The 110,017-nt window shown below is 71.8% G+C and carries 104 protein-coding genes, 1 tRNA gene and 1 pseudogene (2 of these 106 only partly in view); 62 read left to right on the forward strand and 44 right to left on the reverse strand.

From position 1 onward, the window contains the following. Positions 1–128, forward strand: the 3' portion of a protein-coding gene (locus WFI16_RS14340) for an NAD(P)H-dependent flavin oxidoreductase (protein ID WP_419898489.1). 1,273 nt of this gene lie to the left of the window's left edge; 128 of the gene's 1,401 nt are visible here — the last part of the coding sequence; its start codon lies off the left edge, out of view; the stop codon is at positions 126–128. 89 nt (positions 129–217) lie between these two features. Beyond that, on the forward strand, positions 218–700 hold the full coding sequence (locus WFI16_RS14345; protein ID WP_419898490.1) for a DoxX family protein: 483 nt from the start codon (positions 218–220) through the stop codon (positions 698–700). A gap of 51 nt (positions 701–751) precedes the next feature. On the opposite strand, the gene WFI16_RS14350 is transcribed toward WFI16_RS14345, so the two are convergent. Together WFI16_RS14350 and WFI16_RS14355 are read right to left on the reverse strand one after the other, a co-directional pair. Beyond that, complete coding sequence (locus tag WFI16_RS14350) at positions 752–2,011, reverse strand: NupC/NupG family nucleoside CNT transporter (protein ID WP_419898491.1); 1,260 nt, start codon at positions 2,009–2,011, stop codon at positions 752–754. Positions 2,012–2,096: 85 nt separating this feature from the next. Then, entirely contained in the window at positions 2,097–3,212 is a 1,116-nt protein-coding gene (locus WFI16_RS14355; protein WP_419898492.1) for a DNA recombination protein RmuC, read from the reverse strand. A gap of 90 nt (positions 3,213–3,302) precedes the next feature. On the opposite strand from WFI16_RS14355, the gene WFI16_RS14360 reads away from it, so the two are divergent. After that, entirely contained in the window at positions 3,303–3,896 is a 594-nt protein-coding gene (locus WFI16_RS14360; protein ID WP_419898493.1) for a helix-turn-helix domain-containing protein, read from the forward strand. Positions 3,897–3,909: 13 nt separating this feature from the next. Beyond that, a complete protein-coding gene (locus WFI16_RS14365; RefSeq protein WP_419898494.1) occupies positions 3,910–4,428 on the forward strand; it encodes a GNAT family N-acetyltransferase in 519 nt (172 codons plus the stop codon). Here WFI16_RS14365 and WFI16_RS14370 read toward each other — a convergent pair. The 3 genes from WFI16_RS14370 to WFI16_RS14380 all read right to left on the reverse strand — a co-directional run bounded on the left by WFI16_RS14370 (position 4,404) and on the right by WFI16_RS14380 (position 7,672). Continuing rightward, complete coding sequence (locus WFI16_RS14370) at positions 4,404–4,643, reverse strand: hypothetical protein (protein ID WP_419898495.1); 240 nt, start codon at positions 4,641–4,643, stop codon at positions 4,404–4,406. The two genes, WFI16_RS14365 and WFI16_RS14370, sit on opposite strands and share 25 nt — an antisense overlap. Before the next feature lie 180 nt (positions 4,644–4,823). Further along, a complete protein-coding gene (gene purH / locus WFI16_RS14375) occupies positions 4,824–6,401 on the reverse strand; it encodes a bifunctional phosphoribosylaminoimidazolecarboxamide formyltransferase/IMP cyclohydrolase (protein ID WP_419898496.1) in 1,578 nt (525 codons plus the stop codon). A 116-nt stretch (positions 6,402–6,517) separates the two neighbouring features. Next, positions 6,518–7,672, reverse strand: coding sequence for an ABC transporter substrate-binding protein (locus WFI16_RS14380; RefSeq protein WP_419898497.1), 1,155 nt, complete (start codon positions 7,670–7,672; stop codon positions 6,518–6,520). Positions 7,673–7,903: 231 nt separating this feature from the next. Between WFI16_RS14380 and WFI16_RS14385 the strand changes: the two genes are divergently transcribed. Continuing rightward, positions 7,904–8,749: a DUF6683 family protein gene (locus tag WFI16_RS14385; RefSeq protein ID WP_419898498.1), complete on the forward strand. Its 846-nt coding sequence runs from the start codon at positions 7,904–7,906 to the stop codon at positions 8,747–8,749. Positions 8,750–8,822: 73 nt separating this feature from the next. Here the strand turns inward: WFI16_RS14385 and polA are convergent, their stop codons facing one another. Then, on the reverse strand, positions 8,823–11,696 hold the full coding sequence (polA, locus tag WFI16_RS14390; RefSeq protein ID WP_419898611.1) for a DNA polymerase I: 2,874 nt from the start codon (positions 11,694–11,696) through the stop codon (positions 8,823–8,825). Positions 11,697–11,718: 22 nt separating this feature from the next. Continuing rightward, positions 11,719–11,943 (reverse strand): zinc-finger domain-containing protein, encoded by a 225-nt coding sequence (locus WFI16_RS14395; protein ID WP_419898499.1) that lies wholly within the window; start codon positions 11,941–11,943, stop codon positions 11,719–11,721. Between the two features lie 198 nt (positions 11,944–12,141). Between WFI16_RS14395 and WFI16_RS14400 the strand changes: the two genes are divergently transcribed. Together WFI16_RS14400 and WFI16_RS14405 are read left to right on the forward strand one after the other, a co-directional pair. Further along, positions 12,142–13,203, forward strand: coding sequence for an alpha/beta hydrolase (locus WFI16_RS14400; protein WP_419898500.1), 1,062 nt, complete (start codon positions 12,142–12,144; stop codon positions 13,201–13,203). A gap of 190 nt (positions 13,204–13,393) precedes the next feature. After that, on the forward strand, positions 13,394–14,827 hold the full coding sequence (locus WFI16_RS14405) for a chlorohydrolase family protein (RefSeq protein WP_419898501.1): 1,434 nt from the start codon (positions 13,394–13,396) through the stop codon (positions 14,825–14,827). A 248-nt stretch (positions 14,828–15,075) separates the two neighbouring features. Here the strand turns inward: WFI16_RS14405 and WFI16_RS14410 are convergent, their stop codons facing one another. The 3 genes from WFI16_RS14410 to WFI16_RS14420 form a co-directional block, all read right to left on the reverse strand. After that, entirely contained in the window at positions 15,076–16,026 is a 951-nt protein-coding gene (locus WFI16_RS14410; RefSeq protein ID WP_419898502.1) for a lactate/malate family dehydrogenase, read from the reverse strand. Continuing rightward, complete coding sequence (locus tag WFI16_RS14415) at positions 16,026–17,579, reverse strand: DASS family sodium-coupled anion symporter (RefSeq protein WP_419898503.1); 1,554 nt, start codon at positions 17,577–17,579, stop codon at positions 16,026–16,028. The genes WFI16_RS14410 and WFI16_RS14415 overlap by 1 nt, the downstream gene beginning before the upstream one ends. Before the next feature lie 287 nt (positions 17,580–17,866). Next, positions 17,867–18,259: a hypothetical protein gene (locus WFI16_RS14420; RefSeq protein ID WP_419898504.1), complete on the reverse strand. Its 393-nt coding sequence runs from the start codon at positions 18,257–18,259 to the stop codon at positions 17,867–17,869. Positions 18,260–18,451: 192 nt separating this feature from the next. Between WFI16_RS14420 and WFI16_RS14425 the strand changes: the two genes are divergently transcribed. Together WFI16_RS14425 and WFI16_RS14430 are read left to right on the forward strand one after the other, a co-directional pair. Then, complete coding sequence (locus WFI16_RS14425) at positions 18,452–19,114, forward strand: hypothetical protein (RefSeq protein WP_419898505.1); 663 nt, start codon at positions 18,452–18,454, stop codon at positions 19,112–19,114. Further along, the gene (locus WFI16_RS14430) at positions 19,111–19,716 is read left to right on the forward strand and encodes a hypothetical protein (RefSeq protein ID WP_419898506.1); all 606 of its coding nucleotides are present in this window, start codon (positions 19,111–19,113) and stop codon (positions 19,714–19,716) included. Before WFI16_RS14425 ends, WFI16_RS14430 begins: the two co-directional genes overlap by 4 nt. 18 nt (positions 19,717–19,734) lie before the next feature. Here the strand turns inward: WFI16_RS14430 and WFI16_RS14435 are convergent, their stop codons facing one another. After that, a complete protein-coding gene (locus WFI16_RS14435) occupies positions 19,735–20,532 on the reverse strand; it encodes a ferredoxin--NADP reductase (protein ID WP_419898507.1) in 798 nt (265 codons plus the stop codon). Between the two features lie 189 nt (positions 20,533–20,721). Between WFI16_RS14435 and WFI16_RS14440 the strand changes: the two genes are divergently transcribed. From WFI16_RS14440 to WFI16_RS14455, 4 genes are all read left to right on the forward strand, one after another. Continuing rightward, positions 20,722–21,420: a GNAT family N-acetyltransferase gene (locus tag WFI16_RS14440; protein ID WP_419898508.1), complete on the forward strand. Its 699-nt coding sequence runs from the start codon at positions 20,722–20,724 to the stop codon at positions 21,418–21,420. Positions 21,421–21,492: 72 nt separating this feature from the next. Continuing rightward, positions 21,493–22,296 (forward strand): cytochrome c, encoded by an 804-nt coding sequence (locus WFI16_RS14445; RefSeq protein ID WP_419898509.1) that lies wholly within the window; start codon positions 21,493–21,495, stop codon positions 22,294–22,296. 180 nt (positions 22,297–22,476) lie between these two features. Then, on the forward strand, positions 22,477–23,103 hold the full coding sequence (locus WFI16_RS14450; protein ID WP_419898510.1) for a hypothetical protein: 627 nt from the start codon (positions 22,477–22,479) through the stop codon (positions 23,101–23,103). Further along, positions 23,100–23,831, forward strand: coding sequence for a hypothetical protein (locus WFI16_RS14455; protein ID WP_419898511.1), 732 nt, complete (start codon positions 23,100–23,102; stop codon positions 23,829–23,831). The genes WFI16_RS14450 and WFI16_RS14455 overlap by 4 nt, the downstream gene beginning before the upstream one ends. Positions 23,832–23,855: 24 nt before the next feature. Here WFI16_RS14455 and WFI16_RS14460 read toward each other — a convergent pair whose 3' ends face one another. Continuing rightward, on the reverse strand, positions 23,856–25,013 hold the full coding sequence (locus tag WFI16_RS14460) for a hypothetical protein (RefSeq protein WP_419898512.1): 1,158 nt from the start codon (positions 25,011–25,013) through the stop codon (positions 23,856–23,858). A gap of 325 nt (positions 25,014–25,338) precedes the next feature. Here WFI16_RS14460 and WFI16_RS14465 point away from each other — a divergent pair, with 325 nt between their 5' ends. The 4 genes from WFI16_RS14465 to WFI16_RS14480 all read left to right on the forward strand — a co-directional run bounded on the left by WFI16_RS14465 (position 25,339) and on the right by WFI16_RS14480 (position 29,721). Beyond that, positions 25,339–26,373, forward strand: a complete 1,035-nt coding sequence (locus tag WFI16_RS14465; protein WP_419898513.1) for a YihY/virulence factor BrkB family protein — start codon at positions 25,339–25,341, stop codon at positions 26,371–26,373. A 96-nt stretch (positions 26,374–26,469) separates the two neighbouring features. Beyond that, the gene (locus tag WFI16_RS14470) at positions 26,470–27,855 is read left to right on the forward strand and encodes an esterase-like activity of phytase family protein (protein WP_419898514.1); all 1,386 of its coding nucleotides are present in this window, start codon (positions 26,470–26,472) and stop codon (positions 27,853–27,855) included. Between the two features lie 102 nt (positions 27,856–27,957). Further along, positions 27,958–28,479 (forward strand): GNAT family N-acetyltransferase, encoded by a 522-nt coding sequence (locus tag WFI16_RS14475; protein WP_419898515.1) that lies wholly within the window; start codon positions 27,958–27,960, stop codon positions 28,477–28,479. 132 nt (positions 28,480–28,611) lie between these two features. Beyond that, positions 28,612–29,721: a mechanosensitive ion channel family protein gene (locus WFI16_RS14480; RefSeq protein ID WP_419898516.1), complete on the forward strand. Its 1,110-nt coding sequence runs from the start codon at positions 28,612–28,614 to the stop codon at positions 29,719–29,721. Between the two features lie 260 nt (positions 29,722–29,981). On the opposite strand, the gene WFI16_RS14485 is transcribed toward WFI16_RS14480, so the two are convergent. Beyond that, complete coding sequence (locus WFI16_RS14485) at positions 29,982–30,350, reverse strand: hypothetical protein (RefSeq protein ID WP_419898517.1); 369 nt, start codon at positions 30,348–30,350, stop codon at positions 29,982–29,984. A gap of 41 nt (positions 30,351–30,391) precedes the next feature. Here WFI16_RS14485 and WFI16_RS14490 point away from each other — a divergent pair, with 41 nt between their 5' ends. From WFI16_RS14490 to WFI16_RS14505, 4 genes are all read left to right on the forward strand, one after another. Next, positions 30,392–31,348, forward strand: coding sequence for an ArsR/SmtB family transcription factor (locus tag WFI16_RS14490; protein ID WP_419898518.1), 957 nt, complete (start codon positions 30,392–30,394; stop codon positions 31,346–31,348). Positions 31,349–31,370: 22 nt separating this feature from the next. Further along, positions 31,371–34,883: a methionine synthase gene (gene metH / locus WFI16_RS14495; RefSeq protein ID WP_419898519.1), complete on the forward strand. Its 3,513-nt coding sequence runs from the start codon at positions 31,371–31,373 to the stop codon at positions 34,881–34,883. A 353-nt stretch (positions 34,884–35,236) separates the two neighbouring features. Next, positions 35,237–36,124, forward strand: a complete 888-nt coding sequence (locus tag WFI16_RS14500; RefSeq protein WP_419898520.1) for a cation diffusion facilitator family transporter — start codon at positions 35,237–35,239, stop codon at positions 36,122–36,124. A gap of 11 nt (positions 36,125–36,135) precedes the next feature. Beyond that, a complete protein-coding gene (locus WFI16_RS14505; protein WP_419898521.1) occupies positions 36,136–36,687 on the forward strand; it encodes a cob(I)yrinic acid a,c-diamide adenosyltransferase in 552 nt (183 codons plus the stop codon). Between the two features lie 20 nt (positions 36,688–36,707). On the opposite strand, the gene WFI16_RS14510 is transcribed toward WFI16_RS14505, so the two are convergent. Continuing rightward, entirely contained in the window at positions 36,708–37,352 is a 645-nt protein-coding gene (locus WFI16_RS14510) for an exopolysaccharide biosynthesis protein (protein ID WP_419898522.1), read from the reverse strand. A 135-nt stretch (positions 37,353–37,487) separates the two neighbouring features. Between WFI16_RS14510 and WFI16_RS14515 the strand changes: the two genes are divergently transcribed. From WFI16_RS14515 to WFI16_RS14530, 4 genes are all read left to right on the forward strand, one after another. Continuing rightward, entirely contained in the window at positions 37,488–38,105 is a 618-nt protein-coding gene (locus tag WFI16_RS14515; protein WP_419898523.1) for a DUF1194 domain-containing protein, read from the forward strand. Between the two features lie 131 nt (positions 38,106–38,236). Next, positions 38,237–39,106, forward strand: coding sequence for a branched-chain amino acid aminotransferase (locus WFI16_RS14520; protein ID WP_419898524.1), 870 nt, complete (start codon positions 38,237–38,239; stop codon positions 39,104–39,106). Beyond that, positions 39,106–39,816: an RluA family pseudouridine synthase gene (locus WFI16_RS14525; RefSeq protein WP_442970694.1), complete on the forward strand. Its 711-nt coding sequence runs from the start codon at positions 39,106–39,108 to the stop codon at positions 39,814–39,816. Before WFI16_RS14520 ends, WFI16_RS14525 begins: the two co-directional genes overlap by 1 nt. Then, positions 39,813–41,576 carry a chloride channel protein gene (locus tag WFI16_RS14530; RefSeq protein ID WP_419898526.1) on the forward strand — a complete coding sequence of 588 codons (1,764 nt, stop codon included), beginning with the start codon at positions 39,813–39,815 and terminating at the stop codon, positions 41,574–41,576. The genes WFI16_RS14525 and WFI16_RS14530 overlap by 4 nt, the downstream gene beginning before the upstream one ends. Positions 41,577–41,591: 15 nt before the next feature. Here the strand turns inward: WFI16_RS14530 and WFI16_RS14535 are convergent, their stop codons facing one another. Continuing rightward, positions 41,592–41,852, reverse strand: a complete 261-nt coding sequence (locus tag WFI16_RS14535) for a hypothetical protein (RefSeq protein WP_419898527.1) — start codon at positions 41,850–41,852, stop codon at positions 41,592–41,594. A 197-nt stretch (positions 41,853–42,049) separates the two neighbouring features. Beyond that, positions 42,050–43,165, reverse strand: a complete 1,116-nt coding sequence (locus tag WFI16_RS14540) for a 2-aminoethylphosphonate--pyruvate transaminase (protein ID WP_419898528.1) — start codon at positions 43,163–43,165, stop codon at positions 42,050–42,052. Between the two features lie 219 nt (positions 43,166–43,384). Between WFI16_RS14540 and WFI16_RS14545 the strand changes: the two genes are divergently transcribed. From WFI16_RS14545 to WFI16_RS14590, 10 genes are all read left to right on the forward strand, one after another. Next, positions 43,385–44,398 (forward strand): Ldh family oxidoreductase, encoded by a 1,014-nt coding sequence (locus WFI16_RS14545; RefSeq protein ID WP_419898529.1) that lies wholly within the window; start codon positions 43,385–43,387, stop codon positions 44,396–44,398. Then, the gene (locus WFI16_RS14550; protein ID WP_419898530.1) at positions 44,395–45,522 is read left to right on the forward strand and encodes a 2OG-Fe(II) oxygenase; all 1,128 of its coding nucleotides are present in this window, start codon (positions 44,395–44,397) and stop codon (positions 45,520–45,522) included. The genes WFI16_RS14545 and WFI16_RS14550 overlap by 4 nt, the downstream gene beginning before the upstream one ends. Positions 45,523–45,654: 132 nt before the next feature. Further along, positions 45,655–46,392 (forward strand): TrmH family RNA methyltransferase, encoded by a 738-nt coding sequence (locus tag WFI16_RS14555; protein WP_419898531.1) that lies wholly within the window; start codon positions 45,655–45,657, stop codon positions 46,390–46,392. Positions 46,393–46,481: 89 nt separating this feature from the next. Next, positions 46,482–47,495: a Bug family tripartite tricarboxylate transporter substrate binding protein gene (locus WFI16_RS14560; RefSeq protein WP_419898532.1), complete on the forward strand. Its 1,014-nt coding sequence runs from the start codon at positions 46,482–46,484 to the stop codon at positions 47,493–47,495. Between the two features lie 166 nt (positions 47,496–47,661). Further along, the gene (locus tag WFI16_RS14565; protein WP_419898533.1) at positions 47,662–48,663 is read left to right on the forward strand and encodes a Bug family tripartite tricarboxylate transporter substrate binding protein; all 1,002 of its coding nucleotides are present in this window, start codon (positions 47,662–47,664) and stop codon (positions 48,661–48,663) included. A 94-nt stretch (positions 48,664–48,757) separates the two neighbouring features. Further along, positions 48,758–49,630 (forward strand): 2-keto-4-pentenoate hydratase, encoded by an 873-nt coding sequence (locus WFI16_RS14570; RefSeq protein ID WP_419898534.1) that lies wholly within the window; start codon positions 48,758–48,760, stop codon positions 49,628–49,630. Between the two features lie 173 nt (positions 49,631–49,803). Then, complete coding sequence (gene hisF / locus WFI16_RS14575) at positions 49,804–50,580, forward strand: imidazole glycerol phosphate synthase subunit HisF (protein WP_419898535.1); 777 nt, start codon at positions 49,804–49,806, stop codon at positions 50,578–50,580. Further along, on the forward strand, positions 50,581–51,231 hold the full coding sequence (locus WFI16_RS14580; RefSeq protein WP_442970695.1) for a phosphoribosyl-ATP diphosphatase: 651 nt from the start codon (positions 50,581–50,583) through the stop codon (positions 51,229–51,231). It abuts the gene before it with no gap. Positions 51,232–51,403: 172 nt separating this feature from the next. Then, the gene (locus WFI16_RS14585) at positions 51,404–51,802 is read left to right on the forward strand and encodes a histidine triad nucleotide-binding protein (RefSeq protein WP_419898536.1); all 399 of its coding nucleotides are present in this window, start codon (positions 51,404–51,406) and stop codon (positions 51,800–51,802) included. 50 nt (positions 51,803–51,852) lie between these two features. Next, complete coding sequence (locus WFI16_RS14590; protein WP_419898537.1) at positions 51,853–52,713, forward strand: SirB1 family protein; 861 nt, start codon at positions 51,853–51,855, stop codon at positions 52,711–52,713. Between the two features lie 46 nt (positions 52,714–52,759). On the opposite strand, the gene WFI16_RS14595 is transcribed toward WFI16_RS14590, so the two are convergent. From WFI16_RS14595 to WFI16_RS14635, 9 genes are all read right to left on the reverse strand, one after another. Then, positions 52,760–53,821 (reverse strand): SH3 domain-containing protein, encoded by a 1,062-nt coding sequence (locus tag WFI16_RS14595; RefSeq protein WP_419898538.1) that lies wholly within the window; start codon positions 53,819–53,821, stop codon positions 52,760–52,762. 77 nt (positions 53,822–53,898) lie between these two features. Then, a complete protein-coding gene (locus WFI16_RS14600; RefSeq protein WP_419898539.1) occupies positions 53,899–54,285 on the reverse strand; it encodes a DsrE family protein in 387 nt (128 codons plus the stop codon). Beyond that, the gene (locus WFI16_RS14605; protein WP_442970697.1) at positions 54,282–55,118 is read right to left on the reverse strand and encodes a HesA/MoeB/ThiF family protein; all 837 of its coding nucleotides are present in this window, start codon (positions 55,116–55,118) and stop codon (positions 54,282–54,284) included. Before WFI16_RS14605 ends, WFI16_RS14600 begins: the two co-directional genes overlap by 4 nt. 64 nt (positions 55,119–55,182) lie before the next feature. Next, a complete protein-coding gene (gene dut, locus WFI16_RS14610) occupies positions 55,183–55,635 on the reverse strand; it encodes a dUTP diphosphatase (RefSeq protein ID WP_419898541.1) in 453 nt (150 codons plus the stop codon). Then, positions 55,632–56,849: a bifunctional phosphopantothenoylcysteine decarboxylase/phosphopantothenate--cysteine ligase CoaBC gene (gene coaBC / locus WFI16_RS14615; protein ID WP_419898613.1), complete on the reverse strand. Its 1,218-nt coding sequence runs from the start codon at positions 56,847–56,849 to the stop codon at positions 55,632–55,634. The genes dut and coaBC overlap by 4 nt, the downstream gene beginning before the upstream one ends. A 7-nt stretch (positions 56,850–56,856) precedes the next feature. After that, entirely contained in the window at positions 56,857–57,594 is a 738-nt protein-coding gene (locus WFI16_RS14620) for a class I SAM-dependent methyltransferase (RefSeq protein ID WP_419898542.1), read from the reverse strand. A gap of 98 nt (positions 57,595–57,692) precedes the next feature. Next, positions 57,693–59,225 carry a murein biosynthesis integral membrane protein MurJ gene (gene murJ, locus WFI16_RS14625; RefSeq protein ID WP_419898543.1) on the reverse strand — a complete coding sequence of 511 codons (1,533 nt, stop codon included), beginning with the start codon at positions 59,223–59,225 and terminating at the stop codon, positions 57,693–57,695. 65 nt (positions 59,226–59,290) lie between these two features. Continuing rightward, positions 59,291–59,815: a protein-export chaperone SecB gene (secB, locus tag WFI16_RS14630; protein WP_419898544.1), complete on the reverse strand. Its 525-nt coding sequence runs from the start codon at positions 59,813–59,815 to the stop codon at positions 59,291–59,293. A 121-nt stretch (positions 59,816–59,936) separates the two neighbouring features. Continuing rightward, positions 59,937–60,506: a histidine phosphatase family protein gene (locus WFI16_RS14635; protein ID WP_419898545.1), complete on the reverse strand. Its 570-nt coding sequence runs from the start codon at positions 60,504–60,506 to the stop codon at positions 59,937–59,939. Between the two features lie 158 nt (positions 60,507–60,664). On the opposite strand from WFI16_RS14635, the gene WFI16_RS14640 reads away from it, so the two are divergent. Together WFI16_RS14640 and mltA are read left to right on the forward strand one after the other, a co-directional pair. Then, positions 60,665–61,336 (forward strand): Tim44/TimA family putative adaptor protein, encoded by a 672-nt coding sequence (locus WFI16_RS14640; protein ID WP_419898546.1) that lies wholly within the window; start codon positions 60,665–60,667, stop codon positions 61,334–61,336. An 8-nt stretch (positions 61,337–61,344) separates the two neighbouring features. Beyond that, positions 61,345–62,436 (forward strand): murein transglycosylase A, encoded by a 1,092-nt coding sequence (gene mltA, locus WFI16_RS14645; RefSeq protein ID WP_419898547.1) that lies wholly within the window; start codon positions 61,345–61,347, stop codon positions 62,434–62,436. Between the two features lie 51 nt (positions 62,437–62,487). Here the strand turns inward: mltA and WFI16_RS14650 are convergent, their stop codons facing one another. Beyond that, positions 62,488–64,080 carry an ABC transporter substrate-binding protein gene (locus WFI16_RS14650; RefSeq protein ID WP_419898548.1) on the reverse strand — a complete coding sequence of 531 codons (1,593 nt, stop codon included), beginning with the start codon at positions 64,078–64,080 and terminating at the stop codon, positions 62,488–62,490. 156 nt (positions 64,081–64,236) lie between these two features. Here WFI16_RS14650 and mutS point away from each other — a divergent pair, with 156 nt between their 5' ends. From mutS to WFI16_RS14680, 6 genes are all read left to right on the forward strand, one after another. Further along, on the forward strand, positions 64,237–66,978 hold the full coding sequence (mutS, locus tag WFI16_RS14655; protein ID WP_419898549.1) for a DNA mismatch repair protein MutS: 2,742 nt from the start codon (positions 64,237–64,239) through the stop codon (positions 66,976–66,978). Next, entirely contained in the window at positions 66,975–69,815 is a 2,841-nt protein-coding gene (locus tag WFI16_RS14660; RefSeq protein ID WP_419898550.1) for a [protein-PII] uridylyltransferase, read from the forward strand. The genes mutS and WFI16_RS14660 overlap by 4 nt, the downstream gene beginning before the upstream one ends. Before the next feature lie 340 nt (positions 69,816–70,155). Beyond that, positions 70,156–70,656 carry a Smr/MutS family protein gene (locus WFI16_RS14665; RefSeq protein ID WP_419898551.1) on the forward strand — a complete coding sequence of 167 codons (501 nt, stop codon included), beginning with the start codon at positions 70,156–70,158 and terminating at the stop codon, positions 70,654–70,656. After that, the gene (locus tag WFI16_RS14670) at positions 70,653–71,027 is read left to right on the forward strand and encodes a helix-turn-helix domain-containing protein (RefSeq protein ID WP_419898552.1); all 375 of its coding nucleotides are present in this window, start codon (positions 70,653–70,655) and stop codon (positions 71,025–71,027) included. Before WFI16_RS14665 ends, WFI16_RS14670 begins: the two co-directional genes overlap by 4 nt. A 136-nt stretch (positions 71,028–71,163) precedes the next feature. Beyond that, the gene (locus WFI16_RS14675; RefSeq protein ID WP_419898553.1) at positions 71,164–73,443 is read left to right on the forward strand and encodes an NADP-dependent malic enzyme; all 2,280 of its coding nucleotides are present in this window, start codon (positions 71,164–71,166) and stop codon (positions 73,441–73,443) included. Positions 73,444–73,510: 67 nt separating this feature from the next. Continuing rightward, positions 73,511–74,494 carry a hypothetical protein gene (locus WFI16_RS14680; protein ID WP_419898554.1) on the forward strand — a complete coding sequence of 328 codons (984 nt, stop codon included), beginning with the start codon at positions 73,511–73,513 and terminating at the stop codon, positions 74,492–74,494. A 27-nt stretch (positions 74,495–74,521) separates the two neighbouring features. Here the strand turns inward: WFI16_RS14680 and WFI16_RS14685 are convergent, their stop codons facing one another. The 5 genes from WFI16_RS14685 to WFI16_RS14705 all read right to left on the reverse strand — a co-directional run bounded on the left by WFI16_RS14685 (position 74,522) and on the right by WFI16_RS14705 (position 77,454). After that, on the reverse strand, positions 74,522–75,361 hold the full coding sequence (locus tag WFI16_RS14685; protein WP_419898555.1) for a sugar phosphate isomerase/epimerase family protein: 840 nt from the start codon (positions 75,359–75,361) through the stop codon (positions 74,522–74,524). Positions 75,362–75,598: 237 nt separating this feature from the next. Continuing rightward, entirely contained in the window at positions 75,599–75,994 is a 396-nt protein-coding gene (locus WFI16_RS14690; RefSeq protein WP_419898556.1) for a VOC family protein, read from the reverse strand. A gap of 16 nt (positions 75,995–76,010) precedes the next feature. After that, positions 76,011–76,856: a bifunctional methylenetetrahydrofolate dehydrogenase/methenyltetrahydrofolate cyclohydrolase FolD gene (folD, locus tag WFI16_RS14695; RefSeq protein WP_419898557.1), complete on the reverse strand. Its 846-nt coding sequence runs from the start codon at positions 76,854–76,856 to the stop codon at positions 76,011–76,013. Next, a complete protein-coding gene (locus WFI16_RS14700; protein WP_419898558.1) occupies positions 76,853–77,161 on the reverse strand; it encodes a DUF167 domain-containing protein in 309 nt (102 codons plus the stop codon). The genes folD and WFI16_RS14700 overlap by 4 nt, the downstream gene beginning before the upstream one ends. Beyond that, the gene (locus WFI16_RS14705; RefSeq protein WP_076957019.1) at positions 77,161–77,454 is read right to left on the reverse strand and encodes a YggT family protein; all 294 of its coding nucleotides are present in this window, start codon (positions 77,452–77,454) and stop codon (positions 77,161–77,163) included. Before WFI16_RS14705 ends, WFI16_RS14700 begins: the two co-directional genes overlap by 1 nt. 109 nt (positions 77,455–77,563) lie before the next feature. Here WFI16_RS14705 and WFI16_RS14710 point away from each other — a divergent pair. Then, positions 77,564–77,639 (forward strand) — tRNA-Ala (locus WFI16_RS14710). 108 nt (positions 77,640–77,747) lie between these two features. Here WFI16_RS14710 and coaA read toward each other — a convergent pair. Next, entirely contained in the window at positions 77,748–78,731 is a 984-nt protein-coding gene (gene coaA / locus WFI16_RS14715) for a type I pantothenate kinase (protein WP_419898559.1), read from the reverse strand. Positions 78,732–78,878: 147 nt separating this feature from the next. Here coaA and WFI16_RS14720 point away from each other — a divergent pair, with 147 nt between their 5' ends. Then, the gene (locus WFI16_RS14720; RefSeq protein ID WP_419898560.1) at positions 78,879–79,904 is read left to right on the forward strand and encodes an MBL fold metallo-hydrolase; all 1,026 of its coding nucleotides are present in this window, start codon (positions 78,879–78,881) and stop codon (positions 79,902–79,904) included. Positions 79,905–80,099: 195 nt separating this feature from the next. On the opposite strand, the gene dnaA is transcribed toward WFI16_RS14720, so the two are convergent. Both dnaA and rpsT read right to left on the reverse strand, forming a co-directional pair. Continuing rightward, positions 80,100–81,596 carry a chromosomal replication initiator protein DnaA gene (gene dnaA / locus WFI16_RS14725; RefSeq protein ID WP_419898561.1) on the reverse strand — a complete coding sequence of 499 codons (1,497 nt, stop codon included), beginning with the start codon at positions 81,594–81,596 and terminating at the stop codon, positions 80,100–80,102. A 384-nt stretch (positions 81,597–81,980) separates the two neighbouring features. Next, a complete protein-coding gene (gene rpsT / locus WFI16_RS14730; RefSeq protein ID WP_419898562.1) occupies positions 81,981–82,259 on the reverse strand; it encodes a 30S ribosomal protein S20 in 279 nt (92 codons plus the stop codon). Between the two features lie 331 nt (positions 82,260–82,590). On the opposite strand from rpsT, the gene WFI16_RS14735 reads away from it, so the two are divergent. The 6 genes from WFI16_RS14735 (at position 82,591) to mgtE (ending at position 89,333) form a co-directional block, all read left to right on the forward strand. Then, entirely contained in the window at positions 82,591–83,727 is a 1,137-nt protein-coding gene (locus WFI16_RS14735) for an ABC transporter ATP-binding protein (RefSeq protein WP_419898563.1), read from the forward strand. Continuing rightward, a complete protein-coding gene (locus WFI16_RS14740) occupies positions 83,720–84,667 on the forward strand; it encodes a carbohydrate ABC transporter permease (protein ID WP_419898564.1) in 948 nt (315 codons plus the stop codon). Before WFI16_RS14735 ends, WFI16_RS14740 begins: the two co-directional genes overlap by 8 nt. Continuing rightward, the gene (locus WFI16_RS14745) at positions 84,660–85,499 is read left to right on the forward strand and encodes a carbohydrate ABC transporter permease (RefSeq protein ID WP_419898565.1); all 840 of its coding nucleotides are present in this window, start codon (positions 84,660–84,662) and stop codon (positions 85,497–85,499) included. Before WFI16_RS14740 ends, WFI16_RS14745 begins: the two co-directional genes overlap by 8 nt. A gap of 14 nt (positions 85,500–85,513) precedes the next feature. After that, positions 85,514–86,803, forward strand: coding sequence for an ABC transporter substrate-binding protein (locus tag WFI16_RS14750; protein WP_419898566.1), 1,290 nt, complete (start codon positions 85,514–85,516; stop codon positions 86,801–86,803). 4 nt (positions 86,804–86,807) lie between these two features. Further along, a complete protein-coding gene (locus tag WFI16_RS14755; RefSeq protein ID WP_419898567.1) occupies positions 86,808–87,659 on the forward strand; it encodes a metallophosphoesterase family protein in 852 nt (283 codons plus the stop codon). A 300-nt stretch (positions 87,660–87,959) separates the two neighbouring features. Beyond that, positions 87,960–89,333, forward strand: a complete 1,374-nt coding sequence (gene mgtE / locus WFI16_RS14760) for a magnesium transporter (RefSeq protein ID WP_419898568.1) — start codon at positions 87,960–87,962, stop codon at positions 89,331–89,333. A gap of 258 nt (positions 89,334–89,591) precedes the next feature. Here the strand turns inward: mgtE and WFI16_RS14765 are convergent, their stop codons facing one another. Together WFI16_RS14765 and mutM are read right to left on the reverse strand one after the other, a co-directional pair. After that, on the reverse strand, positions 89,592–90,362 hold the full coding sequence (locus WFI16_RS14765) for an enoyl-CoA hydratase (RefSeq protein WP_419898569.1): 771 nt from the start codon (positions 90,360–90,362) through the stop codon (positions 89,592–89,594). 35 nt (positions 90,363–90,397) lie between these two features. Further along, positions 90,398–91,240, reverse strand: a complete 843-nt coding sequence (mutM, locus tag WFI16_RS14770) for a bifunctional DNA-formamidopyrimidine glycosylase/DNA-(apurinic or apyrimidinic site) lyase (RefSeq protein WP_419898570.1) — start codon at positions 91,238–91,240, stop codon at positions 90,398–90,400. Positions 91,241–91,395: 155 nt separating this feature from the next. Here mutM and WFI16_RS14775 point away from each other — a divergent pair, with 155 nt between their 5' ends. After that, positions 91,396–92,232: a PASTA domain-containing protein gene (locus tag WFI16_RS14775; protein ID WP_419898571.1), complete on the forward strand. Its 837-nt coding sequence runs from the start codon at positions 91,396–91,398 to the stop codon at positions 92,230–92,232. Positions 92,233–92,241: 9 nt separating this feature from the next. On the opposite strand, the gene WFI16_RS14780 is transcribed toward WFI16_RS14775, so the two are convergent. Both WFI16_RS14780 and WFI16_RS14785 read right to left on the reverse strand, forming a co-directional pair. After that, positions 92,242–92,751 (reverse strand): L,D-transpeptidase family protein, encoded by a 510-nt coding sequence (locus WFI16_RS14780; RefSeq protein ID WP_419898572.1) that lies wholly within the window; start codon positions 92,749–92,751, stop codon positions 92,242–92,244. Continuing rightward, entirely contained in the window at positions 92,751–93,977 is a 1,227-nt protein-coding gene (locus WFI16_RS14785; protein ID WP_419898573.1) for a GTP cyclohydrolase II, read from the reverse strand. The genes WFI16_RS14780 and WFI16_RS14785 overlap by 1 nt, the downstream gene beginning before the upstream one ends. A gap of 388 nt (positions 93,978–94,365) precedes the next feature. On the opposite strand from WFI16_RS14785, the gene WFI16_RS14790 reads away from it, so the two are divergent. The 3 genes from WFI16_RS14790 (at position 94,366) to WFI16_RS14800 (ending at position 97,200) form a co-directional block, all read left to right on the forward strand. Next, a complete protein-coding gene (locus tag WFI16_RS14790) occupies positions 94,366–95,085 on the forward strand; it encodes a response regulator transcription factor (protein WP_076960169.1) in 720 nt (239 codons plus the stop codon). Between the two features lie 231 nt (positions 95,086–95,316). After that, the gene (locus WFI16_RS14795) at positions 95,317–96,552 is read left to right on the forward strand and encodes an argininosuccinate synthase (RefSeq protein WP_419898574.1); all 1,236 of its coding nucleotides are present in this window, start codon (positions 95,317–95,319) and stop codon (positions 96,550–96,552) included. 195 nt (positions 96,553–96,747) lie between these two features. Continuing rightward, positions 96,748–97,200, forward strand: a complete 453-nt coding sequence (locus WFI16_RS14800; protein WP_419898575.1) for a hypothetical protein — start codon at positions 96,748–96,750, stop codon at positions 97,198–97,200. Between the two features lie 66 nt (positions 97,201–97,266). On the opposite strand, the gene WFI16_RS14805 is transcribed toward WFI16_RS14800, so the two are convergent. Continuing rightward, the gene (locus tag WFI16_RS14805; protein WP_419898576.1) at positions 97,267–97,698 is read right to left on the reverse strand and encodes a DoxX family protein; all 432 of its coding nucleotides are present in this window, start codon (positions 97,696–97,698) and stop codon (positions 97,267–97,269) included. 122 nt (positions 97,699–97,820) lie between these two features. Between WFI16_RS14805 and WFI16_RS14810 the strand changes: the two genes are divergently transcribed. After that, a complete protein-coding gene (locus tag WFI16_RS14810) occupies positions 97,821–98,792 on the forward strand; it encodes a LysR family transcriptional regulator (protein ID WP_419898577.1) in 972 nt (323 codons plus the stop codon). Positions 98,793–98,924: 132 nt separating this feature from the next. Next, positions 98,925–99,923, forward strand: coding sequence for a DUF1206 domain-containing protein (locus WFI16_RS14815; RefSeq protein WP_419898578.1), 999 nt, complete (start codon positions 98,925–98,927; stop codon positions 99,921–99,923). A 219-nt stretch (positions 99,924–100,142) separates the two neighbouring features. On the opposite strand, the gene htpX is transcribed toward WFI16_RS14815, so the two are convergent. Then, a complete protein-coding gene (gene htpX / locus WFI16_RS14820; RefSeq protein ID WP_419898579.1) occupies positions 100,143–101,078 on the reverse strand; it encodes a zinc metalloprotease HtpX in 936 nt (311 codons plus the stop codon). A 42-nt stretch (positions 101,079–101,120) separates the two neighbouring features. Here htpX and WFI16_RS14825 point away from each other — a divergent pair, with 42 nt between their 5' ends. Continuing rightward, positions 101,121–101,309, forward strand: coding sequence for a DUF1674 domain-containing protein (locus WFI16_RS14825; protein ID WP_419898580.1), 189 nt, complete (start codon positions 101,121–101,123; stop codon positions 101,307–101,309). A 66-nt stretch (positions 101,310–101,375) separates the two neighbouring features. On the opposite strand, the gene WFI16_RS14830 is transcribed toward WFI16_RS14825, so the two are convergent. Genes WFI16_RS14830 through WFI16_RS14840 form a run of 3 tightly spaced genes read right to left on the reverse strand, consistent with a single transcriptional unit; the run spans position 101,376 to position 103,883 of the window. Further along, on the reverse strand, positions 101,376–102,554 hold the full coding sequence (locus tag WFI16_RS14830) for an MFS transporter (protein ID WP_419898581.1): 1,179 nt from the start codon (positions 102,552–102,554) through the stop codon (positions 101,376–101,378). A 58-nt stretch (positions 102,555–102,612) separates the two neighbouring features. After that, a complete protein-coding gene (locus tag WFI16_RS14835; RefSeq protein WP_419898582.1) occupies positions 102,613–103,119 on the reverse strand; it encodes a nucleoside deaminase in 507 nt (168 codons plus the stop codon). Continuing rightward, complete coding sequence (locus WFI16_RS14840) at positions 103,116–103,883, reverse strand: SDR family NAD(P)-dependent oxidoreductase (protein ID WP_419898583.1); 768 nt, start codon at positions 103,881–103,883, stop codon at positions 103,116–103,118. The genes WFI16_RS14835 and WFI16_RS14840 overlap by 4 nt, the downstream gene beginning before the upstream one ends. 135 nt (positions 103,884–104,018) lie before the next feature. Here WFI16_RS14840 and WFI16_RS14845 point away from each other — a divergent pair, with 135 nt between their 5' ends. From WFI16_RS14845 to rsmD, 3 genes and pseudogenes are all read left to right on the forward strand, one after another. After that, positions 104,019–104,759 carry a gamma-glutamyl-gamma-aminobutyrate hydrolase family protein gene (locus WFI16_RS14845; protein WP_419898584.1) on the forward strand — a complete coding sequence of 247 codons (741 nt, stop codon included), beginning with the start codon at positions 104,019–104,021 and terminating at the stop codon, positions 104,757–104,759. A gap of 5 nt (positions 104,760–104,764) precedes the next feature. Next, positions 104,765–105,532 (forward strand): annotated as a pseudogene (locus WFI16_RS14850) (pseudouridine synthase); the annotation flags it as partial. A gap of 251 nt (positions 105,533–105,783) precedes the next feature. Beyond that, on the forward strand, positions 105,784–106,341 hold the full coding sequence (gene rsmD, locus WFI16_RS14855) for a 16S rRNA (guanine(966)-N(2))-methyltransferase RsmD (protein ID WP_419898586.1): 558 nt from the start codon (positions 105,784–105,786) through the stop codon (positions 106,339–106,341). Between the two features lie 81 nt (positions 106,342–106,422). Here the strand turns inward: rsmD and WFI16_RS14860 are convergent, their stop codons facing one another. Beyond that, complete coding sequence (locus WFI16_RS14860; RefSeq protein ID WP_419898587.1) at positions 106,423–107,763, reverse strand: glycosyltransferase family 4 protein; 1,341 nt, start codon at positions 107,761–107,763, stop codon at positions 106,423–106,425. 138 nt (positions 107,764–107,901) lie between these two features. On the opposite strand from WFI16_RS14860, the gene WFI16_RS14865 reads away from it, so the two are divergent. Beyond that, on the forward strand, positions 107,902–110,017 hold the 5' portion of the coding sequence (locus WFI16_RS14865) for a glycosyltransferase family 4 protein (RefSeq protein ID WP_419898588.1). Its footprint extends 47 nt past the window's final position; 2,116 of the gene's 2,163 nt are visible here — the first part of the coding sequence; its start codon is at positions 107,902–107,904; the stop codon falls past the right edge of the window.

Here is a 110,017-nt window from a genome sequence, read left to right on the forward strand (position 1 = left end):
GCGAGGTCGAGCACAACCTGATGTTCGCCGGCCACAATGCCTATCGCTTCGGGCAGGATCCCTTCTACTCGAACGGCTTCATCCCGACGGTGCGGCAGCTGGTCGAGCGAATCATGTCCGGGCGCTGAGCCCGGGCCGACCCGATCACTCAAGATTGCGTGAACGCGCTTCCGCCCCTGGCGGGAGCGCATTTCTTTTTGCCCGGATAGGGCTAGGGATGCGCCATCGCAACGAATCGGGGTTGAAGGCGATGGTGCGGTCGATCGAGGGCCTGCTGGCGCAGCCGGCGGTGGAGTTCCTGGCGCGGGTGCTGCTGACCTTTCCCTTCTGGGGCAGCGGCCTGTCGAAGCTGATCGACTTCCAGGGTGGTGTCGCCGAGATGGCGCATTTCGGCTTCAACCCGCCGGTGCTGTTCAATCTGGCGGTGATCCTGACGCAGCTGGGCGGCTCGGCGCTGGTGATCCTGAACCGCTGGACCTGGCTGGGCGCCGGTGCGCTGGCCGTCTTCACCGCGCTGACCATCCCGCTGGTGCACCATTTCTGGGCGCTGGAGGGGGAGCGGGCGATCATCGCCTTCCACACCGCGACCGAGCATGTGGGCATGATTGGCGCCCTGGCGGTGGTCTCGATCCTCTCCGAGCGCCGCCGCCGCCATGCCGTCGGCTTCGAGTCCCGCCTGGGTCCCCAAGGCGCCAACTGAAGGCGGGGTCCGGGGGGATACTATCCCCCCGGATTTTTCTCTTACTGCGTCTTACTGCGGTGCCGTCAGCAGCCCGACCACCGCCCCCGTCATGCAGCAGGCGATATTGGCGGCCAGCAGCGCCGGCATCCCGAGCCGCACGATATCCGCCCGCCGCTCCGGGCACATCCCCGTCATCCCGGCCAGCATGATCCCGACCGAGCCGAAATTGCTGAAGCCGCAGAGCGCATAGGTCAGGATCAGCCGGCTGCGCGCGTCCAGCCCCAGCCCGCCGGAGCTGGCCAGCTCCAGATAGGCGATGAACTCGTTCAGCACGGTCTTGATGCCGAGCGAGGCGCCGACCGCCGGGATATGCTCGTCCGGCACCCCCATCAGCCAGGCGACCGGGCGGAACACCATCCCCGCCAGCCCCTGCAGCGTCCAGCCGGTCAGCGGCTCCAGCACCATGTTCGCCAGGGCGACCAGGGCCACGAAGACGATCAGGCTGGCCATGACGCCCAGCAGCAGCTGCAGCCCGTCCGCGGTGCCGCGCACCACCGCCTCCAGGGTGCTGTCGTAGAGGCGCGGCGCCAGCGCGTCCTCGGCCACCAGCACCGCCGGGGCGGCGCCGGGCTGCGGCGGGCGCATCAGCGCGCCGACCAGCACCGAGGCGGGGGCGCTGACTAGGCTGGCCACCAGCAGCTGGCCGGCGACATCCGGCACCACCGGCGCCAGGATGCTGGCATAGACCACCATCATGTTGCCGGCGATGGTGGCCAGCCCCGCGGTCATGACGATGAACAGCTCGGAGAGGCTGAGGCGGGCCAGCCAGGCGCGGATCAGCAGCGGCGCCTCGACCATGCCGACGAAGACATTGGCGGCGACCGAGAAGCCGCAGGCGCCGGACAGGCCGAAGGCGCCGCGCAGCAGGCGGGACAGGCCGCGCACCACCAGCGGCAGGATGCGCCAGTGGTAGAGCACGGCCGAGAGCGCGCCCACCACCAGCACCAGCGGCAGGCCCTGGAAGAACAGCACGAAGCTGGCGCCGGGGCGGAGCTCCGTGAAGGGCAGGGGGGCGCCGCCGAGATAGCCGAAGACCAGCGAGGTGCCGGCCTGGGTGGCCAGGCTCAGCGCGCCGACGGCGTCGCCCAGCCAGGCGAAGGCCGCGCGCAGCGGGGGGATGTGCAGGAGCGCGGCGCCGAGGGCCACCTGCAGTAGCAGGCCGGCGATCACCATTCGCCAGGGGATCGGGCGGCGACAGCCACCCGCCACCCAGGCGATCAGGGCCAGACCCAGCAGGCCGAAGCCGCTCTGCAACTGAAGCCAGCTCATTCAGGGGACCCCAAACAAAAGAAAGGCTGGGGGAAGGAATTCCCCCAGACCCCCATCTTTTTTCTATTCCATAAGAAGGCTGGCGCTAACTGGGCAATTTCGGAACATCGCCGGCCTCGTCATCCAGCTCGACCTGCTCGATGCGGGCACCGGTGCGGAAGATCTTCTCGGTGCTGATGTCGATCTGGCGGATGTCGTCCTGCGCCTGGGCGAAATGGCCCTTCAGCCGGGTCACCCGCTCGGTCAGCCGGCCGACATCGGCGACCAGCTTGCCGACCTCCTCCTGCATCCGGCCGGCCTGGGCCCGCATCCGCAGGTCCTGCATCAGCGCCCGCATCGCCGAGAGCATCGCCCACAAGGTGGTCGGCGAGACGATATAGACCCGCCGCCGCTGCGCCTCGTCCACCACCGCGGCGAAGCCGGTGTGCAGCTCGGCGAAGATCGCCTCCGAGGGGACGAAGAGCACGGCGCCATCCGCGGTCTCACCGGGGATCAGGTACTTCCTCGCGATGTCGTCGATGTGCCGGCGCATGTCGGCGGTGAACTGGCGGGCGGCCACCGTGCGGCTCGGCACGTCCGCCGCATCGCGCAGCGCCTGCCAGGCCTCCAGCGGGAACTTGCTGTCCACCACCACCGGCCCGGGCGGATAGGGCAGGCGGATCAGGCAGTCGCAGCGCATGCCGTTCGACAGCGTGTGCTGCCAGGAGAAGCCGTCCGGCGGCAGCCGGTCCTCGATCAGCTGGCGCAGCTGCATCTCGCCGAAGGCGCCGCGCTGCTGCTTGTTGCCGAGGATGCCGGCCAGGCTGGTCACCTGGCTGCCCAGCGCCTCCATGTTGGCGCGCGCCGCGTCGATCACCGCCAGCCGCTCATGGATCTGCCCGGCGGTCTCCTGCGCCTGGCGGCTCTGCTCGGCCAGCCGGGTCGCCAGCTTCTCGTTCTGCGCCGCCAGCGCCAGATCCAGCCGGCGGGAGGTTTCGGCCAGCCGGTCGCCCAGCAGCCGGTCCTGCTGCGCCAGCCGGGCGGTGGTCATCTCCGCCAGCCGCTCCTGCGTGCCGGCCAGCATCTCCAGCTTGCTCGCCAGCATCATGAAGCCATCCGCCGCCGGGGGCGGCGCCGAGGGGCGCCGCAGCAGCGTGAAGAAGAGGATCGCCAGGGTGATCAGCACGGCGAGCAGGGAAACGGGCAGCAGCCAGTCGGGCATTCAGTCGGGACTCCGCGTCGCGGGGCATCCTAGCGCAAGCGGCCCGACCCCGCTTGACGGGTTTCTCTCCGATGTGAGAAAAAATCTCTCATGAGAGAAGAATCGGCCCCCGAGGCCCTTGAAGCCCGCATCGCCGCCCGGCTGGCGCAGCTGCGCGCCGAGCAGGGCCTGTCGCTGGAAGCGCTGGCCGAGCGCAGCGGCATCAGCCGCGCCACCCTCTCCCGCCTGGAGCGCGGCGAGGCGAGCCCGACCGCCGCCATGCTGGGCCGGCTCTGCAGCGTCCATGGCCGCACCCTGTCGCGGCTGATCAGCGAGGTCGAGGCGCCGGCCGCCGAATTCCTCGCCGCCGCCGCGCAGCCGGTCTGGACCGATCCGGAGACCGGCTTCCGCCGCCGCATCGTTTCGCCCCCCGGCCCGGGGCTGCGCGGCGAGATGCTGGAGGGCAGCCTGCCGCCGGGCGCCAGCATCGCCTATGCCGCCGCGCCGCTGCCGGGTCTGGAGCATCACCTCTGGATGCTGGACGGCATCCTGGAGCTCACCGTCGAGGGCGTGACGCACCGCCTGAGCGCCGGCGACTGCCTGCGCTACCGGCTGCACGGCGCCTCCCGCTTCCACTGCCCCCCAAAGGGCGGCCCCCCAGAGGGCGTGGCGGCCCGCTACGTCATCGCCATCATCCAGCCCTGAGAGGCGCCCTGCCATGATCATCGAGGAACTGACCGCCGAGGGGCTGGACGCCGCCCTGCCGCAGCTGGCCGCGCTGCTGGAGGCCTGCGTCGCCGCCGGTGCCAGCATCGGCTTCCTGCATCCCATGGCGCCGGGCGAGGCAGAAGGCTGGTGGCGCGGGCTGGAGGGGGCGCTGCGCGACGGCTCCCGCCGGGTGCTGCTGGCGCAGAGCGGCGGGCAGATCCTCGGCACGGGCTCGCTGGCCCTGGCCGGGCTGCCGAATGGCCGGCACCGGGCGGAGGTCGCCAAGCTGATGGTGCATCCCGCCGCCCGCCGCCAGGGCATCGCCCGCCGGATCCTGGCAGCCCTGGACGAGGTGGCGCGGGAAGAGGGCCGCCACCTGCTGGTGCTGGACACCCGCGCCGGCGATGCCGGCGAGCCGCTCTATCGCAGCCTGGGCTGGACCGAGGCCGGCAGCATCCCCGGCTATGCCCTGGCCAGCGAGGGCCCGGCCGATGCGACCGTCTTCTACTGGCGCGCCCTGCCGCGCTGACCCCGCCGCCAGCGCAGGAAGGCGCCGGCCAGCGCGCCGGCCAGCGCGCCCGGCGGCACCAGCGCCATGGCGGTCAGCCCGGCGACGCTGGCGCAGGGCTGGCTGCCGCAATCGCCCAGCAGCAGGACGAAGGCGGCGCCGCCCAGCCCCGCCAGCAGGGCGCCGATCACCGAGCCGGCGATCATGCTGAGGAGATAGAGGAAGGGCTGGCTCATGCGGGCGGTCTCCGGAACGGCGGAAGGCCGGGGGATCGCGCCCCCGGCCTCCTGGTTAGAGCGCGATGGCTCGAGGTGGAATCACCGAAAAGCCTGGATCGCACGATCCAACAAAGTGCTGGAGCGGATGGCCTGCGTCCTTCCGCCGGCCATCCGCTCCAGCTGGTCATCCGGCCGGGGTCAGTGCCGGAAATGCCGCATGCCGGTGAAGACCATCGCCAGCCCGGCCTCGTCGGCCGCCGCGATGACCTCATTGTCGCGCATCGAGCCGCCCGGCTGGATGACGGCGGTGGCCCCCGCCGCGGCGGCGGCCTGCAGCCCGTCGGCAAACGGGAAGAAGGCGTCGGAGGCGACCACCGAGCCATGCGCCAGCGGGGCTTCGAGGCCGGCGGCCTTGGCGGCCTCGGCCGACTTCCAGGCGGCGATGCGGGCCGAATCGACCCGGCTCATCTGGCCGGCGCCGACGCCGACGGTGGAGCCGCCCTTGGCATAGACGATGGCGTTCGACTTGACGTGCTTGGCGACGCGGAAGGCGAAGATCAGGTCGGCCATCTCCTGCTCGGTCGGCGCCCGCTTGGTCACCACCTTCAGGCTCTCGGCGGTGACGCGGCCGGCATCGCGCGACTGCGCCAGGAAGCCGCCGGAGACCGAGCGGATGACGCGGCCGGGCGAGGCCGGGTCGGGCAGCCCGCCGGTCAGCAGCAGCCGCAGGTTCTTCTTGCGGGCGAAGATCGCCTTGGCGGCGTCGTCGGCATCCGGCGCCACGACCACTTCCGTGAAGATGGCGGAAATCTTCTCGGCGGCGGCGGCGTCCAGCACGCGGTTGGCGGCGATGATGCCGCCGAAGGCCGAGACCGGGTCGCAGCGCAGCGCCAGGTCCCAGGCCTGGGCCAGCGAGGCGCCTTCCGACACGCCGCAGGGATTGGCGTGCTTGACGATGACGATGGCCGGCTTGTCGAACTCGGCGACGCATTCGAAGGCGGCGTCGGTGTCGTTCAGGTTGTTGAAGGACAGCTCCTTGCCCTGCACCTGGGTCGCCGTCGCGATGCCCGGGCGGTTGGAGCCATCGGTGTAGAAGGCGGCCTGCTGGTGCGGGTTCTCGCCGTAGCGCAGCGTCTGGCGCAGCACGCCGGCGGCGGCCAAGCGGGGCGGGAAGTCCTGCTCCAGCTTCTGCGCGAACCAGGTCGAGATGGCGGTGTCATAGGCGGCGGTGCGGGCGAAGGCGGCGGCGGCCAGGCGCTTGCGGGTGGCCAGCGTCGTGCCGCCCTGGGCCTCGATCTCGGCCTGCAGCTCGGCCATCTGCTCCGGCGCGGTCACCACCGCGACGTCCTCGTGGTTCTTGGCGGCGGCGCGGGTCAGGGCGGGGCCGCCGATGTCGATCTCCTCCACCGTCTCCTCATAGGAGGCGCCCTTCGCGACGGTCGCCTCGAAGGGGTAGAGGTTGGAGACCAGCAGGTCGATCGGCGCGATCTTGTGCTCGGCCATCTGGGCGACGTGCTTCTCGTCGGCGCGGCGGCCGAGCAGCCCGCCATGGATCTGCGGCACCAGGGTCTTCACCCGGCCATCGAGGATTTCCGGGAAGCCGGTGTGGTCGGAGACATCGACCACGGCCACGCCATTGTCGCGCAGCAGGCGCGCGGTGCCGCCGGTGGAGAGGATCTCGACCCCCTTGCCGGCGAGGAAGCGGGCGAAGTCCAGCAGCCCGGTCTTGTCATGCACCGAAATCAGGGCGCGGCGGATGGTCACGATGTCGGCCATGGCGGTCGAACCTTCCTGCAGTCTGGTCGGGCGGCAGATAGACCCAAGCGGCGCCCGGCTCAACCGGAGGCGGCGCAGGGCTGGTCCTCAACGGGGGCGGAACGGTCGCGCGGCGCTCAGGGCTGCGCCGGATCCAGGCTGACCCAGAAGCTGCCCTCGAAGGGCATGGCGGCAAATCGGCGGTTGATCTCCGCCAGCGTCGCCGCCGGGTCGAGCGCCGGGAAGAGGTCGGGGCGGCACCAGCGGGCCAGCGCCTCGAAGGCCAGCAGGTTGAGGGGCACGGCGTTGAAATGGTTCCACAGACCGTGCACCCGGCCCTGCCGGGCGGCCGCCAGGCTGGACAGGCCGGCCTGCTGCACCACCCGGGCCAGCGAGGCGCGGGACTGCGCGCGCGGCACGCCGGGGCCGAGGCTGAATTCGCGGCGCGGCAGGCCGGTGGTGACATAGACCTCCGGATCCGCCGCCAGCAGGCTCTCCAGGTAGAGGGTGCCGCCCATGCCGGTGGCGGGCAGCAGCTCGGCGCCGAGGTTGCGGACGCCGAGCGCGCCCAGCAGGCCGCCCAGCCCGCCATTGTTCCAGACCCAGCAGCAGTCGCTGCTGCCGCCGAAGGCCTGCAGGATGACGCGGGGGCGGGGCTCCGGCGTTGCGGCCACCTTCGCCCGGATGGCGGCGACCCGCTGCTCGTAGAAGGTCGAAAAAGCCTCGGCCTCTGCCTCGCGGCCGATCGCCTGGCCGAGGGCGCGCATGCTGCGCGGCGTCTTCACCAGCGGGTCGTCGCTGAAATCCAGCACCAGCACCGGCACGCCGGCCTCGGCCAGGCGCCGGATCGCCAGCCGGCCGGTCTCGGTCGCGTGGTGCCAGCCGGTCAGCAGCACGAGGTCGGGCTCGGCCGAGAGGACATGCTCCAGCGACAGGCCGGCGCCGCCATTGTCGCCGATCAGCGGCAGGGCGACCAGCGCGGGGAAGCGGCGCTCGAAGGCCTCGGCCATCGGCCGGTTGAGCCGCTTCAGGTCGCTGGCCCAGGCGACCATCAGGCTGGCCGGGTCGGGATGCAGCAGCGAGAGCGGCACCAGGTTGAAGCCGCTGCCCAGCAGGATGCGGCGCGGCGGGCGGGGGAGGGTGACGCTCCGCCCGGCGGCATCGACCACCTGGCGCGGCCAGGCAGCGGGAGGGGGGGTTCCGGCGGCGCTCTGCGCGGCGGCGGGGGGCGCCGGGGCGCAGAGCAGGGCCAGCAGCGCGCCGTGGGCTTGGAGGAGGCAACGACGCTGCATGGCGGGGGTGTGACGCGAATGAGAATGAGTGTCAACAAGCAGTCGCGCAGAACGGCTTCCGGGCGCCGGCTGGTCCCGTGGCCCGGCCTGCCCAGGGGTGCAAGGCCGGGCCGCAGCGTCACTGGCGCAAACGTGTCGGCGGCGTCACGGGAAGGTGTCGGCCGGGGCCTCGTTTCCGCCACGGGCGGCGGCATGATCCGGGCCCGTCACAGCTGCCAGGAAACCCGCCGCATGCGTCTCCTCCTCCTGTCCCTGCTGGCGGCCGGCTTCGCCGCGCCCGCCGCCCGTGCCCAGATGCACACCGGCCCGCAGGTGCTGCCCGGCCATCATGTGCTGCAGATCCAGGTGCAGCGTGACCTGTTCGAGCGGGCCACCGGCGGCCAGGGCGCGGCCCCGACGCCGGCGCCCGCCCCCGTGCCTCAGGCAGCCCCCGCGCCATCCCCGGCGCCTTCCCCGGCGCCTCCCTTGGGGGGCGGGATGTTCGGCCTGCCGCTGGGGCCGCAGGGGGGTGGGTCCCCGGGCCAGGCGACGCCGCCGGGGGCCGGGATGGTCACCACCTACCAGGCCTCGCCCGAGGTGACGCGGCGGGTGCGCGAGCAGTTCCTGGGCTGGGTGCAGCAGCGCTCGGGCGCCGAGACGGCCGGGCAGATGCGCCAGGTGATGGAGCAGCAGGACGTGCTGGCGCTGTGGGCGCAGCAGATGGCGGCGGACGGGCTGAAGCCCGGCGACGTGGTCGATGCGCTGACCGCCTACTGGGTGCAGAACTGGCAGATGGCGCATGGGGTGGAGGAGACCACGCCGGCGCAGGTGATGGGGGTGCGGGCGCAGGTGGCGCCGCTGCTGGCGCGCAACGAGGCCTTCGGCAAGATGGATGATGCGCAGCGGCAGGAGATGGCCGAGATGTTCATCTACAACCAGTTCCTGCAGGGCAGTGCCTGGATGATGGCCGGACAGCAGAACAATGCGGCGCTGAAGCGCCAGCTGGGCGAGGCCGCGGTGCAGCGCTTCCGCACCGAGATGAACATCGACCTGAAGGCCCTGCAGTTGACCGACCGGGGTTTCGTCAAGCGCGGCTGACGGAATGGCGGGGTCCGGGGGGACACTGTCCCCCCGGCGGGGGCCTGGGGGCAGCGCCCCCAGACTTTCTTCTTCAGTGGGCCTCCGCCCAATTGGCCCCGAACCCGATCTCCGCCTTCAACGGCACCCGCAGTTCGGCGACGCCTTCCATCACCTGGCGGACGCATTCGGCCGTGGCGGTGACCTCGCCCTGCGGCACCTCGAAGAGCAGTTCGTCATGCACCTGCAGCAGCATGCGGGCCGAGAGCTTCGCCTCCTGCAGCGCCGCCGGCATGCGCACCATGGCCCGCTTGATGATCTCGGCCGCCCCGCCCTGGAAGGGGGCGTTGATGGCGGCGCGCTCGGCATTGCCGCGGCGGGCCTGTTCCTTGGCCTGGATGCCGTCGATCCACAGGCGGCGGCCGAAGGGCGTGGTGACGTAGCCGGTCTCGCGCGCCTCGGATTTCAGCCGCTCCATCTCCTCCAGGATGCCGGGATACTGGGAGAAATAGGCGTCGATGATGCCGCGCGCCTCGCCCGGCGAGATGCCCAGGCGGGCGGCCAGGCCGAAGGCCGACATGCCGTAGATGATGCCGAAATTGATGGTCTTGGCGCGGCGGCGGGCTTCCTTGTCCACCTTGTCCGGCGCCAGGCCGAAGATGTCGGCGGCCGTGCGGCTGTGGATGTCCTCGCCCTTGGCGAAGGCGTCGCGCAGCGAGGGCACGTCGGCCAGATGGGCCAGCAGGCGCAGCTCGATCTGCGAATAGTCGGCGGCCAGCAGCACATGGCCCGGCTCGGCGACGAAGGCGCGGCGGATGCGCACCCCTTCCTCCGAGCGGATCGGGATGTTCTGCAGGTTCGGCTCGGTGGACGACAGGCGGCCGGTCGAGGTGATGGCCATCGAGAAATCGGTATGGACGCGGCGGTCGCGCGGGTCGATCTGCGCGGCGAGGCCTTCCACATAGGTCGATTTCAGCTTGGCCAGCTGGCGCCAGTGCAGCACGCGGCGCGGCAGCTCGTGGCCGCGGGCGGCCAGGTCCTCCAGCACGGCGGCATCCGTACCCCAGGCGCCGGCCTTGCCGCGCTTGCCGCCGGGCAGTTTTTGTTCGTCGAACAGGATCTCGCCCAATTGCTTGGGGGAACCCACGTTAAACGGCTTGCCGGCGAGCTCATGGATTTCCTTTTCCAGCACCGTCATGCGCTGGGAGAAATCCTCGCCGATGCGGGCCAGCTCGGCGCCGTCGACCTTGATGCCGGCCAGCTCCATCTCGCGCAGCACGGCGACCATGCGGCGCTCGACCTGCTCGTAGAGGGCCAGCGACTTCTGCGGCAGCAGGCGGGGACGCAGCGCCTGCCACAGCCGCAGGGTGACGTCGGCATCCTCGGCGGCATAGGCGGTCGCCTTGTCCAGCGCCACCTGGGTGAAGGGGATGCGGGCGCGGCCGGTGCCGGTGACCTCGTCATAGGCGATCGGGCGGTGGCCGAGATGGCGCAGCGACAGCTCGTCCATGCCATGGCCATGGCGGCCGGCATCCATGCTGTAGGAGATCAGCATGGTGTCGTCGACGGGAGTGACCTCCAGGGCGCCATGCTCGGGGCGGCCCAGCACCTCGAGGTCGTATTTGGCGTTGTGCAGGATCTTGAGGACCGACGGATCGGCCAGCAGCGGGCGCAGCGCCTCGATGGCGGCGTCCTGGGTCATCTGCACCGGCGCCACGGGCGCCTCCTGCAGCATGTCGCCGGTGCCCGGCGGCGGGCCGTGGCGCAGCGGGATGTAGCAGGCGCGGCCCGGCGCGACCGCCAGCGAGATGCCGACCAGATTGGCGTTCAGCGCGTCCAGGCTGTCGGTCTCGGTGTCGATGGCGAGCAGGCCGCCCTGGCGCGCCTCGGCGACCCAGCCGGCCAGCAGCGCCGGATCGGCGATGGTCTCGTAGGGGCCGAAAGGCAGTGCATCGCCGGAGGGGGCGGCATCGGAAGCGGCGGCCTCGGCGGGGGCCGCCAGGCCGGGCAGCTGGAATGCCTGGCGCGGCCGGCTGACGGGCGCCGATTCGGGCGCGGTGTCGCCGTCGAGGCCCATGCGGTGCAGCATCGAGCGGAAGCCCTGCTCGCGCAGGAAGCCGGACAGCCGCGTCGGCTCCGGCGCGCGGGCCAGCAGCGCGTCGATCGGCAGCGGCAGCGGGCAGTTCTCGTCCAGCTGCACCAGGCGGCGGCTGATGCGGGCCTGCTCGGCATGGGCCAGCAGCGCCTCGCGCCGCTTCGGCTGCTTGATCCTGTCGGCGGCGGCCAGCAGGCCCTCGAGGTCGCCATATTCCAGGATCAGCTGGGCGGCGGTCTTGACGCCGATGCCGGGGACGCCGGGCACGTTGTCGGTGCTGTCGCCGGCCAGCGCCTGGACGTCGACCACCTTGTCCGGGGTGACGCCGAACTTCTCCAGCACCTCGGGCTCGCGGATCGGCTTCTGCTTGATCGGGTCGAGCAGCTGCACGCCCGGCCGCACCAGCTGCATCAGGTCCTTGTCGGAGGAGACGATGGTGACCTGGCCGCCGGTCTCGACGAAGCCCTTGGCGTAGGCCGCGATCAGGTCGTCCGCCTCGAAGCGGTCGAGCTCGACGCCGGCGACGCCGAAGGCGGCGGTGGCCTCGCGGATCAGCGCGAATTGCGGCACCAGCTCGGGCGGCGGCTCGGGGCGGTGCGCCTTGTAGAGCGGGTAGAACTCGCTGCGGAAGGTGGCGCGCGAGGTGTCGAAGACCACCGCGATATGGCTGCCGACATGCTTGGTCAGGAACTGGCCCAGCATGTTGGAGAAGCCGAAGACCGCGTTGACCGGCACGCCGTCCGGCCGGGTCATCGGCGGCAGGGCGTGGAAGGCGCGGAAGATGTAGCCGGACCCGTCGATCAGGATCAGGTGCGGCTGCGTCTCGGCCGTGGCGCCGCGGCCGGCGGCGGCGTTCGGCGCCGCGCCGTCCAGCAGGTCGGCGGCGGCCGGGACCTCAGTGATGCTCGTCGCCACCGGCACCGTCCTGCAGGACGAAGGTGCGCGAGCAGTAGGGGCAGGTGACCTGCTTGTCCTCGATGCGCAGCGAGACGCTGGGATGGCCCAGCGCGCCGCCGCCGCCATCGCAGGCGACCACCCGGCTGGTGACTTGGGTGATGTCCTCCGGCGTCACGCCGGGCGTGGCTTTCGGGGTGTAGCCGGTGAGGTTCGCGTCGCGCATCGGGGGCAGGTCCCGCTATCTGGCCAACAAGGCCCCGGACCATAAGGGCAGCGCCGCCCGGCCGCCAGGGTTGACACCATTCTTGACCAGCCCGGCAGGCTGGACCGGCCAGCCGGCGGCAAGCACGGGCTTGGCGCTTGTTGCGATCTTGCAGCGAGCCATTGCGGCGCGGCCCGCCGCAGGGCTAAGGCATCGAGGATGCTGCACCGCACCTGCCGGGCCGTCGCGGCCCCCCTGCTTGGCGCCCTGCTGCTGGGCGCGGCCGCCTGCGCCCCCCGGGTCGAGCCGGCCGGGCCCGCGGTCAACACGCCGCTGCTGCAGGACGAGGCGATCCTGGCGCCCGACGGCGCGGCGCTGAAGCTGCGCCGGCGCGACCCGCCGCCGGGCGTGCCGGTGCGGGCGGTGCTGCTGGCGCTGCACGGCTTCAACGACCATTCCGGCAATTTCCTGCAGGACGGCTTCGGCCGGCTGGCCGAGGCGGGGGTGCTGACCTACGCCTATGACCAGCGCGGCTTCGGCGCCTCGCCCGGGCGGACGCTCTGGGCCGGGGCGGAGAGCATGGCGGCCGATGCGGCGACCGCGCTCCGCCTGCTGCGCGCCCGCCATCCGGAGACGCCGCTGTTCCTGATCGGCGAGAGCATGGGCGCCTCGGTCGCCGTGCTGGCGGCCACCGCCCAGCCGCTGCCGATCGACGGCATGCTGCTGATGGCCCCCGCCTTCTGGTCGCGCGCCGAGATCGGGCCGGTCGCCGTCGGCGCCTTCTGGCTGCTGGCGCATACCCTGCCGGCCTTGGCCTTCCCGCCCGGCGCCGGCGACATCGTCGCCAGCGACAACATGGAGGCGCTGCGCCGCTTCGGCCGCGACCCGCTGACCATCAAGGACACCCGGATCGACGCCGCCTGGGGCCTGCTCGATCTGATGGACCGGGCCAGCCTGGCGCTGCCCGGCTGCTGCGGCGTGCCGACCCTGGTGCTGCAGGGGGCGAAGGACCGCGTGGTGCCGCCCTCGGTGACCCAGGGGCAGCTGGCGCAGATGCGGCCCGACACCCGGCTGGCGCGCTATCCGGAAGGGCTGCACCTGCTGCTGCGCGACAGCATCCGCGACCAGGTGGCCGACGATATTCTTTCATGGATGGCGTCGACGCGGTCGCCGCTGCCGTCCGGCGCCGACCGGGTAGGCGCGGCCTGGCTGGGGCGGCCGGTGGAGCCGGTGCCCTCGCTGGCCGGGCCGGCCGAGACGGCGCGGGCGCCGGGCGGCTAGGACGCCGGCCGGCCGGTCTTCCGCGCCTCCTTCTGGGTGCAGATCGATACCGCGCGACGCGGCCGGCCTCGACGCGGGCCCGGCCAAGCCGTGGATCGCGCTGGACAATCCGCCGTCCCGCCGGCGGTCGGGTTGACCGGGCCATGGGGCTTTGTGACGCTCGCCGCTTCCGTCCCGCCAGGAGAAGCCCGTGGCCCGCACCCTGATCCGCGCCTCGCATATCATCGCCTACCAGGATGGCGGGCACCGCCACCTGAAGGACGGCGTGGTGGTCTATGAGGGCGACACCATCCTGCATGTCGGCCGCGACTTCGAGGGCGAGGTCGACCACACCATCGACGCCACCGGCAAGCTGGTCACCCCGGGCTTCATCAACACCCATGCGCATCTGTCGGAAAGCCCGCTCGACAAGAGCTTCGTCGAGGATCGCGGGCCGCGGCAGTTCTACCTCTCCGGCCTGTTCGAGTTCCTGACCGCCCGCGACGGCGCCATCACCGAGGCGGCGCGCCGCGCCTGCATCGCCTATTCCATGCCGGAGCTGCTGCGCACCGGCACCACCACCATCATGGAGATCGGCTGGCATGGCGACGTGGTCGCCGAGCATGCCGAGCGCGTGGGGCTGCGCGCCTATATCGGCCAGGGCTACCGCTCCGGCCGCTGGCTGACCGCCAATGGCCGCACCGTGGAATACGAGTGGCTGCCGGATGACGGGCTGGCCGGCTTCAACGACGCGGTGGCCTTCGTCGAGAAGGTGGAAGGCCGCGCCAATGGCCGCATCAAGGGCTTCCTGACGCCGATGCAGGTCGACACCTGCTCGGAGGCGCTGCTGAAGCGCTCGGCCGACGCGGCGCGCGACATGAAGCTGCCGCTGGCGCTGCACGTGTCGCAGTCGGTGCCGGAATTCCACGAGATGACCTGCCGCAACGGCTGCACGCCGATCGAATGGCTGCAGAAGATCGGCTTCCTGTCGGAACGCTGCATCCTCGGCCACTGCATCATCCCGGGCGAAAGCTCGTGGGCCAACTACCAGGCCGACGACATCGGCATCCTGGCCGATAGCGGCGCCAACGTCGCCCATGCGGTCTGGGTCTTCGCCCGCCGCGGCATCGCCATGGAGAGCTTCGCCCGCTACCAGGCGCGTGGCGTCAACATGACCATCGCCACCGACACCTGCCCGCAGAGCATGATCGAGGCGATGCGCTGGACCTCGGTCTGCTCGAAGATCGTCGACCGCCGCACCCAGGTGGCGACCGCCGCCGACGTGTTCAACGCCGCCACCCTGAACGGCGCCAAGGCGCTGGGCCGCGAGGATATCGGCCGCGTCGCCAAGGGCGCCAAGGCCGACCTGCTGATCTGGCAGGGCGAGAGCATGTTCATGACCCCGCTGCGCGACCCGATCCGCAACCTGGTCTTCTCGGCGACCGCCGAGGACCTGCAGACCTCGATCATCGACGGCCGCACGGTGATGGAAAACGGCGTCGTCCCCGGCTACGACCCGGTCGAGCTGGGCCGCGAAGTCCAGAAGGGCGCCGAAGCCATGTGGGCGGGGATGAAGGAACGCGACTGGGCCGGGCGCGATATCGAGACGCTGTCGCCGTCGTCCTTCCCGGCTTTCGCGGGGTGAAGAGAAGACAGGGGAAGGCTGGGAGAATGAATTCTCCCAGACCCTCTTCTTTTTTCTGTTCTGTCGGCTGTTGAACGGCCAGCGCCTGACCGGCACCCACACCAGGGCATCGCGGCGGGACGTATTGTCATGTGATCGGCGCACCCTCACAGGTCGCGCCGCTGACTGGCCGTTTCACGTCCCGTCTCCACGTGGACACGGCAGTCCGACAGAAAAAGGGGAATTCATTCCCCTGGCCTATTTCTGTCTTACTGCTGAAGCGCCTTCATTCCTGCCTTGATCGTCCCCGCCAAAACTTCTGCACTGTTCTTCAGGGCTTCGGTTTCCACGTTGTCCAACGGCGGCAACAGGGGACGGGACGCGCCGCTGCGCCCCAGCACATGCGGCAGGGAGATGCAGGTCTCGGTCACCCCCAGCAGCTCCGGCAGATAGGTCGAGACGCTGAACACCGAGTTCTCCGCCAGGGCCAGGGCGCGGACCAGGCGGGCGATGCAGCCGCCGATGCCGAAATTCGACACGCCCTTGCCTTCCTTGATGCGGTAGGCGGCGGTGCGGACGTCCTCGGCGATCCGGGCGCGCAGGGCGGCGTCGATCGGCCGGCCGATCTGCCGCGCGAAGTCGACGATCGGCACGCCGCCGATCTGCGCGCTGGACCAGTGCAGCACTTCCGAATCGCCATGCTCGCCGAGCACCGAGGCATGCACGGAGCTTGGCGCCACCTCCAGGTGGCGGGCCAGGCGGTCGCGGAAGCGGATCGAATCCAGGGCGCAGCCGGTGCCGATGGCGCGGCCGGGTTCCATGCCGAAATGGCGGACCGCGATCGCCGGCATCACGTCCACCGGGTTGGTCGCGAAGAGCAGGATGGTGTCGGGGGCGACCTTCAGCACCGCCTCGATGATGTGGCCGACGATGCGGATGTTCTGGCCGAGCAGCTCCAGCCGGGTCTGGCCGGGCTTCAGGCTGGCGCCGGCGGTGATCACCACCACCTGGGCGCCGGCGAGATCCTCGTAGCTGCCGTGCTGGACGCGCGCCGCGCTGCCGAAGGCGGCGGCATGGCCGATATCGGCGGCCTCGCCGGCGGCGCGGGCCTCGTCCAGGTCGACCAGGACGATGTCGCCGATGCCGGGCGTGGCCGAGAGGAGATAGGCGGCCGCGGCGCCGACCTGGCCGGCGCCGATGATGCCGATATGGGCGGCCATCACAGAACTCCCATCATCGGCCAGATGGTGGCCGAGAGCAGCAGGATCAGGGCGAAGCCGGCGATGGTGACGATCAGGCCGACCTTGGCGAACTGGGTCATGGCGAAGGCGCCGGTGCCGTAGCACAGCATGTTCTGCGGCGCGTTGGTCGGCAGGATGAAGCCGAAGGAGACGACGAAGCTCTGGATCAGCACGATGCCGAAGGCGGTGTCCTTGGCGACCGGCAAGGTCTGGCTGAAGGCGATGACGATCGGGATCAGCGTGCTGGCCAGGCCCGTCGCCGAGGCGAAGCCCAGATGCAGGATGATGCTGAACAGCGCCAGGGCGCCGATGACGGCGACGACGGGCAGGGATTCGAGGCCGAGCTGGCCCAGCGTCACCTGCGCCAGCCAGCCGGCCGCCCCGGTGCGCGACAGCAGCGTGCCCAGCGAGATCGAGGCGGCGAACAGCACCACGGTGCCCCAGGGCACCAGCTTCTCCGCCTGCGCCCAGTGCATCACGCCGATCCGCGGCATCAGCAGCAGGGCGATGCCGAGCTGGGTGGTGGTGGTGGTGTCCAGCGGGTGCAGCATGCCCTCGGTCGACCAGAGCAGCAGCAGCAGCACGGCGACCGCGATCAGCCGCTTCTCCGGCGCCGTCACCGGGCCCAGCGCGTCGAGCTGCGCCTTCAGGCGGGGGGCGGCTTCCTCGGCCTTCGGCACCTCGGGGCGCAGCAGCCAGAGCGAGACCAGGAACAGCACCAGGCTCATGCCGATGGTGAAGGGCAGGGCGGTGACGAACCAGCCGCCCCAGGTCACGCTGTGGCCATAGGCGCCCTGCATGAAGTTCAGGCTGATCAGGTTCTGCGCCGCGCCGGTCTTCACCGCGATGTTGAAGATCGAGCAGGCCTGGGCGGTGACGATCATCAGCGTCGCGCCCAGCGAGCTGGCCACCGGCAGGCCGAGGGCGGCGGTGATGCCCACCATGATCGGGATCACCGCGCCGACGCGGGCGGTGGCCGAGGGGATGAACAGCGCGAGCACGAAGCCCACGATCATCGCGCCGACGGTCAGCCGGGCGGGCGAGATGCCGACGCGGCTCATCACCAGCAGGGCGACGCGCTTGTCGAGGCCGGTGTGCTTCAGGGCCACCGCCAGGAACAGGGCGGCGGCGACCAGCAGCACGGCGGTGGAGGAGAAGCCGCCCAGCATGACGGTCAGCGCATCGGCGGACGACATCGGCTTCGCACCCGCCGTCAGCGGCTTGCCCATCAGCCCGACCACGGCGGCGCCGGTCAGGATGACGGCCGAGGTCGCCGGCGAGACGCATTCGCTGATCCAGAGCGTGATCACCAGCGCCAGCAAGGCGAGGGCCACCTGGCCCGAGGCCGAGAGGCCGCCCGGTGTCGGCAGCAGCAGCACCGCGAGGTAGAGGCCGATCGCCAGCAGCAGGAAGCCCAGCTTGCGGTTGGAGCCGGGCTCCGGCCCGGAGGCGATCGGCGGCGAGGTGCTGTCGGGCACCGCCAGGGGATTCACCCCTGGCTGTCGGGTGGGGCTGGGGGCGGCGGTCGACATGCGCGGTCCTTCACGGTCTGCATCCCGGGAAGGCCACCCGCGTCTTCTGCCGCCGGCAGCCGGTCCCGGCCTGCGGTGCAGGGTGGTGGATCAGGCTGCCTGCCGCCTTGACCGGCATCAAGCCAGGGGCGGAACGATCGGCGAGCGGTGACGTCACTTTGATGGGGGCGCCGCGGACGCCGCCTCACGCGGCGGGAAAAGGCTGCCGGAACGGGACGTTGGACCCTTTTTGGGGGGGGAGGGTCCAAGGGGGAGGGGAGGAGGCCGCCCCGTCCCGGCAGAGCGTGTCAGCGGCTGACGCTGTTCATCTTGTCCAGCATGGCCGAGGCGGCGGCGACGCAGGCCTGCATCGTCTCGTTCTCGGCGCAGCGGACCGAGATGCTGGTCTCGCCGCGCTCCAGCTTGAAGCTGGCGCCGCGCGGCGGCGGCGGACGGTGGCCGAAGCCGGGCCCGCCCATCGGGCCGCCATAGGCCATGTGCGGCGGCGGGCCGGGCGGCCGGCCGGGACCACCGGGGCCGCCAGGGCCGCCCGGACCCCCGGGGCCGCCCGGCCCGCCCATGGGCGGCGGTGCGGCGGCCTGGCCCGGCGGCGGGGCCGGCGGGGTCGCGGTCTGGGCCACGGCCAGGCCCGAGGCGCCCAGCAGCAGCGCTCCGGCTCCCAGCATCAGCATCTTGCGCATGGCATTCCTTCCTTTCCGGGACAGGCCGATCCTGGCCCGCCGATGGGAAGAGACTAGCCAGGGGCTTCGTTTCAGTCGCCAGCGAAGAAGCAACGAAGTCTTGCACGGCGCGAGAAACGGCTTGCGGCTTCGTGACTGGCCGCGCGCCCGGCGCCGCCGCATGGCTGGCGCGTCACATCGAGGAATCACCGCATGGGTGAGCCGCCGCAGGCCCGCCGCAGCTCTGTCCCTTCCACCGGGGCCGCCGCCCTGCGCCCGGTCCCGCCGCCGGACGACGGCCCACCGCCGCCGCTGCTGGAAACCGGCTTCGCCGTGACCCGGGCGGACCAGCTGGCCGGGCATCGCCTGTCGCTGCGGGCGCAGACGGAGGCGCTGGCCAGCGGGCTGGGCGGCGCGCTGCTGGGCGGGCTGGTGATGCTGACCGCGGTGCTGCACCTGCAGGCCGGCGAGACGCCGCTGTGGAAGGGCACGCATCCGCATGGCGGCACCTTCGCCGGCCTGGCGCTGCTGCTGGCCGCCGCCGCCGCGCTGGGCTGGCTGGCCGAGGCGCGGCTGCGCCCCTGGCTGGTGCGCCGGCTGGTCGGTCGGCAGCTGGCGCGGCTGCTGCCGGCCGGTGCCGCCGACGCGCCCGCCCGGCTGCGGGTCGCCGCGGAGCATGTCGAATGGCGGTCCGAGGGCCGGGTGCTGCGCTACGACGCCGCGCTGCTGCGCGGCCTGATCGAGGGCGACGGCCAGCTGGTGCTGCGCTTCGGCTTCGGCTGCCTGCTGGTGGTGCCGCGCACGGCCGTGGACGAGGCTGGGCTGGAGCGGCTGCGCGGCTGGGTCGCCGGCCATGCCCGGGGGCCGATCTGGTGACCCGGCTGTCGCTCGACTGGAAGGCCGAGGACCAGGCGGCGCTGATCGCCCTCGACTCGGCGCGCAGCCTGCCGGTCACGCTGCCGGCGGCGGTGTCCCTGCTGCAGGGCGCCTGGCTGGCGGCGCTGGCCGTGGTCAGCCTGCGCGTGGTCGACGGGGTGCTGCGGCATCTCGGCGACAGGCCCTCGCTGTGGCGGGCGCCGCAGCCTGTCGAGCTCTGGGTCGCCGGCGGCATCCTGGGTGTCGCGGCCGCCATCGCGCTGGCCCAGCAGCTCGGGTCGCGCGCCGCGATGCGGCGGGTGCTGGCGCCCTATGCCGCCACGCCGGCGCGGCAGCCGCTGTTCGGTCCGGTGGAGGTGGAGCTGGCGCCCGGGCGGCTGACCTGCCGCGGCGAGGGCTTCTGCTGGTGCTTCGACCGCGACCGGCTGGACAGGCTGGAGGTGCTGCCGACGCTGATGATCCTGCGCTTCGGCCCGGCGCTGCAGGCCGTCCCGCTGCTGCTGCCCCGGCGCGACCTCAGCGAGGCGCAGCAGCAGGAAGTCCGCGCCTGGGCGAGTCCCGCCCAGGCCAACCCCGCCGGGGCGGGCCCTCCCGCGGCCTGACCGGCCGCGGGATGCTTCTCACTTCTCGACGAAGGCCTTCTCGATCACGTAGTGGCCGGGGCGGTTGCCGGCGCCTTCCCGGAAACCCTTCTCCTCGAGCAGGGTCTTCATCTCGGCCAGCATCTCCGGGCTGCCGCAGAGCATGACGCGGTCATCCTCGGTGGCGATCGGCGGCAGGCCGAGATCGGCCTCCAGCCTGCCCGTGCGGATCAGGTCGGTGACGCGGCCCTGGTGGCGGAACGGCTCCCGCGTGACGGTCGGATAGTAGATCAGCTTGCCCTGGACCAGCTCGCCCAGCAGCTCGTGCGCGTGGATGCCGGTCGACAGGAAATCCTGGTAGGCCAGCTCCTTCACCTCGCGCACGCCATGCACCAGCACGACGCGCTCGAAGCGGTCATAGACCTCGGGGTCCTTGACCAGCGACAGGAAGGGGGCGAGGCCGGTGCCGGTACCCAGCATCCACAGCGTCCGCCCCGGCAGCAGGCTGTCCGGCACCAGCGTCCCCACCGCCTTGCGGCCGATCAGCACCTGGTCGCCCGGCTGGATGTGCTGCAGCCGGCTGGTCAGCGGCCCGTCCGGCACCTTGATCGACAGGAACTCGAAAAAGTCGTCATAGGCGGCGCTGGCCATGGAATAGGCGCGCAGCAGGGGCTTGCCGTCGACCATCAGCCCGATCATCGCGAACTGCCCGGCCTGGAAGCGGAAGGCCGGGTCGCGCGTGCAGCGGAAGGTGAAGAGCCGGTCGGTCCAGTGATGGACGTGCTGCACCGTCTCGGTGAAGAAGGCGGCATTGGCGGGGGGTGGCGTGGCGTTCATCGGCGGAACATCGTCTCGTCTCTGCGCGGAACAAGCGCTTCCCGCCGGGGGAGCAGGAAATGCGATGGGCAAATGCGCGGGGGCAGGCGGCACGGCTTGCGCGGCGGCGGGGTTGCGGTCCAGCCTTCGCCTATCATGACAAGCCCCGACCGCGCCACTGCCGCCCCCGCACCCCAGACACCCCCGCCGGTGGGCCCTGAGGTCGACGCCACCCCCCGCCCGCTGCCGCCGCGCGTCGCGCATCGCGGCCAGTCGGTGACGCTGGAGCCGCTCGGCCTGCGCCATGCCGAGGAGCTGTGGGAAGCCGTCCAGGGCGCCGACGATTCCTGGGCCTATATGGGCTACGGGCCCTTCCCCGATTTCGCCACCTTCCGCCGCTTCCTGGCGGGCTTCGCCACGACGCATGACCCGATCGCCTGGGCGGTGCGGCCGCATCTCTCCGGGCGCGCCCTGGGCTGGCTGACGCTGATGGAGATCCAGCCCGGCAATGCCGCCATCGAGCTGGGCAATATCTGGTTCTCGCCGCGCCTGCAGCGCAGCCGCGCCGCGACCGAGGCGATGTTCCTGCTGATGCGCCACGCCATGGACGAGCTCGGCTACCGCCGCCTGGTCTGGAAGTGCAATGCCCTCAACGCCCCGTCGCGCCGCGCCGCGCACCGCCTCGGCTTCGTCCCCGAGGGCGAGCACCGCCAGCACCTGGTGGTGAAGGGCCGCCGCCGCGACACCGCCTGGTTCTCCATCCTGGACGATGAATGGCCGAGCCGCCGCGACGCCATCGCCGCCTGGCTGTCTGACGCCAATTTCGACCATCGCGGGGTGCCGCGCAGCAGCCTGCGGGCGAGCGGGGAAACGAGCGGGGAAGCGGGCGGCGAATCCAGCAGCGGCTGACGGCGAATCGGGCTTGCCAAGCCGGGGCGCGGCAGAAATCCTGCCTGCTGCCCCTGCCCGAGGCCCTGTTCCATGCCATCCCCCCGTACCGCCGCGCTGCTGCTCGGCCTCCTGCTCGCCGCCCTGCCGGCCCGTGCCGCCGAGCTGGTGCTGAGCCTGGCCGGCCAGGAGCAGCGCCTCGACACCGCCAGCCTGCTGGCCCGGCCGGATGTTGCGCAGATCACCATCCCGGCCGATGTCTCCTACCAGGCGGCGAGGCGCTACCGCGCCGTGCCGCTGCGCGCCCTGCTCGGCGCGATGGAGGGGGTGGAGACGGTGGAGGCGCAGGCCTCGGACGGCTTCGCCTCGCAGCTGCCGGCCGGCCTGCTGCGCGCCGGCCCCGCCGAGCCCTGGATCGCGGTGGAGGATCCGGCCGCGCCCTGGCCGGCGCTGCCCGGCAAGGCGGCCAGCGCCGGCCCCTTCTACCTGGTCTGGCTGAACCCGGCCGCCGGCGACGTGCGCCCCGAGCAATGGCCCTACATGCTGGCCCGCCTCACCGCGGTCGAGCCGCCGCTGCGCCGCTGGCCGCAGCTGGCGGTGGCGGCCGGCCTGCCCGCCACCGACCCGGCGCGCCACGGCGCCGAAATCTATGTCACCCAGTGCCTGACCTGCCACCGCATGAAGGGCGCCGGCGCCGGCGAGATGGGCCCCGATCTCGGTGCGCCGATGCCGGCCCTGGCCTATCTGACCGAAGCCGGGCTGCGCGCGCTGATCCGCGACCCGGCCGCGGTCCGCACCTGGCCCGGCCGGCAGATGCCGGCCTTCGACGAGGCCGCCCTGCCGCCGGCCGAGCTCGAGGCCCTGGTCGCCTATCTGCGCCACCAGGCGGGGCGCTGAACCCCGCCCGCCGCGCCGCACTCAAAGAAGGGCGTGAGCCTCCCGGTCCTGGAGCGCCTGTGATCGCCGGGCGGCTGGAGGCGGCTTTTCCCCAGGTCTAGGGTCCGCCCGCATGGCGACAGGGGGCGGCGGTTGACGGAACAACCAGCAGCGGCGGGCAGGCCCGCGGCATGGGGCGCTGTGGCCGAGCTCGGCCGCATCGAGCATGAACTGCAGGTGCCCGCCCTCGATGTCGCCGGCTATCTGGCGCTGCAGCGGGCGCTGCTGCAGCCGCTGCGCCGGCCCTTCTTCCCGCGCCGCCTGGTGATGATGATCCTGTGGCTCGGCTTCTGCGTGCTGCTGGGGCTGGGCATCGGCTGGCTCTCGGTGCAGCAGGGCTGGCTGGCCTCGCTCTGGCTGATGCGCGCCGATACCGGGCAGGAATGGCGGCTGGGCGGCGCGGCGGTGGCCTTCGCCGGGCTGGGCCTGTGGATGCTGGGGCTGGCGATGGGCGTGCTGCTCTGCCTGCGGCAGCAGATGCGGCTGCTGCGCTGGCTGCACCGCGAGGCCGGCGAGATGCTCGGCGCCCATGCCCTGATCATGGGCGAGCACGGCCTGCTCTGGCGCAATGCCAGCCGCAGCGTGCTGCTGCCCTGGCGCCGGGTGAACCGGCTGGTGGCGACGCCGTCCCAGCTGTTCATCGTGGTCGACCAGGCCAGTGCCCTCTGGCTGCCGGAGAGCCTGCTGGCCGCCCTGCCGGACCGCGCCGGCTTCATGGCCTATCTCGAATCCCGCATTCCCGCCCCGCCGAAGGAATCCCGCGCATGAGGCTGCGTCCCGCCCTGCTCGCCCTGCTGCTGCTCGCCCCCCTCCCGGTCAGGGCGGAGGTCGCGCCGGCGGCGGTGGCGGCGGCCCAGTCGGCCTTCCGCGACTTCGAGCAGGCGGCGCCGCCCGGCGCGCCGCTGGAGCAGCTGCCGCGCCTGTCCGACCCTGCCGGCCGGGCGATGCTGGAGCGGCTGTTCGACAGCGAGGCGCTGCTGGCCGGCCGGCCGGAGCGGGGCCGGGGCACCGAGGATCTGATGCACTGGAGCGAGCTGGCCAGCCAGGCGGTGCGCCGCTACCTGACCGTGGTGCAGCGCGCGCCCGACCCGGCGGCGATGCAGGGCAGCCTGCAGGCGGAGCTGGTGCTGGCCACCGGCTTCCTCTACCGCGCCCAGGGCAGCCTGGTGCAGGCGCTGCAGGCCGCCGGCCGCTTCCCGCCGCCCGACCCGCTGACGCCGCAGCAGCAGGAGGGGATGCGGCGGATGCAGCGCGGTCTGGGCCAGGTGGTCGAGGGCATGCTGCGGATGCTGGACGAGCCCGGCTTCAGCCCCGGCAGCCGCCGCCGCCTGGCCGATGTGGTGGTGGCCGACCTGCCGCTGCTGCGCCCCGGCCTCACCGACGAGACACGGCTGCGCCTGGCCGCCGAGGCCAGCCGGCTGCAGGCGAAGGAGGGCGAGCCGGTGGTGGCCGCCGCCTTCGACCGGATGCAGCAGGCCCTGACCGCGCCGCGCTAGGCCCGGACCGGCCGGGCGCCGGCCTCACCAGAGGCTGGCGCCGCTCTCGTCGCCATAGTCGTTGTAGCCGCTGTTGAAGCCGGGATCGGAGAAGCCGCCGACATCGTCGGAGACGCTGTCGCCATAGCCGTCATCGCCCGACCAGTCGTTGAAGCCGCCGCCATAGCCGCCATAGCCGTCATCATCGTCGCCGCCGAACCGGCCGCTGTCGAAGCCGCTGTCGCTGGCGCTATAGTCGTTGTAGCCGCTGTTGAAGCCCGGGTCGGAGAAGCCGCCGACGTCGGAGACGCTGTCGCCGAAGCCGCCACCGCCCGACCAGTCGGTGAAGCCGCCGCCCAGCCCGCCATCATCACCGCCGCCGAACCGGCCGCTGTCGAAGCTGCTGTCGCTGGCGCTGTAATCGTTGTAGCCGCTGTTGAAGCCGGGATCGGCGAAACCGCCGATATCGCCGGAAAGGCTGCCGCCGATGCCAGCACCGCCGGACCCGTCGCTGAAGCCGGACAGGCTGGCCTCGGCCCCGCCGAAGCGCCCGCTGTCGAAATCGCCGAACCGGCTGTTGTCGAAGCTATCGCCGAAGCGGCTGCCATCGAAATCGCTCGGCGCCGGGCTGTCGAAGGCGCTGGCGCCGTCCAGCCGGTCGCCCTTGCCGATGGAGATGTCGGAGAAGCCGTCGCCCCAGCCGAGATAGTCGGAGATATCGCCCGCCAGGTCGACGGTGGCGCGGCCGGCGCCCTCGCCGATCTCGCCGCCCCAGTAGCCGCCGAGCACCGTGCCGACGCCGGTGCCCACCACCACGCCGGTGCCGGCGCCGGCCAGGCCGCCCGCCGCCGTGCCGGCGCCCGGCACCACGCTGCCGGCCGCCGCCCCGGTGCCGCCGCCGAACAGCCCGCCCAGCGCGCCGCCCGCCGCGCCGCCCACCGCCGCGCCGCCGGCGCTGCCCAGCAGGCCGAAGCCGTCGACCGTCACCGCGTCGAACTCGCCATGCCAGGCATGGTCGGCGATATCGGCCAGCCGCGCGCCCCAGGCCAGGTTGCTCAGCCCGTTGGCGACGCCGGTGCCGTGCAGCATGCTGTCCAGCACGGTGGCGGCGTCGTCGATCTCACCGGAGAACTGGGCGATCGCCCGGTCGTCCGATCCGGTCGCCAGCCCCGACCCTCCCTGCAATCCGTCGCGATCGCTCATGCAGCCTCTTCTCCTTGCCCGGCCCGGACCAGTCCGCACCGCTGCAGGGCAAGTTCTTTGCGGAGGCGTGCGAATTCAAAACACGCGTCTGTCAGGATTTTCGAATTTTCTGTGAGGCTGTTCTGCCGATTTTTTGCCGCATTTCTTGGAGCCGTCCTGGTTGTTCCAGCGCTTTCTTGCCCTGGAACAGCTGGCCAGGGAGCGCGGTGGCAGCATCTTCCATGCTCGCCGTGTTGCGACGGAACCTTCTGCACGGTGTGTCGTTGCACGGGCAGCGTCGTTGCTCAGGCGCAGCCCTTTGACCCGTCGCCCAGGATCACGGCCGATGTCCAGCACCAGAAGACCCGCCGCGCCCTCCGACGATTCGCTGCTGCCCGACGGCCTGGCGCCGGAAGGCAGTCCGGCGGTGGCGCCGGGTCAGTCCGGGACCGAGGGCCACCGGGCGCGCAGCCCGGCGCAGATCCCGGCCCGCGGCTGGTGGAGCATCCTGAAGCGCACCGCCCTGGAGGCCAATGAGGACCGGGTGATGACCGAGGCGGCGGGCATCACCTTCTATGCCCTGCTCTCGGTGTTCCCGGCGCTGACCGCGTTGGTCTCGATCTACGGGCTGTTCGCCGATCCGGCGACGGTCGCCACCCATCTGCAGCAGCTCGCCGGCTTCGTGCCCGAGGGCGGGCTGAACATCCTGGACGAGCAGCTGAAGCGGCTGACCAGCGGCGAGCCGGCCAAGCTGGGCTTCGGCGCCATCGCCGGCCTCGGCGTCGCGCTCTGGTCGGCCAACCAGGGCACCAAGGCGATGTTCGACGCGCTGAACATCGTCTACGAGGAAAAGGAGAAGCGCAGCTTCATCTGGCGCACCGTCATCACCCTGGGCTTCACCCTGGGGGCGCTGCTCTTCATCATCCTGGCGATGAGCTCGATCGTCGTGCTGCCGGTGGTGCTGCGCTTCGCGGGTCTGGAGAGCAGCACCGAATGGCTGCTGCGCCTGTCGCGCTGGCCGCTGCTGCTGGCCTGCATCACCGGGCTGCTGGCGACGCTCTACCGCTTCGGCCCCAGCCGCGAGAAGGCGCGCTGGCGCTGGGTCAGCTGGGGCGGCGTCTTCGCCGCGGTCGCCTGGGCGATCCTCTCGGCCGGCTTCTCCTGGTATGTCGGCTCCTTCGGCAATTACGACGCGACCTATGGCTCGCTCGGGGCGGTCATCGGCTTCATGACCTGGATCTGGCTCTCCGCCATCATCGTCCTGGTCGGCGCCGAGCTGAATGCCGAGATGGAGCACCAGACCGCCCGCGACACCACCACGGGGCCGGAGCAGCGGATGGGCCGGCGCGGCGCCACCATGGCCGACAGCGTCGCCCGGTAGTCGGTTCCGCGATTTCGTCATCAAGCCGTCAAGCCGGCGCAACACGGGGATTCTAACAGCCGCGTCATCCTTGACGTCCTGAAGGAATCCTCCACCATGCGCGCCTTCCTGCTCGCCGCCACGGCCCTGCTCGGGTTGGGGGGCACCGCCTTCGCCGACCAGCAGCTGCCGGCGCGCCTCGCTGGCCATGCCGTCCTCCCCGCCTTCACCATGGCCCTGCCGCCGGCGGATGCGCCGCGCGACGCCATGGTCTCGGGCAAGTTCACCGGTCCCGAGGGCCGCGTCGACCGCCCGGGCAGCCTCCCCGGCACCACCGGCCCGGCCCCCGAAGGCCGCCCCACCGGTATTGCGCTGCCGTTCATCGGCCAGCCGGTGCAGGGCTTCTCCGGCATCAAGCCGGTGCAGGGCGAGCCCGGCGCCTATTGGGTGCTGACCGACAACGGCTTCGGGACCAAGCGCAACAGCGGCGACGCGCTGCTGATGTTCCACAAGGTGCGGCCGGATTTCCGCAGCGGCCAGGTCGCCGTCGAGCAGACCGTCTTCCTGTCCGACCCGGACCGCCGCGTGCCCTTCCGCCTCGCCCATGAGGGCAGCGATGCCCGCTACCTGACCGGCAGCGACTTCGACCCCGAGAGCATCCAGCCGATCCCGGACCAGGGCGGCTTCTGGATCGGCGAGGAGTTCGGCCCCTTCCTGATCCGCGTCGACATGCAGGGCCGCGTGCAGCAGGTGGTCGAGACCACGCTGGAAGGCCGCGCCATCCGCAGCCCCGACCACCCGGCGCTGCAGGTGCCGGCCAGCCCCACCGCCGGCGTCGCCTTCCAGTCGCAGCGCTCCGGCGGTTATGAGGGCATGGCCATGCTGCCCGATGGCAGCCGCCTCTGGGCGCTGCTGGAGAAGCCGGTGCTGACCGCCGAGGGCCGCCCGGAAGGCGCCTTCCTGCGCCTGATCGAGTTCGACACCGGCCGCGCCGCCTGGACCGGCCGCAGCCTGAAATACCGGCTGGAGCCCGGCGCCACCGCCATCGGCGACTTCAACTTCATCGACGAGCGCCGTGCCCTGGTGATCGAGCGCGACAATGGCGAGGGCGACCCGTCGCTGGCCTGCCCGGCCGGCCAGACCGCCGCGGCCACGCCGCCGGCCTGCTTCCACGCCCCGGCGCGCCTCAAGCGGATCTATCTGGTCGATCTCGGCGCGGTGGATGCCGAGGGCTATGTCGCCAAGCTGGCGCATATCGACCTGATGGCCATCCAGGACCCCGAGAACCTGGCCCGCCAGCGCGGCGACCGGGCGGCCGACGCCCCGCGCGACCGCTTCAGCTTCCCCTTCTTCACCATCGAGGACGTGGCGATGGTGGATGCCGAGCACATCATCGTGGCCAACGACAACAACCTGCCCTTCAGCGCCGGCCGCCACCTGTCGCGCGCCGACGACAACGAGTTCATCCTGCTGCACGTGCCGGAACTGCTGCGCACGCGCTGAAGCCCGGGGAGGGGGCGCCCCGGCCGCCCCCTTGCCCGCCGCCGCCGGCCCCCTTACCCCTGGGGAAGCCTCGAGACCTCTTCCCCCGGCCGGAGACCCTGCATGCCGCTGCGCGACGCCACCGACCAGGACCTGCCGGCGATCACCGCCATCTATGCCCACCATGTCCTGACCGGCACCGGCACCTTCGAGGCCGAGCCGCCTGACCAGGCCGAGATGGCGCGCCGCCTGGCCCGCATCCAGCAGGCCGGCTGGGCCTGGCTGGTGGCCGAGGAGCAGGGCGAGGTGCTCGGCTTCGGCTTCTTCCAGACCATGCGCGACGGCGCCGCCTCCCGTTTCGCGGCCGAGGACCAGATCCATGTCCGCCACGACGTGCACGGCCAGGGCCTGGGCAAGAGCCTGGTCGCCGCCCTGCTGGAGCGCGCCGAGGCCGCCGGCTTCCGGCAGATCTTCGCGGTGATCGGCGATTCGGAGAATGTCGGCTCGGTCGGGCTGCACCTGTCGCTGGGCTTCCGCCAGGTCGGGCTGCTGCGCGCCACCGGCTTCAAGTTCGGCCGCTGGCTGGATGTCGTGGTCATGCAGCGCGCGCTGGGCGCCGGCGACAAGAACGCCCCGGCCGAATAGCGGGCTTTTCGCTGCGCTGCCGAAGCGAGCCTTTATCAGCGTTCTAGCGGCCTGACCTCACCTTACCGTGCCTGCCCCTGGAAACGCGGCCCCCGGCTTCGCATTGACAGGGCGCAGAAAGCGGGAGGCGGGATGCTCGAGCAGATCGACGATGTCGGCCAGCAGGTGGTCAATTCCCTGGCCTGGGCACCGTCCTGGGCGGTCAGCCTGCTGGTGCTGGCGGTCGGGGTGGCGATCGCCCTGGGCGTGCACCGGCTGCTGTATCGGGGGCTGACGCGGCTGGTGGCCGAGCGCGAGCTGTTCTGGCGCTCCCTGGTCAGCCGCACCGAAGGGCCGGTCCGGCTGGCGCTGATGGTCTTCTGCCTGTCCATCGCCGCCGGCATCGCGCCGCTGACGCCGGGCCAGACCGCGGTGCTGCGCCATATCCTGCTGGTGCTGTTCATCGGTGGCGTCGGCTGGGCGGCGCTGACCGCGCTGCATATCTGGACCACCGTGTACCTCCGCAAATACAAGCTGGAGGCCGAGGACAACCTGCTGGCGCGCAAGCACGCCACCCAGTCCCGCATCCTGAAGCGGGTGGCCGCGACGCTGATCGTGGTGGTCACCACCGCCGTCGCGCTGATGACCTTCGATGGTGTCCGGCAATACGGCGTGTCGCTGCTGGCCTCGGCGGGCGCCGCCGGCCTGGTCGTCGGCCTGGCGCTGCAGCCGCTGCTGAAGAACCTGATCGCCGGCATCCAGCTGGCCATCACCCAGCCGATCCGGCTGGAGGATGCGGTGATCGTCGAGGGCGAATGGGGCAATGTGGAAGAGATCTCCTCCACCTATGTCGTCGTCCGCCTCTGGGACTGGCGCCGCATGGTGCTGCCGCTCTCCTATTTCATCGAGCACCCCTTCCAGAACTGGACCCGCGAGGGCAGCGCCCTGATCGGCACGGTGATGCTCTATGTCGACTATTCGGCCCCCATCGCGAAGATGCGCGAGAAGCTGGAGGAGATCGCCCGCAGCTCCAGCCGCTGGGACGGCAAGGTGGTGAACATGCAGGTCACCGACTTCCGCCAGGAGACCATGGAGGTGCGCATGCTGGTCAGCGCCGGCAATGCCGGCCGCGCCTTCGACCTGCGCTGCGAAGTGCGGGAGAAGATGATCGACTGGCTGCAGCGCGAATACCCCGGGGCGCTGCCGCGGCACCGCAACGAGATCGACCGGGCCTCGAAGGAGGCTTTGGTTCTGGCCAAGTAAGGTCGGGGGCAGGCCAGGGGAATGAATTCCCCCGCGGCGCAGTGCGCCGCGCCCGTTCTTTTTTCTGTCAGACTGCCGTGTCCACGTGGTGACAGGACGTGAAACGGCCAATTGTTAGCGCGACCTGTGAGGGGGCGCTGATTTATGAAATGGCGTCCCGCCGTGATGCCCTGGTGTCGCTGCCGGCAAGGGCGCTGGTCATCGAACGGCCGGTGCCCAGAAAAAAGATGGGGGTTCGGGGGAATTCATTCCCCCGACCTTCAGGCTTCTTCCCTGAATCTGAACCTGCTCCCCACCACGCTGTCTTCCAGCGCCGCCCGGATGGTCGCCTCGCCGGCCGGCGTATGCGCCACGGCGATGACTTCATCGAACCACGGGATGGTCCCCCGCGTGCGCGCCAGGAACAGCCGGTCCAGCGCCACGGCCGCTTGGCTGCGCGGCATGCAGCAGGCGCAGCCGATCGGATGGCCGCCGGGCGGGGGAGGGGCGAAGCGTTCCACGGCGGCCAGGCCGGGGGGCAGCAGCGCCCCGTCCTCGGCCAGCACGGCGGCGCCGGGCGGCAGCTTGGCCACGTCCAGCAGGCGGAGGGGGGTTCGGGCATCGACGGACCAGCGCATGACGCTAGACATAAAGAAGTCTTTATGTCATCCGCAAGCCCATGGAGCCCTTGTTGGCGCAGCTGCGCGCCGCCGCCGAACCGACCCGCCTTCGCCTGCTGGCGCTCTGCGCCCGCGGTGCCTTCTGCGTGACCGAGCTCTGCGCCATCCTGGGCCAGAGCCAGCCGCGGCTGTCGCGCCATCTGAAGCTGCTGGTGGAGGCCGGGCTGCTGGAGCGCCTGCCCGAGGGTGCGAATGTCTATTTCCAGCTGCCGCCGGATGCCGATCTCGCCCGGCTGATGCTGGCGCGGCTGCCGGAGGACGACCTGACCATCGCCGCCGACCGCCGCGCCGCCGCCCGCATCGCCGCCGACCGGGCGCGCGCGGCCTCCGAGGCCTTCCGCCGCGACGGCGCCGACTGGGACGAGATGCGCGCGCTGGAGCTGCCGGGCCCGGCCATCGAGGCGGCGCTGCTCGGCCAGGTCGAGGCGCATTTCGGCGCCCGCCGGCTGGGCCGCATCGCCGATATCGGCACCGGCACGGGGCGGCTGCTGGAGCTGCTGGCGCCGCGCGCCGAGGCGGTGCTGGGGCTGGATGCCAGCCGCGAGATGCTGGCCCTGGCGCGGGCGCGCCTGGGCGAGCGCGGCATCGCCAATGCCAGCGTGCGGCTGGCCGACATGTACCGCCTGCCGCTGCCCGATGGCGGCTTCGACGCGGCGACGCTGCAGATGGTGCTGCATTATGCCGAGGACCCGGCCGCCGCGCTGGCCGAGGCGGCGCGGCTGCTGCGGCCCGAGGGGCTGCTGCTGGTGGTCGACCTGGCGCCGCATGCCCGGGCCGAGCTGCTGAGCGGCTTCGCGCATCGCTGGCCCGGCTTCGACGACGCCGCCATGGCCGGCTGGATGGGGGCGGCCGGCTGCGCGCCGCTGCCATCGCTGACGCTGGAAGGCGTGCTGCCGGTCAAGCTCTGGCCGGCCCGGCGCCTGGCGGTGCCGGTCGCCGCGCTTCCCGAACCTGCCCTGAACTTCTGAGACAGAAAGAAGGCCCCGAGACATGGCCCGTCCGCCCCTGCTGGAAGCGCTTCGTGACCGCGTGCTGCTCTGTGACGGCGGCATGGGCAGCCGTGTCCAGGCGCTCACCCTGGATGTCGAGAAGGATTACTGGGGCAAGGAGAACTGCACCGAGGTGCTGTGCCTCTCCCGCCCCGAGCTCGTGCGCGAGATCCACCGTGGCTATTACGAGGCCGGGTCGGACATGGTGCTGACCAACAGCTTCGGCGGCTCGCCGATCACGCTGGAGGAGTTCGAGCTCGGCTCGAAGGCCTTCGAGATCAACAAGCTCTCGGTCGAACTGGCGCGCGAGGCCGCCGAGAGCTTCGCCGATGGCCGCGACCGCTGGGTGATCGGCGATATCGGGCCGGGCACCAAGCTGCCCAGCCTCGGCCATATCGACTACGACACCCTGGAAGCCGCGCTGACCGAACAGTGCCGCGGGCTGATCGCCGGCGGGGCCGATGCGCTGCTGACCGAGACCAACCAGGACACGCTGTTCATCAAGGCCGCCGTCAACGCCGCCAAGGCGGCGCTGAAGGAAGCACGGAAGGACGTGCCGATCTTCGTGCAGGTGACGGTGGAGACCACCGGCACGCTGCTGGTCGGCGCCGACATCGCCGCCGCCGCGACCGTGATCCAGGCGCTCGACGTGCCGCTGCTCGGGCTGAACTGCGCGACCGGCCCGCAGGAAATGGCCGAGCATGTCCGCTACCTGGCGCAGAACTGGCCCGGGCTGATCTCCTGCCAGCCCAATGCCGGCCTGCCGGAGCTGGTCAACGGCCAGACGCACTACCCGCTCGCCGCCGAGGAGATGGCGGTGTGGATGGAGCGTTTCGTCACCGAGGACCGGCTGAACCTGATCGGCGGCTGCTGCGGCACCTCGACGCCGCATATCCAGGCGCTGGATGCCATGCTGCGCCGGCTGGGTGGCGCCGCCCATCGCCCCGCGCCGGTGGCGCGCAAGGTGCACTGGGTGCCGGCGGTGGCCAGCCTCTACGGCGCCACCACGCTGCGCCAGGAGAATTCCTATTTCTCCATCGGCGAGCGCTGCAACGCCAATGGCTCCAAGGCCTGGCGTGAGCGGCAGGCGGCGCATGACTGGGATGCCTGCGTCTCGATCGGCCGCGAGCAGGTGGGCGAGGGCTCGAACAGCCTGGACGTCTGCACCGCCTTCGTCGGCCGCGACGAGCGCGCCGAGATGGACGAGGTGGTTCGCCGCTTCACCGCCAGCGTCAACGCGCCGCTGGTGATCGACAGCACCGAGACCCCGGTGATCGAGAGCGCGCTGAAGCTGCATGGCGGCAAGCCGATCATCAACTCGATCAACTTCGAGGATGGCGAGGGCCATGCGACGGACCGCCTGGTCCTGGCCAAGAAGTTCGGCGCCGCGGTCATCGCGCTCACCATCGACGAGGTGGGCATGGCGAAGACGCCGGAGGACAAGCTGCGCATCGCCGAGCGGCTGGTCGACTTCGCCTGCACCAAGCACGGCCTGGCGCAGAGCGACCTGCTGATCGACCCGCTGACCTTCACCATCGCCACCGGCAACGAGGACGACCGCAAGCTCGGCCAGTGGACGCTGGAGGGCATCCGGATGATCCGGGACAAGTTCCCCGACATCCAGATCATCCTCGGCCTGTCGAATATTTCCTTCGGCCTGAACCCGGCGGCGCGGCACGTGCTGAACAGCGTCTTCCTGGATCATGCGGTGAAAGCCGGCATGACCGGGGCGATCGTGCATGTCTCGAAGATCAAGCCGCTGCACTCGATCCCGCCGGAAGAGGTGAAGATCGCCGAGGACCTGATCTTCGACCGCCGCGCAGAGGATTACGACCCGCTGCAGAAATTCCTGGAGATCTTCGCCGGGCGGAAGGCGGCGGATTCGGCCAAGAAGGTGAAGGCCGAGACGGTCGAGGGGCGGCTCAAGGACCGCATCGTCGACGGCGACCGCAAGGGGCTGGATGACGAGCTGGCCGATGCCCTGGCCAAGGGGATCAAGCCGCTCGACATCATCAACGGCATCCTGCTCGACGGCATGAAGGTGGTGGGCGAGCTGTTCGGTTCCGGCAAGATGCAGCTGCCCTTCGTGCTGCAATCGGCCGAGACCATGAAGGCGGCGGTGGCCTATCTCGAGCCGCACATGGAGAAGATCGAGGGCCAGGAGAAGGGCACCATCGTGCTGGCGACCGTGAAGGGCGACGTGCACGACATCGGCAAGAACCTGGTCGACATCATCCTGACCAACAACGGCTACAAGGTGGTCAATCTCGGCATCAAGGTGCCGCTGAACGACATGGTCGCCGCCGTCCGCCAGCACAAGGCGCATGCCATCGGCATGTCCGGCCTGCTGGTGAAGTCCACCGTGGTGATGCGCGAGAACCTGGAGGAGATGGCGCGCCAGGGGCTGGACGTGCCGGTGCTGCTGGGCGGCGCCGCGCTGACCCGCAACTTCGTCGAGGATGACTGCGTCCGCGCCTATGCCGATGGCCAGCCCAGCGGCCGCGTCGCCTATGCGCGCGACGCCTTCGACGGGCTGCATCTGATGGACAAGGTGATGAGCCCGGGCTTCGACGAATACCTGGCCGCGGTGCAGTCGAAGCGCGCCGGCAAGTCGCGCAACACCACCCGCGTCCTCGGCACCGCCGATCCGCGCGGCTTCGCCCCGGTCGATGTCGGCTATGCCGAGGAGCGCCGCCGCCGCCTGACCGCCGAGGAGGCGGTGCCCGCGCCGCCCTTCTGGGGCGCCCGGGTGATCGAGGCCGATCCCAGGGCCATCGTGCCCTTCGTCAACGAGCGCAGCCTCTACCAGTTCCAGTGGGGCTTCCGGAAGCAGGGCCGCAGCCTGGACGACTTCATCGGCTGGGCGAAGCAGGAGCTGCGCCCGGTGCTGAAGCGCATGCTGTCGCTGGCGGAACAGGAGAAGATCCTGCGGCCGCAGGCGATCTACGGCTACTGGAAATGCGCCGGCCAGGGCAACGACCTGGTGCTGTTCGAGGAGGACGGTGTCACCGAGGCCTGCCGCTTCACCCTGCCGCGCCAGCCCAAGGCGGATGGCGACTGCATCGCCGATTTCGTGCGCGACATCGGCGACGGGCCGGAGGCGCGCGACGTCATCGGCCTGCAGGTGGTGACCGTCGGCCAGAAGGCCAGCGACATCGCCCGCGACTGGTTCGAGGGCAACCGCTACCAGGACTACCTCTACCTGCACGGGCTGTCGGTGGAGATGGCCGAGGCGATGGCCGAATACGTCCACAAGCGGATCCGCGCCGAGCTCGGCTACGCCCAGCACGACGACCGCGACATGGAGAAGATGCTGGCCCAGGGCTACCGCGGCGGCCGCTACTCCTTCGGCTACCCGGCCTGCCCGCGGCTGGAGGACCAGGTGCCGCTGCTGCGGCTGCTGGGCGCCGACCGTATCGGCGTGTCGATCAGCGACGAGTGGCAGCTGCATCCGGAGCAGTCGACCAGCGCGATCGTGCTGCATCATCCGAAGGCGAAGTATTTCTCGGTTTAGAAGACAGCAAAAGGCCAGGGGAATGAATTCCCCTTTTCTTTCGGACTGCCGTGTCCACGTGGAAACAGGACGTGAAACGGCCAACTGGCAGCGCGACCTGTGAGGTCGCGCTGGCTCCATGAAAATGGCGGCCCCTCTCGATGCCCTGATGGGGTCTGGTTGATGCGCCGGCCATGTCACGGCCGGTGATCAGAAAAAAGAAGGGGGTTCGGGGGAATTCATTCCCCCGACCTGCCCGAACCTTCCCTACCGCCTGCCTACCTCAAGCGGCACAGCCCTGCTGATTTGCAGTTTCCGCACCCCCCCGCCCCTGGCTTATGAAGCGGGCCGGACAAGCGCAGGATGGTGTTGGGATGAACCGTGCGACGAAGCTCGCCGCCGGCAGTGTGGTCGTGTCGCTGGTCGTGCTCGGGCTGAAGGCGCTGGCCTGGTGGCTGACCGGCAGCGTGGCGCTGCTGGCCGATGCGCTGGAATCCATCGTCAATGTCGCGGCGGCGGGGGCGGCGCTGATCGCGGTGCGGCTGGCGGCCACGCCGCCGGACGCCAACCATCCCTATGGCCATGCCAAGGCCGAGTATATTTCCGCCGTGCTCGAGGGCGTGCTGATCGTGCTCGCCGCGGCGCTGATCCTGAACGAGTCCTGGCATGCCTGGCAGGCGCCCTCGGCGCCGGAGCTGCCGGGGCCGGGCCTGGCCATCTCGGTGGTGGCGACGCTGCTGAATGGCGGCTGGGCGGCGCTGCTGTTCCGTGAGGGGCGCAAGCTGCGCTCGCCGGCGCTGTTGGCGGATGCCCGGCACCTGCTGGCCGATGTGGTGACCTCCGGCGGCGTGGTGGTCGGCGTCGGCGCCGTGGCGCTGACCGGGATCCTGTGGCTGGACCCGCTGCTGGCGGCGCTGACCGCGGTGAACATCCTGTTCAGCGGCTGGAGCCTGCTGCGCGACAGCGTCGGCGGGCTGATGGACGAGGCGGTGGAGCCCGGCCTGCTGGGGCGCATTCGCGGCCTGGTGTCGCAGGAGGCGCAGGGCGCGATCGAGGCGCATGACCTGCGCACCCGCCATGCCGGCAGCACCACCTTCGTCGAGTTCCACCTGGTGGTGCCCGGCGAGATGCGGGTGGCCGAGGCGCATGACATCTGCGACCGCATCGAGGCGGCGCTGAAGGCGGAGCTTGGCAGCGCGGTGATCACCATCCATGTCGAGCCCGAGGGCAAGGCGAAGCACCAGGGCGTGCTGGTTCTCTGAGGAGCGATTGCATGGTCCGTCTGGACATCATCACGACGCGCGGCGGCGATGCCGGGCAGACCTCGCTGGGCGATGGCAGCCGGGTGGCGAAGGACACCCTGCGCATCGAGGCGATCGGCGCGGTGGACGAGGCCAATGCGGCGATCGGCCTGGTGCGGCTGCACAGCACGGGCGAGCCGGATGCCATGCTGGCGCGCATCCAGAACGACCTGTTCGATCTCGGCGCCGATCTCTGCGTGCCGGACCTGGCCGCGGAAGGCCGGCTGCGCATGGCCGACAGCCAGTGCGCCCGGCTGGAGGCGGAGGTGGCGGCGATGAACGCGACGCTGCCGCCGCTGCGCTCCTTCGTGCTGCCGGGCGGCACGCCGGCCGGCGCCCAGGCGCATCTGGCGCGCACCCTGGTGCGGCGGGCGGAGCGGGTGGTGGTGGCGCTGGCCGCCGCCGAGCCGGTCAATCCGGTGGCGCTGCGCTACCTGAACCGGCTGTCGGACCATCTTTTCGTCGTCTCGCGCGTGCTGAACGACGGGGCCGATCCGCTCTGGGTGCCCGGCGCGGCGCGCTGATCTTCATCAGGCGTGGCGCGCTAGACCATCCAGTGGAAGGCGGCGACGCCCATGAAGCAGAGCGCCACCAGCACCCCGGTGGCGAAGAGGCAGCCCAGGATGGTGATGCCGAGGCCGATGCCCATGACGCGGCTGTCCTGCTCGACCAGGCCGAGCGCCATGACGATGGTGCCGAAGGCCGGCGGGCCGTTGGTGCCGGGGCCGGGCAGGATCAGCATCAGCGCTGCATAGGCGGCGGCCCAGCCGGCGAGGCGCTCGGCGGCGGGGGTGGTGAACCAGCCGGGGCGCGGCTTCAGGAAGCGCTCCACCGGCCGCAGCCAGCGCGAGGAGGCGCCGGCCAGCCGCAGCAGGTCGGTGCGCTTGACGCTGCGCCGGGCGATGAAGCCGGGCAGGCGCGGCGTGGTCAGGCCGATGCCCATCTGCACGCCGAGGATCAGGATCGGCAGGCCGAAGACGCTGGCCATGCCGGGCAGCAGGCCGGGCAGGCAGAGCAGCAGGATCATCAGGCCGAAGCTGCGCTCGCCGAAGGCCGCCGTCATCTCGCCCAGGGTGATGCGCTCGCCGGGGAAGCTGGCGGCCACCTCGGCCACGATGCGCGAGATCGGCGCCGCCTCGTCAGGACCCCTCGGGTCGCCGCCCTGCGGCAGCGTCGCTCCATCGATCATGCGGGGCCCGTCATCCTGTGGCGCTCATCCTCTGGCAGCGGCGGGGCCCTGTCGTGGAGCCGCGCGATGTGCCAGGGGAGATGAGGATGCGACCCCGCCGCTTCAATCGCGGCGCCAGGCTGTCGGGGAGATGCCATGCAACCGGTCGATCTGGCGCTGTGCCTCGCCATCGATGTCTCGGCCAGCGTCGATTTCGCCGAGTTCGGCCTGATGGTGGGGGGATTGGCCGCGGCCTTCCGCGAGGCGGACATCGCCGCGGCCTGCGCCGCCGGGCCGAAGGGCGGCGTGGCGGTGGCGGTGCTGTTCTGGTCGGGCAGCGCCGAGGTGGCGGTGCCCTGGATGCGCATCGATGGCGAAGCGGCCGCCGGCGCGCTGGCCGAGGCGATCGACAATGCCCCGCGCCTGCCGCAGCCCGGCGCCACCGCGCTCGGCCCGGGGATGGTGGCGGCGCTGGCGCTGCTGGCCGCCTGCCCGGCGGAGGCGGCGCGGCTGGCGCTCGACGTCTCGGGGGATGGCGCGCACAACCAGGGGCGGCCGCCCGGGCCGGTGCGCGATCTCGGAGTCGATGCCGGCGTCATCATCAACGGCCTGGCCGTGCTGAACGAGGAGCCGGACCTGCTGGCGCATTACGAGGCGGAGGTGATCGGCGGCCCCGGCGCCTTCGCCATGAGCTGCGCCGATTATGCCGATTTCGCCCAGGCGATCCGCCGCAAGCTGCTGCGCGAGATCCGTGGCGGCGCGCTGGTGGCCTGAGTTTCACGTGGAACAATCGGGGATTGGCCGGCGAGCGTCAGCGCGAAATCGTGGTGCCGGGCCGCTTCACCGGCCTGCCATCGCATGGCAGTCTCCGCCTCTGGTTTTCTTGGCATGCGGGAGGAACGAGCATGGCGGGCGTGTTTTGGCACGAGGGTCAGTGGCTGACCGAGGAGCCCAAGGTGCTGGGCCCGATGGACCACGCCTTCTGGCTGGGCTCGATCCTGTTCGACGGGGCGCGGGCGATCCGCGGCCTGGTGCCGGACCTGGACCTGCACTGCCAGCGGGTGATCCGCAGCACCCAGGCGATGGGCATGAAGGCCAAGCTGACGGCCGAGCAGATCGAGGCGCTGTGCCGCGAGGGCGTCGAGAAGATGGGCCCCGAGGCGGAGCTCTATATCCGGCCGATGTTCTTCATCCGCCGCGGCATCGGCGCCGCGCAGCCGGACCCGGAGAGCACCGAGTTCATCCTCTCGGTCTATGATTCGCCGATGCCGGACGTGTCGAAGGGCTTCTCGGCCTGCCTGGCGCCCTACCGCCGGCCGGCCTCCGACATGGCGCCGACGGATGCCAAGGCCTCCTGCCTCTATCCGAACTCGGCGCGCGCGGCCGGCTATGCCCGGCAGCAGGGCTACGACAATGCCGTGGTCTGCGACCCGGACGGCAATATCGCCGAATTCGCCACCTCCAACCTGATGATGGTGAAGGACGGGGTGGTGATGACCGCGGTGGCGAACGGCACCTATCTGGCCGGCATCACCCGCTCGCGCGTGCTGGGCCTGCTGAAGGCCGCCGGCGTCGAGACCCGCGAATGCGTCATCACGCCGCAGATGCTGCGCGAGGCCGACGAGATCTTCGCCACCGGCAATTTCGGCAAGGTGCAGTACTGCACCAACTTCGAAGGCCGGGCCCTGCCGATCGGCCCGGTCGCGCAGAAGGCGCGCGCGCTGTATTTCGACTGGGCCGAGAAGACCAGCCGCCTGCTGCCGAAGGCCGCGTGATGGGAGGTCCAGGAACCTCAGGTTCCTGGCCGGGAGAGTTTGAGAGGGGCGGCGCCCCTCTCAAGGTGCTGGTCCAGACCGATGCGGTGCTGGTGATCGACAAGCCTGCCGGCCTGCCGGTCCATGCCGGCCCGCGCGGCGGCGCCAGCCTGGAGGACTTCCTGCCCTGGCTGGCCCAGGGCAAGCGCCACCTGCCGCAGCCCGCGCATCGCCTGGACACCGACACCGCCGGCTGCCTGGTGCTGGGCCGCACCAGGCCGGCGATGGCCGAGCTCGGCGGCTTCTTCGCCGAGGGCCGCGCGAAGAAGACCTATTGGGCGGTGGTGGTCGGCGGCCCGGCCGCGCAGTCGGGCCGGATCGACCTGCCGCTGCGCAAGACCAGCAGCAAGGCCGCCGGCTGGCGGATGGAGACGCATCCCGAGGGCCAGCCGGCGCTGACCCGCTGGCGGGTGAAGGGCCGCGGCCCGGGCCTGACCTGGCTGGAGCTGCGCCCGGAGACCGGCCGCACCCACCAGCTGCGGGTGCATTGCGCGTCGCAGGGCTGGCCGATGCTGGGCGACCCTTTCTACGGGACGCCCGCGACCGGCGGGCTGCATCTGCTGGCGCGTGCCATCGCCCTGCCGACCTGGCCGCCGATCGAGGCCGAGGCGCCGGTGCCGCCGGCGATGCGGGCCGGCTTCGCCGCCTGCGGCTGGGCCGAGGCGGCATGAGCGCGCTGACCCGCTGGTGGCAGGCGCGCACCGCCGGCGGCTCCTTCCGCGACGCGGTGCGGCAGAGCGAGCTCGGCATCCTGGCGCTGGGCGCGCTGGCCGGGCTGGCCAGCGGGCTGCTGGCGGCCGGGCTCGGCGGGGCGGCGCGCGGCGTGCACTGGCTGATCTTCGGGCCGGACAGCCAGCACGGGCTGTCGGCGCTGCGCGACGCCGACCCGCTGGCGCTGCTGCTGGCGCCGGCGGTGGGCGGGCTGCTGCTCGGGCTGCTTGGGCTCGGCCTGGCGCGCTGGCGGCCGCGCCAGCCGATCGATCCGATCGAGGCCAATGCGCTGCATGGCGGCCGCATGTCGATCTGGGACGGCATCGTGGTCGGCGCCCAGAATCTTCTGTCGAATGGCTTCGGCGCCTCGGTCGGGCTGGAGGCGGCCTATACCCAGCTCGGCGGCGGCGTCGCCTCGAAGCTGGGGCGGGCCTTCGGGCTGCGGCGTGGCGACCTGCGGGTGCTGGTCGGCTGCGGCGCGGCCGGCGCCATCGCCGCCGCCTTCGGCGCGCCCTTGACCGGCGCCTTCTATGCCTTCGAGCTGGTGATCGGCAGCTATGCCATCGCCCATCTGGCACCGGTCATGGCGGCGGCGGTGGCCGGCACGCTGGTGGCCGGGGTGCTGGGCAGCGGCACGCCGGTGCTGGCCGCCGGGCTGGCCTCGCCGGACTGGCAGGATACCGGCGTCGCCCTGCTGATCGGGCTGCTCTGCGCCCTGGCCGGCATCGCGCTGATGCGCGGCGTGACCCTGGCCGAGGCCGGGCTGCGCCGGGCGATCCCCTGGAGCACCTTCCGGCCGATGGCGGGCGGGCTGATGGTGGGCGGGCTGGCGCTGGTGACGCCGGCGGTGCTCTCGGCCGGCCATGGCGCGCTGCACCTGGCCTTCGTGGTCGAGGGCGCGGCGCTGCCGCTGCTCGGGCTGATGCTGCTGAAGGCGCTGGCCTCGGCGATCTCGATCGGCAGCGGCTTCCGCGGCGGGTTGTTCTTCGCCTCGCTGCTGCTGGGCGCCCTGCTGGGCAAGCTGGCGGCGGCGGCGGTGGCGCTGGCCGGCATCACGGTCGATCCGCTGCTGGCCGCGATCGTCGGCATGAGCGCCTTCGGCACCGCGGTGATCGGCGCGCCGCTGGCGATGAGCTTCATCGCGCTGGAGACGACACAGAGCTTCGCGGTCGCCGGCGTGGTGGTGCTGGCGGTGATCGCCTCGGGCACCACGGTGCGGCGGCTGTTCGGCTATTCCTTCGCCACCTGGCGCTTCCACCTGCGCGGCGAGGGCATCCGCAGCGCGCATGACATCGGCTGGCTGCGCGACCTGACGGTGGGCAAGCTGATGCGGCGCGAGGTGCGGACGGTGCGGCTGGACACCAAGCTGGCCAGCTTCCGCCGCGAATTCCCGCTGGGCTCGGTGACGCATGTGGTCGCCCTCGACGCGGCCGACCGCTATGCCGGGCTGATCCTGGTGCCGGAAGCCTATGCCGAGGGGCTGGACGAGGCGGCGACGGTGGCGCAGCTGGTGCATCTGCAGGACCAGGTGCTGCTGCCGGCGCAGAACGCCAAGCAGGCCATGGCGCTGTTCGACGCGACGGACGCCGAGGCGCTGGCGGTGGTCGACCAGCGCGACACCTCGCAGCTGCTCGGCCTGGTCAAGGCCTCCTTCCTGCTGCGCCGCTACAGCGAGGAGCTGGACAAGCGGCGGCAGGACGAGCTGGGGATGGTGGGCTGAGCCGGACGGCGCGGCTCAGTCGTAGATCCGGAAGAACCGGCGGGCGCTGATCAGCGAGGCCTCGCGCTGGTTGCGCGATTCCATGATCGACAGCAGCTTCTCGCCGAGCTTCTCGTACCTCTTGGCCGAGGCGGGGTCCTGCGGCGCCTTCTTCAGGGCTTCCTTGGCGGCGGCCAGCTCCCGGAGGGCGGCCTGCTGCAGCCCGCTCCACTCCTGCAGGTCCTTCAGGCTGTCCTTGATCAGCTGTACCTGGTTCTTGCGCTCGGCCAGCGACATGCCGGGGCCCTTTCCGATGTTGCGCGGAAATGACAGCAATCTTGCGGATTGTGCCGGTTCGCGAGTGCAGCATGAAAAGGCCAAGCTGTCGATTCGATTCCGGTACCGGTCCTGCGCTTTTCCGCCAGGGGCATAGCGAAAAGGGCCGCGCCCTGCCGGCGCGGCCCTTCCTGCAGACGCGGTCAGGGTTAGCGGTGTCAGGCGGCGCGCTGCAGCACGCCGAGCTCCTCCAGCGCGCCGCGCATCGCGCCGAGCGCGAAGCGCATCTCGTCCGGCCCGACATGGCCGATGCAGCCGATCCGCATGGTCGGCGCCTCGGTGTTGAAGAAGTTGCTGATCAGCACGCCGCGCCGCTTCAGCGCGTCGACGAAGCCCTGCAGGGTGAAGCCCGGATGCTGCGGCTGGTGGAACAGCGCGATGATCGGGCCCTGGTGCTCCCAGTCGAGATAGGGCCGCAGCCCCAGCGCCTGGGCGCCCTCGTAGAGGATGCGGCAGTTCTCGCGGTAGCGGGCAAGGCGGGCCGGCTGGCCGCCCTCGGCCAGGAAGATGTCCAGCGCCACGCCGAAGGCGTGCAGCGCCTGGACCGGCGGGGTGAAGCGGAAGCTGCCCCAGCCGGCGCGCTGCGCGGTGTGGTAGACATCGGCCAGGTCGAAGGACCACGAGCCGGCATTGCCGGTGCAGGCCACCACCCGCTCGATCGGCGAGACGGCGAAGGCGATGCCGGGCAGCCCCTCGATGCATTTGTTCGAGGTGAAGACCACCGCATCGACCTCGGGCTGGGCCGAGAGGTCGAAGGGCAGGGCGCCGAAGGCCGAGACGGCGTCGACGATCATGCGGCGGCCGGCGGCGCGCACCACCGCGCCCAGCGCCGGCACGTCGTTGACCAGGCCGCTGCCGGTCTCGGAATAGACCACGCCCAGATGGGTGATGGTCGGGTCCGCGGCCAGCACGGCGGCGACCGCCGCCGGGTCGACGCTGCCGGTGTCCGGCGCCGGCAGGTTGACCACGGTGCGGCCGGCCTCCTCGGCCAGGCGCGCCATGCGGTCGGCATAGGCGCCGTTGCGCACGATCAGCAGCTTGCCGCTGCCCACCGGCACGAAGGTGCGGATGGCGGCCTCGGTGATGAAGTGGCCGGCGCCCTGCAGCGGCAGGCAGGCATGGATCCCGGCCTTGCCGCCGGCCAGGTCGCGCACCTTCTCGCGGATGGCGATGTATTCGGGGGCGAAGTCGCGGTCCCAGGGGGCGATGTCCACGGCCATGGCGGCCCGCACGTCGGGGCGGGTCTGCACGGGTCCGGGAATGAGCAACAGCATGAGATGATCCTGAAGGATGCTGCCAATGGGAAGCCGTCCGGAAGCCGGCGGGCCCGACCCGCGCCTCTGCACAAACAGCAGGCTTAGACTGCGCCCGCGGCAGGCAGAAGGGAACCCCCCCAGGCACCGCCCGGCCGGCGGCAATCGACGCGGGCGGGCTTGGCGGCGGGGCGGGGATCGCGCAGAAGCGGGGCTCGATCCCCACCGCCGGAGCAGCCGATGCCGCGCCTTAGCCTCGTCGAAGCCGAAACCCTGGCGCAGGCCGCGCTGCGCGGCGCGGGGGCCAGCCCGGCCATGGCGGCGGCGACGGCGCGCGCCCTGGTCGAGGCCGAGGCGGTCGGCCAGTCTGGCCACGGCCTGTCCCGCGTGCCGCAATATGCCGGCTTCCTGGCGCAGGGCCGGGCCGATGGCACGGCCGAGCCGGTGCTGCGCACGGCGCGCGGCGGCGCCGCGCTGATCGATGCGCGCAACGGCCTGGCCTTCCCCGCCCTGGCGCTGGCCGAGCAGGAGGCGATCGCGCGGGCGGCGGAATGCGGCGTGGCCTGGATCGGCGTCACCGACAGCCACCATGCCGGGGCGCTGGGCCTGCCGGTGCGGCGGCTGGCGGAGCGCGGGCTGGTGGCGCTGGCCTTCGCCAATTCGCCGGCGGCGATGCCGGTGGCGGGCGGGCGGCGGCCGCTGCTCGGCACCAATCCGGTGGCGGCGGCCTTCCCGCGGCGCGACGCGGCGCCGCTGGTGATCGACCTGGCGCTGTCGCAGGTGGCGCGCGGCCGCATCGCCCAGGCGGCCAAGGCGGGCAGGCCGATCCCGGAAGGCTGGGCGCTGGATGCCGAGGGCCGGCCGACCACCGATGCGGCCGCCGCCATGGGCGGCGCGATGCTGGCGATGGGCGGCGAGAAGGGCGCGCTGCTGGCGATGGTGGTGGAGCTGCTCTGCGTCGCCCTGGCCGGCGCTGCCTTCGGCTTCGAGGCCGACAGCTTCTTCGAGGAACAGGGCAACCGGCCGCGGCTGGGCCAGGCGCTGCTGGCGGTGGATCCGGGGGCGCTGGCCGGGCAGGCCGCCTTCCTCGATCGCGTGGAGACATTGGTGAGCGCCATGCTGCAGGATGCGGGCGTGCGGCTGCCGGGCGCGCGGCGCGACGGGCTGGCGGCCGCCGCGGCGGCGGAGGGAATCGAGGTGCCATCGTCGCTGCTGGCGGCGATGCAGGCCCTGGCGCAGGGAGGAGAAGCATGAGCGAGACACAGCAGCGGCCGGCAGAGCCGCAGGGTTCCCGGACGCCAGGCCAGGGCCAGGGGGTTGGGCTGGGGCTGGGGCTGGGGGTGATGCTGCCGCCTCTGGTGCTGCGCGGGATCGAGAATCCGCGCTACACGCTGGCCTCGGCGGCGGGGCGGTGGATGCTGCTGGCCTGCCTGCCGAATGCCGCGGCCGGCCGCGGGCTGGAGCAGGCGCTGGGCCCGCACCGGGCGCGGTTCGACGACCGCCATGCCGCGCTCTTCGTGATCACCGCCGATCCCGCCGACCTGGCCGAGGGGCGGCTGCGCGACCAGCCGCCGGGCATCCGCATCCTGGCGGATGTCGATGGCAAGGCCTTTCCGGCGCTGGGCTTCGAGCCGGGGCAGGGCGGGCTGCTGCTGCTCGACCCGATGCTGCGCGTGCTGGCCGCGGCGCCGCTGGCCCAGGCGGCGCAGCTGCTGGGCCTGTTCGCCGGCCTGCCGGCGCCGGCGCAGCATGCCGGCATGGCCGAGGTCCCGGCGCCGGTGCTGGTGCTGCCGCGGGTGCTGGAGCCGGCGCTGTGCCGCCACCTGATCGGGCTCTACGAGCAGCAGGGCGGCGAGGCCTCGGGCTTCATGCGCGAGGTCGACGGGCGGACGGTGCTGGTGCAGGACCGCGCGCACAAGCGGCGCTCGGACCTGAGCCTGCAGGATCCGGCGCTGCTGGCGGGGCTGCGCGCCCGCATGGTGGCGCGGCTGGTGCCGGCCTTGCGCCAGGCCTTCCAGTTCGAGGCGACGCGGATCGAGCGCTATATCGTCGCCTGCTACGACGCCGCCGAGGGCGGGCATTTCCGGGCGCATCGCGACAACACCACGGCCGGCACCGCGCATCGCCGCTTCGCGGTGACGATCAACCTGAATGCCGAGGAGTTCGAGGGCGGCGAGCTGACCTTCCCGGAATTCGGCCCGCGCCGCTATCGCGCGCCGACCGGCGGCGCCGTGATCTTCTCCTGTTCGCTGCTGCACGAGGCGCAGCCGGTGACCAAGGGCCGGCGCTTCGCCTTCCTGCCCTTCCTGTATGACGAGGCGGCGGCGGCGGTGCGCGAGCGCAACCGGCATTTGGTCGGCCAGCCCGCCGCAGGCTAATGGAGGGGAGGTCCAGGAACCTCAGGTTCCTGGCCGGGGAAGTCTGAAGGGGGCGGAGCCCCCTTCAGCGGCTTCTGGCGTGACGTCTGAAGGGGGCAGCGCCCCCTTCAGCTGTTTCTGGGGTTTTTCGCGATGAAGTCTGAGCCTGATCGCCTGTGTGGGCTGGCGGCCGTGTCGGCGGCGTTCCGGCATCGCCCGCAGGCGGTGCTGCGGCTGTTCTACCTGGAATCGCGGCGCGCCGAGGCGGGCGGCTTCTGCCAGCAGATGGCGCGCGCGCGGAAGCCCTACCGGGAGGTCCCGGCGGCCGAGCTCGCGAAGATCGCCGGCACCACGCATCACGGCGGCATCGTCGCCGTCGCGGCGCCGCGCGCGGTGCCGGAACTGACCGCGCTGGCGCAGCTGCCCGGTGGCCTGCTGCCGGTGCTGGACGGCATCGGCAATCCGCACAATCTGGGCGCCATCGCGCGCTCGGCGGCCTTCTTCGGCTGCCGGGCGCTGCTGCTCTCGGGCGATCCGCGCCAGGCCGGCTTGTCCGACTCGGCCTGGCGGACCAGCGAGGGGGGACTCGAGGCGCTGGCGCTGTTCCGCGCCCCGGAGCTGGTTCCGGTGCTGAAAGGGTTGAGCCCACGCTACCTGACGGTTGCCGCCGTGGCGCGGGGCGGGGTTGCGCCGGAAGCATTGCCTCGCGACCGGCCGATCGCGCTGGTGCTGGGCAATGAGGAGCAAGGCGTGCGGCCGGAGACCGAGGCGGCCTGCGCGGCGCGGGTCACTTTGCCCGGTTCCGGGGCGGTTGAGAGCCTCAATGTCTCGGTGGCGGCGGCAGTTCTGGTGCACGCGCTGGTTGTATCGCCCTGCGCTACAGGGTTGTGACGGATAACATTTGCGCCATCTTATGGCTTGCCCTGCCCGGTTCGATTGTCCAGAACGCGCCCCGGAACCCAACCGGAGCTCCCAAAACCATGACCATGATCCGCCGCCGCGCCCTGCTGGGCGCTGCCGCCACCTTGCCGGTCGCCTCGACCCTGGCCCTGCCGCATGTCGCGCGGGCCCAGGCCGGCTTTCCCTCCCGTAGCGTCCGCCTGGTGGTGCCCTTCGCGCCCGGCGGCTCGGTCGACATGACCGGCCGCCTGATGGCGCAGATGCTGCAGCCCGTGCTCGGCCAGACGATTGTCGTCGACAACCGCGGCGGCGCTGGCGGCAACCTGGGCGCGGCCGAGGCGGCCCGCTCCGAGAAGGACGGGCACACCCTGCTGCTCGGCTCCGCCTCGATCCTGGCGGCGAACAAGTTCCTCTACGCCAAGTCGATGCCGATCGACCCGATGACCGACCTGGCGCCGGTGACCCGCGTGACCACCGGCACCGTCTACATGACGGTCAATGCCAACAGCCCGTACAAGACCTTCCAGGACGTCATCGAGGCGGCCAAGAAGAACCCGGGCAAGCTGACCATGGGCTCCTCGGGCACCGGCACGATCAGCCACCTGACCATCTCCAAGGTCTGCAAGGCGACCGGCACCGACATCACCCATGTGCCGTATCGCGGTGGCGCGCCGGCGCTGCAGGACCTGCTGGCCGGCAACATCGACATGATGTTCGACGTCATCCCGCTGTCCATGGCGCATGTGCGCGAGGGCCGCATCCGCGTGCTGGCCGCCGCCTCGGCCGAGCGCACGACCTTCTCGGACGACCTGAAGAACGTGCCGGCGATGAAGGAGCTGCTGCCCGCCGCCGGCATCGACATGCAGTCCTGGTACGGCATCAACGTGCCGGCCGGCGTGCCCGCCGACCGCATCGCCCTGCTGCACAAGGCGATCGTCGGCGTGGTCGACACCGCCGCCTTCCGCGAGAAGATGGAGCCGAACGGCTTCACCACCGTGGTGGACAGCAGCCCGGCCGCCTATGGCGAGTACCTGAAGTCGCAGGAAGCCATCTGGAAGGCGCTGGTCGCCGAATCGGGCGCCAGCCTCGACTGATCGCCCGACCGCTTCGCGCCGTCGGCAACAGGGGGCGTCCGGGAGACCGGGCGCCCTTTTTCTCGTCAGGAATCCTGTCCGGGCGCCGGGCCGGGCATGGCGGCAGGCGCGCGGCGCCGCTACCTCTCGCCTGGACGGGCGATCACGCCTTTGCCGGAAAGCCGCCATGACCGACCGCCCCCTCGGCCGCCGTCCGCTCGCCGGGCTTGCCGCCGCGACGCTCCTCCCGGCTTCCCCGGCGCGGGCGGAGCTGCCCGCGGCGCTGACGATCGTCGTCGCCTTCCCGCCGGGCGGCGCGCTGGACCTGCTGGCGCGCCTGCTGGCCGAGCGGCTGGCGCCGGTGCTGGGCCGGCCGGTCAGCGTCGAGAACCGCGCCGGCAATGGCGGCGTGCTGGGGGCCGAGGCGGTGGCGCGCGCCGCCCCGGATGGCGCCACCCTCGGCCTGCTGGGCCTGACCACCTGGACCGCCATGCCGGCGCTCTTCCCGCGGCTGCCCTTCGACCCGGCGCGCGACTTCACGCCGCTGACCCTGGTCTCGGCCGGGGCGCTGCTCTGCGTGGCCAATGCCGAGACCGCCGCGGCGCGCGGCTGGGACGATTTCCGCGCCCTGATCAGCTGGGCGCGGGCGCATCCGGGCAAGGTGAGCCTGGGCTCCTCGGGCCAGGGCACCGCCTCGCATCTCTGCCTCAGCGCGGTCAACCAGGCGACCGGGGCGGCGATCGCGCATGTGCCCTATCGCGGCGGCGGGCCGGCCATCCAGGACCTGCTAGCCGGCAAGATCGACCTGATGTTCGACGTCATGCCGGCGCTGCTGCCGCTGGTGCGCGAGGGCCGGCTGACGCCGCTGGCGGTGTCCTCGGCGCGGCCGCTGGCGACGCTGCCGGGGGTGCCGGGGATGGGCAGCTTCGCCGATCTCGGCCTCGGCGAACTCGACCTGGTGACCTGGAACGCCATGGCGGCGCCGGCCGGGCTGCCGGCGGCCGCGGCCGACCGGCTGCTGGCGGCGATCCGCCTGGCCGCCACCACGCCCGATTTCCGCGCGCGGCTGCGCTCGCTGGGCTACGAGGCGGTGGTCAGCGGGAGCCGCGGCGAGCTGGCGCGGCTGATCGAGCAGCAGCGCCCGGTCTGGCAGCGGCTGGCGGCGCTGGCCGGCGCCGCGCCGCCCTGAGGGCTGCACTGCCCTGAGGGCCGCGCCGAAAAAACCGCAGCCAGGGGCGGTGGCGGGGGGTTATCCTGCCTGCAACAGCCACGAGGAAACCCCGATGCGTCGCATCCTGCTCGCCGCCGTGCTCAGCCTCGGCGCCAGCCACAGCGTGCTGGCGGCCGACCCGCCGACCTGCCCGGATGCGGCGGCGATGCAGGCGATGGCGGCCTCGCTGCTGTCCAACGCCCCGGTGCAGGCCTTCACCGGCAATTTTTCCCTCGCCGACGGGCTCTGCGCGCAGGGCAAGCTGGTCCCGGCGATGAGCGCCAAGCTCGGTGCCGTGGTCGGCTGGAAGGTCGGGCTGACCAACGAGGCGGCGCAGAAGCGCTTCGGCACCACGCATCCGCTGGCGGCGCCGATCTACGAGGCGACGGTCCGGGCACGCTCGGGCGCCAGCCTGCCGGCCGCCTTCGGCGCCGTGCCGGTGGTCGAGGCCGACCTGATCGTCCGCGTCCGCGATGCCGGCATCAACCAGGCCGGCGACGACCATGTCGCCCTCCTGCGCCATATCGACCAGGTGATCCCCTTCATCGAGCTGCCCGATCTGGCGCTGGCCGAGATGCGGCAGATGAACGGGCCCAACCTGCTGGCGGTCGGCGTCGGCGCCCGGCTCGGCGTGGTGGGCGAGCCGATCACGCCCGAGGCCACGCCGGATTTCGCCGCCCGCCTGGGCAGCATGCGCGTCCGCCTGGCGACCGAGGAGAAGGAACTGGCGACGGCGCCGGGGACGGCGCTGCTCGGCCATCCGCTGAACGTCATCCCCTGGCTGGTGAAGGACCTGGCCAGCCGGGGCCTGGCGCTGAAGCCGGGCGACATGATCTCGCTGGGCGGCTTCTCGCCGGCGGTGCCGGCCGAGGCGGGGCGGACCTACACGACCACCTATACCGGCCTGCTGGAGCAGCCGGTCAGCGTCAGCGTGACGCTGCAATAGGCCGCAGGGCGGGAGCGGGGGGACGGCTTCGTTGCGCCGGGCGAATTTCCCGCCCGGCGCGGCCCGGGCGGTTTCTGCTCTTGACCGCTGCCTGATCCGGGCGCATCGCCCCGCTTTGATCCCCCAACGGCCTTCGCTGTGCCCGTCACCCCGGTCGAGAGGTGCCCGCCGCCATGCTTGCGCTCCGCGTCATCCCCTGTCTGGACGTCAAGGACGGCCGCGTCGTCAAGGGCGTGAACTTCGTGGCGCTGCGCGATGCCGGCGACCCGGTCGAGCAGGCCCGCGCCTATGACGCCGAGGGCGCCGACGAGATCACCTTCCTCGACATCGGCGCGACGCATGAGAACCGCGACACCATGTACGACGTGGTCTCGCGCACCGCGGCCGAGGTCTTCATCCCGCTGACCGTCGGCGGCGGCGTGCGCAGCGTCGAGGATGTCCGCAAGCTGCTGCTGGCCGGCGCCGACAAGGCCAGCATCAATTCCGCCGCGGTCAGCGATCCCGAGCTGGTGCAGCGCGCGGCGCAGGCCTTCGGCAGCCAGGCGATCGTCGTCGCCATCGACGCCCGCACCGTCGCCCCCGGCCGATGGGAGATCTTCACCCATGGCGGCCGCCGCGCGACGGGGATCGACGCGCTGGACTGGGCGACGCGGATGGAAAGCCTCGGCGCCGGTGAGCTGCTGGTGACCTCGATGGACCGCGACGGCACCAAGTCCGGCTTCGACCTCGACCTGCTGCGCGCGCTGCGCGCCCGGGTGCGGCTGCCGCTGGTGGCCTCGGGCGGCGTCGGCGAGACGCGGCATTTCATCGAGGGCGCGCAGGCCGGGGCCACCGGGCTGCTGGCCGCCAGCGTCTTCCACTATGGCGAGATGCGCATCGGCGAGGCCAAGGCGGCGCTGGCCGCGGCCGGGCTGCCGGTGCGCCCCGCTCCTCTGGCGAAGGTGGCCTGAATGGCGAAGCTGGCGAAGAAGAAGGCGGCCAAGGCTGCGACCAAGAAGAAGGCGGTGACGGGGGCCGCCAAGGGGGCCGCCAAGGGGGCCGGGACGGCCGCGACCGCCGCCCTGGCGGAGACCGCGCTACCGGCCGGCGCGGTGAAGCTGCGCGCCAAGGTGAAGCTGGCCAAGCCGAAGGCCAAGGCCGCGCTGCCGCTGCCCGCCGCCATCCCGGCCGGGGCGGCCGCGAAGAAGGCGACGCTGAAGGCCGAGGCGCGCCACCTGCGGCCGCTCTCGGTGCCGACCACCGGCGACATCGCCGTGCTGACCCGGCTGTGGGAGACGATCGAGGCGCGCCGCCTGTCCGGCGACACCACCCTGTCGCATTCCGCGCGGCTGATGGCGCGCGGCACCGACAAGGTCGCCCAGAAGCTGGGCGAGGAGGCGGTGGAATGCGTCATCGAGGCGATCCAGGGCAATCGCCGCGGCACCGTCATGGAAAGCGCCGACCTGGTCTATCACCTGCTGGTGCTCTGGGTGGATGCCGGCATCCGGCCGGAGGAGGTCTGGGCCGAGCTGGAGCGCCGCGAGGGCATCTCCGGCATCGCCGAGAAGGCGGCGCGGCCGAAGGGGATCCTCAAGGCGGCGGACACGACGAAGCTGCCCTGATCCCGGCGGCCCGGCGCGGGGCCGCTGGTCCGGCTGCCCTGGCCCCGCTTCCCTGGCCCCGCTGCCCTGGCCCCGCTGCCCTGGCCCGGCATTGCGCGGCGGCGCCGGGCCTCTAGTCTGGCGCTCCGGCCCGCGCCGCGCGGCCGCTGGGAAAGAACGCCAGGAGCCCGCCATGCCCGTATCCGGTCTGCCGCCCTATGACGACGGCAATATCTTCGCCCGCATCCTGCGCGGCGAGATCCCGGCCCGGAAGGTCTTCGAGGACGCGCATGCGCTCGCCTTCCACGACATCGCGCCGCAGGCCCCGGTGCATGTGCTGGTGATCCCGAAGGGCCGCTATGTCTCGGTCGCCGACTTCTCCACCCAGGCGAGCGCCGAGGAGGTCGCCGGCTTCTGGCGTGCCGTCGGCCAGGTGGCAAAGCAGCTCGGCCTCGAAGGGCAGGGCTTCCGGGTGCTGACCAACATGGGCGCCGATGGCGGCCAGGAAGTGCCGCATTTCCACGTCCATATCTTCGGCGGCAAGCGGCTGGGTGCCATGCTGGTGCAGCAGGACGCGGCGGAAGGGCGGTAAGCGCCCCGCCCGCCCTTGACCCGGCGGGCCGGCATCGCCACGACTCTGGCATGGCCGACCCCCTCTCCGAAGCCCGCGCCGCGCTCGAGGCCGCCGGCCAGCTGCCGGATGCCGAGCTCGACATCGCCGCCACCGCCCTGCAGCTGGCGCGCATCGACGCGCCGGAGGCCGATTGGGGCGGCGGCGCGGCGCATCTCTCCGAGCTGGCACGCGCCGCGGTGGTCGCCGCCGCCGATGATCCGGCGGCGGATGCCGGCGATCCGCTGCGCCGCGCCGTGGTGCTGGCCTCGGTGATGCAGGACCGCTTCGGCTATGCCGGCGACCGCGAGACCTATGAGGCGCCGAGCAACGCCAACCTGCTGCGGGTGATCGAGCGGCGGCGCGGCCTGCCGGTGGCGCTCGGCCTGCTCTGGCTGCATGCCGCCGAGGCGGCCGGCTGGGCGGCGCACGGGCTGGATTTCCCCGGCCATTTCCTGATCGCGCTGGAAGGCCCCCCCGGCGGCCTGGGCGGCGGGGCGGTGGTCGATCCCTTCCATGGCGGCGGGCCGCTGCAGGCGCCGGAGCTGCGCGCCCTGCTGAAGGCCACGCAGGGGCCGCAGGCCGAGCTGCATCCGGGCATGCTGGGGCCGGTGGCGCGGCGCGACGTGCTGCTGCGGCTGCAGAACAACATCAAGCTGCGGCGGCTGCGCGCCGGCGACCTGGCCGGCGCCCTGGCCTGCACCGAGGACATGCTGCGCTTCGCCCCCGACACCGCGCCGCTGTGGCGCGAGGCGGCGCTGATGCACCAGCGGCTGGACCGGATCGGCGCCGCGCTGCAATGCCTGGACCGCTTCCTGGCCCTGGTGCCGGAGGGCGATGCGGCGGAGCGCGCCCGGGCGCTGGCGGTGGAGCTGCGCCAGCGCCTGCACTGAGCGGCCAGAGCGCGGCCCCGGCGGGGCCGCGCCAGCCGGTAAAGCCCTAGTTCACGTCCTCGGTGGCCGAGACGCCCCAGATGTCGCTGCGCTTGATGTAGCCGCGGTGGTCGGCGACCTGCACCTCGCACCAATGGCTCTCGGCGCGGCAATGGCGGATGCGGCCGACCACGCCGGGCATCAGCCGGGCGACGATGCTGCTGCCCTCGCCCTCGCTGCGGTGCAGGCTGCGCTCGGCGCCGCGCACCAGGAAGGTGCGGCGGCCGGCCAGCGTCGACTGATGCACCCAGCCCTCGGTGCCGTCGATGTCGCGGATGCGGCGCCACTGGTTGTATTCGCGGATGATCTCCACCGGCATGTCGCGCCGCTGGTAGGTCCATTCGATCGGGAAGCGGGTGTCCGGGCCGATCCGCAGGTTCACTTCGTCGCTGCGCAGCGAGACGAAGCGCGGCACCGGCAGGCCGGTCACCGTGCCGGTGGGCGGCGCGGCGTCGGTCGGCGGCGGCTCGGGCGGCGGGGTCGCCGGGGCGGCGGGGCGGCTGGCGGCGGCGGCCCCCGCGGCGGCGCCGGCCGCCGCCCCGGCCGCAGCCCCGGCGGCGGCGCGCGGCGGGCGCTTGGCCGGGGTCTGCGGCGCGGCCTGGGTCGGCGGTGTCGCCGGCGTGCGGGCGGCGGGCGGCGTGGCGGCGCGGGGCGGGGTGCGCGGCGGGGTCGCCTGGCGCGGCGCCTCCCGCGAGGGCGCCTCCCGCGAGGGCGCCTCCCGCGACGGCGCCTGGCCGGAGGGCGCGCGCAGCACGTTGCCGCCCTGGCTGGGCGCGGGTGCCGGGCTCGGCGCCGGGGCCCGCGCCGCGGGCGCGTCGTTGCGGGCCGGCGGCGGCGCGGCGCGCACCGCGCCCGGCGGCGCGCGCAGCACATTGCCGGAAGAACTGCCGGCGGCGGGCGGCGCGCCGCCGGGCGGGACGGGCGGTTGCAGCGTGCCGCCGGTGCCGCCCAGGCTCGATTGGGCGGCGACCGGACCGGCCGCCAGCAGCAGCGCCAGCAGCGAGGGCAGCAGGACCCGGCAGGCGGGGCGAGGCAGGAAATCCGGCGGGAAAGCAGGCAGCGCAGTCATGCGAAGATCACGACCGCAATGCGGCGCCCGGGTCAAGCCACGCCGCGCGGCCGATTGCCGCACTGCGACAAAAAGCCTCACAGCGACAGCAACTGGCCGTGGCCGACCGCGGTCAGGAAGGTGACGACGCCGGCCACCTCGACCCCTTCGGCCAGCGGCGCCTCCTCCAGCGATTCGGCGCGCAGCCCGGCCTCGCAGACGATGCGCCGCACGCCGAGATCGATCGCCGCGTCCAGCAGCGGCGCGATGCCGACCACGCCGCGCCGGGCCAGCAGGTCCTCGCGCGGGTCGGCGAGCAGCGGCGTCCGCTTCAGCAGCAGGTTGCAGCCGCCATTGGTGGCGAAGATCACCACCGGCCGGCCGATCGCGGCGGCCGCGGTGGCCAGCATCAGCGCGTAATGCCCGGCCTCGTGCCCGGCCGAGCGCAGCAGGATGCCCAGCGGAATACCCGGCGGAAGGCTCATGCGGCGCCCCCCATCGCGCAGACGGGGCCGGCCGGCACGCCGTGGCAGGACAGGTCGCGGATGCTGGGCGCGTCGCCGCAGAGCGCGCAATGCGGGTCGCGCTTCAGCTTCACCGTGCGGAAGCGGGCATCCAGCGCGTCCCAGAGCAGCAGCCGCCCGGCCATGCCCTCGCCGATGCCGAGGATCTCCTTCAGCACCTCGGTGGCCTGCAGCGTGCCCATGACGCCGGTGACGACGCCGAGCACGCCGGCCTCGGAGCAGCTCGGCACCAGGCCGGGCGGCGGCGGCTCGGGATGCAGGCAGCGCTGGCAGGGGAAGGCATGGCCCTGGTGCGACTTGAAGGTGGCGAGCTGCCCCTCGAAGCGCAGCACGGCGGCCGAGACCAGGGTGCGCCCCAGCAGGTGGCAGGCATCACCCAGCAGGAAGCGGGTCTCGAAATTGTCGGTGCCGTCGCAGACGATGTCGTATTGCGGGATCAGCTCGGCGGCGGCGGCGGCGTCGAGGCGGCGCTCATGCAGCTCCAGCCGGACCTCGGGGTTCAGGCCGCGCAGCGTCTCGGCGGCGCTGTCGACCTTGGCGCGGCCGATCCGGTTGGTGGCATGCACCACCTGGCGCTGCAGGTTGGACAGCTCCAGCCGGTCGTCATCGACCAGGCCGAGCGTGCCGATGCCGGCGGCGGCCAGGTAGAGCGCCAGCGGCGCGCCGAGCCCGCCGGCGCCGACCACCAGCACGCGCGCCGCGCGCAGCTTCGCCTGGCCCACCGCGCCGACTTCCTGCAGCAGGATGTGGCGGGAGTAGCGGTGCAGCTCCGAATCGGTGAAGTCGAGATCCATGCCGGTCATATGGGCGGGGCCGCCGCCGGCGCGCAATGCCGGCAGAGGGGGGCAGCCCCCCGGATCAACCCTGCGTGCCGGTGCTGCCGAAGCCGCCGGTGCCGCGCAGCGTCTCGGGCAGCGTCTCGACCTCGGCCCAGGCGGCGCGGAAGACAGGGGCCAGCACGCCCTGGGCGATGCGCATGCCGCGCTCGATCAGGAAGGGCGCGTCGCCGCCGTTCAGCACGATGATCTGCAGCTCGCCGCGGTAATCCTCGTCGATGGTGCCGGGGCTGTTGGGCAGCATGATGCCGTGCTTCAGCGCCAGGCCGGAGCGCGGGCGGATCTGCAGCTCATGCCCCTCGGGCAGCGCGATCTGCAGCCCGGTCGGGACGAGCGCGCGGCCGCCGGCCGGGATGGTCAGGGGCTCGTGCACAGCGGCCAGCAGGTCGAAGCCGGCGGCGCCGGCGGTGGCATAGGCCGGCAGCGGCAGGCCCTCGGCATGCGGCAGGCGGCGGACGGCGATGGTCAGGGTCATGCGGGATCCGTGGCAGTCTCGAAGGCGTCGGCGATGCGGGCGGCGAGGCGCCGGCCGACCTCGGTCTTGGGCAGTTTCGGCCAGTCCTCGACGCCATCGGCGCTGACGAGGTGGATGGTGTTCTCGGTCCCGCCGAAGACATCGGCGGAGACGTCATTGGCCAGGATCCAGTCGCAGCCCTTGCGCGCCAGCTTCTGGCGGGCGTGCTCGATGACGTGTTCCGTCTCGGCGGCGAAGCCCACCACCAGCCGCGGCCGGCGGGCATGGCGGGAGAGGGTCGCGAGGATGTCCGGGTTCAGCGCCAGCGCGAGCGGCGGCGGCGCCTCGCCGGGCTGCTTCTTCATTTTCTGGGGCGCGGCCTGGGCGACGCGCCAGTCGGCGACGGCGGCGGCACAGATGGCGATCTCGGCCGGCAGCGCGGCCTCGCAGGCGGCCAGCATCTGCTGCGCCGTCTCGACGCGGACGACCTGCACGCCCGCCGGATCGGGCAGGGACACCGGGCCGGAGACCAGCGTCACCCGCGCGCCCAGCGCGGCGAGGGCCGCCGCAATGGCATGGCCCTGCTGCCCGCTGGAGCGGTTGCTGATGTAGCGGACCGGGTCGATCGGCTCCTGGGTCGGGCCGCTGGTGACCAGGGCATGGCGGCCGGCCAGCGGCTGTGCATCCCTCGGCTGCGTCAGCATCGCGGCGATGACGTCAAAAACCTCCTCCGGCTCGGCGAGCCGGCCGGGGCCGGATTCGGCTTCGGCCATGGCGCCGGTGCCGGGGCCGATGCGGCGCACGCCGCGCGCCTCGAGCAGCGCCATGTTGGCCTGGGTCGCGGGGTGGCCCCACATCGCCCAGTTCATCGCCGGCGCCACCAGGACCGGCCTGTCGGTCGCCAGCAGCACCGTGCTGGCCAGGTCGTCGGCCAGGCCATGCGCCATCCTGGCCAGGAAATCGGCCGAGGCCGGGACCACGGCCACCATGTCCGCCATGCGGGCCAGGCGGATATGGCCGATCTCGGCCTCGCCGGCGAGCGACCAGAGGTCCTGGTGCACAGGCTCGCCGGCGATGGCCTGCACGGCATGCGGGGTGACGAAGCGGGCGCCGCCGGCGGTCAGCACCGGGGTGACCCGGGCGCCGGCCTTGCGCAGCAGCCGCATCAGCGCCAGCGCCTTGAAGGCCGAGACGCTGCCGCTGATCACCAGCAGCACATGCCGGCCCTGCAGCATCATGGCGTCAGAGCTTCCAGCCGGTGTGGATGGCGACGATGCCGCCGGAGAGGTTGCGGTAGCCCACCCGCTCGAAGCCCGCCGCCTCGAACATCGAGGCCAGCGTCGGCTGGTCGGGGAACATGCGGATGCTCTCGGCCAGGTACTGGTAGCTGTCGCCGTCCTGGGCGATGCGCTGGCCGATGGCGGGCAGCGCCTTGAACGACCAGGCGTCGTAGAGCGGCCGCAGCGCCGCCACCTCGAGCTTGGAGAATTCCAGCACATGCATCCGGCCGCCCGGCCGCAGCACGCGGAAGCCCTCGCGCAGGACGGCGTCCTTGTCGGTGCAGTTGCGCAGGCCGAAGGCCATCGAGACCTTCTCGACCGAGCGGCTGGGCAGCGGGATGTGCTCGGCGTCGCAGCAGACGAAGTCGAGGCCGGAGGCCAGGCCCTTCTGCAGCGCGCGGCCCTGGCCGACGCCCAGCATGGCGGCGTTGATATCGGCCAGGATCACCCGGCCGGCGCCGCGCTTCTTGGCCAGGAAGGCGACGTCGCCGGTGCCGGCGGCGAGGTCGAGCAGGGTGTCGCGCGGCCCGGCGCCGATGGCGGCGACGAAGGCCTGTTTCCAGGCGCGGTGCAGGCCCAGCGACATCAGGTCGTTCATCACGTCGTATTTGGGTGCGACGCTGTCGAACACCTCCCGCACCATGGACGCCTTGGCGTCGCGGGGGACTTCGCGGAAGCCGAAATCGGTGGTCTGGGTCATGGGGCGCAGCATAGCGCGGTGGCGCCACGGGAAAAGGCGCCCTGAACCGACAGAAAGAAGATGGGGGTCCGGGGGAATTCCTTCCCCCGGCCTTTCTTTCAGGCTTTCCGTCGCCGCCGCAGCAGTTCCATCGGCTTCAGCGCCCCGAGCAGCGCGGTCATGCCGAAGTAGACAGCGAGTCCCACGCCCACGAACCCCCCCAGCGCCAGCAGCCGCAGCAGCGAGCCCTCGGGGTGGATGACCTGCTCCAGCCCCAGCAGCGCCGCCGTCATCACCGCGCTGGCCAGGACCAGCCGCCAGAGGTTCCGGCGCAGCCGGCGGTCGGCGAAGAACTGGCCGCGGCGCCAGAGGATGAAGGCCAGCAGCCCGGCATTGACCCAGGCGGCCAGCGAGGTGGCCAGCGCGATGCCGACATGCGCCAGGAACTGGATCAGGGTCAGGCTGAGCGAGAGGTTCACCGCGACGACCAGGATGCCGATCTTCACCGGCGTGGCGGTGTCGGCGCGGGCGAAGAAGCCGGGGGCGAAGGCCTTGATCAGCACGAAGGCGGGCAGGCCGAGCGCATAGGCCTGCAACGCCTCGGCGGTGGCGAGCGCGGCCAGGGCGTCCATGGCGCCGCGCTGGAACAGCACCTGGACGATGGGGGTCGCCAGCACGATCAGGGCGGCGGCGGCCGGCAGGGTCAGGCCGAGCGAGAGCTCGACCGCGCGGTTCATGCTGCGATGGGCCGACAGCCGGTGGCCGGCGCGCAGCTGGCGCGAGAGGACGGGCAGCAGCGCGGTGCCGACGGCCGCCCCTACCACGCCGAGCGGCAGCTGCGCCACGCGGTCGGCATAGTTCAGCATGCTGACCGCGCCGGCCGGCAGCAGCGAGGCGATGAAGATGTCGATGGCGAGGCTGAGCTGGGTGACGCTGGCGCCGACCAGGCCGGGCAGCATGGTGCGCACCACCTGCCTCGTTTCCGGCGTGACGCGCGGCCAGGAGACCAGGCGGAAGCCGAAGCCGACCTTGCGCGCCGAGATCACCACCAGCGCCAGCTGCGCGACGCCGGACGCCATGGTGCCCCAGGCCAGGGCATGGGCGGGCGTCGCCACGAAGGGGGTCAGCGCGAAGAGCGAGGCGATGGCGAAGAGGTTGAACAGCAGCGGCGCGCCGGCCGCCATGGCGAAGCGGTCGACCGCGTTCAGCACGCCGCTGACCAGCGCGGTCAGGCAGATGAACAGCAGATAGGGGAAGGTGATGCGCGACAGCTCGACCACCAGCTCGAAGCGGTAGGGGTCGTCGGCCAGGCCCGGGGTCAGCACCCGCATCACCTGCGGCATGAAGACCATGCCGAGCACCACCAGCAGGCTGAGCCAGAGGGTCATCAGGGTCGACATGCGTTCGGCCAGCTCGCGCGCGCGCTTCGGGCCTTCCAGCGTCAGCAGGCCGGTGAAGGCGGGGACGAAGGCGGCGTTGAAGGCGCCCTCGCCGAACAGGCGGCGGAACAGGTTGGGCAGGCGCAGCGCGATGAAGAAGGCGTCGGCGACCGGCCCGGCGCCGAGCGTCGCCGCGATCGCCATGTCGCGCAGGAAGCCGAGGATGCGGCTGACGAAGGTCCAGCCGCCGATGGTCAGCACGTTGCGGAACATGGCCCTACCACAGACATGAAAAGGGCGGCGGGGCCATCCGGCCCGCGCCGCCCATCAGGACGACCTTACGCGTTGGCGACCGGCGGCGGCATGGTGTCGGCGCTGGTCTGGCCGCGGCGCGACTGCCAGAGCGCGACGAAGTCGATCGGCGTCAGCAGCACGGGCGGGAAGCCGCCGTCGCGGGTGACATCGGCCAGGATGTTGCGGGCGAAGGGGAAGAGCAGGCGCGGGCACTCGACCAGCAGCAGCGGCTCGACCAGGTTCGGCTCGACGTTCAGGGTGAAGATGCCGCAATAGACCAGCTCGGCGATGAAGGCGGTCTGGCTGGCGCCGTTCTGGCCGGGGACCTGGGCATCGGCGCGGATCTGCAGCGAGACCTCGAAGACATTGCCGCCCTGCTGCAGCGGGCGCGCCTGGACGTCGAGGGCCAGGTCGATGCGCGGCTGCTCGCGCAGCGTCGCGAAGATCTCCGGCGCGCCGGGCACCTCGAAGGACAGGTCCTTCGTGTACTGCATGTTCATCAGCAGCGGGCCGGGCGGCACCGCCCCGTTCGGAGCCTGGGCGTCGGGCGGCAGGGAAGTGTCGGACATGCGGGCCCCCAAAAGGCGGTTCGATTGCGCGGGTCGGTTGCGGGGGGCGGGGTAGCACGTCCCCCGCCGGCTGTCACAGGCCGATCGGCCGGCCAGGCCCCGCCCGGGCCGGCGCCGGGCTTCAGCCGTGCTTCCAGTTGATCTGCGCGGGCGGCGGGACGGTCGGGTCGCAGGCCAGCCACTGGCCGTTGCCGATCGACTGGCCGGTCATCGACAGGATGAAGCCCCAATGGGAGACGACGACGGTGTGCTGCCAGTCGGCCAGGGCGGACATCTCGGCGCAAAACAGCCGGGCGCGGGCCTGCACCTGGTCGGCCGGCTCCTCGACCGCCGGCCACCAGACCTCCTCGAGATGGTCGAGGTCGTGCTCGGGCCATTCCTGCCGCAGCTGCGTGCTGGGCGAGCCGATGTCGCAGGCGAAGGCATAGCGCTCGCGCACCAGCGGATGGATCAGCACCGGCAGGCCGAGCTTCTTGGCCAGCGGCGCCGCGGTCTGCAGGGCGCGGGTATAGGGGCTGGCGATGATGCGGCGGATCTCGGGGCCGGCGCCGGGGGCGGTCAGCGCCTCGGCGGCCTGCTCGGCCTGGTCGTGGCCGAGGCCGGTCAGCTTCGGATCCTTGATGCCGGGGTCGCGGCGGGTGGCGCTGAAATGCAGGTTGAACTCGCTCTGGCCGTGGCGCAGCAGGATCATCGCGAAACTCCGGTGGGGGGCGGCGCCTTGGGCCGTAGCGGAGCGTCCCATCGGCGGGCAAGCCGTGCAATAGAGGGGGCGCTGCGTCGCATCGTCGTGCGATGGGCCGTTGCGGCGAGGCCCCCCGCCTCCTAGATGTGCAACATGAGGAGAATGCAATGTCCGGCGGCTTCCCGGTCGATCTGATCCTGTTCGCCCTGGTGGCCGCCTTCCTGGTGCTGCGCCTGCGCAGCGTGCTGGGCCGCCGCCAGGGCTTCGAGCGCCCGCCGCAGGAGCGGCCGGTGCCCGGCCAGCCCATGCCCGGCCCGCGCCCGGCCGATGCGATGCAGCCGCCGGTGCCGGTGGCCGGCGGGCCGCGCCTGGCGCTGCCCGACCCGCGCAGCCCGGTGGGCCAGGCGCTGGGCCGCATCCGCGGCACCGATGCCGGCTTCGACCCGGCCGCCTTCCTGGGCGGGGCCGAGGGCGCCTTCCGCATGATCGTCACGGCCTTCGCCGCCGGCGACCGGGCGACGCTGCGCAACCTGCTGTCGGACGACACCTATGCCGGGTTCGAATCCGCCATCACCGCCCGCGAATCGGCCGGCGAGCGCCAGCGGACCGAGATTCGCTCGGTGCAGGAGATGGGCATCGAGGCGGCCGACCTGCGCGGCAGCACCGCCGACATCACCGTGCGCATCGTCTCCGACCAGCTGAACCTGACCACCGCCGCCGACGGCAATGTGGTGGCCGGCACCGAGGCGGTGACCGAGATCGTCGACCTCTGGACCTTCCAGCGCGACCTGCGCAGCACGGACCCGACCTGGAAGCTGGTCGCGACCCAGTCGGCCTGATCCGGCGCGTGAAGGGTCCGAAGGACATCCGGGCCAGGGGCGGCAGCGTCCCTGGCCTTTTCTGTGCCGGGCTGCTGGCGCTGCTGGCCGGCTGCGCCCAGGCGCCGCAAAAGGTCGCCGAGCTGCCCGGCTGGGGCGAGGACCGGCTCTCCGAGGCGCTGCCCGCCTTCCTGGCCGGCTGCCGCCCGCCGGCGCTGCCCGAGCCGCTCTGCGCCGAGGCGCGCGCCCTGCCGGCCGGCGACGACGCGGCGGCGCGCCGCTTCTTCGAGACCCGCTTCACCCTGCGCGCCGCCGGCGAGGGGCTGATGACCGGCTATTACGAGCCGGAGCTGCGCGGCGCGCTGGAGCGCCCGGCGACCGCCGACCCGGCGCCGCTGCGCGGCCGGCCGGCCGACCTGGTGGAGGTCGATCTCGGCGCCTTCTCCGGCGAGCTGCGCGGCAAGCGGGTGGCCGGAAAGGTCGAGGGCGGCCGGCTGGTGCCCTATCCGGATCGCGCGGCGATCGAGGCCGGCGGCAGCCCGGCCCCGATCCTGCTCTGGGCCGAGGAGGCGGCGGAAAAATTCTTCCTGCAGATCCAGGGCTCGGGGCGGGTGGTGCTGCCGGATGGCAGCGTGCGCCGGCTGGGCTATGCGGCGGCGAATGGCCGGGCCTATGTGCCGATCGGCCGGCTGCTGGCCGATCGCGGCGAGATCCCGCGGGCCAAGGTCTCGATGCAGAGCATCCTGGCCTGGCTGGAGCGCGTGGGGCCGGAGCGGGCGCGGGCGCTGATGGACGAGAATCCGTCCTATGTCTTCTTCCGCGAGCGCGCGGCGCGGCCGGAGGAAGGCCCGGTCGGCTCCCAGGGGGTGCCGCTGACGCCGCTGCGCTCGATCGCGGTGGACCGCAGCCATATCCCGCTGGGCCGGCCGGTCTGGATCGTGGCGAAGCATCCGGTGACGGGCGCGCCGCTGCGCCGGCTGGTGCTGGCGCAGGACACCGGCGGCGCCATCCGCGGCGAGGCGCGGGCCGACCTGTTCTGGGGCTGGGGCGAGGCGGCGCGCGAGGCGGCCGGCCTGATGAAGGAACGGGCCGAGGTCTTCGTCCTCGACCCCGCCAACTGACAAAAATAGAAGGGGGTCTGGGGGGATACCTCCCCCCAGCCTTGCTGCTCTTCAGCCGCGCCTGACGCTCCAGGGATAGGGCGCCGTGCCCTCGAGCACGCCGGTCAGGTCCTTGCGGAAGGCGGTCTTCACCGTGAACTGCCCGAGCGGCACGGTGGCGACCTCCTCCAGTCCGAGCCGCCCGAGCTCGGCCGCGGCCTTCTTCTGGCCGGCCTCGTCGGTGGCGAAGAGCCATTCCTCGGTCAGCGCCTCGGCCCGCTCGTTCTTCCACCAGCCGAACCAGCCGGCCTCGCCCTGGCCGCGGATCAGCGGCGACATGGCCGGGCTGCCGTAGAAGGCGGCCGGGCCGGTGGTGTGGAAGATCGACCAGCCGCCCTTGTCGGTGGCCTCGCGCGAGTTGCGGCGCTGGATGACGGTGCCCCAGTCGCTTTCCATCAGGTCGACATTCATGCCGATCTTGCCCAGCGCATCGGCCGAGACCTGGCCGAGCGGCCCGATATCGGGGAAGTCGGTCGGGTTGATGATGGTGACCTTCTGGTTGGCGTAGCCGGCCTCCTTCAGCATGGCGCGGGCCTTGTTCAGGTCGCCCGGCATCAGGTCGGCATGGTCGGCATAATAGGGGGTGCGCTTGGGGAAGATGCTGCGGCTGTCGGTCCAGGCGGCGGTGTCGTCGCCCTGCGCCGCGCGCATGTAGTTCTCCTGGATCACCGAGGCGAGCACGGCGCGGCGGATGCGCACGTCCTTGAACGGCTCCTGCAGGCAGTTCAGCCGGGCCAGCGCCAGGCGGCCGGCCTTGTCCAGCACCTCGCGGCGGATGTCGCGGTTGCGCGCCAGCATCGGCTGCAGGTCGACCTGCGGCCGCTCCCACCAGTCGATCTCGCCATTCATCAGGGCGCCGGCGGCGGTCGCCGCATCGGGGATGATCTGCCATTCGATGCGCTGGAAATGCGCGACCTTGGCCCCGGTCGCGAAGTCCGGCGCCTCCTGCCGCGGCACGTAGTCGGCGAATTTCTCGTAGGCGACGCGGCTGCCGGAATTGAACTCATTGGCCAGGAAGCGATAGGGGCCGGAGCCGATCATCTCCGGCACCTGCTTGGTGGCCTCGGTCTTCGCCAGCCGCTCGGGCATGATGAAGGCGCAGCCATCGGTCTTGCCCAGCGCCGAGGTCAGCAGCGGGAAGGGCCGCTTCAGCCGGATCTCGAAGCTGCGGTCGTCGACCACGCGCCATTCCTCGGCGACGCGGGCGACCAGCTGGCCGAAGGGGTCGCGCACCACCCAGCGCTGCAGGCTGGCCACGCAGTCGCGCGCCCGCACCGGCTCGCCGTCATGGAACTTCAGCCCGGGGCGCAGCGTGATGCGCCACAGCTTGCCGTCGTCGGAAATGGTGTGGCCCTCGGCCATCTGCGGCTGCGGCCGCAGCTGGCTGTCGAGCGAGTAGAGCGTGTCGAAGACGTAGTAGCCGTGGTTGCCGGTGACCGTCGCCGTGGTCCAGATCGGGTCGAGCGCGGTCAGATTGGCCTGCGGCACGAAGCGCAGCGTGCTGGCCCGGCTGTTCTGGCCAAGGGCGGGAGCGGCGAGCAGCGGGGCGGTGAGCAGGCCGAGGGTCGCGCCCGCGCCCCCCTTGAACAGACTGCGGCGAAGCATGGCAGATCCTCCAGCGAAACGGTGGCCATGCTGCGCCCGCCGGGCTGCCATGCCAACCGCTCTTCGCCGGGCTTTTTTCCGCCGCCGCCGCGGGCGCCGGCGACCCGTCCGGGTATCCCTGGACCCTGGGGCCGGCTCTGCCCTAGGAACGGTCGCATGAGCTCCCGCCCCCTGCCTTCCGCCGAAGGCGCGACCCCGGCCATGGCCCAGTGGTTCGCCGCCAAGCACGCCTATCCCGACGCCCTGGTGTTCTTCCGCATGGGCGATTTCTTCGAGCTGTTCTTCGAGGACGCCGCGACCGCCGGGGAGGCGCTGGGGCTGGCGGTGGCGCATCGCGGCGAGCTGCGCGGGCAGCCGATCCCGATGGCCGGCGTGCCGGCGCATGCCATGGAGAACTACCTGGCCCGGCTGATCCGCGCCGGCCACAAGGTCGCCATCTGCGAGCAGCGGGAGACCCCGGAACAGGCCAAGGCGCGCCGCGCGCCCACCATCCGGCGCGAGGTGATCCGGCTGGTCACCCCCGGCACGCTGACCGAGGACTCGTTGCTCGACGGCGCGCGGCCGGCCTGGCTGCTGGCGCTGGCCACCGCCGCCGGCGAGCTGGGCGCCGCCTGGGTCGATCTCTCCACCGGGTCCTTCGCCACCGAGATCCTGCCGCAGGCCGAGATCGGCGCCCTGCTGGCCCGGCTGGAGCCGGCCGAGATCCTGGTCGACGAGGCGCTGGGCAGCCTGGCACCCCTGCGCCAGGTCGCGGAGAAGGTCACCACCCGGCTGGCGCCGCGCGACCCGGTGCGGCGGCTGACCGAGTTCTATGCGGTGGCCGGGCTGGACGGATTCGGCAGCTTCGCCGAGGCGGAGCTGGCCGCCGCGGCGCTCGCGCTCGACTATGTCCGCGCCACCCAGGGCGAGGCCGCCCCCCGGCTGCGCCCGCCGGAGCCGCAGGGCGGGCGGGAGGTGCTGCGGATGGATGCCGCGACCCGCCGCAGCCTGGAGATCCTGCGCAGCGAGCGCGGCGAGACCCGCAACTGCCTGCTCGCCGCGGTCGACCGCACGCTGACCGCGCCCGGCTGCCGGGAGCTGGCCGCGCGCCTCGGCGCGCCGCTGACCGATGCCGGGGCGATCGCCGGCCGGCACGACGCGGTGGCCTATCTGCTGGAGGCGGCGCCGCTGCGCGCCCTGCTGCGCGGTGCGCTGAAGGGGGCGCCGGACATGGCGCGCGCCCTGGCCCGGCTGGCGCTGGACCGTTTCGCGCCGCGCGACCTCGCCGCCATCCGCGACGGGCTGACGCGGGCCGAGGCCATGGCCGAGGCGCTGGACGGTGCCGACGCCCCCCTGCCGCCGCTGCTGGACGAGGCACGCGAGCTGCTGCTGCCGAAAGCCTCGCCGCGCGCCGAGCTGGAGCGGGCGCTGGCGGAAGAGCTGCCGGCGCGGATCGAGGACGGCAACCTGGTGGCACCGGGCTATGACGGCGAGCTCGATGCGCTGAAGCGGCTGCGCGACGATGCGCGCGGCGCCATCGCTGGTCTGCAGATGCGGCTCGCCCAGGCCTGGGGGGTGGCCAGCGTCAAGGTCCGCCACCACCAGCAGTTCGGCTACCTGGCCGAGATGCCCGCCGCCGCCGGGGAGAAGCTGCTGCGCGACCCGCCGGCCGGGCTGGAGGCCGAGGGCCTGGCGCCGATCCACCGCCAGACCATGGCGAATGCGCATCGCTTCACCTGCGCCGCCCTCGCGGAGCTCGACCGCAGGCTGGCCGCCGCCGGCGAGCAGGCCCAGAAGCGCGAGATCGCCGTGGTGCGGCACCTGCGCGCGCTCTGCCTGGAGGCCGCGCGGGTGCTGGACGCCTGTGCCATGGCGGTGGCCGAGATCGACATCCATGCGGCGGCGGCCGAGCTCGCCGCCGGCGGCGCCTGGTGCCGCCCGACGCTCACCGAGCGTGGCGACTTCCGCATCCGCCAGGGCCGCCACCCGGTGGTCGAGGCGGCGCTGGCCCGCGCGCGCGGCCCGGCCTTCGTGCCGAACGATGCCGACCTTTCGGCCGGGCAGCGGCTCTGCCTGCTGACCGGGCCGAACATGGCCGGCAAGTCCACCTTCCTGCGGCAGAACGCCATCATGGTGGTGCTGGCCCAGGCCGGGCTCTTCGTGCCGGCGCGCGAGGCGCGGCTCGGCCTGGTCGACCGGCTGTTCTCCCGCGTGGGTGCCGCCGACGACATCGCCGGCGGCCGCTCCACCTTCATGGTGGAGATGACCGAGACGGCGGCGATCCTGAACCAGGCGACGTCGCGCAGCCTGGTGGTGCTGGACGAGGTCGGCCGCGGCACCGCCACCTGGGACGGGCTGGCCATCGCCTGGAGCGTGCTGGAGGCGCTGCATGACCGCATCCGCTGCCGCGCCGTCTTCGCCACCCATTTCCACGAGCTGACCGCGCTGTCGGGCAAGCTGCCGGAGCTGCAGCTGGCCAACATGAAGGTCCGCGAGCACCGCGGCGAGGTGGTGTTCCAGCACCTGGTCGGGCCGGGCGCCGCCGAGAAGTCCTGGGGCCTGCATGTGGCGCGGCTGGCCGGCGTGCCACGCGCCGTCACCCAGCGCGCCGGGGCCGTGCTGGCGGCGCTGGAGGCGCGCGCCCGCGGGCTGGAGCCGCTGGCCGAGGAGCTGCCGCTGTTCGGTGGAACCAGGGCGGAACCGGATTCGCAAGGGTCCGCCGACACGTCCTCTCAACCGCCGGGCGAAGAGGATGCGCTGGGGGCCGCGCTGGAGGCGCTCGACCCCGACCAGATGTCGCCGCGGGAGGCTCTGGAGGCGCTTTACCGGCTTAAAATGCTGCGAGGCAGCAACGGTCGCAGCAAATTGCCGCAGGAAGCTGTTGCCGCAGCCGCGAGCGCGATAAACTCGGAAGGATGAGAAGCTCCGGCGACGTGTCTGACGCCTTTGCCGCCCCTGCCGGCGAGGCCCATGCTGGTGTATCCGGGGCCGCCCCTGACGGCCCGGCCGTGACCCTGCGGCCGTTGCCCGATGTCGTGCTCGACCTGATCCCGCAGCCTGGCGCGCCGGTCGCCCGCGATGTCGCGCTGATGCTGCTGCGGCGCCAGCTCGGCCGCATCCAGTCGCGCGTGCAGGAAGCCTTCGAGGCGCATGCCCTGTCCGGCCTGACCGCCGCGCGCATGCTGGGCGAGCTGACCGACGGGCTTATCTTCGCCATCCACGCCTATACCCTGGCCGAGGTCGCGCCGGAGAAGGCCGAGGCCGGCGCCGACGGTCTGGCCGGCACCGCCGAGCCCAGCTTCGTCCTGGCCGCCACCGGCGGCTATGGCCGCGGCGTGCTGGCGCCCTATTCCGACATCGACCTGCTGTTCCTCTCCGACCGGCCGCTCGGGCCGCGCGGGCGGCGGGCGGTGGAGTTCATGCTCTACCTGCTCTGGGATCTCGGGCTGAAGGTCGGCCACGCCACCCGCAGCATCCGCGAATGCCTGGAGGATGCGCGCGGCGACGCCACCATCCAGACCGCACTGCTCGACGGCCGGTTCCTGGCGGGCGATGCCGGCGTCTTCGCGAACTTCGAAGAAGCCTTCGCCAATGCCCGGCAGGAATGGGGCATCGGCCAGTTCCTCGCCGCCAAGCGGGCCGAGCGCACCGCGCGCCACCGCCGCTACGGCGACAGCCCCTATCTGGTCGAGCCGCATCTGAAGGAAGGCCGCGGCGGGCTGCGCGACATCCAGACCATGTACTGGCTGGCGCGCTATGCCTTCGGCGCGCGCCGCATGCCGGAGCTGGTCGGGCCGGACAGCCCGGGCGGCGGCCTGCTGACGGCGCGCGAGGCGCGTGCCTTCAAGCGCGCCTGGGACTTCCTGTGGACGGTGCGCTTCCACCTGCACTACGTCACCGGCCGCGCCGAGGAGCGCCTGACCTTCGACCTGCAGCCCGTCGTCGGCGCCCGCATGGGCTATACCCGGCACGGCAAGCAGGACGGGGTCGAGCGCTTCATGAAGCACCTCTTCCTGACCGCCCGCGACGTCGTCCGCCTGTCCCGCCTGCTGGAGCCGGCGATCGAGCGCGCTACCCTCGGCCTGCCGGCGCTGCAGCGCGCGCCCGACCCGGCGCTGGTCACCGCCGGTGTCGCCATCGCCGATGGCAAGCTGCTCTTCGCCCCCGACCGGGTGGTGGAGGACGACCCGGCGATCATGCTGCGCCTGGTCCGCGCCGCCCGCGACCGCGGCATGGAGCTGCACCCGCTGGCGCATCGCGCGCTGATCCGCAGTGCGCCGCGCGCCCAGGCGCTGCGCGGCGACCCGGAAGCCAATGAGCTGTTCCTCGACCTGCTCTCGGGCAAGGAATCCGCCAAGTGGATGCGGGTGCTGAACGAGGTCGGCTTCCTCTCCCGCTTCATCCCGGACTGGGCCCGCATCGTCGGGTTGATGCAGTTCGACACCTACCATGTCTTCACCGTGGAGGAGCACACGATCGAGGCGATCGCCGTGCTCAACCAGCTGGAGCAGGGCGAGCTCGGCGAGGCCGCGCCCGTCGCCAGCGAGCTGGTCGGCCAGCTGCATTCGCGCCGTGCCCTGCATGTGGCGGTGCTGCTGCACGACATCGCCAAGGGCCGCGGCGGCGACCATTCCGAGCTCGGCGCCGGCATCGCCCTCGAGGTCTGCCCGCGCCTCGGCCTGACCCCGGAGGAGACCGAGACCGTCTCCTGGCTGGTGCTGAACCACCTGCTGGTCAGCCAGACCGCCTTCAAGCGCGACATCGACGACCCGAAGACCATCCTCGACATCGCCGAGGTGGTGCAGTCGCCGGAGCGCCTGCGCCTGCTGCTGGTCCTGACGGTAGCCGACATGCGCGCCGTCGGGCCCAAGGTCTGGAACGGCTGGAAGGCCACCCTGCTGCGCGAGCTCTACTGGCGCGTGGCCGAGGTCCTGGCCGGCGGCCTCTCCGTCCCCGAGCGCGACGTGCGCGTCGCCCGCGCCAAGCAGGCCGCTGCCGCCATGCTGGAGGACCAGCCCAAGGCTGCGGTCGATCACTTCCTCGGCCTCGGCTATCCCGGCTACTGGCTGTCCTTCGACCCGGAAAGCCACGCCCGCCACGCCGCGCTGATCCGCGACGCCGAGGCGCGCGGCGCGCCGCTCTCGGTCTCCACCCGCGTGCTCGAGGCCCGCGCGGTGACCGAGGTCACGGTCTACTGCTCCGACCATCCCGGCCTGTTCAGCCGCATCGCCGGCGCGCTCGCCGTGGCAGGGGCCACCATCGTCGACGCCCGCATCCACACCATGACCAACGGCATGGCGCTGGACACCTTCTGGGTGCAGGACGCGCAGGGCGGGGCGTTCGATGCGCCGCACCGCATGGCCCGCCTGTCGGTGCTGATCGAGCAGGCGCTGTCCGGCCGCCTGAACCTGGTGCAGGAGATCCGCAAGGTGCGGCGCGAGCCCGCGCGCCTGCGCGCCGTCCAGGTGCCCGGCCGCGTGGTGATCGACAATTTCGCCAGCAACACCCACACGGTGATCGAGCTGAACGGCCGTGACCGCCCCGGACTGCTGCACGACGTGACCGGCGCGATCTCGGCCCAGGGGCTGCAGATCGCCTCGGCGCATATCACCACCTATGGCGTGCGCGCGGTCGACGTCTTCTACGTGAAGGACGTCTTCGGCCTGAAGGTCGAGAACGAACGCAAGCTCGCCGCGCTCCGCGCGGCGCTGCTGGTGGCGCTGGGGACGCCGGCGGAGGATGAAGGCGGGAATTAGGGCTTGGGCAGGCCAGGGGAATGAATTCCCCTGGACCCCTTCTTTTTTCTGTCTGATTGCCATGTCCACAGGGCGACAGCGGGCGAAACGGCCAATCCGAAGTGCGACCTGTGAAGGCGCGCTGACCAGATAAATCTGCGTCCCGCCGTGACGCCCTGGCGACGGCGCCGTTGATGCGAAGGTCTCTGCACGGCCGGTGATCAGAAAAAAGATGGGGGTTCGGGGGAATTCATTCCCCCGACCTGCCCCTTGCTTCTCTTCCCTGGACCTTCCTGTCCCAAAAACCTAATGGACCCCGATGCCCCCCCGTCGTCGCAGCCTCAGCACTGAAGAGCGCGCCTTGTGGCGTGCCTATACGGCGACGGTGAAGCCCTTGCCGGGCCATGCCTTGCCGCCTGTGCCGGCCGCCCCGGTCGAGGCGCCGCCGCCCCCGCCGCCGCCGAACCCCGTGGCGGCGCTGCTGATAAAGGCGCCCGTCCTCAAGGCGCCGCCGCCGGTGCTGGATGTGGGGCTGCAGCCGGGCGGGCTGGACAGCCATCGCTGGAAGGACCTGCGGCGCGGGCGGACGCGGCCGGAGCGCACGCTCGACCTGCACGGGCGGCGGGCGCAGGACGCCTATCTGGCCGTGCGCGGCTTCCTGCTGGCGGCGCAGGCCGAGGGGCTGCGCTGCGTGGCCATCGTCACCGGCAAGGGCCCGGCGCCGGAGGGCGGCGTGCTGCGGCGGGAGCTGCCGCATTGGCTCAATGCGCCGGACCTGCGGCCGCTGGTGCTGGGGGCGGCGCATCCGGCGCCGAACCAGGGGGCGGTGCATCTGCTGCTGCGCCGGCGGCGGCGGCCGTGACGCCCTTCGGCGCGCGGCTGCGGGCGCTGCGCCAGGGGAGGGGTGTCACGCTGCAGCAGCTGGCCCAGGCGCTGCATGTCTCGGCCGCCTATCTTTCCGCGCTGGAGCATGGCCGGCGCGGCCGGCCTTCGGCGGGGCTGATCCATCAGGTTAACGAATACTTCGGCCTGATCTGGGACGATGCCGAGGAGATGGTGCGGCTGGCGCGGCTGTCGCATCCGCGCGTCACGCTCGACACCTCGGGCCTGTCGCCGGAGGCGACCGAGCTGGCCAATCTGCTGGCCAGCCGCATCCGCACGCTGCCGGGCGACACCATCCAGCGCCTGCGCCGCGTGCTGGAGGAGGGCGGCGCGGCCGACGGGCGGGGCTGAGCCGGGCACGCCCTCCGGCCAGGGTTCCGCTTCGCAGGTGCGAAGCGGCTGGCTTTCCCCGGCGCGCGCCTGCCGACATAAAGGGGGCTGAAGCACGGGAGCTGTGATGGCGATGGACGACGCGAAGAAACCTCCGATGGGCGACACCCGCACGGCGCGGATCACCGCCGAGGAGGCGCTCGCCCTGCATGCCGAGGGCAAGCCGGGCAAGCTCGAGATCCGCCTGACCAAGCCGCTGACCACGGCGCGCGACCTCAGCCTGGCCTATTCGCCGGGCGTCGCCGAGCCCTGCCTGCACATCCACCGCGACCCCTCGCTGGCCTATGACTACACCGCCAAGGGCAACATGGTCGCCGTCGTCTCCAACGGCACCGCGGTGCTGGGCCTCGGCAATCTCGGCGCCCTGGCCGGCAAGCCGGTGATGGAAGGCAAGGCGGCGCTGTTCAAGCGCTTCGCCGATGTCGATTCCATCGACCTCTGCATCGACACCGAGGATGTCGACCAGTTCGTCAACGCCGTGCGCTATCTCGGCCCCTCCTTCGGCGGCATCAACCTGGAGGACATCAAGGCCCCGGAATGCTTCGTCATCGAGCAGCGCCTGCGCGAGCTGATGGACATCCCGGTCTTCCACGATGACCAGCACGGCACCGCCATCGTCGCCGCCGCCGGCCTGATCAATGCCTGCCACCTGACCGGGCGCGCGCTGTCCGAGACGCGGCTGGTGGTCAACGGCGCGGGCTCGGCCGCCATCGCCTGCGCCGAGCTGGTCAAGGCCATGGGCATGAAGCCCGAGAACATCCTGATGTGCGACACCAAGGGTGTGCTCTACCGCGGTCGTACGGAGGGCATGAACCAGTGGAAGTCGGCGCATGCCGTCACCACCGACCGCCGCACCCTGGTCCAGGCGCTGGAAGGCGCCGACGCCTTCTTCGGCCTCTCGGTCAAGGGCGCCGTCACCGGCGACATGATCAAGAGCATGGCGAAGAACCCGATCATCTTCGCCATGGCCAATCCGGACCCGGAGATCACCCCGGACGAGGCACGCGCCGCCCGGCCCGACGTGATCATCGCCACCGGCCGCAGCGACTATCCGAACCAGGTCAACAACGTCCTGGGCTTCCCCTTCATCTTCCGCGGCGCCCTCGACGTCCGCGCCAGCACCATCAACGACGCCATGAAGGTCGCCGCCGCCGAGGCGCTGGCCATGCTGGCGCGCGAGGATGTGCCGGAGGAAGTGGCGGGCGCCGGCGGCGGCAAGGGGCTGCGCTTCGGCCCGGACTACATCATCCCGCATGCCTTCGACCCGCGGCTGATCGCCCGCGTCTCGCCCGCCGTCGCCCGCGCGGCGATGGAATCCGGCGTGGCGCGCAAGCCGCTGCCGGATCTGCGCCGCTACACCCGCGAGCTCGCCGGGCGGCTGGATGCCGGCGCCAATGCGCTGGAGAGCATCACCGAGCGCGTCCGCGCCAATCCGCAGAAGGTGGTCTTCGCCGAGGGCGAGGAGGAGAAGGTGATCCGCGCCGCCATCGCCTTCCGCAACGCCGGCTATGGCATCCCGGTGCTGGTCGGCCGCGAGGACCGGGTGATGGCCAAGGTCGCGGCGCTGGGCATCCCGCTGCCGGAAGGCATCGAGATCCACAATGCCCGCGTCTCCGACAAGAACACCCGCTACGCCGAGTATCTCTACGAGCGCGGCCAGCGGAAGGGGCTGCTGTTCCGCGACTGCCAGCGCCTGGCCAACCAGGACCGCAACGCCTTCGCCGCCTGCATGGTGGCGCTGGGCGACGCGGATGCCATGGTCTCCGGCATCACCCGCTCGACCAGCGTGACGCTGGACGGCGTCATGACGGCGATCGACCCGGCGCCGGGGACGGTGCTGTTCGGCCTGACGCTGATGCTGGCGCGGCGCTCCGGCACGGTGCTGGTCGCCGACACCGCCATCCATGAGCGGCCGGACGCGGCGACGCTCGCCTCCATCGCCATCCAGTCGGCGGCGGAAGCGCGCAAGCTCGGCCTCGAGCCGCGCGTCGCCTTCCTGTCCTTCTCCACCTTCGGCGATCCGGGCGGCACCATCACCGGCCCGGTGCGCGACGCGGTGAAGCTGCTCGACGCGCAGACGGTCGACTTCCAGTATGACGGGGAAATGGCCGCCGACGTGGCGCTGAACCCGCAGCTGCGCGCGCTCTACCCCTTCTGCCGGCTGACCGGGCCGGCGAACGTGCTGGTCATGCCGGGGCTGCACGCCGCCCATATCCTGACCAAGGCGGTGCCGCATCTGACCAGCGCCACCACCATCGGACCGCTGATGGTCGGCATGTCCAAGCCGGTGCAGATCGTCAACCTGGGCAGCTCGGTCGGGCAGATCCTCGACATGGCGGTCTTCGCCGCCCATGCGGCGGTGAAGCGCGAGGACTGATCTGCAGGGATTGATGGAACTGGCCAGGAGGGGCGCCGCTCCTCCTGGACCACCCCGCCGGGGGGCAATGTCCACCCGGACCATGCCCTCAACAGGCGGCTATTTGGGCAGCCAAGACTTGGTTATTCCGTTTCAGACAATCCTGAACGCTGATTGGAGCCGTGACGCCCGGAAGCGATGGATTGCTGCCGCCGTCCGCACCGGGCCAGGATGGCAGGTCGAAGTGCCATGTCAGGTTGGTGATTGCGCTGACTTCGTCACCGCGCTGTTCTCAATGCCCGGCCCGGTGTTGGTGGGCTTCGACTTTCCGATAGGACTCCCTGCCAGCTACGGTCAAATGACCGGCTTCGCAGGCTTTATCGACGCGCTGAAGATGCTGGGCATGGCAGATTGGGCTGACTTCTTTCGGGTTGCTGACAAAGCGGCGCAGGTGTCGCTGCGGCGGCCGTTCTACCCACGCCTTTCCAGCGCCGAAGCCAGGCAAGCGCATCTGCTGGAAGGTCTCGGGATAGGCAGTATCGACGAGCTACGCCGTGCCTGCGAGCGTGCCACAGCCGAGCGTCGCGCAGCCTGTCCGCTGTTCTGGACGCTGGGCGGCAATCAGGTCGGAAAGGCGGCCATTGATGGCTGGCAGAGCGTGGTGCAGCCAGCCATGCGGCACGGCGCCCGGCTTTGGCCTTTCGAAGGTTCACTCGCTTCGCTTGCCCTCGCCGGGTCACCGGTGATCGCTGAGACCTATCCGGCGGAGGCCTACGGTCACGTCGGCATCACCTTCAAGCCAGGCATGAGCAAGCAGCGTCAGGACGATCGGCGCACGGCGGCGGCAGGTCTGTCCGCCTGGGCATCTCTCCATGGGGTCGTGTTCTCGGACGATCTGTCGGCGCAGATCGCCAATGGGTTTGGCGTTTCGAAGGCCGGTGAGGACCCCTTCGACGCCCTGGCCGGTTTGCTGGGCATGATCGAGGTCCTGGATGGCAGACGGCCCGAAGCACCAGCCCTGCACCACCCCGCCCGGCAATGGGAGGGGTGGATTCTCGGGCAGCGTGGCTGAGCAGGGCTTGAAGCCGGAGCCTCGTCGTCAGTCGGCTAGGCCCAGGCCCGTCAGATGCGCCACGGCCTTCGGCAGATGGCGGTGGTCGCGCAGTTCCAGGATCAGGCGCGGCTTCACCGTCAGGGCGGCAACGGCGGAAAAAACGCTCGGCCACAGGATGCTGCCGTCGCCCGGCGCCCAGTGACGGTCGGCATGGCCGTCAGTGTCCTGCAGATGCACATGCCGCAGCGCATCCCCCGCCAGATGGATGTGGAAATCGACCGGCGGGGCGCCGGTGCTGCAATGCGCGTAATGCGCATGGCCGGTGTCCAGCGACACCTGCACCGCCTCGCTGCCGAAGGAGGCCGCCAGGCCGATGCGGTCGCGCGGATCCTTGTCCTCGATATTCTCGATGACCAGCTCGCAGCCGATCGCCTCGGCCCGCTTCACCACCGGCCCCAGCGTCTGGTGCACCCGCTCCTGCAGCTGCGCGCGGGCGCCGGGGAAGGCATCGAGATTGGCATGGTCCCAGGTGGTGAAGGGCGAATGCACCACCATCTGGGTCGCCCGCAGCGCCTCGCAGACCTCCAGCCCCTGCAGCAGGCGGCGCGTCACCACGGCGCGCACCGCGGCGTCATGCGTGTCGATCTTGAAGCCCCAGAAGGGGCCGTGCAGGCCGAGGCGGCCGCTATGGCCGTCCAGCGCGCGCCGCGCCTGCGCGGCCAGCGGCTGCCAGTCGCCATCCAGCACCTCGGCCCTGAAGAAATCCTGGATCTCCAGGTCGCGCTGCCGCGCCAGGATCCAGTCGCGGTGCTGCTGCAGCCCCTCGAGCATCAGGGCGGCACCCAGCACGGGCTTTTCCGGCATCGGCATCGGGTGATCGGTCATTCTTGTCGTTCTCTCGCGCTGCTGGCGCGTGGCCGCGCCCGGGCCGCTCGCCGCAGGCGGATCACGCGATCGGACCATGACCCGGCCCCCGACCACCGGTGCGGTCGGCGGTGATCGGGGTCCAGGAATCGCCGCAGGAGCAGGAGGGGCCGTCACCCGCGACGGCGCGCCGCATACGCGGCAGCCGGCGTCACCCGCGTGACGCTCCGGCGACAGGCCGATGACGTTCCGCGCGGGTCAGCCTTCGGGGCGGTGACAGCAGAGGCAGAGCTTGTTGCCGTCCGGGTCGCGGAGATAGGCGCCGTAGAAATGGGGGTGATACTGCGGCCGCAGCCCGGGCGGCCCTTCGCAGGTCCCGCCCTGGCGCAGCGCCAGCGCATGGCCGGCATCGACGGTGGCGCGGTCGGGCGCCAGCAGCGCGACCATGCCGCCATTGCCGGGGGCGGCGGGGCCGCCGTCGAAAGGCGCGCCGATCAGCAGCAGCGGCCGGTCGTCTCCCGCCGGCTGCCAGGCCGCCCAGGGCTTGCCGGCATCCTTGAAACGCAGCCGATGGCCCAGCAGGGCCATCAGCGGGTCGTAGAAGGAAAAAGCCCGCTCGAAATCGCCGATGCCGAGGCAGATATGCGACAGCATCGGCGTCCCTCCGGGATCAGCCGCGGCGGGCCACGGCGGCGTCGACGGTGTTCTCGATCAGGCAGGCGATGGTCATCGGCCCGACCCCGCCCGGCACCGGGGTGATGGCGGCGGCCCGCTGGCTGGCGGCGGCGAAGTCGACATCGCCGACCAGCCCGCCAGTCGGCAGCCGGTTGATGCCGACATCGATCACCGTCGCGCCCTCGGCGATCCAGTCGCCCTTGACCATTTCCGGCCGGCCGACGGCGGCGACCAGGATCTCGGCCCGGCGGCATTCGCTGGCCAGGTCGCGGGTGCGCGAATGCACCACCGTCACCGTGGCGTCCGCCGCCAGCAGCAGCGCCGCCATCGGCTTGCCGACGATGTTGGAGCGCCCCAGCACCACGGCGCGCGCCCCGGCAAGGGGGGTGCCGGCGGCGGCCAGCAGATGCATGACGCCCTTCGGCGTGCAGGGCACCAGCCCGCGCTGCCCGGTCGCCAGCCGCCCGGCATTCACCGCGTGGAAGCCGTCGACATCCTTGGCCGGGTCGATGGTCTCCAGCACCGTCTCGGCGCGGATGTGGCGGGGCAGGGGCAGCTGCACCAGGATGGCGTCCACCGCCGGATCCTCGTTCAGCTGGCGCACCAGGGCCAGCAGAGCGGCCTCGGTCGTGTCCTCCGGCAGCTGCAGCGTCGCGCTGTCGAGGCCGGCCTGCTTGGCCGCCTTGTCCTTGTTGCGGACATAGACGCCGCTGGCCGGGTCGTCCCCCACCCGCACCACGCGCAGGCCGGGGGTGAAGGGTAGGGCGGCGACGCGCTCGGCGAGGCGGGCGCGCAGCTGCGCCGCGACTTCCTTGCCGTCGATGATTCTGGCGGTGGTCATGCCAGGGACTCCAATTGCTCGGCCAGGCGGGCAGGGTCGCCCGCGATGCGGCAGGTCTTTTCCCGCGCGCTCGCCCCCTGCACCACCGCGATGGCGGAAGGGGGGACATGCAAGGCCGCCGCCAGCAGCGCGCAGACCGCGCGGTTGGCGCGGCCGTCCTCCGGCGCCTCATGCACCGCGAGCTTCAGCCGCTTCCCGTCGACGCCCTCCATCCAGCCCAGCAGCCCGGCGCGGCGGGCCTTGGGCTGCGCCTTCACGCGCAGCTCCACGCCCCCTTCCACCTGCCGCCAGGCCGGCAGGGCCATCAGCCGGCGACCAGCGGCCAGACCGTGGTCCAGAGGAAGATCCGCAGCGCGTAGAGCAGCAGGATCAGGATCATCGGCGAGATGTCGATGCCGCCCAGATTCGGCAGCAGGTTGCGAATCGGCCGCAGCGCCGGCTCGGTCACCTTGTAGAGGAAGTCGCCCACCGCCCAGACGAAGCGGTTGCGCGTGTCGAGCACGTTGAACGACACCAGCAGGCTGAAGACCGCGGCGATGATCAACGCCCAGACATAGAGATTGATCGCCTGATCGACGAACCAGAACACCGCGTACATCGCCATCCCCTGAGCGTGAGGCCTTCAGATACGAAGCCGTGCCGCGGACGGCAAGCACCCCTTGACTTGATCCTTCGCCTCGGGGATAAGCCCCGTCACCAGCGAGCGTGGGGCTGTAGCTCAGTTGGGAGAGCGCGTCGTTCGCAATGACGAGGTCAGCGGTTCGATCCCGCTCAGCTCCACCACTCGCTGATCAAGAAACCCGCCGTCAGGCGGGTTTTTTTGTGGCTGTCCGGACGGGCGATTCACGCCTTCGGCGAAGCCGCCTCAGGCGACCGCATGCCGGCCCCCCCCTACATCCGCCGCAGCCAGATCTCCTGCGCCCGGTGGTCGGCGCCCTTGCGCAGCACCATCCGCGCCCGCTCCCGCGTCGGCAGGATGTTCTCGTCGAGGTTGCGCAGGTTGATCTCGCGCCAGATCCGCTGCGCCACCGCCGTGGCCTCCTCCAGCGGCAGGTCCTTGTAGCGGTGGAAATAGGAGCGCGGCTGCTGGAAGGCGGTGCGCTGCAGCAGCAGGAAGCGCTCCAGGTACCAGCGCGCGATATCCTCCTCGGCGGCATCGACATAGACCGAGAAGTCGAAGAAGTCGGAGGCCAGCAGCGGCGCGCCGGCGGCCGTCTGCAGCACGTTCAGCCCCTCGAAGATCAGGATGTCCGGGCGGCGGACGATCTGCTTCTGGCCGGGCACGATGTCATAGGTCAGGTGCGAATAGACCGGGGCCGAGACCACCTCCTCCCCCGCCTTCACCGCGCTGAGGAAGCCGATCATCTTCCGCAGGTCGTAGCTTTCCGGGAAACCTTTCCGCCCCATCAGCCCCCGCGCTTCCAGCACCCGGGTCGGATAGAGGAAACCATCGGTGGTGATCAGCGCCACGCTCGGATGGTCCGGCCAGCGCGCCAGGATCGCCTGCAGCACGCGGGCGAAGGTGCTCTTGCCCACGGCGACGCTGCCGGCGATGCCGATGATATAGGGCGGCGGCACCACCTGGCGGCCGAGGAAGGTGTCCTGCACCACGCCCAGGCCCCGCGCCGCCGCCACCTGCAGGTTCAGCAGGCGCGACAACGGCAGGAAGACCTCGGCCACTTCCTCGAGCGACAGCCGGTCGGTCAGGCCGCGCAGCCCCTCCAGATCCTCGGCCGAGAGCGACAGCGGCGTGCTGGCGCGCAACGCCGCCCATTCCGCCCGGCCGAAGACGCGATAGGCCGCCGGCCCGCTCTCGCCGCGGCCGGCGGCCGGGTCGGCGGGGGGCAGGCTGGTCTCGGCACGGGGCTGGGGCATGCGGCGTTTCCTGTTGGGCCCGGTGGGGGAACCTGATTGGCCGCGATCCTGGCACCGCTTTGCTGCGATGCGAAGAGTCCCTGGCTTGGCAGCGCCCGCTTCCGGGCCAAGACTGACGCCAAAGCCTGCCTGAGGAACGCCGCCCCCATGGTCGATGCCACCGATGCCGCCCCCCTTCCGCCCGCCCCCGAGCCCGGCCAGTCGCTGGCGCTGCTGCCCGGCCTGCACTGGGTCCGTATGCCGCTCGGCTTCGCGCCCTGGCACGTCAATCTCTGGCTGATCGAGGATGGCGATGCCTGGCTGGCCGTCGATGCCGGCGCCCGCAGCGAGGAGACCCTGGCGCACTGGACCACACTGCAGCGGCAGACCCTGGGCGGCCGCCCGATCACCCGGCTGCTGGCGACGCATTTCCACCCCGACCATGTCGGCTTCGCCGGCTGGCTCTGCGAGCGCCACGGCGCCACCCTGCTGATGCCGCGCAGCGAATATCTCTTCGCCCGCTTCCTGCTGCTGGACACCGACGAGGGCATGACCGCCCAGCAGCTCGGCTTCGCCCGCGCCGCCGGCTGCCCCGAGAGTTTTCTGGCATTCCTGGCCGGTCGCGGCCCGCTCTATTCCCGCGCCGTGGTCTCGCTGCCGCGCAGCTACCGCCGCATCGCGGAAGGCGACGTGCTGCGCATCGGCGGGCGCGACTGGCATGTCCTGACCGGCGGCGGCCACGCCCCGGAGATGGCCTGCCTGCACTGCCCCGAGCTCAAGGTGCTGCTCTCCGCCGACCAGATCCTGCCGCGCATCAGCCCCTATATCGGCGTCGGCGCCACCGAGCCCGAGGCCGACCCGCTGCGCGACTTCCTTGAGTCGAACGCCCGGCTGAAGGCGATCCCGCCCGGGACGCTGATCCTGCCCTCGCATGGCGACCCCTTCCACGGGCTGCACGCCCGCATCGACGCGCTGGCCGCCCACCACGCCGAGCGCCTGGCCACGCTGGAAGCCGCCTGCGCCACGCCGCTCACCGCCTACCAGGCGACCCGCGTGCTGTTCCCGCGCGTCCAGGAAGACCGCCAGATCGGCTTCGCCCTGGGCGAGACGCTGGCGCATCTGAACCGGCTGGTCGCGGAGGGGCGTGTCATGAAAAGCGAGGGGGCGGTGCCGGGGTACAGCAAGGCAGGGTGAAGGCGAGGGGAATGAATTCCCCTCGACCCCTTCTTTTTTCTGTTCACCGGCCGTTTGCTGACCAGCACCTGGCCACAGGCGGCACCAGGGCCTCGCGGCGGGACGCCGAAGACAAAAACAGCGCGCCCCGGAAGGTCGCGCTGCGCATTGGCCGTTTCACGTCCTGTCGCCAGGTGGACACGGCAGTCTGAAAAATCAGTTCTCCAGCATCCGCCGCAGCAGCTCGACATCTTCCGCGAAGGTGCTGTCCGCCTGCATCAGCTCCGCCACGCGGGACACCGCGTGCATGACCGTGGTGTGGTCACGGTTGCCGAAGCGGCGGCCGATCTCCGGCAGCGAGCGCGAGGTCAGCTGCTTCGCCAGGTACATCGCCACCTGCCGCGGGCGCGCCACGTTGCGGGCGCGGCGGGCCGAGGACATGTCGGTCAGGCGGATGTTGTAGTGCTCGGCGACCTTGCGCTGGATCTCCTCGATCGTCACGCGGCGGTCATGGGCGCGCAGGATATCGTGCAGCACTTCCTGCGCCGATTCCAGCGTGATCGGCCGGCCGAACAGGTTGGCATGGGCGATCAGCCGGTTCAGCGCGCCTTCCAGCTCGCGGACATTGCTGGTGATCTTGTGCGCCAGGAATTCCAGCACCTTGGCCGGCACATCGACCTCGGCCGACTGGGCCTTGGCCTGCAGGATCGAGATGCGCAGCTCGTAGGTGGTGGCATGGATATCGGCCACCATGCCGCAGCCGAGCCGCGTGCGCAGGCGGTCCTCCAGCCCGGACAGGTCGCTGGGCGACTTGTCGGCCGAGACCACGATCTGCTTCCCGGCATCCACCAGCGCGTTGAAGGTGTGGAAGAACTCTTCCTGCGTGTTGTCCTTGCCGATCAGGAACTGCAGGTCGTCGATCATCAGCACGTCGACCGAGCGCAGCGATTCCTTGAACTCCATCGTGCTCTGCGAGCGCAGCGCGGCGATGAAGCGGTACATGAACTTCTCGGCCGACATGTAGGCGACGTTGCGCTGGCCGCCGAAGCTGATCGCCCAGGCGATCGAGTGCATCAGATGGGTCTTGCCCAGCCCGACGCCGCCATAGAGGAACAGCGGGTTGAAGCCGGGGCTGGCCGGCTTCTCGGCGACGCGGCGGGCGCAGGCATGGGCGAATTCGTTCGGCTTGCCGACGACGAAGCTGTCGAAGGTGAAGCGCGGGTCGAGCGGCGCCGCCCAGTCCGAGCGCGACTCGGAGGAGCGCGACTCGGCCCCGCGCGGCGGCGAGCTGGCGGGCTCGGCCAGCGCCAGCGTCGCCTGGGTGGCGCGCGCCGCCGGCGCGGCGCCGGCCAGGCCGCCCTCGGCCAGCCCGCCTGCCGCGCCCGGAGTCGCCTCGTCGGGCGCCTCCACGGGGCGGCTGTCGGGGGCGACGCGGATGTCGACGCGGCGGACGCCCAGGCTCTCGCCGGACCACAGGCTGCGCAGGCGATCGCCGTAATGGCTGCGCACCCAGTCGCGCAGGAAGCGCGTGGGCAGCAGGATGACCGCCTCTTCGCCTTCGATGGCGGCAAGGGTCATCTGGCGCAGCCAGCTACGGTACTCGACCTCGCCCACTTCCTCGCGCAGGCGGCCGCGGATGCGGGCCCAGGCTTCCGCGACCTGCCCGTTGGCCGGGCCGGTCGCGGCGGAGGGGGTGCCGAGCTCATTCTCCATGCGAAGCACCTGCCACCCTTTCGGCCCTGGGCCCTAGCTGAAAGCTGCCCCGCGAGGGGCGACAAGACCCCGGACGGAAGAGCCGGCCAGGGCGTGCAACACGGTTGGCGCCCTGCCGGCGACGGGCAGGAACAGCCTGACGACTGGAACTACAGCGCGCCGGAAAAACGGACGCAAATCACCGATCCGCTCTCGATGCCGGATTCAAAGAATTGAACCCGACGCCCGAAGGCGAACGGTAATGCCGGGATGTAATTGGGTACTCTGGAGCGGAAGCTTGTTCTGGAAGGCTATCCCCCGCTGCGCCTCTGGCGCAACGGGTTCTTGGCGAGAACACAGGATCCGCCGGTCACCCTGCCGTGCGGCAGGGCGAGCAGCCCTGGCTCAGGCCTGGGCCTGAGCGCCCAGCGCCTTGATGCGGGCGGACAGGCGGGACAGCTTGCGGGCCACCGTGTTCAGGTGAACGATGCCCTTGGTGACGGCGCGCTGGTATTCCGGCTGCGCGTCCTTGAAGGCGGCCTGGGCAGCGGCCTTGTCGCCGCTGGCAATGGCCTTCTCGACCTTGGTGAGGAAGGTGGAGACGCGCGAGCGACGGGCGCGGTTGCGCTCGTTGCGAGTGGCCGTCTGCCGGATGCGCTTGCGCGCGGAAGCCGTGTTCGCCATGGCGTGTTTCGAACCAGTCGTCTGTGTCTCAGGAACGCGCGCAGCCACCGGTGCCCAAAAGGCTCCCAACAGCTCCGAGCGGGAAGGCGCGGTTTCTACCCGGCTGCGACGCAGAGAGTCAATGCATGGCGCCCATGCCCCGGTGCGTCGCGCTGCCGGCGACCCGCTCGGGGCGGGACTCGGAAGCCGCGGCGCGGGGTCGGCCGCCAGGCCTTGCCGCGGGCCCGGCTTACGGCTTGCGGACCCGTAATGCAATGAAAGCTTCTCGGAACCGGCACGGCGCCGTCATCCGCCCCCCTTAGAGGCCGCCCCGACAGCAGAGGGTGGCAGGGTGTCGGGGATCAGGATCGAAGGGCTGGTGCGGGAGTATGGCGGCAGCCGGGTGCTGAAAGGCGTCTCGCTGCAGGTGGGGCCCGGGGAATTCGTCGCCCTGGTCGGGCCCTCGGGCTGCGGCAAGTCGACGCTGATGCGCATGATCGCCGGCATCGACCGGCCGGATGCCGGGCAGATCCACATCAATGGCCGCGAGGTCACCGGGCTGCGCCCTGGCGCGCGCGACGTCGCCATGGTGTTCCAGTCCTACGCGCTCTACCCGCATCTGACGGTGGCCGAGAACATCGCGGTGCCGCTGGCGCTGCGCCGGCTGAGCGCGGCGCAGCGCCTGCCGCTGGTCGGCGGCTTCCTGCCGGGCGCCCGCGCGGCACGCCGGCAGATCGAGGCCGATGTCGCCCGGGCCGCCGAGTCGCTCGGCCTCGGCGCCCTGCAGGGGCGGCGCCCCGGGCAGCTCTCGGGCGGGCAGCGGCAGCGCGTGGCGCTGGCCCGCGCCATCGTCCGCCGCCCGGCCGCCTTCCTGATGGACGAGCCACTGTCGAATCTCGATGCCGCGCTGCGGGTGCAGACAAGGCGCGAGATCGTCGAGATCCACCGCCGCGCCGGCGCCGCCACCCTCTATGTGACGCATGACCAGGCCGAGGCGCTGACCATGGCCGACCGGGTGGCGGTGATGCAGGGCGGCGAGATCCTGCAGGTCGCCAGCCCCGAGGCGATCTATGCCGACCCGGCCGATCTGCGGGTGGCCTGCTTCATCGGCTCGCCCAGGATCAACATCTTCTCGGCCGAGGCCGATTCGCAGGGTTTCGTCCGGGTCGCCGGGATGGCGACGGGATTGCGGGCGCCAATGACCGGCGCGCTGACGCTCGCGCTGCGCCCCGAGGACCTGCAGCCGGCGGTGAGCGGCCTGCCGGCGGTGGCCGAGGGCATCGAGTTCCTGGGCGAATCGCTGCTGCTGCACGCCCGACTCGAGGACAGCACGGCGCTGGTGCTGCGCCTGGCCCCCGAGTCCCGCGGCCATCTGGCGCCCGGCGCCCGGCTGGGCCTGGGCTTCGACCCGGCCCGCGCGCTGCTCTTCGGCGCCGACGGCAAGCGTGTCGCCGCCCGGGTCCAGGCCGCGGAGCCGGCCCTTGTCTGACGCGACCTTCGGCCTGCCGGTCGCGCCACGGCCAGCGCCATCGCGCGCCACCCCGGCCGCCCGCCATGCGCGCGGCGAGGCGATCACCGCCTGGCTGCTCAGCCTGCCGGCGATTCTTTCTTACCTTTTGCTCCTGTTGCTGCCGACGCTCGCCGCCGTGGCGCTGGCCTTCACCGACTATGAGCTGGGCAACGACACGGTCCGCTGGATCGGGCTGGAGAACTTCGCCGAGCTCTGGAGCGATCGCGGCTTCCGGCAGTCCTTCGTCAACACCGTCTTCTATGTCGGCGTGGTCACCCCGGGCTCGATCCTCGGCGCCCTGGTCATCGCCCTGCTGATCGAGGCCGGGGTGCGCGGCCGCACCCTGTTCCGCGCGGTGTTCTTCCTCCCCGTGGTGTCGCTGACCGTCGCCATGGCCTCGGCCTGGCAATACCTGCTGCACCCGACCATCGGCCCGCTGAACGCCATGCTGCGCCAGCTGGGCATCGCCGGCCCGGCCTGGCTGTCGGACAGCGGCATGGTCATGTGGTCGCTGGCCGGCATCGGCATCTGGGAGAATCTCGGCTTCAACCTGGTGCTGTTCCTGGCCGGGCTGACCGCCATCCCGCGCGAGCTCTATGCCGCGGCCGAGGTCGATGGCGCGCGCTCCGCCTGGGACCGCTTCCGCCTGGTCACCTGGCCGCTGCTGGGGCCGACGACGCTCTTCGTGCTGACCATCACCATGATCCGCTCGGTGCGGGTCTTCGACACGGTGAAGGTGCTGACCCAGGGCGGGCCGAACAAGGCCTCCGAGGTGCTGCTGCACAGCATGTACCAGGAAGGCTTCACCTTTTTCCGCCTGGGCTATTCGGCCGCCATCACCCTGGTCTTCCTGGCCATCGTGCTGGCGCTGATGTGGCTGCAGACCCGGGTCCTCGACAAGCGGGTGCATTATGGTTGAGCGCGACATCCCCTGGGCGCGCGACCTGCCGCGCCTGGCCGTCCTGGCCGCCCTCGGGCTGCTGCTGCTGCTGCCCTATATCTGGATGGTCTCGGCCAGCCTGAAGCCGGCCGACGAGATCTTCGCCGCCACCCTGAACCTGCTGCCCAAGCGGCTCTGGGTGGTGCAGAATTTCGGCACCGTCTTCGAGCGCCTGCCCGCTCTTCTGTACCTCTGGAACGGCGTGGTGGTCTGCGGCGGCATCCTGGTCTTCCAGCTGCTCTTTGCGATTCCCGCCGGGTATGCGCTGGCAAAGCTGGAGTTCCGCGGGCGGGAGCTGCTGCTGGGCGCCGTCATGCTCGGCCTGCTGGTGCCGCCGCATGTGCCGGCCCTGCCGCTCTATGCCGGGCTCAGCGCGCTGGGCATGCTCGACACCTACACGGCGCTGATCGCGCCCTCGACCATCTCGGTCTTCGCCATCTTCCTGTTCCGGCAGTTCTTCAAGTCGCTGCCGGACGACCTGATCCATGCCGCCCGCCTCGACGGCATGGGCGAGATGGCCATCGTCTGGCGCGTGGTGCTGCCCAATGCCTGGCCGGCCGCCACCGCCTTCGCGATCTTCTCGGTGGTGGCCCACTGGAACGACCTGTTCTGGCCGCTGATCGTGGTCAACAGCCCGGCCCACGCCACCCCCGCCCTCGGCGTCCTGTTCTTCCGCACCACCGAGGGCGACGACGATTTCGGCGCGCTGATGGCGGCCGCCGTGATCATGACCACCCCCCTGGTTCTGGCCTTCCTCCTGGCGCAGCGGCGCTTCGTCGAAGGCATCGCGACAACCGGCCTGAAGGGCTGACGGAGCTTCCCGACATGACCACCACCCTCTCGCGCCGCGCGGCGCTGCTCTCCGCCGGCGCGGCCCTCGGCACGCTGGCCGCCCCGCGCATCCTGCGCGCCCAGGGCGCGACCGAGATCACCGTCCACTACGCCCAGCCCTACATCTACAAGGAGAGCTACGACGCCATCCTGGCCGGCTTCGCCCGCCAGGAGCCGGGCATCAAGGTGAACTTCGTCACCACGCCGAACTACGAGGAAGGCGCCCAGCTGCTGCTGCGCCAGGCGACCACCAACCAGCTGCCCGACCTGTCCTACCAGGGCTTCAACCGGCTGCGCGTCTTCGCCGAGCGCGGCATCGCCCAGGACCTGACGCCGCTGCTGGCCCAGGAGGGGGAGCCTGCGCAGCAGGGCTATACGAAGAACCTGCTGCAGCTGGCGCATTTCGGCGGCATGCAGTCCGGGCTGGCCTATGCCGCCTCCAACCCGGTCTGCTTCTACAACGCCGACCTGGTGAAGCGCGCCGGCGGCGACCCGGACAACTTCCCGAAGGACTGGAACGGCGTCCTCGAGCTCGCCGCCAAGATTGACAGGCTCGGCGACGGGGTCGAGGGCCTGTGGTTCACCTGGTCGGGCGACGACTGGATGTTCTCGGCGCTGCTCTTCGGCCATGGCGGCCGCATGCTGAACGCCGACGAGACCGATGTCGGCTTCGCCGGCCCCGAGGGCCTGGGCGCGCTGACCCTGATCGACCGCATGGTCAAGCAGGGCGGCATGCCCAACCTCTCGGCGCCCGCCGCCCGCCAGGCCTTCGCCGCCGGCAAGCTCGGCATGATCTTCCAGACCACCGCCCAGGTGCGCGGCGCGGTGGCCAGCGTCGGCAAGAGCTTCGACCTGCGCACCACCGAGATGCCGGTGATCGACGCGGAGAAGGGCCGCCTGCCGACCGGCGGCGCCGCCGGCATGCTGACCGCCAAGGACCCGGCGAAGCGCGCCGCCGCCTGGAAGTTCCTGCGCTATTCGACCGGCCCCGAGGGCCAGGCGATGATGGTGCAGAACACCGGCTACCTGCCCTGCAACCAGCTGGCGATCGACGAGGAGCGCTATCTCGGCGCCTTCTACCGCGAGAACCCGCTGTTCATGCCGGCGGTGCGGCAGCTGCCGATCTCGATCCCCTGGTATGCCTTCCCGGGCAGCAACAGCGTGCGCGTCACCCAGACCATGGTCGACAACCTGGCCCGCATCGTCGAGCAGCGCGCGACGCCGGCCCAGGTCCAGGCCGACATGGCGGCCGAGGTGCGCCGCCTGCTGCCGCGGAAGTCCTGATCCGATGACCGTCACCCTGGCCCAGATCAGCGACACCCACCTGTCGCGCCGCCATCCCGGCTTCACCGCCAATTTCAACATCCTGGCCGGCCACCTGCTGGCCGAGGCGCCCGACCTGGTGATCCACACCGGCGACGTCTCGGCGCATGGCGAGCAGCTGAACGGTCCGGGCGAGGACGACCTGGCCTTCGCTGCCGCGGCGATGGACGGGCTCGGCCTCGGCTGGCAGGCGGTGCCGGGCAATCATGACATCGGCAACGACCCGGCGCTGGCGGGGAGCACCCCCGCCAATGCCGCGCGCCTGGCCCGCTGGCAGCGCCACTTCAACCCCGGCCACTTCCTGCAGGACGTGCCGGGCTGGCGGCTGATCGGGCTGAACACCCTGATCATGGGCGCCGATCTGCCCGAGGCCGAGGCGCAGTTCGCCTTCCTGGAAGAGGCCCTGGCGAAGGCAGGGGGACGCCGCGTGGCGATCTTCCAGCACAAGCCGCTCTGCGAGGTGACGCTGGCCGAGCAGCACCCGACCTACTGGTCGGTGCTGCCGGCGCCGCGCGCCCGCCTGGCTGCGCTGCTGACCCGCCACGACGTCGCCTTCGTCGCCTCCGGCCATGTCCACCAGGCGCAGGACCGCGGCGTGGTCGAGGGCATCCGGCAGATCTGGGCCCCGGCCGTCGCCTTCTTCGTCGGCGACACCTGGCAGCAGAAGGTCGGCGACAAGCGCCTCGGCTATGTCGAGCACCGGCTGCACGAGGATGGCCGGCACGAGAGCCGGCTGCGCCTGCTCGACACCCTGGCGCCGCACGATATCGGCCTGCTGCCGGAGATCTACGGCCCGCAGCAGCCGGTCGCGGCCTGACCCGGGCGGGGCGGCGGGGGAGCCCTCCGCCGCCCCGTTCCGCATGGGCGCGAATTCATCCGCGTCCCCCCGGCGCCCCGGGCGATCCGGCTTGACGGCGCCGTGAGCAAGGCGCATTTCCGCGCTGTGGCAGGGCTTTTCGGCCCCCGCCACTCCCCAGGAAACCCATCCGAACCATGCCCAGCGACAGTCCCAGCGACAGTCACTCTCGATTGTCCGCGCGCCTGACGACCCGCATGCGCTGAGCCAGCCAGGCCCGCCATGCGCGCCGCCGACGACGCGGACGCAGCAGGTGAGCCCATGCTTCAGACCACCCCTGGCTATCCGGCGGAGGACGTGGCGCGCCGCGGCCTCGGCGCCCTCGCCACCGGCCATGCCGCCGACCTCGTCGAGTTCCTCAACGAGCTGCCGCCCGAGGAGGCCGCCGCCGCCCTGGCGCGGCTGCCCGCCGAACGCCGCGTCGAGGCCTTCGACCATCCCGAGCTGGCCCGCGCCGGCGCCCTGCTGCTGGCCCTGCCCGAACCCGCCGCCAGCCGGCTGCTGGCCGAGATGTCGGCCGACCGCGCCGCCGACGTGCTGCGCGAGCTGCCGGAGCCGGCGCGCGACGCCCTGCTGCGCCCGCTGGAGCCGGAGCCGGCCTCCAGCCTGCGCGCCCTGCTGGCCTATCCGGAAGGCAGCGCCGGGTCGCTGATGACCACCGAATTCGTCAGCCTGCCGGCGACGGTGACGGTGGCCGAGGCGCTGGCGCATCTGCGCGCCGTCGAGCGGACGCGCGAGACCATCTACGCCCTCTATCTGCTGGACCCGGCCAGCGGTGCCCTGCTGCGCACCATCTCGCTGCGCCGGCTGATCACCGGCGAGCCGGGGCAGAAGGTGATGGAGCTGGCCCTGCCGCGCCAGCCGGTGACCGTCGCCGCCTCCACCCCGCGCAGCGAGGTCGCCCGCCTCTTCGCCCGCCACGACCTGCTGGCGGTCCCCGTGGTCGATGGCCGCCGCCAGGTGCTGGGCATCGTTACCGTGGACGACGTGCTGGATGCGGTGATCGACAAGGGTACCGAGGACGCCCAGCGCTTCGGCGGCATGGAGAGCCTGGGCCAGCCCTATCTGCGCATCGGCTTCGGCGAGATGATCCGCAAGCGCGCCGGCTGGCTCTGCATCCTGCTGCTGGGCGAGATGCTGACCGCCAGCGCCATGCAGCATTTCGAGGACCAGCTGGAGAAGGCCATCGTCCTCACCCTGTTCATCCCGCTGATCATGAGCTCCGGCGGCAATTCCGGCAGCCAGGCGACCTCGCTGCTGATCCGCGCCCTGGCCCTCGGCCAGGTGCGCCTGGCCGACTGGTGGCGGGTCGCGCTGCGCGAGCTGCCCACCGGCCTGACGCTGGGCGCCCTGCTGGGCGTGCTCGGCGCCGGGCGGCTGCTGCTCTGGCAATGGGCCGGCTTCTACGACTACGGGCCCCATTACCCGCTGGTGGCGCTGACCGTCGGCCTCGGCCTGGTCGGCATCGTGCTGTTCGGCTCGCTGGCCGGCTCGATGCTGCCCTTCCTGCTGAAACGCGCCGGCTTCGACCCCGCCAGCGCCTCGGCCCCCTTCGTGGCGACGCTGGTCGATGTGACGGGGCTGGTCATCTACTTCAGCGTGGCGACGGCGATCCTGGGGGGGACGCTTCTTTGAAGAGAAGCATCGGGCAGGTCGGGGGAATGAATTCCCCCGAACCCTCATCTTTTTTCTGATTACCGGCCGTGTGGTGGCCAGCGCCTTTTCCGGCAATGGCGCCAATGCATCACGGCGGGGCACATTTATATAATCTGCGCTCCTTTACAGGTCGCTCTGACATCTGGCCGTTTCACGTCCTGTCGCCACGTGGACATGGCAATTTGGAAGAAAAAAGAAGGGGTCCAGGGGAATTCATTCCCCTGGCCTGCCTCTGTCTTACTTAAAGACTGGCTTCCGCTTCTCGACAAAAGCCGCCATCCCTTCCTGCTGACCTTCCGTCCCGAACAGCCCCAGGAACAGGCGGCGTTCCAGGCGGACGCCTTCGCGCAGCGGCAGCTCGAAGGCGGCGTTCACCGCCTCCTTGGCCATGGCGACGGCGGGGGCGGAAAGGCCGGCGATCTTGGTGGCGATCTTCAGGGCTTCGGGGAGGAGGTCGGCCACCGGGACGACACGGGCGGCGAGGCCGGCGCGCTCGGCTTCCTCGGCCGACATCATGCGGCCGGTCAGCACCATTTCCATGGCCTTCGACTTGCCGATGGCCCGCGTCAGGCGCTGGCTGCCGCCGGCGCCGGGGATGATGCCCAGGTTGATCTCGGGCTGGCCGAACTTCGCGTTGTCGGCGGCCAGGATCATGTCGCACATCATGGCCAGCTCGCAGCCGCCGCCGAGCGCGAAGCCGGCCACCGCCGCGATCACCGGCTTGCGGATGGTCAGCACGGCTTCCCAGCTCGCGCCGATGAAGTCGTTCAGATAGGTGTCGGGAAAGCGGCGGGCCTGCATCTCCTTGATGTCGGCGCCGGCGGCGAAGGCCTTCTCGTTGCCGGTCAGGATGATGGCGGCGACGGCCGGGTCGGCGTCGGCGGCGCGCAGCGCCTGGCCGAGCTCCTGCATCAGCTGGTCGCAGAGCGCGTTCAGCGCGGCCGGGCGGTTCAGCCTGATGACGGCGGCGGGGCCCTGGGTCTCGACCTCGATCATTTCATAGGCCATCGGCGGCGTTCCTCCTGGGATCAGTCTTGGCGGATCTAGCGTTGGGTGCGGGCGCAGAAGAAGGTGCTGCGGCCGGACTGGACGATGCGCGAGACGCCCGCGCAGCCCGGCGGGCCGGGGCAGAGCGGGCAGGGCGCGGCCTCGCGGTCATAGACCTGGAAGCGGTCCTGGAAATGGCCGAGCTCGCCATCGGTCTGCACGTAGTCGCGCAAGGACGAGCCGCCGGCCTCGATGGCTTCGGTCAGCACCGCCTTGATGGCGGGCACCAGGCGGCCAGCGCGGGCGCCGGGAATGGTGCCGGCCAGGCGGCGGGGCGAGATGCCGGCGCGGAACAGCGCCTCGGCGACATAGATATTGCCGAGGCCGGCAACGATGCGCTGGTCGAGCAGAGCGGCCTTGATCGGCGTCTGCCGGCCGGCCAGCGCCGAGGACAGCACGCCCTCGGTGAAGCTGTCCTCGAGCGGCTCGGGGCCCATGCCGGCGAGCAGCTTGTGGCTGTCCTCCTCGGCGGTGGGGACCAGGTCGACGCTGCCGAAGCGGCGCGGATCGACGAAGCCGATGCGCTGGCCGTCATCGGTCTGCATCACCAGGTGCTCGTGGGCCGGGGGCGGGGCGTTGTCGCCGATCGGGCGGGCGACCATGCGGCCGGACATGCCGAGATGGATCAACACCGAATCGCCGCCGGAGAGGCGGATCAGCATGTACTTGCCGCGGCGCCGAAAACCCTCGACGCGGCTGCCGGTCAGGCGCTGGGCGAGGCCGGGCGGGAAGGGCCAGCGCATGCCGGCGCGGTGGGTCGCCGCCATGGTCAGCACCCGGCCCTGCAGCAGTCCGGCCAAGCCGCGCATCACGGTTTCGACTTCGGGAAGCTCAGGCATCGCGGTCCATGTTCGGCAGGGCCGTCCTGTATCGGCTGTTTTTCCCTGGCCGGCCAGCCGGGGTGGCTGCGCGGAAATATGAAGCCGCCAGGAATTGCCCGCCGCCCGCCCTGGCGCCAGCCTGGAGGCCCTCGCTGGATGGAATTGGAAAAACAATGCGGCAGGCGATCTTGGCGCTCGGGCTGATGGCGATCGGGCTGCAGGGGGCCTGGGCGCAAGCGCCCGGGCTGCGGGTGCAGTCGCAGGTCGAGGGCCTGGCCTTCACGCCGCTGGCCGCCCTGCCGCCGGCGCCGCGCGGCGCCGATGGCCGGCTCTGCGGCTTCGCCAAGCCGGGCGAGACGCCGGCCGGGCGGCTGGTCTCGCGCGCCGGCTGGGCGGTGACGGGGGAGGAAAAGCTCGGGCGGCTGCAGGCGGTGAGCTTCGCCGGGGAATTCCAGCCCGGCACCAGCGGCAGCTGCGAGATCCGCCAGGGCAATGTGGCGCTGTTCGAGGGCGAGCAGATCCTGGCCGTCGCCTATGCCCGGCCCGGCGCGCGCCGCAGCATCGGCGCCATCCTGCCGCTGGAGATCGCCGGGCAGCCGGGGGGCTTGCGGCTGTGGGACGGGGATTTCCTTAGCCAGCCGCTGGCCGATCTGCGGGCGCAGCCGGACGGCACCCTGGCCCTGCAGCCGCTGGCGCCGGAGGAGACGCGCTGCCAGGGGCGGGTGACGCTGCCCAACCTCTACGGCAAGCCGATCACCGAGGCGCGGCGGCTGCTGCAGGCGCGCGGCTGGACGCCGGTGCCGGGCGAGCGCCAGGGCAGCGACATCGGCGGGCGGGAGGAAGCGCTGGCCCAGGCCGGCGTGGTCGAGGTCGACAGCTGCTCGGGCACCGGCTTCGGCTATTGCCGCTTCGGCTATCGCAGCGGCAGCGCCCTGCTGGATGTCACCACGGTCGGCGACAACCCGGTGCCGAGCGTCTCCGACTACGGCGTGCGCTGCGGCGGCGGGTGACCGCCGGGATCAGCCGGGCAGCACCTCGAAGCCGGTGACGCCGGTGGCGAGCAGGGCGCGCAGCTCGCGCGGCTCGAGGGCGATGCAGCCCTCGGTCGGCGCATAGCCCGGCCGGGCGACATGCAGGAAGATGGCGCTGCCGCGGCCGCGCACCACGGGGGCGTCGTTCCAGCCGAGCAGGCCGATGACGTCATAGACGCCATCCTCCCGCCAGAGCTGCTCGTGCCGCGCGTCATGCGGCAGGCGGATGCGGGTGTTGTAGGCGGGGTGGGAGGAATCGTCGCACCAGCCATCGTCGCGGGCGATCGGCTCGACCGGCAGGGCGCAGGCCGGGGCCGGACCGCGATCGGCACGGTAGAGGATGCGGCGCAGCGGCAGCGGGCCGAGCGGCGTGGCGCCATCCCCCTCCATCTTGGCGGCCGAGACGCCGCCCTTGCCGAGCGCGCAGCGCCAGGTCCGGCCCTGCAGCGTCACCAGCCCCTCGGAGCGCCCGGTCGGGCGGACGGCGGCGACCAGCATCAGCGGAGCAGGTGGCCGAAGCGCTCGGCCTTGGTCTCCAGATACTTGTCGTTGACGCCATTGGCGTCGAACTGGTGCGCCTCGCGGCCCTCGACGGCGATGCCGCAGGCGGCGAGGCCGGCCATCTTGTCGGGGTTGTTGGTCAGCAGCCGGACGCGGGGGATGCCGAGCTGCTGCAGCATGGTGGCGGCCACCAGGAAGCCGCGCTCGTCGGCGCCGTAGCCGAGCGCCCGATTCGCATCCAGCGTGTCCAGCCCCTGGTCCTGCAGCGTATAGGCGCGCAGCTTGTTGACCAGGCCGATGCCGCGGCCCTCCTGCGCCAGATAGAGCAGCACGCCGGCGCCCTCGCGCCCCATGCGGGCGATGGCGCCGCGCAGCTGCGGGCCGCAGTCGCAGCGCAGGCTCCCCAGCAGGTCGCCGGTGAAGCATTCGGAATGGGCGCGCACCAGCGGGGCGCCGCCTTCGGCCGCCAGCTTCTCGGGGTCGCCCACCAGGATCGCCAGATGCTCGATGCCGCCATCGGCGGCGCGGAAGGCGACGATGCGGGCGTCGCGGGCATCCTCCAACGGCACGCGCGCCTCGGCGACGCGGGTCAGGCTGGTCGCGGCGGAGGTCGGATAGGCCAGGATATCGGCCGCCGGCACGCTCAGCAGGCCGAGCGCCTCGGCGGCGCCCTCCCGCGCCGGGGCGGCGACCAGCGCCGGCAGCAGCCGGCCGAGCTTGGCCAGCGCCAGGGCGGCGGCGGCGAGCGGCGGCGGCGGCTGCAGCTCCGGCTGCTCGGGCAGCAGCCGCTCGGCCACCGGATCGGCCAGGCGCTTCAGCGCGGCGGGGTCCAGCAGGGTGGCGGGCAGGCGCAGCGCCACCACGCCTTCCTCCAGCCAGCGCGCCTCGGAGGGATGCGCATCGGCGCGCTGCACCGCGGTGGGGATCGGACGCTGCAGCAGGGCGGCGGCGCGGATCGGCGCCAGCAGCAGGGCAGGGGGGGCGATGGCGGCGGCGGCAAGCTCGGCCAGGCCACGGGCGCCGACGGTCTCGGCGGCCGCCACCAGCAGCGCGCCGCCGGCGGGCGTCGCCGGCAGGCCGGTCAGCAGCACGGGCGTGCCGCGGCGCAGGTCGCTGGCGGCACGGTGAACGGCGCGCAGGGCAAGCGCCTCGGCATCGGGCACGGCCGGGCCGATCTCCGCCGCATGCCGCAGGGCCGGCGCGACATTTCCAGTGCTGGTCATCCGATCCAATTCCCTAATAGCCCGGCGTTTTTTCCCGATTCTCTGGTCACGAAATCGGGAGAACACCGGAAAATGGCCCGGCAGACACCGGGCGGACCGCCGGCAGCCATGACTATGCAACCTGCGTCGTGGCCTCAATGTGGCGCTCTGGATCGAGTTGCCATCCCCCCATGGGGCTTACACGAGGCTTGCAGGCCTCCGGGGAAGGAAATTTGCGGCAGGCGGCAAAAAACCACCCGGAAAATGAATCCTGCGGGAGCGGCGGATGAGCAGGGCTTGCCGCGAGGCGAGGCAGCGGTCACGATAAGCCCATGGTGGCCTTCCGGCCGCCCGGCTGATTCCGGGAGGTAGAAGCCATGGATAACTCTTGGCTAAGTCGGGAGATCGCATGACCGGCCCGCGGCCGATCCTGATCGTGGATGATGATGACGCGCTGCGCGTCACCTTGTCCGAACAATTGGCGCTGGATGGCGAATTCGCGCCTGTCGAAGCCGGGACCGCGGCGGATGCCGCGGCCCAGTTGCTGGCCCCTGGCGGGCGATGCGACGCCGTGCTCCTGGATATCGGCCTGCCGGATGGCGATGGCCGGGATCTCTGCGCGCGCCTGCGGCAGGAGGGGGTGAAGATCCCCATCATCATGCTGACCGGCGCGGATGCGGAGCAGGACGTGGTGCGCGGGCTCGATGCCGGCGCCAACGACTACATCGCCAAGCCCTTCCGGGTGGGTGAGCTGCTGGCGCGGCTGCGCGCCCAGCTGCGGGTGTTCGACAATTCCGAGGACGCGGTCTTCGTGATTGGTCCCTACACCTTCCGCCCCTCGGCCAAGCTGCTGCTGGAGCCGGTGAAGAACCGCAAGATCCGCCTGACCGAGAAGGAAGCGGCGATCCTGAAGTTCCTCTACCGTGCCGGTGGCCGTCCGGTGGCGCGGCAGATCCTGCTGAACGAGGTCTGGGGCTACAATGCCGCCGTGACCACGCACACGCTGGAGACGCATATCTATCGCCTGCGGCAGAAGATCGAGCCGGACCCGGCGAATGCGGCGCTGCTGCTGACCGAGGGGGGCGGCTATCGCCTTGACCCCCAGGCCGGCCGCGAGGCGGCTGCCTGAGATCGAAGGCCGGGGGTGTTCCTCCCGGCCTTTTTCTTGGGCGGTATCCTGATCCGGTGCCTGCGGCAGCCTGACAGAAAAAAGATGGGGGTCCGGGGGAATTCCTTCCCCCGGCCTTTTTTTCTGTCCCTTGCCTCTGACCCTGCCGACGGGCATTTTCCGCGCGCTTTTTGCCTTGGTCCGCCCGCGCCGTCCCGGCCCTGCGGCCGCATTCTGTAAGGACCTTCGACGATGCGCGTGAAGGATGTGAAGAAGGTTGTGCTCGCCTATTCCGGCGGGCTGGACACCTCGGTCATTCTGAAGTGGCTGCAGACGACCTACCAGTGCGAGGTGGTGACCTTCACCGCCGATCTGGGCCAGGGCGAGGAGCTGGGCCCGGCCCGCGACAAGGCGCTGCTGCTCGGCATCAAGCCCGAGAACATTTTTATTGAGGACCTGCGGGAGGAGTTCACCCGCGACTTCGTCTTCCCGATGTTCCGCGCCAATGCCCTGTATGAGGGCTGCTACCTGCTGGGCACCTCGATCGCGCGGCCGCTGATCGCCCAGCGCCAGATTGAGATCGCCGAGAAGGTCGGCGCCGACGCCGTCAGCCATGGCGCGACCGGCAAGGGCAACGACCAGGTCCGCTTCGAGATCGGCTATTACGCGCTGAAGCCGGATGTGAAGGTGATCGCGCCCTGGCGCGAATGGGACCTGACCAGCCGCACCCGGCTGCTGGAATTCGCCGAGGCGAACCAGATCCCCATCGCCAAGGACAAGCGCGGCGAGGCGCCCTTCTCGGTCGACGCCAACCTGCTGCACAGCTCCTCCGAGGGGAAGATCCTGGAGGAGCCCTGGGACGCGCCGGACGAGATGGTCTGGCAGCGCACGATCAGCCCGGTCAACGCGCCGGACAAGGTCACCGAGATCACCGTCGAGTTCGAGCGCGGCGACGCGGTCGGCATCAATGGCGAGCGGCTGTCGCCGGCCACCCTGCTGACCAAGCTGAACGCGCTGGGCAAGGAGAACGGCATCGGCCGGCTCGACCTGGTGGAGAACCGCTTCGTCGGCATGAAGAGCCGCGGCTGCTATGAGACCCCGGGCGGCACCATCCTGCACACCGCCCACCGCGCGATCGAGAGCATCACGCTGGACCGCGAGGCCGCGCACCTCAAGGACAGCATCATGCCGCGCTATGCGGAGATCATCTACAACGGCTTCTGGTTCAGCCCGGAGCGCCGGATGATCCAGGCCATGGTCGATGAGAGCCAGAAGAGCGTCACCGGCACGGTCCGGCTGAAGCTCTACAAGGGCAATGTCATCGTCAGCGGCCGGCAGTCGCCGAACAGCCTCTACTCGATGAAGCACGTCACTTTCGAGGACGACCAGGGCGCCTACGACCAGTTCGACGCCCAGGGCTTCATCAAGCTGAACGCGCTGCGCCTGCGCCTCGGCGCCATGGCCGGCCGCAAGGGCGGCGCGCTGTAATATCCTGCTCCGGCGCCGCCCTGCGCGGGCGGCGGGGCCAGGCCAGAGTCATGGAAGGGCCAGAGTCGTGGAAGGGCCCGGGGCGGCGACGCCCCGGGCCCTTCCTGTGTCCGGGCAACCGATCGCCGAGGGCGGCGTTTGCTTGGCCAGAGCCCGGCGTTCCGTCGGGCAGAAAGAAGCAGAAGGAGAAGGCTCATGGCCCGCATCCGCACCACCCTCGCCACCGCCGCCGTGCTGGGCGCCTCGCTCGGCCTGGGCGCTGCCGCCCAGGCGCAGTCGCCCTATCCCGCCCCGATGGCCCCGCCGGCCAGCAGCGCGCCGATGGGCACCCCGATGGCCGCGCCGATGGCGCCGCCCATGGCCCCCGCACCGGGCATGGCGCCGGGCATGGCGCCGCACCACCGGCCGATGCACCCGCCGGGTGCCGCCAGCACCTATGGCATGGGCGGCATGACCCCCGGCGCCGCGCCGGGCATGGCCCCGCCGCCGATGGGCGCGATGGGTCATCCCAACGTGATGCCGGCCCCGGCGCAGCCCTTCTCCGGCCTGACGCTGCCGCAGCAGCAGGGCGTCGGCAACGGCGCCTACAATGGCGGCGGCGTGGTGCTCGAATACCTGCCGGACGGCACCACCCGCGTGGTGCGCTGACCGCACGCGAAAGGGCCGGGGGAGCGATCCCCCGGCCCTTTTTCATGCCTGCCGGTCGCCGGCGGGTCAGGCGGCGCGGGGCGTCGCCGGATAGCCGATCAGCCGGTTCAGCTTCAGCGCATAGGCGCCGTCGCCGAGCAGCGCCTGGACCGCCAGCGCCGCGATCCAGAACACCGGGAATTCCCAGCCACCACCGGCATTGCTGAAGACCCAGCCATTGCCGGCATGCTGCAGCGTCGCGCCGATCAGGATCGGCACCGCCAGCAGCGACACGGCGCGGGTCCAGAAGCCGAGGACCAGGGCGATGCCGGCCAGGGTCTCGGCGATGGCGACCACGGCGCCGAGCACCGGCGGGTAGCCCAGGCTGCCGAAGAAGCCCATGGTGCCGGTCAGGCCGAAGGTCATGATCTTCATGTAGAGGCCATGGGCCAGGAACATCACGCCCAGGCTGAGGCGGAGCAGCAGGGCCGCCAGGGCGGCAGAACGGTCGTTCGTCATTGTCTTGATCAATCCCGTCGAGGAAAGGGGCGCGGCGCTGAACACCGCCGTTGACCCAGACTAGCCAGGCGCGGGCTTCGCCTTCCAAATGGAAGAACGAAGGATCATCATCACCGGTATCAATGGCCGACCTCTCCACCCTCGACCTGAACTTGCTGCGCGTCTTCGACGCCGTGGCGCGCGAGCGCCATGTCACCCGCGCGGCGCAACGGCTGAACCTGTCGCAGCCGGCCGTCTCCAACGCGCTGGCCCGGCTGCGCGTCGCGCTGAAGGACGAGCTGTTCCTGCGCCGCCCCGGCGGCGTCGAGGCGACCGAGCTCGCCCTGTCGCTGACCCAGCCGGTGGCCGAGGTGCTGGACCGGCTGCGCGACGCCCTGGCCAGCCACGCCCCCTTCGATCCCGCCAGCTCCGACCGGGTCTTCCCCATCGGGCTGTCGGAATATGCCGAGGCCGTGCTGGCGCCGCCGCTGATGGCGCGGCTGGCGAAGGAGGCGCCGGGCTGCCTGGTCTCGATCAGCCATGCCGACCGGATCGGCGCGCTGGACATGCTGGAGGCCGACCAGGTGCAGCTGGTGATCGGCATGCTGGGGGAGCCGCCGGCGCTCTACACCCGCCTCCGCCTGCTGCCCGAGGCTTTCTTGCTCCTCATGCGGCCGGGGCATCCGCTGGCGGAGGGGGAGATCGACCTGGCCCGCTTCACCGCCTTCCCGCATCTGCTGCATTCGCCGAACGGCTCGCGCGACGGGGCGCTGGACGCGCCGCTGCGCGAGGCGGGCTTCCCGCGGCGGCTGGGGGCGGTGGTGGCCCACCTCTCGGCGGTGCCGGGCATCCTGAAGCGGACCGACATGGTGATGTCGCTCTCCGCCCGGCTGGCGCATCAGCTGGCCGAGGCGCATGGGCTGGTGGTGCGGCCCTGCCCGGTCGCGGTGCCGCATACAAGGCTGTCGCTGATCTTCCCGCGCCGTTTCGAGGCCGACCAGGGCCATGCCTGGCTGCGCCGCCTGCTTCTTTCCGTGGCGCGCGAGGCGACCTCGCTGGAGCAGTGCGAATCGCTGAAGGGGCTGGGGGTCCCGGCCCCGGCCGAGGACGACTAGGCTCCGTCTCAGCTCTTGAGCCGATCGGGTGAGGCGGCCAGGCAGAGGCTGCCGGGGAAGCAGGTGGCGGTCTTCCCGTGGCGTGTGGCGACGGCGCGCCCCTCCTTCCGCCGCGCCCGGAGGCGCTTGACCTTGTCGCGGCTGGTGGAGATCCAGGCGGGGCAGGCAACCGGGGAAAGCCTGCGGGACGTCGCCGCCGCCACAGGGCTTCCGCGCGAGCAGCTCCATGCCCGCGCGCCGGAACTGTGCGAAGGCAAAGAGCAACAGCAGCCTGCATCCAAGCCCGGGCCGCGCCGTTACAGGAATTGTAGCGGAGCACAACCTTTGCCGTCCCATCGCCGCGCCCTCGAACTCCTGGCCCGCCTCGGCTATGCCGCGCGGGGCGTTGTCAACCTGGTGGTGGGGCTGCTGGCCTTCCTGGCCGCCCTGGGTCAGGGCGGCGGCAACAGCGGCAACAAGGGCGCGCTGCTCTCGCTGCTGTCCCACCGGTTTGGCGGCGTTCTGCTCGGCATCGTGGCGGTGGGGCTGTTCGGTTTCGCCCTCTGGCGCGCCTGCCAGTCGGTGCTGGACGCCGACCGCCGCGGCACCGCCCCCAAGGCCCTCTGCGCCCGCGCCGGCCAACTGATCTCGGCCTTCACCTATGCCAGCCTTGGGCTCTTCGCCGCCACCCTGGCGGCCGGCGGCGCCGCCGCGCGGGGCGCGACAGACGATGCCTCCGAGGCGCAGGACTGGTCACGCTGGATCATGTCCCACAGCTTCGGCGAAGTGGTGATCGGGCTGGCGGGCGCCGTGGTGGCCGGTGTCGGGATCGGGCTGCTGGTGCGCGGCTGGCGTGCCTCCTTCACCAAGCACCTGGACTGCCCGGAAAATGCCGCGCAGTGGGTGGTGCCGCTCGGCCGGGTCGGCTTCATGGCACGCGGCGTGGTGTTCCTGATTATCGGCCTTTTCGTGATGCTGGCGGCGCTGCACTCCAACCCGCAGGAAGTGGTTGGCCTCAGCGGGGCGCTGCGCGTGCTGCAGGGCCAGCCCTTCGGCCAGTTCCTTTTCGGGGTGGTGGCGCTGGGACTGGCGGCCTTCGGCATGTTCGAATTCGCGGAGGCGCGATACCGGCGGATCGATGCGCCGGGGTGACAAGGTGGGAAATTGCCACCAGTAACTCGACAGGAGCATCGGCGGCGGTTCTGGGATTTTGCGGCGGAAAAGCTTTCAGGCGAGAATGCTGCGCCGGCGCAGGAAGAGCGGGAGCCGATCTCGCCGCGCACCAGGGCAGCACTGGCGGCGGCCACAGCGCGCAGGATGACCTCCATGGCTCCCGCCGCGGATAGGTCCGTGATCAGGCGCTGACAGGACCTAGCCCCAGGGGCCGCGCTGGGTCGGCCGGCTGGCCGGCCGGGCACCCCAGGGGGAGGCGGCGGCGGTGGGGCGCTGCGGCGGCCCGCCCGGCATGCTGTTCGCCATCTGCACCAGCGCCTGCACCCGGTTCTGCGTGCTGGGATGGGTGGAGAACAGCCCGTCCATCCGCAGGCCCGCCAGCGGGTTGACGATGAACATATGGGCGGTCGCCGGATTGGCCTCGGCGGCCTGGTTGACGAAACCCTGGCGGCCCTGCTCGAGGCGGGTCAGGGCGCGCGCCAGGCCCAGCGGATTGCCGCTGATCATGGCGCCCATCCGGTCGGCCTCGTATTCGCGGGAGCGGCTGATCGCCATCTGCACGATGGCCGCGCCCAGCGGCGCCAGCAGCATGATCAGCAGGCCGACGATCGGCCCCGGCCCGCGGTTGTCGCGGTGGCCGCCGAACAGGAAGCCGAACTGCGCCAGCATGCCGATGGCGCCGGCCAGGCAGGCGGTCACCGTCATGATCAGCGTGTCGCGGTTGCGGATATGGGCGAGCTCGTGGGCGATGACGCCCTCGACCTCCTCCGGCGGCATGCGGTTGAGCAGGCCGGTATTGACCGCGACGGCGGCGTTCTCCGGGTTGCGGCCGGTGGCGAAGGCGTTCGGCTGGTCCTCGTGGATCAGGTAGAGCGCCGGCATGGGCAGGTTGGCATTGGCCGCCAGCCGCTCGGTCATGCGGTAGAGGTCGGGGGCGTCCTGCGGCCCGATCGGCTGGGCATTGTGCATGCGCAGCACCATGCGGTCGCTGTTCCACCAGGCGAAGAGGTTGGTGGCGCAGGCGATGACGAAGGCGAAGGCCATGCCGCCGCGGCCGCCCAGTGCGCCGCCGACGGCCACGAACAGGGCGGTCATCGCCGCGAGCAGGATAGACGTGCGCAGATAGCCGTTCATGACCTCTTCCCGTTTGCACCCGACAGACCCCAGATGGGGGGCATGGCAAGTCCTGAACAAGAGGCCGCCCCGCCGGCCAGCGAGAGCGTGACGCCGGAGACGGCGCCCACGACCCCCACCCCCTCGAAGCCCGAGGAGAAGAAGATGCCGGTCGAGATCGGCGGGCCCGCTGGGCCGGAGCCGACGCGCTTCGGCGACTGGGAACGGAAGGGTCGCGTCAGCGACTTCTGAGGGCCACCCGGCACGGCCGGTCCCGGGGGGTGACGGCAACCGTCAACCCCGGGGCCGCGGCCGGGCTCAGCCGGCGCGCAGGCGGCTGAGCCAGAGGCTGATGACCAGCACGCCAGCGCCGCTGAGCGCCAGCGATGGCCCGGCACCGGCCGCGACCATCAGCAGGCCGAAGACCGCCGGCCCCACCGCCTGGCCGAGGAAGTAGCAGAAGGCGTGCAGCGCGACCGCCGAGCCGCGGGCGCCGGGGGCGACCTCGGTGACGCGGGTCTGGATGCTGTTGTGCAGCATGAAGAAGCCCAGGCCGATCAGCAGCGCGCCGCCGATCCCGACATCGGGCATGCCGGTGGCCAGGCAGAGCATGCCGGCCAGCACGGCGGCGCCGGCAAGGCGCATCATCCGCGCCTGGCCGATGCGGCGCAGCAGGAAGGGCGCCAGCATCGTGTAGGCGAAGCCGCCCACCCCGAAGCAGGCCACGGCGATGCCGGCGCGCAGCGTGCCATGGCCATCCGCGCCCAGCAGCACGGCGAAATAGGGGAAGGGGCCGAAGACGCAGGCGCCCTCCAGCGCGACGCCGATGAAGAGCGGCTGGGCGGCGCGGTTGCGCAGGATATCCGCATACCGGCGCAGGACCTCCGGCAGTGTCGGGCGGCGGGAGGGCAGGGCGGGCGCCGAGGTGCGGCGGGAGTCGAGCCAGACGACCAGCGTCGAGGCGGCGGCGGCCAGGGCGCAGACGGCCATGATGCCGCGCCAGCCGATGAAGGGGGCCGCCAGGCCGGAGACCGCGCCGCCGGCCAGCTGGCCGAGGATGGCGCAGGCCAGGAAGCGGCTGATGGCCACCTGGCGCTGCGCCATGGGCACGCGGTCGCCGAAGAGGGCGAGGGTGAGCGGGAAGATGCCGCCGGCGGCCAGGCCCGCCGCGATGCGCGCGGCGAAGAGGCTGTCGAGGGAGGGGGCCAGGGCGCAGGCGGCGAGCATCAGGGCCAGCAGGCCGAGGCAGAGGCCGATGATGCGGCGCTTGCCGAAGCTGTCGCCCATCGGCCCCAGGATCGGCTGGATCAGGGCGTAGGGCAGGGTGAAGGCGCTGGCCAGCAGGGCGACCTGCTCGTGCGGGGTGGCGAAGTCGGTGGCGAGTTCGCCCATCAGCGGGTCGAGGGCGCGGCCGGCCAGGGCGCCGGCGAAGCCGCCCAGGCCGAAGACCGCGACCATGCGCTGCACCGCGCGCGGGTCGGGTGGTGAGGTATCCATGGGTTGGATGCTGCGCTGCGCGGGGTGTCGCGCCAAGGTCCGGTCTTCTGACCAATCCTTAAGAATGCGGGGGTCCGGGGGAACTCAGTTCCCCCGGCGGGGGTTCGGGGGCGGAGCCCCCGTGCTTTCTTTTGTTTCTGAAGAAGTCGGTGAGGAGCGTGCCGCACTCCGTCTCCCGGACGCCCCCGATGATTTCCGGCGCGTGGTGACAGGAGGGCGCCTGGAAGATGCGCGCCCCGTGCTCCACCCCGCCGCCCTTCGGGTCATAGGCCCCGAAGACGATGCGTTTCACGCGGAAGAAGCTGGCTGCCTGGGCGCACATCGGGCAGGGCTCGAGGGTAACGGTCAGGGTGCAGTCGGCCAGGCGGGGCGAGCCGCGCAGCCGGGAGGCCTGGCGCAGGGCCAGGATCTCGGCATGGGCGGAGGCGTCGTGGTCTGCCTCCACCCGGTTGCCGGCGCGGCCGAGCACCTGTCCCGCGGGATCGGTGACGACGGCGCCGACCGGGACCTCGCCCCGCGCCGCGGCGGCACGTGCCTCGGCGAGGGCGAGCTCAATCGGTGTCACGGGCCAATCAGCTGCCCGCCATCGGCGGTGATGGTGTGGCCAGTGACCCAGCGGGCGCGGCGGGAGGCCAGGAACAGCACCACATCGGCCATTTCCTCCGGCTCGCCCAGGCGGCCGAAGGGGATCTGCGACAGCACCGAGTTGTAGAGCGCCGGGTTGCTGGTGCGGCGGTCCTCCCAGCTGCCGCCCGGGAACTCGATCGAGCCGGGGGCCAGGCCGTTCACCCGGATGCCCTTGGCGGCCATCATCTTGGCCTGGCTGGCGGTGTAGTGGATCACCGCCGCCTTGATCGCGCCGTAGGGGGCCGAGCGGCTGCTGGCCCGCATCGCCGAGATGGACGAGACGTTGATGATCGAGGCGAAGCCGGGCTTGCCGGGCTCGGCGGCCTTCTCCAGCCAGGGCAGGGCGGCGTGGCTGGCGCGGACGATGGCCATCATGTCGACGTCGAAGGAGGCGGCCCAGCCGGCCTCGTCATCGGTCTGGCCGAAGCCGGAGGCGTTGTTGACCAGCACGTCGATGCCGCCCAGCGCCGCCGCGGCGGCCGGGATGAAGGCCGCGATCTGCTCGGCCTGGGACAGGTCGCAGGGGGCGGCGAAGACCGGGTTGCCGAAGGCCGCGAGCTCGGCCCGCGCGGCCTCCAGCGGCCCGGCGCCGCGGGCGCAGATGGCGACCGCGGCCCCTTCCTTGGCGAAGCCCAGCGCGATGCTGCGGCCGATGCCGCGGCTGCCGCCCATGACCACGACGCGCTTGCCCGAGAATTCCATCGACGTCTCTCCTGACGATCCCGCGGGCAGATCAGCGCAAAGCTTCGGTGGCGACAAGGCGGCCAGACGCCTTTCGCGGGGCCGGGGCGCAGCTTTCCGTTGTGATCCCGGCGCGAGAGGGCTAGGGACCGGCGCATGCGCAAGCTTCCCCTGATCGGCCTGACCCTGGATGCGGAGCAGCCGGGCGGCTACTCCAAGCTCCCCTGGTACGCCCTCCGCCAGAACTATTTTTCCAGTGTCGTCCGCGCGGGCGGGCTGCCCGTCGCCCTGCCGCACGAGGCCGCGCTGGCCGAGGCCTATCTCGACGAGGTCGACGGGCTGCTGGTCACCGGCGGCGCCTTCGACGTCGATCCCTCGCTCTATGGCGGCGGGCCGGCGCATGAGACGGTGACGCTGAAGGAAGGCCGCACCGCCTTCGAGCTGGCCATGGTGCGCGGCGCGCTGGCCCGCGACATGCCGGTGCTCGGCATCTGCGGCGGCGAGCAGCTGCTGGCGGTGGCGCTGGGCGGCACGCTGATCCAGCACATCCCGGACAGCGTCGCCGATTGCCTGCCGCATGAGCAGCCCAACCCGCGCACCGAGCCGGGCCACGAGGTCGCCATCACCGCGGGCAGCCTGCTGGCGCGCGCCGCGGGCACGCTGCGCATGGCGGTGAACTCGGCGCATCACCAGGCCGTCGCCACCCCGGGGCCGCGCGCCCTGGTCAATGCCGTGGCGCCGGACGGGGTGATCGAGGGCATCGAATCGCCTGACCACCGCTTCGCGCTGGGCGTGCAGTGGCATCCGGAATACGCGGTGGACCCGAAGGACCAGGCGATCCTGGACGCCTTCGTCGCCGCCTGCCGTGACGCCGCCGCCGCGCGGAGGGCCGCATGACCGACATGACCGACACGATCCAGGACGCCGGGGATGGCGAGCGCGGCGAGCGCATCGCCAAGTGGCTGGCCCGCGCCGGCGTCGCCAGCCGCCGCGACGCCGAGAAGCTGGTCGCCGAGGGCAAGGTGTCGCTCAACGGCCAGATCGTCGAGACGCCGGCGACCTTCGTCGGGCCCGAGGACCGCGTCGTCGTCGACGGCAAGCCGGTCGGCCAGGCGCAGCACACCCGCCTGTTCCGCTACCACAAGCCGCCCGGCCTGGTGACCACGCACAAGGACCCGGAAGGCCGCCGCACCGTCTTCGACGAACTGCCCGCCGCGCTGCCGCGGCTGGTCTCGGTCGGCCGGCTCGACCTGAATTCCGAGGGCCTGCTGCTGCTGACCAATGACGGCGCCCTGTCGCGCCGGCTGGAACTGCCGGCCAATGCCTGGAACCGCCGCTACCGCGCCCGCGTGCATGGCCGGGTCGACGAGCGGGCGCTGGCCCAGCTGGCCCATGGCATCACCGTCGAGGGCGTCGCCTATGGCCCGATCCAGGCCGGGCTCGATTCCCGCCAGGGCACCAATGCCTGGCTGACCGTCACCCTGACCGAGGGCAAGAACCGCGAGGTCCGTCGCGTCCTGCAGCATCTCGGCCTGACGGTGACCCGGCTGATCCGCACCGCCTATGGCCCCTTCAGCCTGGGCGACCTGCCGCGCGGCGCGGTGGAGGAGGTCAGCGCCAAGGTGATGCGCGAGCAGCTCGGCCTCGACGCGCCGCCGCGCATCCGCCGCGGCAAGGAGCTGGCCGCCGAGGCCGCGGCGCGCGCCGCCGCGATCGCCGCCGCCGAGGGCGACCCGACCGCGCCGAAGCCCGCCGCCAAGCCGGAGGCGATGCAGCGTTCCCGCCCGGCCAAGCCGCCGCGCGCCCGCAACGCCACCGAGCCGCTGCGCCGCGCCTGGGGCGCCATCGCCCAGGGGCCGGATGCCGACCAGCCGCAGGGCCCCGGCAAGCGCGGCCGCGGCGGCCCGCGCAAGCCGCGCTGATGCGGATCATCGCCGGGCGGCATCGCGGCCGCCGGCTGGAGGCGCCGCCCGGCGCCGCCACCCGCCCGACCGCCGACCGCGTCCGCCAGGCGCTGTTCGACATGCTGTGGCACGCCCCCTGGGCCGGCCGCGCGGCGGTGGAGGAGGCGGTCGTGCTCGACGCCTTCGCCGGCACCGGGGCGCTCGGGCTGGAGGCGCTGTCGCGCGGCGCCGCCTCGGCCTGTTTCATCGAGCAGGATCGCGTCGCGCTCGGCGTGCTGCGCGCCAACATCACGCTGTGCCAGGAATCCGCCCGCGCCCGGATCATGGCCGGCGACGCGACCCGCCCGCCCAAGGCGGTGGCACCCTGCGGCCTGGTCTTCCTCGATCCGCCCTACGGCAAGGAGCTGGTGCCCAGATCGGTCGCCGCCCTGGGCGCCGCCGGCTGGATCGCGCCGGGCGCCCTGCTGATCGCGGAAACCGGGCGGGAAGAGGCGCTTATCCTCGCCGGATACGAGGAAGTCGCGGTCCGCGAGCATGGCGCGGCGAAGGTGTCCTGCTTCAGGAAGGCAGGCTGAAGGCCAGGGGAAGGCCAGGGGAAGGAATTCCCCTGGACCCCGTCTTCTTTCTGTTCAACGGCCGTGGGCAGGGGGCGCGGATTACGCGCCGGGCTCGCCCAGGGTCGCGCCCAGCCGCGTATAGACCTCGCGCAGACGGCCTTCGTAAGCCTCGTTGCTGAACAGGGCGGCCCGCTTCGGGCCGGCATTCTCCAGCCAGCCGCGCAGCTCGGCATCGGTGTCCAGCGCGCGGATCGCCTCGGTCATGGCACGGACGTCGTAGGGGTCGATGGTGATGGCGGATTCGCCGACCACCTCCGGCAGCGAGGAGGTGTTGGAGGTCAGCACCGGCGTGCCCAGCTTCATCGCCTCCAGCGCCGGCAGGCCGAAGCCCTCGTAGAGCGAGGGGAACATCGCCGCCTTGGCGCCGCGGATCAGCGAGATCAGCAGGCGGAAGGGCGCATAGTCCAGCATGATGATCTTGCTGCGCTGGCGCAGGATCGAGCCTTCCTGCACCTGGTAGCGGATATGGTCGTCGAACAGGAGCTTCAGCTCCTCCTCGCTCTTCCAGGCCTTCTTGCCGACGATCACCAGCGGCAGGTCGGTGCCGGAGGAGAGGAAGGCCTCGATCATGCGGCCGACATTCTTCTTCGGCTCGATGGCGCCGAAGAACAGGAAGTACTTCTTCCACTCCAGGCCATAGCTGCCGCGGATCTCGTCCTGCGCCTCGTTGACCGGCTTGTCGGTGAACTTCCGCGGCAGGTCGACCGCCTGGTAGGTGTTGGTGACCTTCTCCGGATCGGCGCCGAGCAGGGTGATGATGTCCTGGCGCGAGGCCTCGGAGACGGTGACGATATGGTCCGCCTTCTGCACGATCTGGCGGTTCATCCGGAAATAGCGGCGCTTGTTGTCGAGCGTCGTATAGGGCAGCCGCAGCGGCACCAGGTCGTGCAGGCAATAGACGTTCTTGGCGCCGGGGATCCGCATCGGCAGCGGATAGGTCCAGTGCATGATCTGCGGCGGCCGCGGCATCCGCACCTTCAGCTGGGTGCCGAACAGCTTGAAGCTGTTATGCGCCAGGGTGAAGCCGTTCTCGACGTTCCACAGATGGTCGAAATGCGGCATCCGGCTCTCGAAGGTGGTCGAGACCACCTGGCCGGTGATCGGCACCCGCGTCGCATATTCGCCGAGCGGCGACATCAGCGCCCGCCGCGTGCCGCGCAGCCAGCGCAGCAACGGCGCCGTCTCGCCCACCCGGTTGTCGAAGAAGGCGATCTCGCGGATCAGCTCGTTGCGGCTCGGGCTGGCCCGGGTGCCGTAGAGCACGCCGACCTCGGCGCCCATGGCCCCCAGCCGGAAGCTCAGATTGCGCGCGTAGGTGGCAACACCCGTGCCCTGGTCGAGCGCGAGATTATAGCCATCGATATAGATTCGGGACCGCATGCGCCGACCCTAGCGGAGGCGGGGCCCGCGGCGAAGGGGCGTTTGCATCCTGGGCAACGCGATATGCTGCAATGCAAGAGGACTTGACCGGGCTGCGGGTGCAGGGCCGATAGGGGCCATGGACAGACGGGGGCGGCGATGAGCGGGCGGCAGCAGGAGGCGGAGGCCTTGCGGCGGGAAGCCGATGCCTTGCGCGACAGGCAGGCCTGGCGCGCCGCCGCCGAGGCCTATGGCGCCTTCCTGGCGCTGCGTCCCGACGATGCCGGCATGCAGGTGCAGCGCGGCCACTGCCTGAAGGAGGCCGGCGACATCGCCGGCGCCCTGGCGCTGTATCGCAGCGCGGCGGCGCTGCGCCCGCGCGAGGCCGATATCCCGTTGCAGATCGGCCATGCCGAGAAGCTGCTGGGCCATCACGATGCCGCCCGCGATGCCTATGCCGAGGCGGCGCTGCTGGCACCGCTTGCCGCGAATCCCTGGCGGGAATGGCAGGTCCTGGCGCGCGCCCGGCCGGGCCGCGCGGCGCCGGCCGCCGGCGGGGTGGTGCTGGACCTGACGGATCTCGTCGCCTGGGTGCGCGGCGGGCACCGGGCGCCCTCCGGCATCCAGCGGGTGCAGCTCGACCTGACGCGGGCGGCGCTGGCGCGGCAGCCGGCGCCGCGGCTGGCCGCCATGGCGCGCTCGGGTGGCGGCTGGCGGGAGCTGCCGGCGCCGCTTTTTCTTCGGTTGGACCTGCTGATGACCACCGGGGCCGATGCGACCGACCCGGAATGGCTGTCCGCCGTTGAGCTGCTGGAAGCCATCATCGAGACGCCGCCGCCGCTGCGCTTCGCCCCGGGCGCGGTGCTGGCGACGCTGGGCGGCAGCTGGAGCCTGCCCGATCATCTCGCCTGCCTGCGCGCGGCGCGGGCGCGCGACGGGCTGCGCCACGTGCCGCTGCTGCACGACTGCATCCCGCTGCTGCTGCCCGAGCACTGCGCCGAGGGCGTGGTGCGCGACTATACCCGCTGGTTCGCCAATCTTTCTTTGCATGCGGACGGGGTGATCGCGGTGTCGCGCTCCACCGCCGAGGACATGAAGCGGCTGCACCGCACGTTGCTGCCCGCGCTGCCGGTGCCGGAGACGGCGGTGCTGCGGCTCGATGCCGCGCCGCGGGCGGTGACCGGCGAGGTGCCGCCGCATCCGCTGCTGCGCGGCGACACGCCCTTCGTGCTGTTCGTCTCGACCATCGAGGGGCGCAAGAACCACCTGATGGTGTTCAACGCCTGGCTGTCGATGCTGCGCCGCGCGGCGGGGACGCCGGCCGCGGCGCAGGTGCCGCTGCTGGTCTGCGTCGGCCGCCCCGGCTGGCGCGCCGAGGCCGCCATGGCGCTGCTGGAGGGCGCGCCGGAGCTGCGGGCGCGGGTGCGCATCCTGTCCGAGGTCTCGGACCCGCTGCTGGCGGCGCTGTACCGCGCCTGCCTCTTCACCCTCTACAACAGCCATCACGAGGGCTGGGGCCTGCCGGTCACCGAAAGCCTGGCCGCCGGCAAGGTGGCGCTGGTGCCGCGCCATTCCGCCCTGGTCGAGGCCGGCGAGGGCGGCGCCGTCTTCTTCGCCCCCAACAGCGAGCCCGACCTGCTGGCGCAGCTGCAGCGGCTGATCCATGACCCCGGCTTCCGCGCGCAGGCCGAGGCCGCGATCCGCCCGCCGCCGCGCGGCTGGGACGCGCTGGCCGAGCAGTTCCTCGACGACGCCGCCCGGCTGGCCGAGGCCGGCGGGCCGCGCCCCGCCGTGCCGGTGGCGGCGGGGCGCCCGCATCCGCTGCAGCGCCTCTCCGGCGGCCGGCCGCGCCTGGCCATGGCGGTGGCCGAGACGCTGCGCGAGGGCGAGGCCTGGCACCCGCTGGAACCCTGGGGCTGCTGGACCCGGCCGGGTGCCGCGACGCTGGCGATCGCCGTGCCCGAGCCGGGGCCGCTGTGGCTCGAGGTCGCCCTGCAGGGGCTGCCGCTCTCCGAGGGACCTGCCCAGGACCAGGCGGTGGAGCTGCTGGTGCTGCGCGACGACATCCCCGCCGGCGAGCCGCGGCTGGTCACCGTCCCGGCCGGCGCCGAGGCCCTGGTCGGGCTGCCGGCCGCCGCCGGCGGCGGGATGCTGCGCATCGAGATCCTCTGCCGCGCCGCCGGGGCGGATGCCGAGGGACGGGCGATCGGCATCGGCGTCACCGCCCTCGGCCTGGCCGCGGCCGGCAGCGTGCCGGAGCGGCTGGCGCTGCTGG

Origin of the sequence: Roseomonas sp. USHLN139, assembly GCF_037145735.1 — a bacterium.
Taxonomy (GTDB): Bacteria; Pseudomonadota; Alphaproteobacteria; order Acetobacterales; family Acetobacteraceae; genus Pseudoroseomonas.

Coding starts and splice junctions, on each gene's coding strand:
- WFI16_RS14640 (WP_419898546.1), top strand. CDS start 60,665: ATGTCCGGCGGCTTCCCGGTCGATCTGATCCTGTTCGCCCTGGTGGCC.
- WFI16_RS14435 (WP_419898507.1), bottom strand. CDS start 20,532: ATGAACGCCACGCCACCCCCCGCCAATGCCGCCTTCTTCACCGAGACG.
- WFI16_RS14555 (WP_419898531.1), top strand. CDS start 45,655: ATGAAGTCTGAGCCTGATCGCCTGTGTGGGCTGGCGGCCGTGTCGGCG.
- WFI16_RS14685 (WP_419898555.1), bottom strand. CDS start 75,361: ATGACCGATCACCCGATGCCGATGCCGGAAAAGCCCGTGCTGGGTGCC.
- WFI16_RS14395 (WP_419898499.1), bottom strand. CDS start 11,943: ATGCGCGACGCGAACCTCACCGGCTACACCCCGAAAGCCACGCCCGGC.
- WFI16_RS14600 (WP_419898539.1), bottom strand. CDS start 54,285: ATGAGCCTTCCGCCGGGTATTCCGCTGGGCATCCTGCTGCGCTCGGCC.
- mutM (WP_419898570.1), bottom strand. CDS start 91,240: ATGCCTGAGCTTCCCGAAGTCGAAACCGTGATGCGCGGCTTGGCCGGA.
- metH (WP_419898519.1), top strand. CDS start 31,371: ATGGCCCGTCCGCCCCTGCTGGAAGCGCTTCGTGACCGCGTGCTGCTC.
- dut (WP_419898541.1), bottom strand. CDS start 55,635: ATGACCCTGACCATCGCCGTCCGCCGCCTGCCGCATGCCGAGGGCCTG.
- WFI16_RS14800 (WP_419898575.1), top strand. CDS start 96,748: ATGGCCCGCATCCGCACCACCCTCGCCACCGCCGCCGTGCTGGGCGCC.
- WFI16_RS14360 (WP_419898493.1), top strand. CDS start 3,303: ATGAGAGAAGAATCGGCCCCCGAGGCCCTTGAAGCCCGCATCGCCGCC.
- WFI16_RS14845 (WP_419898584.1), top strand. CDS start 104,019: ATGCGCAAGCTTCCCCTGATCGGCCTGACCCTGGATGCGGAGCAGCCG.
- WFI16_RS14620 (WP_419898542.1), bottom strand. CDS start 57,594: ATGACCCAGACCACCGATTTCGGCTTCCGCGAAGTCCCCCGCGACGCC.
- WFI16_RS14570 (WP_419898534.1), top strand. CDS start 48,758: ATGCGTCGCATCCTGCTCGCCGCCGTGCTCAGCCTCGGCGCCAGCCAC.
- WFI16_RS14380 (WP_419898497.1), bottom strand. CDS start 7,672: ATGCAGCGTCGTTGCCTCCTCCAAGCCCACGGCGCGCTGCTGGCCCTG.
- WFI16_RS14530 (WP_419898526.1), top strand. CDS start 39,813: ATGAGCGCGCTGACCCGCTGGTGGCAGGCGCGCACCGCCGGCGGCTCC.
- WFI16_RS14345 (WP_419898490.1), top strand. CDS start 218: ATGCGCCATCGCAACGAATCGGGGTTGAAGGCGATGGTGCGGTCGATC.
- WFI16_RS14745 (WP_419898565.1), top strand. CDS start 84,660: ATGGTTGAGCGCGACATCCCCTGGGCGCGCGACCTGCCGCGCCTGGCC.
- dnaA (WP_419898561.1), bottom strand. CDS start 81,596: ATGGAGAATGAGCTCGGCACCCCCTCCGCCGCGACCGGCCCGGCCAAC.
- mutS (WP_419898549.1), top strand. CDS start 64,237: ATGAGCTCCCGCCCCCTGCCTTCCGCCGAAGGCGCGACCCCGGCCATG.
- htpX (WP_419898579.1), bottom strand. CDS start 101,078: ATGAACGGCTATCTGCGCACGTCTATCCTGCTCGCGGCGATGACCGCC.
- WFI16_RS14605 (WP_442970697.1), bottom strand. CDS start 55,118: ATGGATCTCGACTTCACCGATTCGGAGCTGCACCGCTACTCCCGCCAC.
- WFI16_RS14860 (WP_419898587.1), bottom strand. CDS start 107,763: ATGCGGTCCCGAATCTATATCGATGGCTATAATCTCGCGCTCGACCAG.
- secB (WP_419898544.1), bottom strand. CDS start 59,815: ATGTCCGACACTTCCCTGCCGCCCGACGCCCAGGCTCCGAACGGGGCG.
- folD (WP_419898557.1), bottom strand. CDS start 76,856: ATGACCACCGCCAGAATCATCGACGGCAAGGAAGTCGCGGCGCAGCTG.
- WFI16_RS14560 (WP_419898532.1), top strand. CDS start 46,482: ATGACCATGATCCGCCGCCGCGCCCTGCTGGGCGCTGCCGCCACCTTG.
- WFI16_RS14460 (WP_419898512.1), bottom strand. CDS start 25,013: ATGAGCGATCGCGACGGATTGCAGGGAGGGTCGGGGCTGGCGACCGGA.
- WFI16_RS14550 (WP_419898530.1), top strand. CDS start 44,395: ATGAGCGAGACACAGCAGCGGCCGGCAGAGCCGCAGGGTTCCCGGACG.
- WFI16_RS14750 (WP_419898566.1), top strand. CDS start 85,514: ATGACCACCACCCTCTCGCGCCGCGCGGCGCTGCTCTCCGCCGGCGCG.
- WFI16_RS14585 (WP_419898536.1), top strand. CDS start 51,404: ATGCCCGTATCCGGTCTGCCGCCCTATGACGACGGCAATATCTTCGCC.
- WFI16_RS14535 (WP_419898527.1), bottom strand. CDS start 41,852: ATGTCGCTGGCCGAGCGCAAGAACCAGGTACAGCTGATCAAGGACAGC.
- WFI16_RS14805 (WP_419898576.1), bottom strand. CDS start 97,698: ATGACGAACGACCGTTCTGCCGCCCTGGCGGCCCTGCTGCTCCGCCTC.
- WFI16_RS14580 (WP_442970695.1), top strand. CDS start 50,581: ATGGCGAAGCTGGCGAAGAAGAAGGCGGCCAAGGCTGCGACCAAGAAG.
- WFI16_RS14680 (WP_419898554.1), top strand. CDS start 73,511: ATGTCCACCCGGACCATGCCCTCAACAGGCGGCTATTTGGGCAGCCAA.
- WFI16_RS14795 (WP_419898574.1), top strand. CDS start 95,317: ATGCGCGTGAAGGATGTGAAGAAGGTTGTGCTCGCCTATTCCGGCGGG.
- WFI16_RS14515 (WP_419898523.1), top strand. CDS start 37,488: ATGCAACCGGTCGATCTGGCGCTGTGCCTCGCCATCGATGTCTCGGCC.
- WFI16_RS14510 (WP_419898522.1), bottom strand. CDS start 37,352: ATGATCGATGGAGCGACGCTGCCGCAGGGCGGCGACCCGAGGGGTCCT.
- WFI16_RS14385 (WP_419898498.1), top strand. CDS start 7,904: ATGCGTCTCCTCCTCCTGTCCCTGCTGGCGGCCGGCTTCGCCGCGCCC.
- rsmD (WP_419898586.1), top strand. CDS start 105,784: ATGCGGATCATCGCCGGGCGGCATCGCGGCCGCCGGCTGGAGGCGCCG.
- WFI16_RS14635 (WP_419898545.1), bottom strand. CDS start 60,506: ATGATCCTGCTGCGCCACGGCCAGAGCGAGTTCAACCTGCATTTCAGC.
- WFI16_RS14840 (WP_419898583.1), bottom strand. CDS start 103,883: ATGGAATTCTCGGGCAAGCGCGTCGTGGTCATGGGCGGCAGCCGCGGC.
- hisF (WP_419898535.1), top strand. CDS start 49,804: ATGCTTGCGCTCCGCGTCATCCCCTGTCTGGACGTCAAGGACGGCCGC.
- WFI16_RS14465 (WP_419898513.1), top strand. CDS start 25,339: ATGTCCAGCACCAGAAGACCCGCCGCGCCCTCCGACGATTCGCTGCTG.
- WFI16_RS14350 (WP_419898491.1), bottom strand. CDS start 2,011: ATGAGCTGGCTTCAGTTGCAGAGCGGCTTCGGCCTGCTGGGTCTGGCC.
- WFI16_RS14810 (WP_419898577.1), top strand. CDS start 97,821: ATGGCCGACCTCTCCACCCTCGACCTGAACTTGCTGCGCGTCTTCGAC.
- WFI16_RS14505 (WP_419898521.1), top strand. CDS start 36,136: ATGGTCCGTCTGGACATCATCACGACGCGCGGCGGCGATGCCGGGCAG.
- purH (WP_419898496.1), bottom strand. CDS start 6,401: ATGGCCGACATCGTGACCATCCGCCGCGCCCTGATTTCGGTGCATGAC.
- WFI16_RS14420 (WP_419898504.1), bottom strand. CDS start 18,259: ATGCGCAAGATGCTGATGCTGGGAGCCGGAGCGCTGCTGCTGGGCGCC.
- WFI16_RS14825 (WP_419898580.1), top strand. CDS start 101,121: ATGGCAAGTCCTGAACAAGAGGCCGCCCCGCCGGCCAGCGAGAGCGTG.
- WFI16_RS14780 (WP_419898572.1), bottom strand. CDS start 92,751: ATGCTGGTCGCCGCCGTCCGCCCGACCGGGCGCTCCGAGGGGCTGGTG.
- WFI16_RS14790 (WP_076960169.1), top strand. CDS start 94,366: ATGACCGGCCCGCGGCCGATCCTGATCGTGGATGATGATGACGCGCTG.
- mgtE (WP_419898568.1), top strand. CDS start 87,960: ATGCTTCAGACCACCCCTGGCTATCCGGCGGAGGACGTGGCGCGCCGC.
- WFI16_RS14675 (WP_419898553.1), top strand. CDS start 71,164: ATGGGCGACACCCGCACGGCGCGGATCACCGCCGAGGAGGCGCTCGCC.
- WFI16_RS14720 (WP_419898560.1), top strand. CDS start 78,879: ATGGTCGATGCCACCGATGCCGCCCCCCTTCCGCCCGCCCCCGAGCCC.
- WFI16_RS14830 (WP_419898581.1), bottom strand. CDS start 102,554: ATGGATACCTCACCACCCGACCCGCGCGCGGTGCAGCGCATGGTCGCG.
- WFI16_RS14425 (WP_419898505.1), top strand. CDS start 18,452: ATGGGTGAGCCGCCGCAGGCCCGCCGCAGCTCTGTCCCTTCCACCGGG.
- WFI16_RS14475 (WP_419898515.1), top strand. CDS start 27,958: ATGCCGCTGCGCGACGCCACCGACCAGGACCTGCCGGCGATCACCGCC.
- WFI16_RS14455 (WP_419898511.1), top strand. CDS start 23,100: ATGAGGCTGCGTCCCGCCCTGCTCGCCCTGCTGCTGCTCGCCCCCCTC.
- WFI16_RS14700 (WP_419898558.1), bottom strand. CDS start 77,161: ATGGCCCTGCCGGCCTGGCGGCAGGTGGAAGGGGGCGTGGAGCTGCGC.
- WFI16_RS14410 (WP_419898502.1), bottom strand. CDS start 16,026: ATGGCCGCCCATATCGGCATCATCGGCGCCGGCCAGGTCGGCGCCGCG.
- WFI16_RS14705 (WP_076957019.1), bottom strand. CDS start 77,454: ATGTACGCGGTGTTCTGGTTCGTCGATCAGGCGATCAATCTCTATGTC.
- WFI16_RS14415 (WP_419898503.1), bottom strand. CDS start 17,579: ATGTCGACCGCCGCCCCCAGCCCCACCCGACAGCCAGGGGTGAATCCC.
- murJ (WP_419898543.1), bottom strand. CDS start 59,225: ATGTTCCGCAACGTGCTGACCATCGGCGGCTGGACCTTCGTCAGCCGC.
- WFI16_RS14755 (WP_419898567.1), top strand. CDS start 86,808: ATGACCGTCACCCTGGCCCAGATCAGCGACACCCACCTGTCGCGCCGC.
- WFI16_RS14365 (WP_419898494.1), top strand. CDS start 3,910: ATGATCATCGAGGAACTGACCGCCGAGGGGCTGGACGCCGCCCTGCCG.
- WFI16_RS14370 (WP_419898495.1), bottom strand. CDS start 4,643: ATGAGCCAGCCCTTCCTCTATCTCCTCAGCATGATCGCCGGCTCGGTG.
- coaBC (WP_419898613.1), bottom strand. CDS start 56,849: ATGCTGCAGGGCCGGCATGTGCTGCTGGTGATCAGCGGCAGCGTCTCG.
- WFI16_RS14400 (WP_419898500.1), top strand. CDS start 12,142: ATGCTGCACCGCACCTGCCGGGCCGTCGCGGCCCCCCTGCTTGGCGCC.
- WFI16_RS14470 (WP_419898514.1), top strand. CDS start 26,470: ATGCGCGCCTTCCTGCTCGCCGCCACGGCCCTGCTCGGGTTGGGGGGC.
- WFI16_RS14690 (WP_419898556.1), bottom strand. CDS start 75,994: ATGCTGTCGCATATCTGCCTCGGCATCGGCGATTTCGAGCGGGCTTTT.
- WFI16_RS14520 (WP_419898524.1), top strand. CDS start 38,237: ATGGCGGGCGTGTTTTGGCACGAGGGTCAGTGGCTGACCGAGGAGCCC.
- WFI16_RS14650 (WP_419898548.1), bottom strand. CDS start 64,080: ATGCTTCGCCGCAGTCTGTTCAAGGGGGGCGCGGGCGCGACCCTCGGC.
- WFI16_RS14565 (WP_419898533.1), top strand. CDS start 47,662: ATGACCGACCGCCCCCTCGGCCGCCGTCCGCTCGCCGGGCTTGCCGCC.
- rpsT (WP_419898562.1), bottom strand. CDS start 82,259: ATGGCGAACACGGCTTCCGCGCGCAAGCGCATCCGGCAGACGGCCACT.
- WFI16_RS14775 (WP_419898571.1), top strand. CDS start 91,396: ATGCGGCAGGCGATCTTGGCGCTCGGGCTGATGGCGATCGGGCTGCAG.
- WFI16_RS14545 (WP_419898529.1), top strand. CDS start 43,385: ATGCCGCGCCTTAGCCTCGTCGAAGCCGAAACCCTGGCGCAGGCCGCG.
- WFI16_RS14765 (WP_419898569.1), bottom strand. CDS start 90,362: ATGGCCTATGAAATGATCGAGGTCGAGACCCAGGGCCCCGCCGCCGTC.
- WFI16_RS14500 (WP_419898520.1), top strand. CDS start 35,237: ATGAACCGTGCGACGAAGCTCGCCGCCGGCAGTGTGGTCGTGTCGCTG.
- coaA (WP_419898559.1), bottom strand. CDS start 78,731: ATGCCCCAGCCCCGTGCCGAGACCAGCCTGCCCCCCGCCGACCCGGCC.
- WFI16_RS14785 (WP_419898573.1), bottom strand. CDS start 93,977: ATGACCAGCACTGGAAATGTCGCGCCGGCCCTGCGGCATGCGGCGGAG.
- WFI16_RS14540 (WP_419898528.1), bottom strand. CDS start 43,165: ATGCTGTTGCTCATTCCCGGACCCGTGCAGACCCGCCCCGACGTGCGG.
- WFI16_RS14485 (WP_419898517.1), bottom strand. CDS start 30,350: ATGTCTAGCGTCATGCGCTGGTCCGTCGATGCCCGAACCCCCCTCCGC.
- WFI16_RS14525 (WP_442970694.1), top strand. CDS start 39,106: ATGGGAGGTCCAGGAACCTCAGGTTCCTGGCCGGGAGAGTTTGAGAGG.
- WFI16_RS14595 (WP_419898538.1), bottom strand. CDS start 53,821: ATGACTGCGCTGCCTGCTTTCCCGCCGGATTTCCTGCCTCGCCCCGCC.
- WFI16_RS14590 (WP_419898537.1), top strand. CDS start 51,853: ATGGCCGACCCCCTCTCCGAAGCCCGCGCCGCGCTCGAGGCCGCCGGC.
- WFI16_RS14480 (WP_419898516.1), top strand. CDS start 28,612: ATGCTCGAGCAGATCGACGATGTCGGCCAGCAGGTGGTCAATTCCCTG.
- WFI16_RS14660 (WP_419898550.1), top strand. CDS start 66,975: ATGAGAAGCTCCGGCGACGTGTCTGACGCCTTTGCCGCCCCTGCCGGC.
- WFI16_RS14445 (WP_419898509.1), top strand. CDS start 21,493: ATGCCATCCCCCCGTACCGCCGCGCTGCTGCTCGGCCTCCTGCTCGCC.
- WFI16_RS14355 (WP_419898492.1), bottom strand. CDS start 3,212: ATGCCCGACTGGCTGCTGCCCGTTTCCCTGCTCGCCGTGCTGATCACC.